General features: G+C 65.4%; 93 protein-coding genes, 2 tRNA genes and 1 pseudogene (1 of these 96 cut by a window edge). 65 read left to right on the top strand and 31 right to left on the bottom strand.

What is annotated here, in order from left to right:
• The 13 genes and pseudogenes from C8J24_RS17290 to C8J24_RS06840 form a co-directional block, all read left to right on the top strand.
• Positions 1–1,351: the 3' portion of a hypothetical protein gene (locus C8J24_RS17290; protein WP_146163644.1), read on the top strand. Its footprint begins 560 nt before the window's first position; 1,351 of the gene's 1,911 nt are visible here — the last part of the coding sequence; its start codon lies beyond the left edge, outside the window; it ends in the stop codon at positions 1,349–1,351.
• A gap of 29 nt (positions 1,352–1,380) precedes the next feature.
• Entirely contained in the window at positions 1,381–2,250 is an 870-nt protein-coding gene (locus C8J24_RS06890) for a glycosyltransferase family 2 protein (RefSeq protein WP_167396713.1), read from the top strand.
• A 46-nt stretch (positions 2,251–2,296) separates the two neighbouring features.
• The gene (locus C8J24_RS17285) at positions 2,297–3,556 is read left to right on the top strand and encodes a hypothetical protein (protein WP_167396712.1); all 1,260 of its coding nucleotides are present in this window, start codon (positions 2,297–2,299) and stop codon (positions 3,554–3,556) included.
• 5 nt (positions 3,557–3,561) lie between these two features.
• Positions 3,562–4,680 carry a glycosyltransferase family 4 protein gene (locus tag C8J24_RS06885; protein ID WP_167396711.1) on the top strand — a complete coding sequence of 373 codons (1,119 nt, stop codon included), beginning with the start codon at positions 3,562–3,564 and terminating at the stop codon, positions 4,678–4,680.
• The gene (locus C8J24_RS06880; protein ID WP_107931182.1) at positions 4,677–5,555 is read left to right on the top strand and encodes a glycosyltransferase; all 879 of its coding nucleotides are present in this window, start codon (positions 4,677–4,679) and stop codon (positions 5,553–5,555) included. Before C8J24_RS06885 ends, C8J24_RS06880 begins: the two co-directional genes overlap by 4 nt.
• 492 nt (positions 5,556–6,047) lie before the next feature.
• Positions 6,048–6,456: pseudogene (locus tag C8J24_RS18055) on the top strand (hypothetical protein).
• A 119-nt stretch (positions 6,457–6,575) separates the two neighbouring features.
• Positions 6,576–7,166, top strand: coding sequence for a dTDP-4-dehydrorhamnose 3,5-epimerase (gene rfbC / locus C8J24_RS06870; RefSeq protein WP_107931180.1), 591 nt, complete (start codon positions 6,576–6,578; stop codon positions 7,164–7,166).
• Positions 7,167–7,180: 14 nt separating this feature from the next.
• Positions 7,181–8,236, top strand: a complete 1,056-nt coding sequence (gene rfbB, locus C8J24_RS06865; protein ID WP_107931178.1) for a dTDP-glucose 4,6-dehydratase — start codon at positions 7,181–7,183, stop codon at positions 8,234–8,236.
• A complete protein-coding gene (rfbD, locus tag C8J24_RS06860) occupies positions 8,233–9,174 on the top strand; it encodes a dTDP-4-dehydrorhamnose reductase (RefSeq protein ID WP_208620917.1) in 942 nt (313 codons plus the stop codon). Before rfbB ends, rfbD begins: the two co-directional genes overlap by 4 nt.
• Positions 9,171–10,040 (top strand): glucose-1-phosphate thymidylyltransferase RfbA, encoded by an 870-nt coding sequence (gene rfbA, locus C8J24_RS06855; protein WP_107931176.1) that lies wholly within the window; start codon positions 9,171–9,173, stop codon positions 10,038–10,040. The genes rfbD and rfbA overlap by 4 nt, the downstream gene beginning before the upstream one ends.
• Before the next feature lie 254 nt (positions 10,041–10,294).
• Positions 10,295–17,329, top strand: coding sequence for an autotransporter outer membrane beta-barrel domain-containing protein (locus tag C8J24_RS06850; protein ID WP_244180473.1), 7,035 nt, complete (start codon positions 10,295–10,297; stop codon positions 17,327–17,329).
• 1,421 nt (positions 17,330–18,750) lie between these two features.
• The gene (locus tag C8J24_RS06845) at positions 18,751–20,883 is read left to right on the top strand and encodes a S8 family peptidase (RefSeq protein WP_244180471.1); all 2,133 of its coding nucleotides are present in this window, start codon (positions 18,751–18,753) and stop codon (positions 20,881–20,883) included.
• Between the two features lie 575 nt (positions 20,884–21,458).
• Positions 21,459–25,820: an autotransporter outer membrane beta-barrel domain-containing protein gene (locus C8J24_RS06840; protein WP_167396710.1), complete on the top strand. Its 4,362-nt coding sequence runs from the start codon at positions 21,459–21,461 to the stop codon at positions 25,818–25,820.
• A 476-nt stretch (positions 25,821–26,296) separates the two neighbouring features.
• Here C8J24_RS06840 and C8J24_RS06835 read toward each other — a convergent pair whose 3' ends face one another.
• The 3 genes from C8J24_RS06835 to C8J24_RS06825 all read right to left on the bottom strand — a co-directional run bounded on the left by C8J24_RS06835 (position 26,297) and on the right by C8J24_RS06825 (position 28,661).
• Entirely contained in the window at positions 26,297–27,334 is a 1,038-nt protein-coding gene (locus tag C8J24_RS06835; protein WP_107931167.1) for a HupA family protein, read from the bottom strand.
• A 404-nt stretch (positions 27,335–27,738) separates the two neighbouring features.
• Positions 27,739–28,149: a hypothetical protein gene (locus C8J24_RS06830; RefSeq protein ID WP_107931165.1), complete on the bottom strand. Its 411-nt coding sequence runs from the start codon at positions 28,147–28,149 to the stop codon at positions 27,739–27,741.
• A gap of 438 nt (positions 28,150–28,587) precedes the next feature.
• Positions 28,588–28,661, bottom strand: a tRNA-Gln gene (locus tag C8J24_RS06825).
• Positions 28,662–28,846: 185 nt separating this feature from the next.
• On the opposite strand from C8J24_RS06825, the gene C8J24_RS06820 reads away from it, so the two are divergent.
• Together C8J24_RS06820 and C8J24_RS06815 are read left to right on the top strand one after the other, a co-directional pair.
• Positions 28,847–29,866 carry a Ppx/GppA phosphatase family protein gene (locus C8J24_RS06820; RefSeq protein ID WP_056673048.1) on the top strand — a complete coding sequence of 340 codons (1,020 nt, stop codon included), beginning with the start codon at positions 28,847–28,849 and terminating at the stop codon, positions 29,864–29,866.
• Complete coding sequence (locus C8J24_RS06815; RefSeq protein WP_107931163.1) at positions 29,863–30,543, top strand: RlmE family RNA methyltransferase; 681 nt, start codon at positions 29,863–29,865, stop codon at positions 30,541–30,543. The genes C8J24_RS06820 and C8J24_RS06815 overlap by 4 nt, the downstream gene beginning before the upstream one ends.
• A gap of 550 nt (positions 30,544–31,093) precedes the next feature.
• Here C8J24_RS06815 and rpoZ read toward each other — a convergent pair.
• Entirely contained in the window at positions 31,094–31,438 is a 345-nt protein-coding gene (rpoZ, locus tag C8J24_RS06810; RefSeq protein WP_031439727.1) for a DNA-directed RNA polymerase subunit omega, read from the bottom strand.
• A 164-nt stretch (positions 31,439–31,602) separates the two neighbouring features.
• Here rpoZ and C8J24_RS06805 point away from each other — a divergent pair, with 164 nt between their 5' ends.
• A complete protein-coding gene (locus C8J24_RS06805; protein WP_107931481.1) occupies positions 31,603–32,805 on the top strand; it encodes a phospholipase D-like domain-containing protein in 1,203 nt (400 codons plus the stop codon).
• Positions 32,806–32,829: 24 nt separating this feature from the next.
• Here C8J24_RS06805 and tldD read toward each other — a convergent pair whose 3' ends face one another.
• Both tldD and C8J24_RS06795 read right to left on the bottom strand, forming a co-directional pair.
• Positions 32,830–34,260 (bottom strand): metalloprotease TldD, encoded by a 1,431-nt coding sequence (gene tldD / locus C8J24_RS06800; protein WP_056673054.1) that lies wholly within the window; start codon positions 34,258–34,260, stop codon positions 32,830–32,832.
• An 18-nt stretch (positions 34,261–34,278) separates the two neighbouring features.
• A complete protein-coding gene (locus tag C8J24_RS06795; RefSeq protein ID WP_031393477.1) occupies positions 34,279–34,512 on the bottom strand; it encodes a zinc-finger domain-containing protein in 234 nt (77 codons plus the stop codon).
• Positions 34,513–34,784: 272 nt separating this feature from the next.
• Between C8J24_RS06795 and C8J24_RS06790 the strand changes: the two genes are divergently transcribed.
• A complete protein-coding gene (locus C8J24_RS06790; RefSeq protein WP_107931161.1) occupies positions 34,785–35,723 on the top strand; it encodes an ABC transporter ATP-binding protein in 939 nt (312 codons plus the stop codon).
• 39 nt (positions 35,724–35,762) lie between these two features.
• Here the strand turns inward: C8J24_RS06790 and C8J24_RS06785 are convergent, their stop codons facing one another.
• Both C8J24_RS06785 and C8J24_RS06780 read right to left on the bottom strand, forming a co-directional pair.
• Entirely contained in the window at positions 35,763–36,458 is a 696-nt protein-coding gene (locus tag C8J24_RS06785; protein WP_107931159.1) for a hypothetical protein, read from the bottom strand.
• A gap of 107 nt (positions 36,459–36,565) precedes the next feature.
• Complete coding sequence (locus C8J24_RS06780; RefSeq protein WP_107931157.1) at positions 36,566–37,573, bottom strand: LacI family DNA-binding transcriptional regulator; 1,008 nt, start codon at positions 37,571–37,573, stop codon at positions 36,566–36,568.
• A gap of 124 nt (positions 37,574–37,697) precedes the next feature.
• Between C8J24_RS06780 and C8J24_RS06775 the strand changes: the two genes are divergently transcribed.
• The 9 genes from C8J24_RS06775 to C8J24_RS06735 are packed head-to-tail and all read left to right on the top strand — an operon-like array spanning position 37,698 to position 46,425.
• A complete protein-coding gene (locus C8J24_RS06775) occupies positions 37,698–38,960 on the top strand; it encodes an MFS transporter (protein WP_107931155.1) in 1,263 nt (420 codons plus the stop codon).
• On the top strand, positions 38,957–40,021 hold the full coding sequence (locus C8J24_RS06770; protein WP_107931153.1) for a sugar phosphate isomerase/epimerase family protein: 1,065 nt from the start codon (positions 38,957–38,959) through the stop codon (positions 40,019–40,021). Before C8J24_RS06775 ends, C8J24_RS06770 begins: the two co-directional genes overlap by 4 nt.
• Positions 40,018–41,160, top strand: a complete 1,143-nt coding sequence (locus C8J24_RS06765; protein WP_107931151.1) for a Gfo/Idh/MocA family protein — start codon at positions 40,018–40,020, stop codon at positions 41,158–41,160. The genes C8J24_RS06770 and C8J24_RS06765 overlap by 4 nt, the downstream gene beginning before the upstream one ends.
• Positions 41,157–41,546 (top strand): c-type cytochrome, encoded by a 390-nt coding sequence (locus C8J24_RS06760; protein WP_107931149.1) that lies wholly within the window; start codon positions 41,157–41,159, stop codon positions 41,544–41,546. Before C8J24_RS06765 ends, C8J24_RS06760 begins: the two co-directional genes overlap by 4 nt.
• A gap of 13 nt (positions 41,547–41,559) precedes the next feature.
• Entirely contained in the window at positions 41,560–42,471 is a 912-nt protein-coding gene (locus tag C8J24_RS06755; protein ID WP_107931147.1) for a hydroxypyruvate isomerase family protein, read from the top strand.
• Between the two features lie 11 nt (positions 42,472–42,482).
• Positions 42,483–43,313 carry a 3-keto-disaccharide hydrolase gene (locus C8J24_RS06750; RefSeq protein ID WP_107931145.1) on the top strand — a complete coding sequence of 277 codons (831 nt, stop codon included), beginning with the start codon at positions 42,483–42,485 and terminating at the stop codon, positions 43,311–43,313.
• On the top strand, positions 43,310–43,885 hold the full coding sequence (locus C8J24_RS06745; protein WP_107931143.1) for a gluconate 2-dehydrogenase subunit 3 family protein: 576 nt from the start codon (positions 43,310–43,312) through the stop codon (positions 43,883–43,885). The genes C8J24_RS06750 and C8J24_RS06745 overlap by 4 nt, the downstream gene beginning before the upstream one ends.
• Positions 43,882–44,727 (top strand): sugar phosphate isomerase/epimerase family protein, encoded by an 846-nt coding sequence (locus C8J24_RS06740; protein WP_107931140.1) that lies wholly within the window; start codon positions 43,882–43,884, stop codon positions 44,725–44,727. The genes C8J24_RS06745 and C8J24_RS06740 overlap by 4 nt, the downstream gene beginning before the upstream one ends.
• Positions 44,728–44,748: 21 nt before the next feature.
• Entirely contained in the window at positions 44,749–46,425 is a 1,677-nt protein-coding gene (locus C8J24_RS06735; RefSeq protein WP_031440861.1) for a GMC family oxidoreductase, read from the top strand.
• A 57-nt stretch (positions 46,426–46,482) separates the two neighbouring features.
• On the opposite strand, the gene C8J24_RS06730 is transcribed toward C8J24_RS06735, so the two are convergent.
• Positions 46,483–47,568, bottom strand: a complete 1,086-nt coding sequence (locus tag C8J24_RS06730) for a LacI family DNA-binding transcriptional regulator (RefSeq protein ID WP_082451164.1) — start codon at positions 47,566–47,568, stop codon at positions 46,483–46,485.
• 278 nt (positions 47,569–47,846) lie between these two features.
• Here C8J24_RS06730 and C8J24_RS06725 point away from each other — a divergent pair, with 278 nt between their 5' ends.
• The 9 genes from C8J24_RS06725 to C8J24_RS06685 all read left to right on the top strand — a co-directional run bounded on the left by C8J24_RS06725 (position 47,847) and on the right by C8J24_RS06685 (position 62,138).
• Positions 47,847–49,001 carry a glycoside hydrolase family 43 protein gene (locus tag C8J24_RS06725; RefSeq protein WP_107931138.1) on the top strand — a complete coding sequence of 385 codons (1,155 nt, stop codon included), beginning with the start codon at positions 47,847–47,849 and terminating at the stop codon, positions 48,999–49,001.
• Positions 49,001–50,446: a xylulokinase gene (gene xylB / locus C8J24_RS06720; protein WP_107931136.1), complete on the top strand. Its 1,446-nt coding sequence runs from the start codon at positions 49,001–49,003 to the stop codon at positions 50,444–50,446. The genes C8J24_RS06725 and xylB overlap by 1 nt, the downstream gene beginning before the upstream one ends.
• 9 nt (positions 50,447–50,455) lie before the next feature.
• Positions 50,456–51,763, top strand: coding sequence for a xylose isomerase (gene xylA, locus C8J24_RS06715; protein WP_056406591.1), 1,308 nt, complete (start codon positions 50,456–50,458; stop codon positions 51,761–51,763).
• Between the two features lie 398 nt (positions 51,764–52,161).
• Positions 52,162–53,412, top strand: coding sequence for an arsenic transporter (locus C8J24_RS06710; RefSeq protein WP_107931134.1), 1,251 nt, complete (start codon positions 52,162–52,164; stop codon positions 53,410–53,412).
• A gap of 52 nt (positions 53,413–53,464) precedes the next feature.
• Entirely contained in the window at positions 53,465–54,745 is a 1,281-nt protein-coding gene (locus C8J24_RS06705) for an MFS transporter (protein ID WP_107931132.1), read from the top strand.
• Between the two features lie 100 nt (positions 54,746–54,845).
• Positions 54,846–56,423, top strand: a complete 1,578-nt coding sequence (gene nadB / locus C8J24_RS06700; protein ID WP_107931130.1) for an L-aspartate oxidase — start codon at positions 54,846–54,848, stop codon at positions 56,421–56,423.
• A gap of 116 nt (positions 56,424–56,539) precedes the next feature.
• Positions 56,540–57,649 carry a serine hydrolase gene (locus tag C8J24_RS06695; protein WP_208620916.1) on the top strand — a complete coding sequence of 370 codons (1,110 nt, stop codon included), beginning with the start codon at positions 56,540–56,542 and terminating at the stop codon, positions 57,647–57,649.
• A gap of 78 nt (positions 57,650–57,727) precedes the next feature.
• The gene (polA, locus tag C8J24_RS06690; protein WP_107931128.1) at positions 57,728–60,502 is read left to right on the top strand and encodes a DNA polymerase I; all 2,775 of its coding nucleotides are present in this window, start codon (positions 57,728–57,730) and stop codon (positions 60,500–60,502) included.
• Positions 60,503–60,620: 118 nt separating this feature from the next.
• On the top strand, positions 60,621–62,138 hold the full coding sequence (locus C8J24_RS06685) for a lipopolysaccharide biosynthesis protein (protein WP_107931126.1): 1,518 nt from the start codon (positions 60,621–60,623) through the stop codon (positions 62,136–62,138).
• Between the two features lie 33 nt (positions 62,139–62,171).
• Here C8J24_RS06685 and purH read toward each other — a convergent pair whose 3' ends face one another.
• The 4 genes from purH to C8J24_RS06665 all read right to left on the bottom strand — a co-directional run bounded on the left by purH (position 62,172) and on the right by C8J24_RS06665 (position 67,768).
• Entirely contained in the window at positions 62,172–63,734 is a 1,563-nt protein-coding gene (gene purH, locus C8J24_RS06680; protein WP_107931124.1) for a bifunctional phosphoribosylaminoimidazolecarboxamide formyltransferase/IMP cyclohydrolase, read from the bottom strand.
• Positions 63,735–64,026: 292 nt separating this feature from the next.
• On the bottom strand, positions 64,027–65,742 hold the full coding sequence (locus C8J24_RS06675) for a heparinase II/III family protein (protein WP_244180464.1): 1,716 nt from the start codon (positions 65,740–65,742) through the stop codon (positions 64,027–64,029).
• 17 nt (positions 65,743–65,759) lie between these two features.
• Positions 65,760–66,419 (bottom strand): ribulose-phosphate 3-epimerase, encoded by a 660-nt coding sequence (gene rpe, locus C8J24_RS06670; protein ID WP_037531494.1) that lies wholly within the window; start codon positions 66,417–66,419, stop codon positions 65,760–65,762.
• A 71-nt stretch (positions 66,420–66,490) separates the two neighbouring features.
• Entirely contained in the window at positions 66,491–67,768 is a 1,278-nt protein-coding gene (locus tag C8J24_RS06665; RefSeq protein WP_031440875.1) for an RsmB/NOP family class I SAM-dependent RNA methyltransferase, read from the bottom strand.
• 102 nt (positions 67,769–67,870) lie between these two features.
• Between C8J24_RS06665 and C8J24_RS06660 the strand changes: the two genes are divergently transcribed.
• Positions 67,871–68,029: a DUF1674 domain-containing protein gene (locus tag C8J24_RS06660; RefSeq protein ID WP_081874308.1), complete on the top strand. Its 159-nt coding sequence runs from the start codon at positions 67,871–67,873 to the stop codon at positions 68,027–68,029.
• A gap of 215 nt (positions 68,030–68,244) precedes the next feature.
• A complete protein-coding gene (locus C8J24_RS06655; protein WP_107931119.1) occupies positions 68,245–70,101 on the top strand; it encodes an AsmA family protein in 1,857 nt (618 codons plus the stop codon).
• Between the two features lie 44 nt (positions 70,102–70,145).
• Here the strand turns inward: C8J24_RS06655 and C8J24_RS06650 are convergent, their stop codons facing one another.
• Together C8J24_RS06650 and tsaD are read right to left on the bottom strand one after the other, a co-directional pair.
• Positions 70,146–71,123 carry an NAD(P)H-dependent glycerol-3-phosphate dehydrogenase gene (locus C8J24_RS06650; RefSeq protein WP_107931117.1) on the bottom strand — a complete coding sequence of 326 codons (978 nt, stop codon included), beginning with the start codon at positions 71,121–71,123 and terminating at the stop codon, positions 70,146–70,148.
• Positions 71,120–72,148, bottom strand: a complete 1,029-nt coding sequence (gene tsaD, locus C8J24_RS06645) for a tRNA (adenosine(37)-N6)-threonylcarbamoyltransferase complex transferase subunit TsaD (RefSeq protein WP_107931115.1) — start codon at positions 72,146–72,148, stop codon at positions 71,120–71,122. Before tsaD ends, C8J24_RS06650 begins: the two co-directional genes overlap by 4 nt.
• Before the next feature lie 75 nt (positions 72,149–72,223).
• On the opposite strand from tsaD, the gene hemC reads away from it, so the two are divergent.
• Both hemC and C8J24_RS06635 read left to right on the top strand, forming a co-directional pair.
• The gene (hemC, locus tag C8J24_RS06640; RefSeq protein WP_056406608.1) at positions 72,224–73,132 is read left to right on the top strand and encodes a hydroxymethylbilane synthase; all 909 of its coding nucleotides are present in this window, start codon (positions 72,224–72,226) and stop codon (positions 73,130–73,132) included.
• On the top strand, positions 73,129–74,775 hold the full coding sequence (locus C8J24_RS06635; protein WP_107931113.1) for a uroporphyrinogen-III synthase: 1,647 nt from the start codon (positions 73,129–73,131) through the stop codon (positions 74,773–74,775). Before hemC ends, C8J24_RS06635 begins: the two co-directional genes overlap by 4 nt.
• 52 nt (positions 74,776–74,827) lie before the next feature.
• On the opposite strand, the gene C8J24_RS06630 is transcribed toward C8J24_RS06635, so the two are convergent.
• The gene (locus tag C8J24_RS06630; protein WP_107931111.1) at positions 74,828–76,339 is read right to left on the bottom strand and encodes a protoglobin domain-containing protein; all 1,512 of its coding nucleotides are present in this window, start codon (positions 76,337–76,339) and stop codon (positions 74,828–74,830) included.
• A gap of 237 nt (positions 76,340–76,576) precedes the next feature.
• Positions 76,577–76,651, bottom strand: a tRNA-Gly gene (locus tag C8J24_RS06625).
• 163 nt (positions 76,652–76,814) lie between these two features.
• Here C8J24_RS06625 and C8J24_RS06620 point away from each other — a divergent pair.
• From C8J24_RS06620 to C8J24_RS06590, 7 genes are all read left to right on the top strand, one after another.
• Positions 76,815–77,612 carry an ImuA family protein gene (locus C8J24_RS06620; RefSeq protein ID WP_107931109.1) on the top strand — a complete coding sequence of 266 codons (798 nt, stop codon included), beginning with the start codon at positions 76,815–76,817 and terminating at the stop codon, positions 77,610–77,612.
• Positions 77,536–79,086, top strand: coding sequence for a Y-family DNA polymerase (locus C8J24_RS06615; RefSeq protein WP_208620915.1), 1,551 nt, complete (start codon positions 77,536–77,538; stop codon positions 79,084–79,086). The genes C8J24_RS06620 and C8J24_RS06615 overlap by 77 nt, the downstream gene beginning before the upstream one ends.
• Positions 79,087–79,093: 7 nt before the next feature.
• The gene (locus tag C8J24_RS06610; protein WP_107931107.1) at positions 79,094–82,477 is read left to right on the top strand and encodes an error-prone DNA polymerase; all 3,384 of its coding nucleotides are present in this window, start codon (positions 79,094–79,096) and stop codon (positions 82,475–82,477) included.
• Positions 82,478–82,565: 88 nt separating this feature from the next.
• Complete coding sequence (locus tag C8J24_RS06605) at positions 82,566–83,462, top strand: tetratricopeptide repeat protein (RefSeq protein ID WP_107931105.1); 897 nt, start codon at positions 82,566–82,568, stop codon at positions 83,460–83,462.
• Positions 83,459–84,061 carry an LON peptidase substrate-binding domain-containing protein gene (locus tag C8J24_RS06600; RefSeq protein ID WP_031395355.1) on the top strand — a complete coding sequence of 201 codons (603 nt, stop codon included), beginning with the start codon at positions 83,459–83,461 and terminating at the stop codon, positions 84,059–84,061. Before C8J24_RS06605 ends, C8J24_RS06600 begins: the two co-directional genes overlap by 4 nt.
• Positions 84,058–84,246, top strand: coding sequence for a Trm112 family protein (locus tag C8J24_RS06595; protein ID WP_107931103.1), 189 nt, complete (start codon positions 84,058–84,060; stop codon positions 84,244–84,246). Before C8J24_RS06600 ends, C8J24_RS06595 begins: the two co-directional genes overlap by 4 nt.
• The gene (locus C8J24_RS06590; RefSeq protein WP_107931101.1) at positions 84,246–84,878 is read left to right on the top strand and encodes a DUF2238 domain-containing protein; all 633 of its coding nucleotides are present in this window, start codon (positions 84,246–84,248) and stop codon (positions 84,876–84,878) included. The genes C8J24_RS06595 and C8J24_RS06590 overlap by 1 nt, the downstream gene beginning before the upstream one ends.
• On the opposite strand, the gene C8J24_RS06585 is transcribed toward C8J24_RS06590, so the two are convergent.
• Positions 84,860–86,074 carry a UbiH/UbiF/VisC/COQ6 family ubiquinone biosynthesis hydroxylase gene (locus C8J24_RS06585; protein ID WP_107931099.1) on the bottom strand — a complete coding sequence of 405 codons (1,215 nt, stop codon included), beginning with the start codon at positions 86,072–86,074 and terminating at the stop codon, positions 84,860–84,862. The genes C8J24_RS06590 and C8J24_RS06585 overlap by 19 nt on opposite strands.
• A 143-nt stretch (positions 86,075–86,217) precedes the next feature.
• Here C8J24_RS06585 and C8J24_RS06580 point away from each other — a divergent pair, with 143 nt between their 5' ends.
• From C8J24_RS06580 to C8J24_RS06560, 5 genes are all read left to right on the top strand, one after another.
• Positions 86,218–88,533 carry a DNA translocase FtsK gene (locus C8J24_RS06580; RefSeq protein ID WP_056406624.1) on the top strand — a complete coding sequence of 772 codons (2,316 nt, stop codon included), beginning with the start codon at positions 86,218–86,220 and terminating at the stop codon, positions 88,531–88,533.
• Positions 88,534–88,744: 211 nt separating this feature from the next.
• A complete protein-coding gene (locus C8J24_RS06575) occupies positions 88,745–89,365 on the top strand; it encodes a LolA family protein (RefSeq protein ID WP_031395416.1) in 621 nt (206 codons plus the stop codon).
• A 261-nt stretch (positions 89,366–89,626) separates the two neighbouring features.
• On the top strand, positions 89,627–90,409 hold the full coding sequence (locus tag C8J24_RS06570) for an exodeoxyribonuclease III (RefSeq protein WP_107931097.1): 783 nt from the start codon (positions 89,627–89,629) through the stop codon (positions 90,407–90,409).
• Complete coding sequence (gene ribA / locus C8J24_RS06565; protein WP_107931094.1) at positions 90,406–91,461, top strand: GTP cyclohydrolase II; 1,056 nt, start codon at positions 90,406–90,408, stop codon at positions 91,459–91,461. Before C8J24_RS06570 ends, ribA begins: the two co-directional genes overlap by 4 nt.
• Positions 91,458–91,970 (top strand): YdcF family protein, encoded by a 513-nt coding sequence (locus C8J24_RS06560; RefSeq protein WP_107931092.1) that lies wholly within the window; start codon positions 91,458–91,460, stop codon positions 91,968–91,970. Before ribA ends, C8J24_RS06560 begins: the two co-directional genes overlap by 4 nt.
• On the opposite strand, the gene C8J24_RS06555 is transcribed toward C8J24_RS06560, so the two are convergent.
• The gene (locus C8J24_RS06555) at positions 91,967–92,650 is read right to left on the bottom strand and encodes an HAD family hydrolase (protein ID WP_107931089.1); all 684 of its coding nucleotides are present in this window, start codon (positions 92,648–92,650) and stop codon (positions 91,967–91,969) included. The two genes, C8J24_RS06560 and C8J24_RS06555, sit on opposite strands and share 4 nt — an antisense overlap.
• On the bottom strand, positions 92,647–93,345 hold the full coding sequence (locus C8J24_RS06550; protein WP_244180462.1) for a YggS family pyridoxal phosphate-dependent enzyme: 699 nt from the start codon (positions 93,343–93,345) through the stop codon (positions 92,647–92,649). Before C8J24_RS06550 ends, C8J24_RS06555 begins: the two co-directional genes overlap by 4 nt.
• Before the next feature lie 22 nt (positions 93,346–93,367).
• On the opposite strand from C8J24_RS06550, the gene C8J24_RS06545 reads away from it, so the two are divergent.
• Positions 93,368–93,880: a thiamine phosphate synthase gene (locus C8J24_RS06545; RefSeq protein ID WP_107045435.1), complete on the top strand. Its 513-nt coding sequence runs from the start codon at positions 93,368–93,370 to the stop codon at positions 93,878–93,880.
• A 43-nt stretch (positions 93,881–93,923) separates the two neighbouring features.
• Here C8J24_RS06545 and C8J24_RS06540 read toward each other — a convergent pair whose 3' ends face one another.
• Positions 93,924–94,634 (bottom strand): hypothetical protein, encoded by a 711-nt coding sequence (locus C8J24_RS06540; protein WP_234387526.1) that lies wholly within the window; start codon positions 94,632–94,634, stop codon positions 93,924–93,926.
• A gap of 247 nt (positions 94,635–94,881) precedes the next feature.
• Between C8J24_RS06540 and C8J24_RS06535 the strand changes: the two genes are divergently transcribed.
• Genes C8J24_RS06535 through holA form a run of 4 tightly spaced genes read left to right on the top strand, consistent with a single transcriptional unit; the run spans position 94,882 to position 99,368 of the window.
• Complete coding sequence (locus C8J24_RS06535; protein WP_031396163.1) at positions 94,882–95,313, top strand: DUF3576 domain-containing protein; 432 nt, start codon at positions 94,882–94,884, stop codon at positions 95,311–95,313.
• Positions 95,314–95,323: 10 nt separating this feature from the next.
• Positions 95,324–97,837 carry a leucine--tRNA ligase gene (gene leuS / locus C8J24_RS06530; RefSeq protein ID WP_107931088.1) on the top strand — a complete coding sequence of 838 codons (2,514 nt, stop codon included), beginning with the start codon at positions 95,324–95,326 and terminating at the stop codon, positions 97,835–97,837.
• Complete coding sequence (gene lptE, locus C8J24_RS06525) at positions 97,834–98,352, top strand: LPS assembly lipoprotein LptE (protein WP_107931085.1); 519 nt, start codon at positions 97,834–97,836, stop codon at positions 98,350–98,352. The genes leuS and lptE overlap by 4 nt, the downstream gene beginning before the upstream one ends.
• On the top strand, positions 98,349–99,368 hold the full coding sequence (gene holA, locus C8J24_RS06520; RefSeq protein WP_107931083.1) for a DNA polymerase III subunit delta: 1,020 nt from the start codon (positions 98,349–98,351) through the stop codon (positions 99,366–99,368). The genes lptE and holA overlap by 4 nt, the downstream gene beginning before the upstream one ends.
• 69 nt (positions 99,369–99,437) lie before the next feature.
• Here holA and C8J24_RS06515 read toward each other — a convergent pair whose 3' ends face one another.
• The 6 genes from C8J24_RS06515 to C8J24_RS06490 are packed head-to-tail and all read right to left on the bottom strand — an operon-like array spanning position 99,438 to position 105,189.
• Positions 99,438–100,349 carry a ParB/RepB/Spo0J family partition protein gene (locus C8J24_RS06515; protein WP_107931081.1) on the bottom strand — a complete coding sequence of 304 codons (912 nt, stop codon included), beginning with the start codon at positions 100,347–100,349 and terminating at the stop codon, positions 99,438–99,440.
• Positions 100,350–100,359: 10 nt separating this feature from the next.
• Positions 100,360–101,142, bottom strand: a complete 783-nt coding sequence (locus C8J24_RS06510; protein ID WP_031396158.1) for a ParA family protein — start codon at positions 101,140–101,142, stop codon at positions 100,360–100,362.
• Entirely contained in the window at positions 101,139–101,759 is a 621-nt protein-coding gene (locus C8J24_RS06505) for a 16S rRNA (guanine(527)-N(7))-methyltransferase RsmG (protein ID WP_107931079.1), read from the bottom strand. The genes C8J24_RS06510 and C8J24_RS06505 overlap by 4 nt, the downstream gene beginning before the upstream one ends.
• Complete coding sequence (gene mnmG, locus C8J24_RS06500; protein WP_107931077.1) at positions 101,756–103,591, bottom strand: tRNA uridine-5-carboxymethylaminomethyl(34) synthesis enzyme MnmG; 1,836 nt, start codon at positions 103,589–103,591, stop codon at positions 101,756–101,758. The genes C8J24_RS06505 and mnmG overlap by 4 nt, the downstream gene beginning before the upstream one ends.
• A gap of 54 nt (positions 103,592–103,645) precedes the next feature.
• Positions 103,646–104,926, bottom strand: coding sequence for a tRNA uridine-5-carboxymethylaminomethyl(34) synthesis GTPase MnmE (gene mnmE / locus C8J24_RS06495; RefSeq protein WP_107931074.1), 1,281 nt, complete (start codon positions 104,924–104,926; stop codon positions 103,646–103,648).
• A gap of 8 nt (positions 104,927–104,934) precedes the next feature.
• On the bottom strand, positions 104,935–105,189 hold the full coding sequence (locus tag C8J24_RS06490) for a DUF6489 family protein (protein ID WP_031440901.1): 255 nt from the start codon (positions 105,187–105,189) through the stop codon (positions 104,935–104,937).
• A 56-nt stretch (positions 105,190–105,245) separates the two neighbouring features.
• On the opposite strand from C8J24_RS06490, the gene C8J24_RS06485 reads away from it, so the two are divergent.
• Genes C8J24_RS06485 through C8J24_RS06475 form a run of 3 tightly spaced genes read left to right on the top strand, consistent with a single transcriptional unit; the run spans position 105,246 to position 106,617 of the window.
• Positions 105,246–105,719, top strand: coding sequence for a methylated-DNA--[protein]-cysteine S-methyltransferase (locus C8J24_RS06485; RefSeq protein WP_107931071.1), 474 nt, complete (start codon positions 105,246–105,248; stop codon positions 105,717–105,719).
• Positions 105,716–106,417, top strand: coding sequence for a dienelactone hydrolase family protein (locus tag C8J24_RS06480; protein WP_107931069.1), 702 nt, complete (start codon positions 105,716–105,718; stop codon positions 106,415–106,417). Before C8J24_RS06485 ends, C8J24_RS06480 begins: the two co-directional genes overlap by 4 nt.
• A 14-nt stretch (positions 106,418–106,431) precedes the next feature.
• Positions 106,432–106,617 (top strand): hypothetical protein, encoded by a 186-nt coding sequence (locus C8J24_RS06475; protein WP_146163642.1) that lies wholly within the window; start codon positions 106,432–106,434, stop codon positions 106,615–106,617.
• An 88-nt stretch (positions 106,618–106,705) separates the two neighbouring features.
• Here the strand turns inward: C8J24_RS06475 and C8J24_RS06470 are convergent, their stop codons facing one another.
• The 4 genes from C8J24_RS06470 to hemE all read right to left on the bottom strand — a co-directional run bounded on the left by C8J24_RS06470 (position 106,706) and on the right by hemE (position 110,679).
• Positions 106,706–107,425, bottom strand: a complete 720-nt coding sequence (locus C8J24_RS06470) for a TerC family protein (protein ID WP_037528574.1) — start codon at positions 107,423–107,425, stop codon at positions 106,706–106,708.
• 237 nt (positions 107,426–107,662) lie between these two features.
• A complete protein-coding gene (gene rho / locus C8J24_RS06465) occupies positions 107,663–108,919 on the bottom strand; it encodes a transcription termination factor Rho (RefSeq protein ID WP_031395107.1) in 1,257 nt (418 codons plus the stop codon).
• A 273-nt stretch (positions 108,920–109,192) separates the two neighbouring features.
• Complete coding sequence (locus C8J24_RS06460) at positions 109,193–109,654, bottom strand: CopD family protein (RefSeq protein ID WP_031440904.1); 462 nt, start codon at positions 109,652–109,654, stop codon at positions 109,193–109,195.
• A complete protein-coding gene (gene hemE, locus C8J24_RS06455; RefSeq protein ID WP_107931064.1) occupies positions 109,651–110,679 on the bottom strand; it encodes a uroporphyrinogen decarboxylase in 1,029 nt (342 codons plus the stop codon). The genes C8J24_RS06460 and hemE overlap by 4 nt, the downstream gene beginning before the upstream one ends.
• A 349-nt stretch (positions 110,680–111,028) precedes the next feature.
• On the opposite strand from hemE, the gene C8J24_RS06450 reads away from it, so the two are divergent.
• The 6 genes from C8J24_RS06450 to hpf all read left to right on the top strand — a co-directional run bounded on the left by C8J24_RS06450 (position 111,029) and on the right by hpf (position 115,305).
• The gene (locus C8J24_RS06450) at positions 111,029–111,844 is read left to right on the top strand and encodes a pyruvate, water dikinase regulatory protein (RefSeq protein WP_031440906.1); all 816 of its coding nucleotides are present in this window, start codon (positions 111,029–111,031) and stop codon (positions 111,842–111,844) included.
• Complete coding sequence (locus C8J24_RS06445; protein ID WP_107931062.1) at positions 111,841–112,434, top strand: Maf family protein; 594 nt, start codon at positions 111,841–111,843, stop codon at positions 112,432–112,434. The genes C8J24_RS06450 and C8J24_RS06445 overlap by 4 nt, the downstream gene beginning before the upstream one ends.
• 125 nt (positions 112,435–112,559) lie before the next feature.
• Positions 112,560–113,375: a shikimate dehydrogenase family protein gene (locus tag C8J24_RS06440; RefSeq protein ID WP_107931060.1), complete on the top strand. Its 816-nt coding sequence runs from the start codon at positions 112,560–112,562 to the stop codon at positions 113,373–113,375.
• On the top strand, positions 113,372–113,959 hold the full coding sequence (gene coaE / locus C8J24_RS06435; RefSeq protein ID WP_107931058.1) for a dephospho-CoA kinase: 588 nt from the start codon (positions 113,372–113,374) through the stop codon (positions 113,957–113,959). The genes C8J24_RS06440 and coaE overlap by 4 nt, the downstream gene beginning before the upstream one ends.
• 7 nt (positions 113,960–113,966) lie before the next feature.
• On the top strand, positions 113,967–114,659 hold the full coding sequence (gene dnaQ / locus C8J24_RS06430; RefSeq protein ID WP_056675084.1) for a DNA polymerase III subunit epsilon: 693 nt from the start codon (positions 113,967–113,969) through the stop codon (positions 114,657–114,659).
• Positions 114,660–114,708: 49 nt separating this feature from the next.
• Positions 114,709–115,305: a ribosome hibernation-promoting factor, HPF/YfiA family gene (gene hpf / locus C8J24_RS06425; RefSeq protein WP_031395099.1), complete on the top strand. Its 597-nt coding sequence runs from the start codon at positions 114,709–114,711 to the stop codon at positions 115,303–115,305.
• The last annotated feature ends 38 nt before the right edge of the window (positions 115,306–115,343 follow it).

Genomic DNA, 115,343 nt, shown 5'->3' with positions numbered 1-115,343 from the left:
GCTGTTTTTCCCCGCGGGGACTTATCGAATTTCGCTGATTCTAACCGACCGTTCGGTGCGCGTGGCTGGAGAAGGAATGGGAGCGACGGTTCTCATGCCGGCCACGCCAGATCGGCCAGTAATCGAAGCGGCATACCGTTCTGGCTCTTGGAGCACAGTCGAGATCGCGGACCTCTCGATTGTTGGCAACGGGCAGGGCGATGGCTTCCGAGCGGGGCACATGCCGCGCCAGCTACATGACGAGTTTAGCGGTCGCACACGCTTTCGTAATGTGCGATTTTCCGGCTTGTATAAGTGTATTAGCCGTCCCTACGGCCAGATAGGCTTGTGGCTTGAAAATTGTATCTTCGAAGGAGCCGAGTATCACCTCCATTCCATAGGTACGCTAGTTCCTGGAGAAGCTATGCACGCTGGCAACGTTCTAGCGCGCGATTGTTACTTTTCTGGTGCTCGTAAAGCCGTCTTCCTAATGAAGAGCGGTGTGACCGGAACCGGACAGATAACTTTTGATCGTTGTATAATGGAGCTGAATGAAGGTTACGTATTTTACGTTGACACAATGAATGGTGTCGATGGCGTACCGGGAATGCTCGTGCGCTCTTGTTGGAATGAGGCCAATGGTACTGGAAAGTCCGTAACGATTGATCGTTCGGAAATCCCCGTTTATGCTTATTTCAAAGACGCAAGCCTCGTCCGCTTCGAAGATACGCCGCTTGGTGATCTAATACTCGTCAACGCCACAGTTGAAACAGAAGATTGCTCCCTAGATCGACTGACTTCTGTCAAGGCCGACAAGTCGTCTACATTAGTTCATCGCGATGCTCGCGGCTTTGGTGGATTTTCACCTAAAGGCGTCGTCGAAAGCGTTAGCGCTTCCTATCAATTCGGGCCAAATCGGGCTTTGTCATTTGCTATGCCAGTGCGGCGTGAACGTAACCATGAAGCTGGAAAAGGTTTCAGTGTACTGACGCAAGAAATTTGGCACCCCGGTGCGATTGTACGCATTGGCATCGCTTCGGGCGAGCGAAAGCGTCTACTTTCTCCGGTAGTTGTTCCCAAAGATTGTTGGATGGCTTGGGCTTGCGAGTGCCGCCACGTGTCGGGCAGCTTTGCTGCCCTCAGCATCCTAGGCACCGGCGGCATTTCTGCACCCTTTATGCTGGATCATGACGTTATGCGTAATGTTGCTGGATTGTCGTGGTGCGCAGCAATGACGGATGTGCACGTCGAGCTGTCATCCTCGGGGAGGAAGCAGTCTGTCGTAGATGTTGGACAAGTCCAAATTGTCAGTTTCGAGCGCCGGCAGGATGCGCTAGCCTATCTCAATTCCCACGCGTTTATATCGGCATGACTTACTCCGATTCTCACGAGCTACCACGTGTGACGCTCGTTACCGTTACATACAATGCCGCTTCTGTGTTTGACGATTTCTGGCAGTCGTTGTCAAAGCAAGTCGACGTGGAGTGGGCGCTGATTGTTGTGGACAACGCCAGCGTCGATAAAACGTCGGCGAAATTGGCTTTGATTGAACGCGACCCGAGGGTTACGGTTGTCCGCTCACCGATCAACACAGGCGCTGCTGAGGGGAACAACATCGGCGTACGGCTGGCAATGGCCCGGGCTGACCCGTATATTATTCTTTGTAATAACGATATAGTTTTCGATTCCAATATTTTGACAGGTCTTATACGCGCCAAACAGCGACTTTCGCCTGGAGCAGTTTCGCCGGTTTTAGTATTTGGTGATAATCGCAGCGCGACTTGGTTCGAGATGGGCAGTTTTTCTACGCTATTTGGCGTCCGCTGCGTTCATCATTCCTCCTTTGATGCCTTACCTAGTCAAAGCTATCTGACTTCCTACGCTCCGACAACGTTTCTGCTTTTTGACCGTGAGGTGATAGAAAGTGTAGGAGAACTGGACGCTGATTATTTCGCCTATTGGGAGGATGCTGACTACGTTTGGCGAGCTCGAAAAAAGGGTTATAAGTTATGGGTGAATCCACACACCGTTGTTGTTCATAAAGTCAGCCAATCATCGGGGGGATTTGGATCCCTATATTCTAACCATCAGTACTACAAAAACCAAATCCGCTTCGCACGTAAGCACTTTGGGCGAGTCGTCTGCGGTTATACCGTGGCAACCTCTCTTCTTAGGATAGGCGCGCGCTGGGCCCTACGACGCGATCCTTTGCCGCTAACGAAAGCCAAGATGCTCGGATTACAGGCTGGCATCTTGGCGCTGCGTGGTTAGTAGACGTGCAGCCAATTAGGCGGGCTTTTGCCCTGAGAGGGATATTGTGACGATAGCAATGCCGGTCGTGCCACACCGGGCAGGTGAGATGCACGGGCTGGCGGTGGCTCGTTGTCTAGTGGTCATCGTATGCATGCTGTTTTTGCCCTCAGCACTGCGATTCCACCTCGGGTTCTCCTCCTATGCTCCAGGCGTTATGGCTGGATGCGTGCTCGTAATCGGGTTAGCCCTGTTTGGGGTACTCGGGCGTATTCCGTCACAAGTGCTTATCAAAGGCTGGCTCATGGGCCTAATGGTGCTTGGCGCGATCGCCATTCATCTCGGCCTTTCGCTATTGCAATGGTCAGCCGATATAGAACGCGCCACAACGTCGCTTGCGGGAATGACGCTCATGGCAGGAGCGGCTCCTATTGTATTCTACGTCATTATGAATGCCGAGGATGGGGTTCTCGCGCGCAGTTTGGCAATCGTTCGGGTGGCCTTATTGGTTATGGTCGCAATGTCGATGCTTAGACTCCAACCCGTCGGACTCTTATCATCAGAACGACCGGTCTGGCCTTTTACTGAACCCTCCCACTTCGCCCTTGCATCGTTACCGTTCTTCATCGACGCAACAGTACGGTCTCCACGGCTCATCAGATGGGTGTGGCTTGGCACTATGGCAGTTATTGTACTCTTGTTACAGAGTCTTTCTTTGGCTGTTGGTTTGGCCATTGCAGCAGTGTGCTCGCTCGGACTCGCAGAGCTGATAGCCTTCCTTATAGCCGCTCTTGTAGCCACTCAGTTTATTGATCTATCCTATTATGTCGAGCGTTTGGATATCGGCTATTCAAGCACTAACCTATCATCTTTGGTTTACCTTCAAGGAATAGAGCTCATCCAGGAGGCCCTTGAGACCACTCGCGGCTGGGGTATTGCAATTCAACAACTTGGATTTGCACCAACAAACGTACTAGCTACGGAGATAATTCGTCGTGTTGGCGGTGGTGAGCAAAACTTGTCCGATGGAAGCTTTCTGGCTGTCAAGTTCGGCGCCGAGTTAGGCATTCTTGGTATTGCGCTTCTTGGGATATATATTTTCAAGCTGTTCTGGGCTATTATTCATCTTCGTCTTATCGCAGGAAATCGAGCACAAAGCCCAGTAGGTGTCACTTTCGGTCTCAGCGTTTTTACGGCGTTTTTTATTGAGTTGTTTGTTCGTGGCATTGGATATTTCAGTGGCACAGTTGTTATGGCATGCGCTTCGATAGGGGTAGTTGCCGTCGTCAAGTTCGTGTCAAAAGATACAGTCGACCTAACGAAATGAGAACAATGACCGTAGTGTTACCACAAACTCAGGGTAAGCGAGTAAAATCGATTGCTTTTAATATGCTGTTCATTGACAAGAGCCCTCTTTCTGGTCCGGGTTATTATGCCGTACAGACTTTTTACGAGATGGCTGCCCTTGTTGCCAAACGTGACGACATATCGCTAACTGCATTTGTACAGCGGTCCGCTGTTTTTCATTTTCCGACCTCGTGCCACCACCTCCTACATGTCGTAGACGATATTCCCGGCGGTAGAATTGCACGAGTCTTTTGGGAGCAGGTTAGACTTCCGTTTATAACTCGAGAAGTGCGGATCGATCTATTATTTAGCCCGGGTTTTGTTTCACCCTTTTGGGGAAGCCGATACTTTGTCGCTTGCATCCACGATATGTATTACGCGGTCATTCCTGGCCTTATAGATACTTGGCAACGCCGCTATTGGAAAACTTTTATTCCATTAACAGTCCGCCGTTGTCAGAGACTGATCGCCGTGTCTACGCAAACTGCGAGTGATCTCGTTCGAGTATTGCCGCCCGCAAAGGGCAAAGTCCGCGTTACCAAACTTGCAAGCCGCCTGTCTCCAAGCTTGGAAATAGCAGATCCAACCGTTGCACAGCCTTATATTCTAATGGTAGCAAATCTGACCGCTAACAAGAATGTCGAGACCATTCTACGAGCACTAAAGATTATCAATCGCCGTGGGCATGAACTGAGAATGGTCCATGTGGGCCGTGATCCAGATAACCGCCTAGCAGAGTCTCCAGTAGTTGCCTTGGGAAAGGTCAGTGATGAGGTGCTGTCAGGGCTGTACTGCAACGCGCTCGCTGTTGTGAATGCTTCTCTGTATGAGGGATTCGGCATGCCTGCGGTCGAGGCGCAAGCGATGGGGGCGCCTTTGATAAGCTCAAATCATCCTGCACTGCTAGAAGCGGCGGGTGCTGATGGAGCACTGTTTTACGACCCCAGAGATTCCGAGCAGTTAGCTGCTCATATTATCTCACTATTAGTCAATCCCAACTTACGCTCGTCGCTACGAGAGCGCGGTATGCAAAATGCCGCGACGATGTCGTGGACTAAGGTTGCTCAACAAACCCTCAGCGTATTTGATGAGGTTTTGACATGAGCAAGGTCGATTTGACGATTAGCTGCGTGCTTTACAATACTAGCACCGAAGAAGTACAGCGTATGCAAGAACAAGTTGCCACGATACCCTTAAAAGTACATCTTTATATCATTGATAATAGTCCAGATCTGAACCCTCAAGATCATACAAATAATAATATAACTCGTATATCTACCGGTAAAAATTTGGGATATGGAAAAGCTCACAACTTAGCTATTCGTCGATCGACTGGGCATAGTGATTATCATCTTATTGCTAATACTGATATATCATTTAACGGAAACGACTTAGTTGTATTATTGAGCCATATTCAGAAATGCCCGGACATTGGCTTAATTGCTCCTCGGGTTGTATATCCAAATGGTTCTTTACAGCATCTTTGCCGACTTTTACCCGCCCCCTTGGATCTTGTAGGACGTCGATTTTTTGGTTGGTCGAAATGGGCAGTAAGGCGCGATGAGATTTATGAACTGAGACATTGGGATTACAAACGACAGGCAGACATTCCGTTCATATCTGGATGCTTCATGCTGGCGCGCCGGTCGATTTTGGAATCCGTCCATGGTTTTGATGAAAGGTTTTTCCTTTATTTTGAAGATTTGGATTTATCGAGAAGAATCAGCGAAATTTCGAGATGCGTGTTCTTTCCCGGTGTCGAAATAACCCATCAGTATCGTTCTAAGACTAGCAACAATAAAATGCTTATCGCTTATCTTATTTGTAGCGGTATTCGTTATTTTAATAAATGGGGATGGTTCTTCGACTCCTATAGAAAATCTGTGAACTTACGCACGCTGAATGTGATAAGTCGATCCCCCCCCCCCCATGATATTGCTACCGAGACTATTGTCTCGCCGATATCCTACGCTAAGTGATCTGCATGACGGCGCCGTGTCATTCTCTCTAGTTTAATGCCACCACTAAATCAGCTTTGGTGTCCATATGCGCTTACGGGGAAATTCTTAAAATTGGCGGATGTTAATCCGTCTAGGCAGCTATGCCAACTCGCGATACTTTAGGCCTGTAGTCTGTCCGCCATGCCTCAATGATACATTTCGCCACATCAGCGTTGGGAGTAACTTTTGTTCAAAATCCTTCGCGCAAGCTTTTTATTAAAGCGTTAAAGCTCTCCACAACGCTTCCCTACGTCAGCTGGCCGGACGCGATGTAGTGCCGCCTTACCGAGTATCTCACCGTCAGACTAAAAGTAGCGCGGCCGGTTAATTGGTACCGTAGGGTTTTAAAAAGCCCCGGTCCCGGAGCCGCGGCGGCTCTGATGAAGACAAGGCCGCTAAGAGGTGCCTAGGGTTCAGGATTCATTGATTTGGGAGACGCCATCTAATCAAGCCTTGGCATGAAACCCTGGGATGAGTGACCTGTACTGGCTGACCGATGAGCAGATGGAGCGCTTGCGGCCGTATTTTCCGAAGAGCCACGGCAGGCCTCGGCAAGTGTCGAGCGCATCGCTTTATCAGTTGCAATAGCCTGCGAGGGCGCGATGCGCCAGTGCTTATGGACGCACACGACGCCGTTCAACTAGCGAAACACGCGATTGGTTCAAGGACGCTCTGCAAGCCAAAGCATCGAACCCTGCATCCAAAACTCACGGCTCGAACCCGCGAGATACGACAAGGATCGCTATTGGAGTCGCAGCCGCATCGAAATCATGTTAAGTCGTCTGAAGGACTGGCGCCGCTTCGCCACCCGCTACGATTGATGCCAAGCTGCTTCTTCTCAGCCGTCACCCCCGCAGCCACCGTCATCTTCTCGCTATGACCAGTCAGGCCTAATCCTAAGCGATCCGCAAGATACTGCCGAATTTTCCCGCCAGGTCGTGCCCGAGGGCGCGAAAAGGTGCCGTTGCCGCGGGGTCAGTCGCACGGTAGACGCGCAGCATGACCAACAACATCCTGAATCCTGTCCAACTGATTGCTTCGAAGCGCTTTGGTGACGCCCGTGGGTGGTTTACCGAGGTCTATAGCGAACCCCGCTTTGCCGAACTCGGCATCGAATGTCGCTTCGTGCAAGACAATCATTCGCTTTCGGTGCCACGTTTCACGCTGCGGGGGCTCCACTTTCAGACCCCGCCGCGTAGCCAGGATAAGTTGGTACGTTGCGTCCGCGGTAGTATCTACGATGTCGCGGTCGACGTTCGCGCAAGCTCGCCCACTTACGGGCAATGGGTAGGCGCCGAATTGTCTGCCGAGAATGGCCGGCAGTTGTTCGTCCCAGTAGGTTTTGCGCACGGCTTCCTAACGCTCGAGGATAATAGCGAGGTCAGTTATAAGGTTTCTGACCTATATGCGCCCGATTGCGATGGCGGCATCCGCTGGGATGATCCAGCGATCGGTATCGACTGGCCGATGCCACCGGGTGTGAGCCCAGAGCTATCTGCCAAGGACGCAATCCTACCGCTGCTTGCTCAGTTCCATTCGACATTCATCTACGACGGGGTGCCACTGGCCCCTCTCTCCACGCTCGACTGATCAAAGGACAAGTCATGCGCATTTTTGTCACCGGCGGCGCCGGCTTCATCGGTTCGGCCCTCGTCCGTCACCTGATCGAAAACACCGATCATGAGGTCCTCAACTTCGACAAGCTGACCTATGCGGGCACGCTGACGACGGTCGAGCGCGTCGCGGATTCGAACCGCTACCGCTTCGTCCAAGGCGACATCTGCGATGCGGACGCGGTCCGCGGGGCGATCGCTGGGTTCAAGCCCGACGTGATCACGCATCTCGCGGCCGAGAGCCATGTCGACCGCTCGATCGACGGCCCCGGCGCGTTCGTCCAGACCAACGTCGTCGGCACCTTCACGATGCTGAGCGAGGCGCGCGCCTATTGGTTGTCGCTTGGCGACGCGGCGAAGGCGGCGTTCCGCTTCCACCATATCTCGACCGACGAGGTGTACGGCTCGCTCGGCGAGACCGGCCTGTTCACCGAAGAAACGCCCTATGATCCGCGTTCGCCCTATTCGGCGTCGAAGGCGGGGTCGGACCATCTCGTCAGCGCCTGGGGCCACACCTTTGGCCTGCCCGTGCTGATCACTAACTGCTCGAACAATTACGGGCCGTATCACTTCCCCGAAAAGCTGATCCCGCTGATGATCGTCAAGGCGCTCGCGGGCGCAGACCTGCCCGTCTACGGCAAGGGCGACCAGGTCCGCGACTGGCTGTATGTCGAGGATCATGTCCGCGCGCTGCACGCGGTGTTCGAAAAGGGCGAGCCCGGCCGGACCTACAATGTCGGCGGAAACAACGAGAAGCAGAATCTCGAGGTCGTGAAGACCGTCTGCACGATCCTCGATCGTCTCCGCCCGCGCGCCGATGGCCAGTCCTATGCGACGCAGATCACCTATGTCGCCGACCGCCCCGGCCACGACAAGCGCTATGCGATCGACGCGACGCGGATCAAGGACGAGCTCGGCTGGGAACCCGCCGAGACGTTCGAGACGGGCATCAAGAAGACCGTCGCCTGGTATCTCGACAACCAGGACTGGTGGCAGGCGATCGTCGCCGAGCACAAGGCCGACCAGCGTCGCGGGCTTTCGGTATGAGCGATGCTTCTGCAGCTGGCGGTCTGAAGCGGATCCTCGTCACCGGCGGGAACGGCCAGCTCGGCACCGAGCTCAAGCGCTATGCCTGGCCCGAAGGCTGGGCCGTTACCGCGATCGACATCGACGAACTCGATCTGCGCGACACCGCGGCGATCGCCGCGATGGTCGCGGGCGACCATGACGGCACGCCCTGGGCCGCGGTGATCTCCGCCGGCGCCTATACCGCGGTCGACAAGGCGGAGAGCGACATCGTCACCGCCTGGGCGGTCAACGCGATGGCGCCCGCGGCGTTTGCCGAGGCGTGCGCGAAGGCGGCGATCCCGATCGTCCAGGTCTCGACCGATTACGTCTTCGACGGCGCGCGCGAGGGCGCGTGGGAGGTCACCGATCCGGTCGCGCCGCTCGGTGTCTATGGCGCATCAAAGCTTGGCGGCGAACTCGCGGTACGGACTTCGGGCGCGCGCCACGCGATCGTCCGGACCGCCTGGGTGGTCAGCGCGCACGGCAACAATTTCGTCAAGACGATGCTGCGCGTCGGCGCGACCAACCCGACCCTGCGCGTGGTCAATGACCAGCATGGCAGCCCGACGTCCGCGGCCGATCTCGCCGCTGCGCTCGCGACGATCGCGATGCGCCTCGTCGAGGATCCCGCTGCCCCCACCGGCGTCTATCATTTCAGCAACGCCGGCGCGGTCACCTGGGCCGGCTTCGCGCGCGAAATCTTCGCGCAGAGCGCCGCGCGGGGTGGGGCGACCGCCGAGGTCGATGGCATTTTGACCAGCGAATACCCGACGCCTGCGACGCGCCCGGCAAACTCGCTGCTCAGCCATGACGCGATCACGCGCGACTATGGCATCCATCCGCCCGCGTGGCAGACCGCGCTCGGCAACATCCTCGACGAACTGCTCGGGGTCCCCAAGAAGGACATCTCTCAATGAAGGGCATCATTCTCGCCGGCGGATCGGGCACGCGGCTCCATCCGGCAACGCTCGCTGTGAACAAGCAGCTGCTGCCGGTCTACGACAAGCCGATGATCTATTATCCGCTGTCGGTGCTGATGCTCGCGGGCATCCGCGACATACTGATCATCTCGAGCCCCGAATATATCGACAATTACCGTCGCCTGTTCGAGGACGGGTCCGCGTTCGGCCTCGCCATCTCCTATGCCGAACAACCCAGGCCCGAGGGCCTCGCCCAGGCGTTCACGATCGGCGCGGACTTCATCGGTGACGACGATGTCGCGCTCGTGCTGGGCGACAACATCTTCTTCGGCGCGCATCTGACTGATCTGCTGGCGAGCGCGGTCGGGCGCAAGGGCGGCGCGACGGTCTTCTCCTACCGCGTCGACGATCCCGAGCGCTACGGCGTCGTCGAGTTCGGCGAGGGCGGCAAGGCCGTCAGCCTCGAGGAAAAGCCGGCAAAGCCCAAGTCGCACCATGCGGTCACGGGCCTGTATTTCTACGACAACCGAGTCGTGCAATTCGCCCGCGACCTGAAACCGTCGCCGCGCGGCGAGCTCGAGATCACCGATCTCAACCGCATCTACATGGAAGCGGGCGACCTGTTCGTTGAACAGATGGGCCGCGGCTATGCCTGGCTCGACACCGGCACGCACGACAGCTTGCTCGAGGCGAGCGAGTTCGTGCGTACTATTCAACATCGCCAAGGCATTCAGGTCGCCTGCCTAGAAGAGATCGCATTTCACCAAGGCTTTATAACCGCTGATAAAGCTCGAGAGGCGGGCGAGCGCTTTAAAAAAACGAGTTATGGTCGTGCTATATTGAATGCAGTGGATATGGCTTAACTCACTGATGCTTGCTGAAATTAAGCCTTGTATTTACATTTTACCATAAGTTCCTATTATTATTTGGTTAACAGCAGTGTTGTATTGTAAATACATTTTATAGTGTATTGTCAAAACACTTCATAGCCCATGGACATATATAGGAGGCCAAGCTAGCGTACCAAAATTAGATGGTGGGGGAATGCATGAAGGTCGGAGAAATGACGTCGCGGAAGCGGCGCGTGCGTATGTGTGCGTTACAGACAAGCGCAATCGTGGCGACGTTTTTTGTGGCAGGCCCAGCATTCGCACAATGCGCGCCGGATCCCACGGTCGCCAATGGTACGACGACCTGCATAGGCACTGATCCCGATGGGCTATCAGTCGCAACCAACAATAGTCGCATCGTCATTGCAAGCGGTGCGACCGTACGCCCCGGCAGTAGCACTGCCGCGATCGTCAGCCGGGCCAGTAATGCGTCCTTCGACATCAATGGTCTGGTCGACGGCGGGGCGGGCAAGGCCGGGCTGTTCGTAACCACCGGCACGCCGTTCACGACGATATGCACGGATCCCTATGCGGGCGCGTCGGTAAATTACTGCGTCATCGGCTCTACCCTGACCAACTATCCGTCGGCCAGTGCGATGGTGACGGTCGCGGCGGGCGGCACGGTGACGGGCGCGCAAGGGATCCTGATCCAGCGCGATGCCAGCAACACCAATGGCTATATCTCGGCCTCGATCGATAATGCCGGGACGATTAGCGGTACCGCAGGCCCCGCGGTGGTTGCGAACCAGACGGGCTTTGGCTCGCTCTCGGTCACCAACCGCGCGACCGGGACGATCGGCGGTATCACCGGCACGGTCTCCTACGTCACGAACGCCGGAACGATCGACGGAGGCGGCAATGCCGCGCTAGCCTCGACGGTGTCCGGGATGAACGTCGTCAACACCGGCCGGATCGTGTCGAGCGGATCGGCCGCGACGCTGAGCGATACCGGCAGCTATCTCTACGTCAGCAACGCGACAGGCGCGGTGATCGGGGGCAGCACGACCGCGATCCGTACCGGCGGTGCGCTGTCGCTGACTAATGCGGGCACGATCAACGGATCGGTGGTTTCGACCGCCGGGTCGGGAACGAGCAGCACGATCGATACGCGCCAGGGCGTGATCAATGGCGATCTGGTGCTGGGCGCTGGCAACGACACGCTCCGCGCGCGCTATGACGCTGCGACCGGTCGGATTGCCTCGATTACCGGAACGGTCGACGGCGGAGCGGGGAGCGATACGCTGGCGTTCGGCGTCGATGCCGATGCGGTGTTCACCCGTGCGGTGCTGCCGACCAATTTCGAGCTGTTCGGCTTCGACCTGAGCAACCATGCGGTCGCGACGCTGGCCGCGGGCTTCACGTCCGGCACCGGTATATCGGTCAGTGGCACGGGCGTGCTCGTCAACCAGGCCGCGCTCGTGACCAACGGGCAGGCCGTGGTCGCGGCATTCTCGTCCTATGGTCTCGACTTCACCAACCAGGGATCAATCACCGCATCGCTCAGCGGCACCGGCCTGTTTGCCGTGGGCGCGCCCGCGACGGTGACCAATTCGGGCATGATCACCGCCAATGGCGGCTCGGGCGTGCAGGCCTATACGACGCTGACCAACAGCGGCGTGATAACGGCAACGGGGACCGGCGCTGCGGTCGTCTATGGCACGCTGGCCAATAGCGGGACGATTCGTTCGACCGCGGGCATTGGCGCGACGATTTCCGGCGGGGGTTTCAGCGGATCGACCAACGACGGGACGATCATCGGCGCGACCACCGGCCTCTCGCTGTCGGGCGGGCGACTGGTCAACACGGGCACGATAACAGGCGGCACCACTGGCGTTTTGCTGGGATACGGCACCGCGCTGATCAACGCCGCGTCGGGCACGATCACGGGCGGGACCGCGGCAGTGAGCGGTACTGGATCGTCCGTCGCAATCGTCAACGCTGGCCAGATCGCCGGTACGGTGAACCTCGTTTCACCCTACAGCTTCGATTCAAGCAACGATGTGTTCGTCGATGCGGGCGGCACGGTGACCGGCGCGATCCGGCTGGGTGGCGGTGACGATATGCTCGTCGTCGACCTGGCGAGCACAGGCACGCGATCGCTGGCAGGGGCGGTCGGCGGGGTCGATGCGGGCGCCGGCTATGATACGCTGCGCTACCGGGTCAATGCCGATGCCAGCGCGGCGCTGGCACTGACCGGCGGGTTCGAGGGGCTCGCCTATGAACTGACCGACGCCGCGGCGCTGACGCTGACCGCCGCGACGCCGTTTGCCACCACGATCGGGCTGACCGGCAACGGATCGGTGACGCTGAACGGGACGATCTCGGCGACGGATCGCACGCTGATCGATACCGGGATCCTGACGGTCGACCAGCTGACCATGGGCACGGCAGGGCCGGCACAGGCGCTGACGATCACCAACGCCGGCACGCTGGCGCTGACCACGACCACGCAGAACAACTTCTATTCGACGCTGGCGGCGATCGCCGCAGGCACCGCCGACGTCACCAACAGCGGCATGATCACCGTCGCCAATGCGGCCGGCCGCTATTATCCGGCAGTCGCGATCAGCGGCGGGAACAGTGTTACCAACAGCGGCACGATTACCCTGAGCGGAGGCGGCACGGCGATCAGCGGTGCGCGCGACATCGTCAATTCGGGCACGATCACGGATATTTCCGGCACCGGTACGGGCGCAGTCGGCGTGACGGCCTTCACCACACTGGCCAACAGCGGCACGATCCGGGTCGACGGTACCGCCGTGCAGGGCAGCAATTATTATTACTATAATCCCATGCAGATCACCAACAGCGGCACGATCGAGAGCCGCAAGGCGACCGCCGTCATGCTGGGCTATGGCAGCGTACTAACCAACGAGACGACCGGGACGATCAGCGGGCTGACCGCGATCGACCTCTCGAGCGGCGGGACGATCGTCAACCGCGGCACGATCATCGGCGATGTCGCGGCGACGTCGCCCTACGCCTATTCGAGCGCCGTCTACGTCGCGGATGGCGGCACGGTCACCGGCAACGTGACCTTCGGGTCGAGCACCGACATGTTTCTTCAGACCGGCGCTGCGACCGGGGTGAGCGGGACGATCGATGGCGGCGCCGGCTTCGACATCTTCGGCTGGTCGCGCAACGCCAGCGACAGCATCGCGCTCGACCAGCGGACGGGGATCAATTTCGAAGCCGATTACGTCGAGGCGCTCGGCGCCGACACCCGCGTGACGTTGACCGCGGCGAACCCTGTCACAAATGACCTGTACCTTCGGGGCGACGGCACGATCGTCAACGAGGCGACGATCGATGGCGCCGCGTGGACCTATCTTCCGATCAGCACAGCCGGGCTGGCCCAGACCAACGGGCTGGCCGCGTTCGTCAACCGGGGCACGATCTCGGGTGGCGTGAGCGGCGCGGTCTACGCCTTCACCAATAGCGGCACGGTCGGCGCAGAATCGCTTCTGTCGAACGCAGTCTACCAGGGCGTTTCGTCGGGAACATTGTCCTTCGACAACAGCGGCGCGATCGCCTCGTCGGGCGACTATTACACCGCAAGCCTGGAAGGCTATGGCCTCGACGGCCTCACCGCAACCAACAGCGGCACAATCACGGGCGGACTCGCGATATCGGCCACCACGGTTCTCGACCAGACCGCCCCCGTCACAATCGCGGTCGCCAATAGCGGCACGATCACGTCCGCCGCTGGCAACGCGCTCGTGATCTCGACCGGCAGCGATTACTATTTCGGCGGCCCGAGCGCGGTCACGCTGACCAATGACGGTACCGTCACCGCCAGCGGAGAAGGCGGCGTTGCCGCGCGGCTGTACATGCAGGGCGGGTTCGGCTCAAAGGTGAGCTCGACCTACGCGATCGCCAATACCGGAACGATCGAGGCGACCGGCAACGGCCTGACCCAGACCTATCAGGATTGGGACGGCACGCGCTACACCTATACCATTCCGGCGGCCGGCCTACTGTTGGATACCGGGACCAATGTGACCGGGACGATCACCAACAGCGGGACGATCCAGGCGACCGGCACGTCCGCAGTCGCGCTGCTGGTATCGGGCACCGCGCTCGACCTGACCAACAGTGGCATGATCCGGGGCGGCACCGGCAGCGTGCTGGCGAACGGCTACCCGCTTGACGGCACCAGCCTGGCCGGTGCGATCCAGAGCTGGGCCGGCGCCGATGACCGGATCGTCAACACCGGTGAGATCTTCGGGTCGGTCGATCTCGGCGACGGCAACGACAGCATCGAGAATCGCGGCCGGATCGAGGGCAACGTCTCGCTCGGCGCGGGCGACGACAGCTTCCTCCAGCGCGCGGATGCGGTGCTGGTCGGCACCGTCGATGCGGGCGAGGGCAATGACGGCCTCATCGTCGATGCGACCGTGGGTGGCGCGGTCAATGGCAACCAGTTCGTCAATTTCGAGCGCTTCACACAGGTTGGCAGCGGCAATGTCGCCTATTCGGGGACTTTCCGCTTCGACACGATCGGCGTGTCGGGCGGCGAAGTGACGGTCGCGGCCGGACAGGTCCTCACCAGCGCAGGCACGGTGACGATCACCGGCGGAGAGGCGGCCGAAAGCGTGACCAATGCCGGAACGATCGCCGGCAACGTCGACCTAGGCGCGGGCGACGACCGCGTCGTCAACACCGACACGATCCAGGGCGCCGTCTTGCTCGGCGCCGGCAACGACCGCTTCGTCGAAGGCACCGGCAGCAGCGTCGCGGGCGGCGTTGATGGCGGCGCGGGCGACGACCTGTATGGTGTCACGCTCGCCGGCAACCGCAGCGGCATCGGCCAACGCAGCAACTTCGAGCGCTTGAGCGTCGAGGGCAATGGCACGTTGGGCCTGACACTCGATCAGGGCTTCCAGTCGATCGCACTCGCCGGCACCAGTCTCAACCTCGCGCTGGATGGCTTCGTCGTCGGCACCGTGACGGGCTCAGACGCGGCCGAGACGCTGGCGGTCGACGGCGATGTCGCCATGGTCTCGCTTGGCGCCGGCAACGACGAACTGGCGCTCGGCGCGACGCGTGCAGGCGGGCTCTACATGGGCGGGGCAGGCTCCGACCTGTTGCGCTTCACCGCGAACGCACCGGTCACCCTGGCGGGCACGGCAACCGGCTTCGAGCGTATCGCGCTTGCAGGTGGTGCGCTGACCGTGACGGGAACGCTCGGGACCGCCGGCACCGCGCTGACGTTCGGCGACGATGCGCAGAGCGTCACCGTCGCACCGGGCGGCACGCTGGCCGGAACGATCGATCTCGGTGCGGGCAATGACGGCTTCCGCCTGACGGCAGGCGGTACGCTACTCGGCACCGTCTCGGGTGGAGCCGGGACCGACACGGCGACGCTCGAACTGGTGGGCGACCGCACGCTCGGCGCCGACATGCTGCGCGACTTCGAGATCCTGAACGGCGAAGGCAGTGGCACGCTGACGCTGACGGGCGCTCAGACCTATGAGCGCGTCAATGCTGTGACCAACCTGACGATCGGCTCGGGGGCGTCGCTCACGGCTCCGGTCGTGTTCGGGGCAGCCGATAAACGCTTCACGGTTGCGGGCAGGTTCGCAGGGTCGGTCGACGGCGGGGCTGGTACGGACGCGATCCTGGTATCGGGCGGCAGCGCCGCGGCACCGGTCGCATTCGGCTCCATCGCGAATGTCGAGGCGTTCGGCATGACCGCAGGCTATGCGACGATCGCCGGCGATGCATCGCTGAATACTGTCGACATGTCGGGTGGTCGACTTGTCGGCCTGGCGGGATCGACGATCCGCGCGGCGCAGATCGTGGTACGCTCGGGCGCGACCTTCGGGTCGGCCGGGTCGGTGATCGGCAATATCGCGGTCGCAGGCACGCTCAGCCCAGGGGCTTCGCCGGGTACGATGACGGTGACGGGCAACGTCTCGCTTGCGAGCGGATCGGTGTCGCTGTTCGAGATCACGCCGACCGTGGCCGACAAGCTCGTGATCAACGGTGGGCTTTCGATCGCGACGGGGTCGACGCTCCGCATCGTCGCGGAAGGTGCGATCCGGCCGGGCACGTCCTACGACCTGATCGTCGCAAGCGGCGGGATCGCCGGTAGCTATACGACGATCGACAAGTCGGCGTCGCTGTTCGGTTTTGTCGTGCAGCGTGCCGACCGGATCCAGCTGCTCGGGCAGTTCCTCGGCGATCCCGCGTTCAACCCACAGGTCGCGCGCAGTATCGATTATGCCAATGCCGCGATCCAGGTGCAGCCGGCGACCAGTATGCTGTTCGCCGCCTTGCCCGCGCTGCTGACCGCGAGCGGCGCATCGAACAGCCAGGCGTTCGCGCAATTGACGCCCGAAGCCTATGCCTCGGCGACACAGATGGGCGTCGACCAGACGCTGAGCCTGACCGATGTCGCACGCGGACCGGGCTTTGCGACCACCGACCGGGAGGACGTCGGCCTCTTCACCTTCGCGCAAGGCATCGCGCAATGGCATACGCTCGGTGCCGATCGCGACGCGGGTACCGCGAAGGCCCGCAGCAGCGGTTACGGCTTCCTCGGCGGGATCGGAATCGGCAACCGTGACTGGTCGGTCGGCGTGTTTGCGGGCTATCTCGACAGCCACCAGCGGATCACTGCCCTTGGCGCCGCGACCAGCACCGATGGTGTCGTCGCAGGGGTTCACGGCCGCTACACGGCAGGCAACGTCCGGATCGGCGCGTCGATCCTGTATGATGGCGGCGATGCCCGCACCACGCGCGCGCTGCCGGGGGCGAGCAGCGCCACCGGGCGCTACGGCCTGCACAGCTGGGCGAGCGACCTGTCGGTCGGCTATGCGCTGGCCATGGCGAATGACTGGACGCTGACCCCCAAGGTCGGCGTGACCTATCTGCGCACCACCCGAGACCGGGTGAGCGAGGCCGGCGGGCCGTTTGCCCTGACCGTGGCGCGCGACCGCCATGTCACGGGCTTTGCCGATGCCGGCGTGACGTTCGCGCGCAGCGAGGCGTCCGACGCCGCATTCCGTCCCTATGTCGGGTTCGGCGCCCGCACCCGGATCGAAGGGAAGCGGGCCGATGCAGTCGCAGGCTATGCCGGTGCACCGCTGACGCTGACCGCGCTGGGCGCCCCGCGCGCACGGGTGACCGGTACGGCAACGGCCGGCGTCGCATACCGCCTGCCTAGCGGCGTCGAGTTGTTCTCGACGGTCGAAGCGCAGACCGGCCAGGACGACCACCGCGAGAACATCGCGACGGGCGTGCGGCTGCGATTCTAAAACAGAGGATGGCTACATGTCGATGTGTCGACATGTAGCCATTTATATGCCGCTGCCTGTCAGAATCCGGCTTCACCTGCATAGCAGGGCCTCGCCACCAGCTTGGGCAGCAAGGAATGCCTATCGGCTTTGTGCAGGAGTTGAGTTGAGCCCGGAAATCCCCTCGATCGGGTTCAGGACCGGCCAGCCCTGACCAGTAAATCTCCCGCCGTTTACCGGCTCAACGAATACACAGAGAGCGACAATGTCTTCGTGCCGCTGACCGCGATGGGGGGTAACGTTAAATTACGTTTACCTGGTTTCAAAGCCGAGGCGACGGCAGCGCTCATGCTTGTGAACATCGCGACCATGCATATCCCGGCACATATTGATCCGGGGCCGTGATGTCGCAGTAGCTTAAATCCCTCACGGCGAAGGGGCTTCTGTTAGGGGACGGTAATGGAAACCTTTACGATGAGCTTGTTCTCTCAGGTAAGATTATAAGATCAATTTATGAAATAATAATATTGACATGCTATCTTAGACTATTACCATATTACTCCACCATTCCTAATAAGTAAGTTATCATACCGATATAGATAAAGGGAAAATATAGGTACAAGCAGTAATAGACGGGGGACCGTTTACCCGCAAGAGCCTATACCATTACCTTTGAGAGACACGCGACTAACACGTTGGCGCGGACCATAGTTCAAGCAGAACCAGTTTGGATTGAATATTTCGATAGAGAGGGTAACAGCTTCATTCCCGGCTGATACGGAGTTTTCGACAGCTCTGACCGCCGAATGGCGATAATGGGAAGAAAGCGGACGGTCCGGTTATGGGAAGGCGGACTGCGACAGCCGACCTTGCGCGGCGCTGCTGCCTTTCCCGATCGGGATGGTTGATTGGGAAAGCGCACCGCGCCGACTCCGAACCGTTCGGCCGCTCGTCGGCGCCATGGCCCCCTTTAACAACAGCAACGACACGGTCTCGCAAATCACGCGATCAAGCTCGGCCTATCGATACGAAACTCCTGCGCCCGCACGGATTGTGAATCAGAAATTGACCGCCGTGTGAAGCCTGATGATCCAGCTCGGCTGCTCTGGTAAAAATTTGCGACAAATTCCTGAGTTTAACCATCGGGCAACCCTTTGCATTCCAGTAAACTGCAAGTGATAAACAGGGCGGATGTCATGCGCGGCACGAAGGCGGGGCTCCTGCGATCCGCAGCATTGAGCTGCGGGTTGTTTCTCAGTGCATGCGGCAGCAGCGGCGGCGGCATCAATTCGATACCGACTCCGCCCAACGCATCCGTCCCGCCAACCACGCCAGCGCCTGTTCCTACACCAACGCCGACACCGGCACCCGCACCCGCACCCGCACCGACAGCGACGAATTACGACACAAGCGAATATCGTGCGACAGTGGGTGCGGTGTCGATGAACGCGCTCACAGCCTATAATCGAGGTGCGACAGGCCTGGGCATCGGCGTCGGCGTCATCGACAGCGGTATCGACCTGCAAAGCGACGAGTTCGGTAGCCGTATCTCCACCGCCTCGACCGGGGTCGCCGGCAACACATCGATCGACGACGAGGGAGGGCACGGCACCGCCGTTGCCTTCACCCTCGCCGGAAGGCGCAACGGCACCGGCACGCACGGCGTCGCGTTCGACTCAACGCTGATCGGGTTGCGCGCGGATCGCCCCGGCACCTGCGTCGGTGGCACCACGGACGACGCCGAATCGGGCTGCAAGTTCTTCACCGATGCGATCACCCGCGGGGTCGATACCGCGCGGACAGCAGGTGCGAAGGTCATCAATATCTCGCTTGGCGGATCGGCGATGCCGCAAAGCCTGAAGGATGCAGTCGGCCGGGCGACGCTGGCCGGGATCATCGTGGTGATCGCGGCAGGCAACGACGGCACCGACAATCCCGACCCCTTCACCGATGTCGCCAATGACAGCATCGCCCGCAACATGGTGATCATCGCGGGTTCGGTCGGTGCAGGCGACACGCTGTCCACGTTCAGTGACAAGGCTGGCACGGGCGCTGCACATTTTCTCACCGCAGTCGGCGAGCGGGTCCCCGCACCGGACAATAACGGGGCTAATTTCCTCTGGTCGGGAACGTCGTTCGCCGCCCCGCAAATCTCCGGCGCCGTCGCTTTGCTCGCACAGGCGTTCCCCAATCTTAGTGGCGCGCAGATCGTCGACATACTGTTCAAGAGTGCGCGCGATGCCGGCCCCGCAGGAGTCGACGCGATCTATGGCAATGGCGTGCTCGACCTGACGCGCGCATTCCAGCCGCTCGGGACGACGTCGGTCGCGGGGTCGAGATCTGCGATCTCGTTCGTCACCAACGGCATGCTGTCGGCACCGATGGGCGATGCCGCGCAGGGGGCGCTGGGTGCGGTCGTCCTCGACGGCTACGCCCGTGCCTTCGCGACCGATCTTGCTTCGACGATCGGCCGCAGTGCACCGTCGCCAACGTTGGGCGGCATGCTTCAATCAAGGACCCGGGCGGTTGCCGTGGCGCGTGGCGGCATGACCGCGTCGATGACGTTGGTGCCGAAGTCACGTGGTTTCGGATCAGGTAGCACAGACAATGATAATAGGCGGTCGATCCTGACCAGGGCCGACGTTTATCCAAACGCTGGTCCGAATAGCGGGTTCGACGCCGGGCAATCGCGCGCGATTGCCGCAACGATGACGCAACGGCTTGGCGAGACGCTGTCGTTCGGGCTCGGCGTTGCGCAGGGATCGAGTGCAATAACTGCGCAGCTGACGGACCAGTATGAACCGGCATTTCTCGTTGCCACCATGTCGGGCCTCGGCTTCGACAGCAGCGCGCGGGCGTCGAGCGCGGTGCGGCAGCGGTTTGGCGGGTTCGGCGTAACTGCGGGGATTGAAACCGGCGATGTGCTGTCGCGCCGCGAGGCAGATGGATTTGCGCGTACCGGCTGGCGGCGGTCGGGCTATGAGCGCGTCGCGATCGGTGTCGATCGGCAATTCGGCGCGGTGTCGACGTATGTCTCGGCTACCCGGATGAGCGAGCAGAATACGTTTCTAGGTGCGAGACTCGATGCCGGGCTAGGTGCTGCGCGTGCAGCGAGCTGGTTTGCCGATGCCAAGGCGCGGTTCGACGGCGGCGATGGCTGGTCGATCGGCGGCTCGTTTCGCCAAGGCTGGTCCAGCACGCATATCCGCGGCGGTCTCAACGGCGGCGGCATGCTCCATTCCCGAGCCTTCGCAGCCGATATCGGCAAGGCGGGCCTATTCGGTGCCGACAGTATCGGCCTGCGCATCGCCCAGCCTCTGCGGGTCACAAGGGGCGGGATCAATATCGCGCTGCCGACCGCCTATGACTATGCGACCAGCCAGGTAACCGGCTGGACCACGCAGCGCCTGAACCTCACGCCAAGTGGCCGCGAGCTTGATATCGAGACCCGGTACGGCCTGCCGGCGTTTGGTGGCGGACTTGAAACCAATCTGTTTCTGCGCCGCGACCCCGGCAATTTTGCGAATATTCCGACCGATTACGGTTTGGCGGTGCGCTTCAACCGCGGATTCTGACACGCGGGGCAGCTGGACTGTCGGCCCTGATCCACGCGGTTGGATTGCCTGTTCTGATCACACAACGGTGGCCAAGCCTTGGACGGGATCTCGGCGATGCAAGGAAGAGAATAGCGGAAGCAACAACGGGCCGGTTCAGTCCGAGAACAAAATGACACTTTAAACGTCGCAGCTGGGATGGAAGGGATATTGGACTGCCTGCCGGTTGGCAGCCGAACGTCATCATTGTAACGTCCGGTCGTTCCGTCAGTCATGCCCCACTCTTATTTAAAAATAGGCCCTGTCAGGTCATTTAAGGGGCCCACCCCAACCTATGATCGAGGGTAAGGCACATTTAGGCTGGATGTCGTCTGCCGATATAAGTGAAGTGGCCGATGAACCAGTTATGGGCTGTTGTGGTATTAACAAGAACTTTACCTGCTGGGAATACGAAGCCCTTGATCCTAGGGGGGACTTCAATGCATTTATTTCACTCAATGGCGAACGGTCAGTTTCAGAGCGCGCGGTCGCGCCTAGCTTCTATAAAAGCGAGCTTGCTGTCTTCCGCACTTGCTGGACGCGTTGCAAGGCTAAACGTGAAAACACCGGCTGCGTTTGTTGCAGCCGGGCTGGCGCTTGCGCCGACCTACGCTCTAGCAGATCCAATTATTCTAGACGGTCTTTTCATCAAGATTGGCTTGAACGATGCAGGAACCTTGGGCGTTGGCGGCAATACGCGTCCAGGGATCTTATACGACGGCACCGGGTCCGGTACATTCAACCCAAACTACGATTACCTTACACCCGGTACCCCGTTCGAGGGGTTTTCTATCACGGGCAACACCACTACCGGCTTTAGCTTCGTAAATAACAATTCTTCCCTTTATTCATCACCTAAGGGATCACTCATCAGTTACAGCGGCGTGGCGTACGATGGCGCCACATACGCAAATCGTGCGGTATGGACAGGCACATACGGCAGCGATTTTAAGGTAATTAATGATTATTTTTTTAATGATAGCGACCAGCAGCTTAGCATTAAAACTACCATCACAGCATTAAATGAAATATCGGATCTCGCATTTTCACGTCAGATCGATCCTGACGCAGTTGCTGCGCCGGGTGATTACTCTTCTACAAATAACTTCCGTGGCGCAGAGGGCATCCCTGCGAGTGATCTGGTCTATGCCGAAGCGCTCGCTTCCAAGTATGTCATCGGACTTTATACAAATTCCCTGATTACCCATAATTCTGCAGTGACATCCTGGACAACGGATACAGCCTCGTATCTGGCGGGCACCAACATAGGAAATGGCGACAATGTCATTGGTTTGGGCTTTAACATCGGTCGCCTAGCCGTAGGCGAAAGCGCGACGCTGAACTACAGCTATATTTTCGGTACAAACATTCGTGCTGCCGTCGATGCGAGCCCACCGCCTGTTCCCGTAGCCACGTCGATCACAACTACTGCGACGACTGATGAACTAAGTGCAGGGCGCGTGCTGCCCGTCTTTGATGGAGGCACACTGCATGCCAGCGGCACAAGCACGCTGGCTACCGATCTGACCCTGAACACAGGGGGAGGGACGATCAGCACAGATGGTTATGCCGTTACTGCGTCGGGCATTATTAGCGGCACCGGTGAACTGACAAAAACAGGCACGGGTACCCTCGCGCTCAGCGGCGGCAACACTTACACCGGTCAGACGGTTATCTCCGAAGGAACGTTGGCCCTTGCCGGCGACGGCAGCCTTGCTGCCTCGAGCGGGGTGACCGCCAACGGCATCTTCGACATTGCCGGTCATACCGGCCCGGCGACCATCCAGACGCTGGATGGCACGGGCACGGTGATGCTGGGCGGCAACGATCTGGTGCTGAGCAATGCAGCGGATCGCTTCGACGGTACGCTGAGCGGCACGGGCGATGTGACCGTCGCAGGTGGCACCCAGGTGTTTACCGGCGCCAACAGCTTTGGCGGGCGTACCGTGGTCACAGATGGCGCCGCACTCGGTCTTGCCGGCGACGGCAGCCTTGCTGCCTCGAGCGGGGTGACCGCCAATGGCATCTTCGACATTGCCGGTCATACCGGCCCGGCGACCATCCAGACGCTGGATGGCACGGGCACGGTGATGCTGGGCGGCAACGATCTGGTGCTGAGCAATGCAGCGGATCGCTTCGACGGCACGCTGAGCGGCACGGGCGGGGTGACCGTCGCAGGTGGCACCCAGGTGTTTACCGGCGCCAACAGCTTTGGCGGGCGTACCGTGGTCGCAGATGGCGCCACGCTGATCGTGAGCGGAGGCGCTGCGTTATCGGATATGTCCGCGATCCGTAACGATGGCACCTTCGAGCTTCTGTCGAACGAACGAGTTGGTACCATTGAGGGGGCGGGCGCAATCCGCCTCACCGGCGGGGCGCTCACGACCCTCAATGACGAGGCGACGGTATATTCTGGCACAATCTCGGGCCAGGGCGGGCTAATTAAAACGGGAACCGGCACACTTACGCTCAGTGGCGCGAACACGATGACGGGCGGCTTGATGATCAATCAGGGCGCGGTCCACGTGACGCAAGCCACTAATCTGGGCAACGGTACCGTCTCGATTGGCGCTGGAATGCTGCAGACAGGCAGCGACTTGATTGCTGGCAATGCCGTGCGCCTGAACGATGCGTCGAGCGTGATCGATACCATGAACCATGACGTGACGTTGAGCGGTATCGTCTCGGGCGATGGTACTCTCAATAAGCTGGGAACGGGCACCCTTACGCTCACCGGTACTAACACGCAGAACGGGATCAACGTGAGAGGCGGTACCTTAGCCTTCACGTCCGACAAGGCGCTCGGCGCGGCAGGCAGTACCGTTACCATACAAGACAATACTACGCTGCGTACGCTAGCCGACATGACCATCGACCACACTCTGCAGGTGAACAACACCAAGTTGGCGGCTTTCGATACCGGTGCGTACAACATCACCATGGCAGGAGACATCCTGGGAGCAGGCATCGTCCAGAAGACCGGCACAGGTATGCTGACTCTCACCGGCTCGAACAGCCAGGTGGTGATCGACGTCCTGGGCGGTAGCGTGTTGGCGACCCAGCAGTCGGCAGTTGGAGCTGCGGGCGGCGACATCTTCCTCCGACAGGACAGCCGATTCTCCGCCGGCTCGACGATGGATCTTACTCAACGCATCCACGTCACTGGGACCAACGCAGTGCTGGACACAGGCAGCAACACCGTAACGTTGCTGGGTGTGGTCGATGGTGATCAATGCCTGATGAAGCAGGGCAGCGGACGCCTTAATATGGTTGCAGATGGATCCAACGCGATTGGCGCCTGCGTTCAGCAGGGTACCCTAAGCTTCAACAACACGTTTGCAGGCAATGTCTGGGTCGACCCTGCGGGAACCGTAGGCGGTTCAGGTACGGTGCTCGGCAACATGGAGGTCCGTGGCACGCTTGCACCAGGCAACTCTCCAGGCAGGCTGGTCATCAACGGCAGCGTCACGCAATTTGCCGGCAGCGCCTTCGCGGTTGACGTCGACGGCGCAACGCCAGGCATTGGCGCGGGCCATTTCGACACGGTGGTGTTAACGGGTGCAGGCAGCATCTACACGGCTGCGGGCACGATCGCTCCAACCCTTCGTGGTATTACCGGCAATGCCAACAACAGCTTTACGCCCACAATTGGTGAAAGCTTTGCTGTGGTCGAAGCGGCAGGCGGAGTTATCGGTTCATATGAGGGGCTGACACAGCCCAGCATCGGGTTGGCGCCGAACAGCCGGTTTGACGTCCTTTATATGCCCAACGCGGTTGTGCTGACGGTGACCGCCGCGAGTTATGCCAAGCTTTTCGACGATAGCTTTATGGGTAATGCGGCAAGTGTTGGTGGGGCGGTGGACAACTTCCGACCCGTAGCAGGCCTGCGCGATACTAGCGGCAGCGCCGCTTTTGCCAATGGCCTGATGACACTTACGCCCGAGCAACTTGGCCGCACACTTGGTCAGGCTTCCGGCGAGGTTTATGCCGACGCAATGGATACAGTTGTCCAGAGCAGCCGACTTGTTCGGACCAGCGTTTCGGATCACCTCCTCGACCGCGCCACCGCATCAACAGTCCGGGCGGAGGAGCGTCAAGCCAACGGCGGGCTCTGGGGCACCGTGTCCGGTATCACCCAGCATGTTGGTCAGGACCGCTTTGGCCAAGGGTATCAGGGCACAAGCACCACGATGACGCTTGGGATGGACAAGAGCATCTCCGATGACGCGGTGATCGGTGGCGGCGTTTCCTACAGCCGGTCGAGCGTTTCCGCCGACTACCTTGGAAGCGCGGTCGCCAACAGCTACCAACTGCTCGGCTACGCTCAGTGGGCGCATGAAGGTATGTATGCCAATGCCGTCGTTGGCAGTGGCCTCGACCGTTACAAGGTAACCCGCAGCGTCCAGTTCGCTGACAACAGCGCCCAACTTACCGCAGTGCCGCGAGGCTTCTCGGCAGGTGCGGATTTGGAAATCGGTGCGCGGCTTGGCCTTGGTGCCACCAGCATCACACCAGCGATCGGTATCGCTTATGATCTGCTGGAACGCCGTTCGCTTAACGAACGCGGGAACGAAGTCGCGCTGCTCACGGCAGGGCAGGACCGGCGCCAGGCATTCCAGCTGCGTGCCGGTGGCCGCCTAGCGACGGCGTTCAACCTCGGAGGCTCTCTGATCCGCCCTTATGCGTCGGCATTTGTACTGAAGGAGCTGGCGGACGCTTCTTCGACGATTACGCCGTCGCTGTATGCCCGTAGCTTTACCGTTCGCGCGGTGAATGCGGGTGACACAGCGTTCCGCGGCGCGGCTGGGTTCGACATCGATATGTCGGCGAACATCAGCCTGCGGGCTAGTTATCGCTATGGCGATGCCGCGAATGCCCACAGCAACGCCTACACAGGCGGGATCAGTATCCGCTGGTGAGGCACAGGACTTGCCCGGCCGCCCTTGTGGGTGTCCGGGCGGCTCCTCTTCGACGCTTGTGTTGGCGATGGTCCCGATCCGTCAACTTTTGCCCGCGTGAGCTGCGAAAGGGTGTCGCGGATCATCTCCGAGGCAACAACCTGCTTTAACGACAGCAAATAATTCTACAGGTTATTAATAACAAAAAAATGCCCGACTTAGAAAGCCGGGCATTTGTCTCACCGGCGAGTTAACGCACCGCGATGAGGAAAAGTACTAGCTTGTATAACACTCCACCGCATAAACAGCCGGGCTAGGAGAGAATGTAGCACTGTTGCAACTAAGCTGAGTTTCGGACGTCGCGTATGTCGCCGGTTTTGCGACAGCGGGATGGCTGAACTGGTGGGAAGGCGAGCGGCAGCTCTTGGGCGGAAGGTACAGTCCGCTACTGTCGTACGTCGTCTTACAGTCCTACACCGCTGAAGCAGGATAGGGTCTTACTCCTGACCCGCCACAACACCGCCGAGCACCGATCCGGACTCCCCTGATGAGATCAGCACTAGGCCGATCTCGTCACCCGTTGGTCCGTAGAGTGCGCCGGTCAGGTACCCTGCTTCGAAAACACCGGTACCGCGGACCGTGACCTTGCCGGTAAGCGTGCCATCCGCCGCGATCTCTCCAACGATCTCGACCGTCAGCGTGGGTCGAACGGGGGTAGAACCAAGATATTGAGCGATCGTGATCTGACCTGTGAGTGTCCGCCCACTGTAATCGACGGTCAGGACGGAGTCGCCGACATAGTCCTGCACGTTAGCATTTGAAAAATACCGCACCCCGAAAGACTCGCCGACAAACGTCCGAGTGCCTGCCGTCGGGACGGTGTTCGACATGGTGCGATCACCGACGAGTTGCAGCGCGCGGCTCTGAGGTGGGTTGCCGCTGGCGGCGACGCGCACGTCCAGAAGTCGGACGCTTTCAGTGACGTTGTCCGTCCTCGCCGCCGTAGCCGCAGTCTTCCGAACCTCCTCAAGCAGCGGCATGATGAGGAAGGCGGACGACGCCTGGCCGATCCGGCTCTGATAGCCTCGTGTGGGCAGGAACCGCTCGGCGCTCGACCCGGTGTAGAAACTATTGCTGCCGGCACCGCGATAGCTGTCGAATGCGAAGGTCTCGTTGTATGGAATTACCGGGCCGGTGTGTCGGACGACGATGGTCTCATCTCCGTCGAAGTTGATGTCGCCGAATGCGTTGGCGCCCGGCGCATCAGGATCGCCAATCGCAACGCTGAACGCCGTCGCGTTCTGCGTATCGAGCGTGTTGCCAGTGCCGCCCGCAGTCAGACCTGCCTGTACGAACGTCTGTACGACGACGGAGGGGGTTGGCGTGGGTGAAGGGGTTGGCGTGGGCGAAGACGTCGGCGTTGGCGATGGGACGCTAACGATCGGCGCTGTGGATGTCCCACCGCCGCCACCGCCACCGCCGCACCCGGCCAACGCGAGCACGCAGACACCGGACAGCAAACGGTTGATAATCATACACTTTCTCTCGAAGTCTGCTTGCCATTGTTACAGGTCTGCCTGACACTATGCGAGTACCTGACCGCCACGTCCATCGATAAGCGGGTACGGCTCGAGCAGCTGAGCTTGATCAGCGGATCGGCATTGACAAGCTTCCAGTTCTGAAAAGCCCCCTCTCGTTTGCCGGCGCCCGGCCCGGCGCCCGGCTTCGGGCGGAGGCAGACATTGCGGTGTCGCGGAAGTGCTAAGTTTCGCAGCAAAGCCCTCAGCGCTCGTGTTCTCTCGCGTCCTGATGTCGCAAAAGTAGGTTGCAAAATACCTTTATTCTGATGCAATTTTGCAACATGCTAATTGGCTATGCTCGAGCGAATCCGTTATGAACGCGTCGGTGGGCATATTCCCGTGGTCGGCTTTCGTCGCCATCAGACTTCTCCCCTCCAGAATCGGAGGGGGCGCCGTCCGCCGGCGCCGGGCCCCTGCTTCTTGACCGCCTGCTCGGTCACGATCATTTCCTTGAGCAGCTTGCGTTCGAGATCGAGTCGGTCGCCGTCCTTCATGTGGTCAGCGAATTCTTGGAAACGCTCGGTCTGCCAGCTGAACCAATCCCAGAAGCGATCGCGTTCCCATGCCTCGTCGAAGGCGATCGACCAAAATCTGCCGTCAGCGGTTCCGTATTCGAGGATTACCGCGAAGCGCTTCTTCCGCATTCGGTAGTGGGCCGCGACCTCGGCCGTGGCGGCTAATTCCTGCTCGGCCAGCAGGCCAGCTTCTTCCGCTTCGCGATCTGCGTTGGCCTGGGCGTGCCCACGTTCGATCGCGTATTCCGAGACCACGGCCGAGACGATCGACGTCAGCCATGCCGTGCCGATTGCGGTTGCCCCGACGCTCCAGTAAGTGAAGCTGTCCTGCTGATGGCTCAGCGCCTCGTATGCATCCCTCGCGGAAGAGGAGTGTGTATAGCTCGCTCCATGCGGACATGCTCAGTACAGGAACGCCGTCGCACCGGAGTTCTCTCACGAGGCGAACCCTAGCACCGTCGAGTTCGAGCGACACTGCCGGTACGATTGCGCCGTCTACTTCGGTCCGCTGAGGCCAGGTCGCCGGGTCATGCGGACGAACGCTTTGAGATACGTTTGATGGAGAAATCTTGGGCATTCCTGTCTCCTGGGTAGAGCGCAGAAATGGGATAAGACCAGCCCTTTAAGCCATGATATTCGCGCCGCATGGTGGTGCGCACGAACCGCAGCTATACTGCTGTTCCACAGAAGCGCTGGATGCCCCGTGAGGATTCGAACCTCAATAGGCGGTATCAGAAACCGCAGTCTTACCATTAGACGACGGGGCATCAGCGAGGGCGCGATCTAAGCGGAGGTTTGCGCCGTGTCAACGCCGAGATTTCGCGGATCCGCCACGTCGCTTGCGTAATCGCCGCGCTGCGCTACATTCGTTGGCAAGCACCGGGCGGGTATTTTCCTGCGGCGGCAGATATAGATAGTGAGTTTTACGGCGATGGGGGATGTTTCCGCCCGAATGCCGTCCCGGCAGGCTGGTCCTGCCCGTCCGGCGGCGACCCGGCCCGGTCGAGGGCGGTGGGCCGATGCGCAAGCGTTTGCCGCGCTGGATCTCGGCACCAACAATTGCAGATTGCTGATCGCGCGACCACAGGCAGGCGGGTTCGCGGTGATCGACGCGTTCTCGCGAATCGTCCGGCTCGGCGAGGGGCTCGCGTCCACCGGGCAGCTGAGCGACGCCGCGATCGAACGCACGATCGCCGCGCTGCGCGTGTGTTCGGACAAGCTGAAACGCCGCAACGTCACGCTCGCGCGGTCGGTCGCGACCGAAGCCTGCCGCCAGGCGCGCAACGGCCCCGCCTTCATCGCCCGCGCGCTTGCCGAGACGGGCATCCATCTCGACATCATCACCGCGGAGGAAGAGGCGCGGCTGGCCGTGCTCGGCTGCCATGCGCTGATCGAACCCGGCAACGACCCCGCGCTGATCTTCGACATCGGCGGCGGTTCGACCGAACTCGTGCTGGTCGATACGTCGACGCCGATCCCGACCGTGCTCGACTGGCATTCCGCGCCCTGGGGTGTCGTGTCGCTGACCGAACATGCGGGCGGCGGCAAGGGCGAGGCGGGCCGACGCGCGGCCTATGCACGAATGCGCCAGGTCGTCGCGGACAGCATCGCCCCGTTCGCCGCGCGGCTGCCGGTCAATGTCGAGCGGCCCCGGCTGCTCGGCACCAGCGGCACCGTGACAACGCTCGGCAGCGTACATCTGGGGCTCAGCCATTACGACCGGTCGGAAGTCGACGGGCTGATCGTGCCCGCCAGCGCGATGCGGCGGATCAGCGCGGACCTGTCGCACATGGCGATCGAGGAGCGGGCGAAGCTCGCCTGCATCGGAAACGAGCGCGCCGACCTGGTGGTCGCGGGCTGCGCGATATTGGAGACGATCATGGACATCTGGCCCGCCGAACGGCTCGGCATCGCCGACCGCGGCATTCGCGAGGGCATATTGCGCCGCCTGATGGGGAGCCCCAGGCCATGAGCCGCGGCGGCTCGGGCGGGCATACCCGCGTCCTCACCGCGCGCAAGCGGACCGCGCAGTCGACGCGCTGGCTCGAGCGCCAGCTGAATGACCCGTACGTCAAGCGCGCCAAGGCGGAGGGCTATCGCAGCCGCGCGGCGTACAAGCTGACCGAGCTCGACGAACGGTTCGAGGTCATCAAGGGGTCGAAGCGCGTCATCGACCTCGGCATCGCGCCGGGTGGCTGGGCACAGGTGATCAAGCGGCGCCTGCCCAAGGCGGCGGTGGTCGGGATCGACCTGTTGCCGGTCGATCCGATCGACGGCGTGACGATCTTCCAGATGGATTTCATGGACGACGCGGCGCCCGCCATGCTGATCGACGCGCTCGGCGGCGCGCCCGACCTGGTGCTGTCGGACATGGCAGCGAACACCGTCGGCCATCCACAGACCGATGCGCTCAGGACGATGGCGCTGGTCGAGGCGGCACTCGATTTCGCCTGTGACGTGTTGGCGAAGGGCGGGACTTTCGTCTCGAAGGTGTTCGCGGGCGGCGCTGATTCCGCGCTGGTCGCCGAGATGAAGCGCAACTTCACCAGCGTGAAGCATGCCAAGCCGCCGGCGAGCCGCAAGGGCTCGGTCGAGTGGTTCGTGGTGGCGCAGGGGTTCAAGGGGCGATCGGTCGATCGGGAGCGCTGATCCACCGATTGATAATGCCGCTGACGCCCCTCGACGGCTGACGACGCGGCTTTGCAGCGGAGGGGTGGTTTTAGGCATGATGGCCGCGGCATGGCCGGACGCGCGCTTGCGTTGAACCCTTCAGACTAAGCCCGGTAGCCCGCCGCCTCCCTCCCCCCGTTCGTGCTGACCGTAGTCGAAGCACCTTGAGTCCCATGCCCTTCGACTACGCTCAGGGCGAACGGTAGGGGGGTGGCGAACGGTGTGCGGGTGTTGAACGGTGTGGGGGTGACGCACGGTGTGGGATGGCGACCGGTGTCGGGGTGGCGACCGGTGTCGGGGTGGCGACCGGTATGAGGGTTGCGACCGGTAGCCACCGGGACGGCGAATGCGAACCGCCCCCGTTACCCCCCCGCCTCACCCCCAACGACACCCGCAGAGAAAAGGCCCGCGGACCTTCAGGTCCACGAGCCTTTCAATCACACCAGCAAAGCGATGCCGTAGCATCGTTAGCCGGAAACCGATCAGGGTCGGATCACAACACGGCTCGCGCCGCACCACGTCCGTGCGATCAACCCTCGTAATCGGCACCCAGATTCTGGTTGCGCGGCGGGGCGGCGGCGGTGAGCCGCAGCGCCTCGGCCGATGCCGCGAGGCTGCCGACGGCATCGACCTCGTCGTCATCGTCGACGCGGACCTTCTGCAGGCCCTGGATGACCGATTCCTTGAGATGCGCCGGCTTGACGTTCTCGTCGGCGATCTCGCGCAGCGCGACCACCGGGTTCTTGTCGCGATCGCGGTCGAGCGTCAGTTCGGCGCCGCCCGAGATCTGCCGCGCACGCTGCGCTGCGAACAGCACCAGGTCGAACCGGTTGGGGATCTTGTCGACACAATCTTCGACGGTAACGCGCGCCATGACGCTTCCTTCGCAACAAACACCGATAGGGAGAACACAGGCGCCTACCCACACCGCGCCACAAAGTCAAGATTTTGCCGGTTGGGTGTCCGGCGCTGCCCCGTGTCGCCCCGCCGCAAGGTTGCATCGGCCCGATGCTATGTCCACTACCCCGGGCCATGACCATGCCCGCCCCCGAGCTCGATCGCATCACGACCCCGCAGGCGGCGGAGTCGGTCTTCACCGTCGATGGCAACCAGCTGACCCTGCTCGAGGCGGGACCCGAACGCCTGACGGCACTGATCGGGCTGATCGACGGCGCGCGGCAGTCGCTCCGGATCCTCTATTATATCTATGCCGACGACGATGCCGGCCAGCGCGTGAACGCGGCGATGATCGCGGCGGCGAAACGCGGCGTGACGGTCGCGCTGATCGTCGACGGCTTTGGCAGCGACGATGCGGCGAGCGCCGATTTCTTCGACCCGCTCGAAGCCGCGGGAATCGCGGTGTGCCGGTTCTCCGCGCGATTCGGCCGGCGATATCTGCTGCGCAATCACCAGAAGCTTGCGCTGGCGGACGGCGAACAGGACGACGCGCGGATCATCGTCGGCGGCTTCAACGTCGAGGATGACTATTTCGGCACGATTGCCGACAATGCCTGGCGCGATCTCGGCCTGCTGATCGAAGGCCCGGCCGCGGGGCGGCTGACGGGCTATTTCGATGCGTTGAGCAGCTGGATCCACCAGCCCAGGGGCAAGCTGCGCAAACTAAACCACGCGCTGCGCCGCTATAGCGAGACGCAGGGGCCGACACGCTGGCTGATCGGCGGACCGACGCGGCGGCTGTCACCCTGGGCGCGGGCGGTCCGCGACGACATGCGCAGGGCGACACGGATCGACATCATCGCCGGCTATTTCACGCCGAGCCCGACGATGTTGCGGAGGCTGGATCGTGCGGGCCGTCGCACCGACCGCGTACGCATCGTCACCGCCGCGAAATCGGACAACAACGCGACGATCGCCGCCGCGCGGTTCACCTATGCCGGACTGTTGCGCAAGGGCGTGCACGTCTTCGAATATCAGCCGACCAAGCTGCACACCAAACTGTATGTCATCGACGACGCGGTCCATATCGGCTCCGCCAATTTCGACATGCGCAGCTTGTTCATCAACATGGAGCTGATGATCCGGATCGAGGATCCCGGTTTCGCCGCGCATGTCCGCCGCTATGTCGACGCCGAAATCGCCGCTTCGACCGAGATCACGCCAGCGCTGTACAAGACAAAGACCGGCTGGCTGCAGCGCGTGAAGCAGTTCGGCGCCTATTTCCTGGTCGCGGTCGTCGACCCCAATGTCTCGCGCGGATTGAACTTCGGGATCGAGGACTAGGACGCCGCTGAACGGCGGCGCCCGTTACTGCGCCGCCGTGCCGCCGACCGTCAGCCCGTCAACCAGCAGCGTCGGCTGGCCGACACCCGCCGGCACCGACTGCCCGCCCTTGCCGCACATGCCGATGCCCTCGTCGAGCGCGAAGTCGTTGCCGATCCCGCGCACCTTGGTCAGCGAGCTGGGGCCGTCGCCGATCAGCGTCGCGCCCTTGATCGGCGCGCCCAGCTTGCCGTCCTCGACCAGATACGCCTCGGTGCAGCTGAACACGAACTTGCCCGACACGATGTCGACCTGCCCGCCGCCGAACGCCTTGGCGAAAATGCCCTTCTTGACGCGGCTCAGCAGCTCGGCGGGATCGTCGTTGCCCGCCTTCATGAAGGTGTTGGTCATCCGCGGCATCGGCGCGTGCGCATAGCTTTCGCGGCGGCCATTGCCGGTCGCCTCGACGCCCATCAGCCGTGCGTTGAGCCGGTCCTGCATATAGCCCTTGAGGATCCCGTCCTCGATCAGCACGGTTTCGCGCGTCGGCGTGCCCTCGTCGTCGATCGTCAGCGAGCCGCGGCGATCCTGGAGCGATCCGTCGTCGACCACAGTCACGCCCTCGGCCGCGACGCGCTCGCCAATCCGCCCCGAAAAGGCCGACGTGCCCTTGCGGTTGAAATCGCCCTCGAGCCCGTGGCCGATCGCTTCGTGCAGCAGGATGCCGGGCCAGCCATTGCCGAGCAGCACGGTCATCTCGCCGGCGGGCGCCGCGATCGACTCGAGATTGACCAGCGCCTGCGACAGCGCCTCGTCGATCGCGCGGTTGTACGTCTCGGGCTGGAAGAGGTCGGTATAGAGATAACGGCCGCCGATACCGTAGCTGCCCGTTTCGCGACGACCATTCTGCTCGGCGACGATCGACACGTTCAGCCGCACCAGCGGCCGCACGTCGGTCGCGATGAAGCCATCAGCGCGGACGATCTCGACGACCGACCATGTCCCCGACAGGCTGACCGACACCTGCGCCACGCGCGGATCGCGTGCTCGCGCGGCGGCGTCGATCGTCTGGCACAGGTTCACCTTGTCCGCGAACGGCACGAGGTCGAGCGGGTCGGCGGCGGTGTAGCGGTGGCGGTTGGTGCCCTGGGGGGGGCCGGCCTTGGCGGCGACGCCCGGCTCGATCAGCGCCATCGTTTCGGCGGCGCGGCGGATCGCGGCGGGGGTCATCTCGTTCGAATGCGCGAACGCGGTCATCTCGCCCGACACCGCGCGCAGGCCGAAGCCCGAGCTGGTGTCATAGGAGGCGGTCTTGAGCCGGCCGTCGTCGAAGCCGAACGCCTCCGCCTTGCGGTACTGGAGATAGAGTTCGCCGTCATCGGCCTTGGCGAGCGCCTTGGCGGTCAGCGCCTGCGCCTGCTCGGGGTCGAGCGTGTCGCGGTAGAGGAACGAGCGGGGGTCTGCAGCTATCGTCATCCGATAGATATAAGCGGCTTAGCGCCCTGCGCCATCCCCATGGTCACGCAATGTCGACTGGTCCGCGCCATCGGCGGCCCCGCCGACCAAGATAAAGCGCCGATCGCAATAGCCGCAATCGACATAGCCGGTCTCGTCGATCTGCAGCCACACGCGCGGATGGCCGAGCGCTGCACCGCCGGGAATGTCGGTGGCGCCGTCGCAGGCGACGCGGGCGTGGGTGACGCGGGTGGTTTCGAGCGGCGGATGCATGCGGGCGCGATAGCAAGCGCGGGCGGGGCGGGCAATTGGTTCTTCGGTGGTGATAGGAAGGAAGGATTTGTTCACGCGGAGGCGCGGAGGCGCGGAGGTGTTGCGCTTGTCGCGAAGCGACCTTCACATCAGGAATGGCGGAACAGGGAGTGGGTCTCCCGACCGACAGGCTGGATACGACATCTTTGCGCCTCCGCGCCTCCGCGCGAACAAATCTTCTTTGCGACCCCCGAGGGGATGACCCGCCCTTCCCGTCCCGCTATGCCGCAGCCATGACCGAAGCCGCGATCGCCATCACCAATCTCTGCAAGACCTACGCCCCCGTGGGCATGGCGGCACCCAAGCGCGCGCTCGACGGGGTGACGTTCGACGTCCCGCGCGGCCAGATCTTCGGGCTGCTCGGCCCCAATGGCGCGGGCAAGTCGACGCTGATCAATATCCTGGCGGGACTTGTCAACAAGACCGATGGCAGCGCCGCGATCTGGGGCTTCGACATTGACGGCCACCCGCGCAACGCCAAGGCGTCGATCGGGATCGTCAACCAGGAGATCCTGTTCGACCCGTTCTTCTCGCCGTTCGAGACGCTCGAGATCCAGGCCGGGCTGTACGGCGTGCCCAAGGCGAAGCGCCGGACGATGGAGCTGCTCCGCGCGGTGCATCTGGAGGACAAGGCGCATGCCTATGCCCGCACGCTGTCGGGCGGCATGAAGCGGCGTCTGATGGTGGCCAAGGCGATGGTCCATTCGCCCCCCGTCCTCGTCCTCGACGAGCCGACCGCGGGCGTCGACATCGAACTGCGCCAGCAGCTCTGGACCTATGTCCGCAGCCTCAATGCCGCCGGCGTCACGGTGATCCTGACGACGCATTATCTCGAGGAAGCCGAAGAGCTCTGCGACCGGATCGCGATCATCAACAACGGCCGCCTGATCGCCAACGAACCGACCCGCGAACTCGTCGGCAAGGCGCAGGAAAAGATCGTCGCCGTCACCGTCGACCGCGATGTCGGCATGGTCCCGGCGAACGCCTGCTTCCAGAAGATCGCGCTCAAGGGCACGCGCACGCTCGAAATCACCTATGCCAAGGACCGCGTGAACGCCGGCGAAGTCCTCGCCGCGGTCCAGTCGGGCGGCTTCGGCATTGTCGACGTCTCGACCAAGGAACCCGATCTCGAGGACGTGTTCCTCAGCCTCACCCGCGCCGCCAACGCCTGAGCGCGCGCGGCTCGGGCGCAGCGCCGGGGCCGGTTCGGCTTACGCCGTGGGGCAGACCACCGTCGTGCCCTGGCCACGGTTGCTCAGCGTGGCGCGGTAGAAGAACGAGTCGCTGCCATAGGTTTGGTTGGGGCCGAATACGAGATCGACCTTGTCGCCGATTTCGAGGCCGAACTTGACCCCGTTGACCGTGGCGGTGTCGACGACGATCCCCGAGGCGACCGTGACGCCATTGCGGGTGATCCGGTAATCGACGCCGTCGCCCGTATTCGCCTTGCTGAAACAGGCGGACAGTTCGACCAGCATCGCGCGCGGCGCGGTATAGCGGATCACCGCGCGGATCGGGTTCGCGCCATCGCCTGCCGGTGCGGCGGTGGTATTATTGATGCGGAGCGGCTTGGACCAGCGATCGCCGAAATGGCTCGCGAAATCGGTGTCAAACACGCCGAGCCGGGTATCGACATTCGCCTTGTCGCGACGCCAGTAGCTCCAGGATCCGCTGCCATATTGCAGCATCGTGTCGGCGACGAGCTGCGACGCGGTGATCGTATAGCCGGTGGCGCCGCTGACGATCAGCGGCTCGGACCCGATCTTGACCGGGCCGGCGGGCAATGCCACCCCGTACATGTCGCGAACGGTGCCGCCGATGAAGCTGATCGTGCCGCGCAGACCCCATACGACCCAGCGATCGGCACCGATCCGGTAGAGGTTGAACGGAGGCGCGGGCGGGCGCAACGGTCCGCCCGCGCCGCGGCCCGGTCGACGATATCAGGCTCGCGCGCGTCGAACCGCGGCGCCCGGGACGATGCGGGCGGCCCGTCGGACGGTGCCGCGTGTCCGCCTTAGCGGTCGGTGCGCGGCCCGGCTGTGCTGCCACGCACCACGAGCGCGTGCGCCAGCGTCATGTGGCGTGTCGGGCATTCGACGCCGCGCAGTATGTCGACGAGCAGTTCGACGGTGCGCCGGCCGATCATCCCCTTGGGTTGCGCGATGGTGGTCAGCGCGGGCTGGAAATAGCGTGCGAGCGGAAGATCGTCGAACCCCATGACCGACACGTCGCCCGGACAGGACAATCCGGCCTCGCCGATCGCACTCAGCGCCCCCAGCGCCATCTCGTCGCTGAAGCAGAAGATCGCCGTCACCCCGGCGGCGAGCAGCGCGCGCGTCGCCACGAAGCCCGAACCCGCGGAATAATCGCCGATCTCGACGTGCAGCGCGTCGCGCAGGCCGTGCCGTTCGGCCGCACGCAGCGCACCCCTCAGACGGTCGCGGCTGATCGGACTGATCTCGGGGCCGGTGACGACGCCGATCGCCCGGTGGCCGAGATCGGCGAGATGCGCGATCGCCTCCGCGCTCGCCGCCGCATTGTCGATATGGACGCTGGGGACGCCGAGATCCGCACTATATTCACAGCCATTGACGATCGGTGCGGCGCCCCCCTCCCGCGCGAGCAGCGACGCCAGGCTGTCGGGCAGGCGGTGGCCGAGGAAGATCAGCCCGTCGACCTCGCGACGCGACAGCATGTCGGCATATTGATCCTCGACCGCGGAATCATGCCGCGTGTCGCCGACAACGACCGAATAGCCCGCGTCGCGCGCGGCCTCCTCCGCGCCGCGGATGACGCTGGCGAAGAACGGGTTCGAGATGTCGGGGACCGTCAGCAGGATCTTGGCGGCGCGCAGCGTGCGCAGGCTGCGCGCAGCGACATTGGGCGCGTAGCCCGACGACCGGACGATCGCGAGCACGCGCAGCCGGGTCTTTTCGGACACTTGGTCCGGTCGGCTGAGCACGCGCGACACCGTTGCGGTAGAGACGCCAGCCATCGCGGCCACTTCGATGATCGTCGGCATCGCCGGGTCATGGATCCGGGCGCTGCCGCTGTCGACCGATAACCGATGTAATCCTTTACATCGATGCTTCGCCGACCTAGCCTTATGTCAGACAAGCAGCAAAACTGCGGTTGAGAGGTGGCGAATGGCGGTAGCGGACGATCTGGGAACGGCCCCCTTGCGCGGTGTCGACACCGCGACGGGCGGCTTGCTCACCGCGCGCCTCAGTGCGCTGATGTTCATGCAGTTTTTCGTCTGGGGCGCGTGGAACGTCACGCTCGGGCTGGCGATGCAGACCGTCGGGATCGGCAACCTGATCGGCAATGCCTTTTCGGTCGGTCCGATCGCCTCGATCGTCGGCTCGTTCCTGCTCGGCATGGCGGCGGCGCGCTATGTCAGTCCGAAGATGCTGATGGTCATCCTCCATCTCGTCGGCGGCGCAATCCTGTTCGTGCTGCCGTCATTCGTGACGCCCGAACGCGGCGCCAGCTTCGTCTGGCTGCTGCTCGGCTACATGATCCTCTACATGCCGACCGTGGGCCTCGCCAACACGATCGCACTCAAGAGCTTTGGCGATCGGACCGACAATTTCCCGTTCGTGCGCGCGTTCGGAACGCTCGGCTGGATCACCGCGGGGCTGATCATCGGCTGGGCGGGCCTGTCCGCGAGCCCGCAGATCTTCCGCGTCGCAGCGGTCGTCTCGATCGCACTCGGGCTCTACAGCTTCACGCTGCCCAATGTCGCCTCCGACGCGCCGCGTGACGAAAGCGTGCTGCGCCAGGTCCTGTGCGTCGAGGCCTTCGGTCTGCTCCGCCAGCGGTCGTTCCTGATCTTCATGACCTGCGCGACGCTGATCTCGATCCCGCTCGCCATGTATTATGCCTATGCCTCGCCCTATGTCGGCGCGACCGGCATCACCAATGTCGGCGGCACGCTCGCGATCGGGCAGATGTCCGAACTAGTCTTCATGTTCTCGATGCCGTGGCTCTACCGCCGGTTCGGCGTGAAGCCGTTGCTACTGGTCGGGATGATCGCCTGGGCGGCGCGCTACGCGCTGTTCGCGATCGGCGACGGCGGATCGAGCCTCTGGGCGGTCTATCTCGGCGTCGCGCTGCACGGCGTCTGCTATGACTTCTTCTTCGTCGCGGGCGCGATCTACACCGGCACGATCGCGACGCCCAAGGGGGTGAACGCACAGGCGCAGGGGATGCTGACGCTGTTCACCTATGGCGTCGGCATGCTGCTCGGGTCGCAGATCGGCGCGATGCTCTATGCGCAGCTGCCCGCCGCGCCGACCATCGCCGACTGGCAGCAAATGTGGTGGTATCCCGCGATTGCCGCCGCCGTGATCGCGCTGCTGTTCCAGATCCTGTTTCGCGACGATACCCGACGGGAGATTGCAGCATGACCGGACTGCGCGGACCAGCCATCTTTCTCGCCCAGTTTCTCGGTTCCGAGCCGCCGTTCGACACGCTCGACGGACTCGCGCAATGGGCTGCCGGACTTGGCTATGTCGGCGTGCAGATCCCCTGCACGTCGCAGCTGATCGACCTGTCGCTGGCTGCCGAGAGCAAGACCTATTGCGAAGATCTTAGCGGCCGGCTCGCCGCGCATGGCATCGCGATCACCGAGCTGTCGACGCATCTCCAGGGCCAGCTCGTCGCGGTCCACCCTGCATATGATGCGCTGTTCGACGGGTTCGCCCCGCCCGAGCTGCACGGCAAGCCCGCCGAGCGCCAGCAATGGGCGGTCGAACAGGTCAAGCTGGCCGCGCGTGCGAGCGCCAATCTCGGCCTGTCCGCGCATGCGACCTTTTCGGGCGCGCTTGCCTGGCCCTATGTCTATCCTTGGCCGCAACGCCCGGCCGGGCTGATCGAGGAGGCGTTCGCCGAGCTCGCGCGCCGCTGGACCCCGATCCTCGACGTGTTCGCGGAGGCCGGCGTCGACTGCGCGTTCGAGGTGCATCCGGGCGAGGACCTCCATGACGGCGCGTCCTGGGAACGCTTCCTTGCCGCGGTCGACAACCATCCGCGCGCGCGCCTCCTGTTCGACCCGTCGCATTTCGTGCTGCAACAGCTCGACTATCTCGACTTCATCGACCGTTATCACGACCGGATATCCTGCTTCCACGTCAAGGACGCCGAGTTCAACCCGACCGGCCGATCGGGTGTCTATGGCGGGTATGAAAGCTGGGTCGACCGCGCCGGGCGGTTCCGTTCGCTCGGCGACGGGCAGGTCGATTTCTCGGCGATCTTCAGCAAGATGGCGCAATATGGCTTTGCCGGCTGGGCGGTGCTTGAATGGGAGTGCGCGCTCAAGCGGGCCGAGGACGGCGCGCGCGAGGGCGCACCGTTCATCCGCGACCACATCATCCGCCTGACCGAGCGCCCGTTCGACGATTTCGCCGCCAGCGGGATCGATCGCGCATCGATCCGCGCGATCCTGGGGCTGGCCGAGGACCGCGCATGACCCGGCTGCGGCTTGCGATGGTCGGCGGCGGCGAGGGCGCGTTCATAGGCGCGGTCCACCGGATGGCCGCCGCGCTCGACGGCGACTGGGACCTCGTCGCAGGCGCGTTCAGCACCGATACCGGCCGCAACACGCGTACCGGCACACAGCTCGGGCTCGCCCCGGCACGCGTCTATGCGTCGTTCGAGGCGATGATCGCCGGCGAACGTGCGCTGCCCGCGGACATCCGCGCGCAGGCGGTCGCGGTCGTCACGCCCAACCATCTCCACGCGCCGATGGCGATCGCCGCGCTCGACGCGGGCTTCGACGTGCTGTGCGAAAAGCCGATGGCGATGAGCGTCGCCGAATCGGAGGCGATCGCCGCCGCCGCCAAGGCAAGCGGCCGGCATTTCGCGCTCGCCTTCACCTATAGCGGCTATCCGATGATCGACGAGGCGCGCGCCCGCGTCGCACGCGGCGATCTCGGCGCGATCCGCCTCGTCCAGGTCGAATATCTGCAGGGCTGGCTCAGCCTGCCGATCGATGGTGACGGCAACCGCCAGGCCGAATGGCGGACCGACCCGGCCCGCGCCGGGCTGGGCGGCTGTCTCGGCGATATCGGCACGCATGCCTTCCACCTCGCCGAACATGTCTGCGCGCTGCGGGTCGAGGCGGTCTCGGCGGATCTGACGACGCATGTGCCGGGCCGCCGGCTCGACGACGATGTCAGCGCGATGCTGCGGTTCGAGGGCGGGGCGCGCGGCATGCTGAAGGCGAGCCAGGTCGCCGCCGGCGAGGAAAATGCGCTCACGCTGCGAATCTATGGCGAGCGTGGCGGGCTCGAATGGGCGCAAATGGAGCCGAACACGCTCGTCATGCGCTGGCTCGACCGCCCCGCCGAGATCGTCCGCACCGGCGGCCCCGCGTTGCAGCCCGGCGTCGCCGCGCTGACGCGGACCCCGTCGGGCCATCCCGAAGGCTATATCGAGGCGTTCGCCAATCTGTACCGCGCCTTTGCGGCAACCGTGCGCGGCGAGGGCGGACGCTGGTTCCCCGGCGTCGTCGACGGGCTTCGGACGATGCGGTTTATCGAGGCGGTGATCGCCAACGCGGCATCGGACCGCAAATGGTCGCCGCTCTATCCTGGAGAGACGGAATGAAATTCTTCATCGGGCTTGGCGCCGCCAGCATCGGCGCGGCGGCCCTCATCGCCGTCTGCGCGCCGACCAGCGCCCAGACGACGCCTGCCGCGGCGCCCCCGGCCTTTGCCGCCTGCCGGGCCTGCCATACGGTCGACAAGGGCGGCCGCAACGGTATTGGCCCCAACCTTCACGGCGTGGTCGGCCGTGCCGCCGCCGCGTCGCCGGGGTTCAATTATTCGCCTGCGCTGAAGGCGTCGAAGCTGCGCTGGGACGACGCGACGCTGAGCGAATATCTCGCCTCGCCGTCGAAGAAGGTCCCAGGGTCGCGCATGCCGATCGCGACCCCGGATCCCGCGAAACGCGCCGCGATCATCGCCTATTTGAAGGCGGCGGGCGCGAAATGAGACGGATCCGGCGATGACGCTCTCCCGCCGCACGCTGATCGCTGCCGGCGCCGCGGCGTCGCTGCTCCCCGCGGGGATCGCCGCGCAGCGCCGCGGCACGACCGCCGCCCGCTTCTCGCTCGGCTATGCGCCGCATGAGGGCAGCTTTGCGAGCCGCGGCGGGTTGATCGAGCAGATCGCCTTCGCCGCCGACCAGGGCTTCACCGCCTGGGAAGACAATGAGGCCGCGGCCCGTCCCGTCGCCGACCAGGAGCGGATGGCAAAGGCGCTGTCGCAGCGTGGCATGACGATGGGCGTCTTCGTCGCGAGCATGCCCAAATGGGCGAAGTCGCGCCCCTTGCTCGGCGCGAATGACGACGCGGATCGCGAAGGGTTCCTGACCGATATCCGCGCGTCGATCGCGGTCGCCAAGCGGCTGAACGCGACCCGGATGACCGTCGTCACCGGCTTCATGGACCCGAAACTGCCCGTCGAGATCCAGACGGCGCGCGTGATCGACGTCATGCGCCGCGCCGGCGATATCGTCGCACCGCACGGCGTCGCGATGGTGATGGAGCCGCTCAACACGCGCACCAACCATCCCGGCGTCTATATGCAGACGATCGCGCAGGGCTATGCGGTCGCCCGCGGCGCGAATAGCCCTGCGGTCAAGATCCTGGCCGACCTCTACCATGAGCAGATCCAGTCGGGGAATCTGATCCCCACGCTCGACGCCTGCTGGAGCGAGATCGGCTATCTCCAGTTCGGCGACAATCCCGGCCGCAACGAGCCGATGACGGGCGAGATCAACTATGCCGCGATCGTCCGCTGGCTGCGCGGCCGGCGCTATGCGGGGGTAATCGGCATGGAACACGGCAATTCGGTGGCGGGACGCGCAGGCGAGGATCGCCTGATCGCCGCCTATCGCGCGATCGACGCGGCATGAGGGGGAAGAGCATGACGAGCTATGTGATAGCGGGGGTCGTCGCGGTGATGGCGCTGGCGACAACGGGGTCCGTTGCCGCGCAGGACAAGCCGGGCTTCACGGACACGCCGATGCTGCCCGGCGGCCAATGGCGTGTCCACGACGCCGACCGCCCTGCGCCCATCGCCGTCGCGCCGGCCGCCGCCCCCGGTGGTCCGCCCGCCGACGCGATCGTGCTGTTCGACGGCCGTTCACTCGACGCGTGGAAGCCCGATCGCATCGCCTGGCCGATCGAGAACGGTGTGCTGATAATCCCGTCGCGCGCAAAAAGCGGCGGCGAGAACAATCTCGTCTCGAAACAGAGCTTCGGCGACGTGCAGATGCATCTCGAATTCCGCTCGCCCAATCCGCCGACCAAGAGCTCGCAGGACCGCGGCAACAGCGGCATCTGGTTCATGCAGCGCTACGAGCTGCAGATCCTCGACGGCTATCGGAACCCGACCTATGCCGATGGCACGGTGGGCGGGGTCTATGGCTGGAAGCCGCCGCTGGTGAACCCGGCGCGCAAACCGGGCGAATGGCAGACCTACGACATCGTGTTCGAGCGGCCGCGCTTTGCCGCCGACGGCAGTCTGGTTCGGCCGGCTTACGTGACCGCTTTGCTCAACGGCGTGCTCGTCCAGAACCACCAGGCGATGCTCGGCACGACCAACTGGCGCCATGTCGCACGCTATACCGCGCATCCCGATGCGGCACCGATCCAGCTGCAGGACCATGATTCCCCCGTGGCGTTCCGCAACATCTGGATCCGCCCGCTGGCCGATGCGGCAATCGCGCAGGACCTTGGAAAGGACGGTAAATGATCGATCGCAGAACCGCGCTGGCCGGTGTCGCCGGCATGTTCGGCGCAGCGCTCTATGCCCCGATCGCGCGCGCGGCCGGGCTCGCACAGCAGCCGGCGGCCGGTATCCCGCCGATCAGCGAAGGGCCACCGAGCGCGCCGGTCTTCACGCCTGCACAACGTGCACTGATGACCGCGCTCAGCGAGCGCGTCCTGCCGACCACCGATACCCCCGGCGCGATCGCGGCGGACGTCCCTGCCTTTATCGAAAAGCTGCTGGCCGACTGGGCCCGGCCCGAGGACCGCGCGCCGATCATCGCCGGGCTCGACGCGATCGAGGCGCGCTGTCTGCAGGATTACAAGGTCGCCGGCGCCCGGGCGACCGCGGCACAACACGACGCGCTGCTCACCCTGGCGATGAACGACGGCCTGCCGTCGGGCGGCGCGTTCTTCACCGCGTTCCGGCAGCTCGTCATTACCGGTTACTACACGTCCGAAATCGGCATCACGCAGGAACGCGAATATCTGCCGGTCCCCGGCGAATATAACGGTGCCTTCCCCTATTCCCAGGTCAACAAGGTGTATTCCTCATGATCCTCAGCCGTAGAACCCTGCTTACGGGCACCGGTGCGGTGGCGGCGCTCGCGCTGGCCGATCGCGCGATCTCGCCCGCCTACGCCGCACAGCTCAAGGCGATCGGCCTGCAGCTCTATACCGTGCGCGAGCTGTTCGCGAAGGACCCCGTCGCCACGCTCGAGGCGGTCGCGCGGATCGGCTACCGCGAGGTCGAATTCGGCGGCGGCGGGTACGAGACGATGGATCACGCGCTGCTGCGCAAGACCATGGACCGGCTCGGCCTGACCGCACCCTCGGTGCATATCGGCTATGACGCGCTGCTTCAGCGGTTCGAACCGTCGGTGGCGATGGCGAGGACGCTCGGCGCGAAGACCGTCGTACTGCCGTACATGACCGACGAGCATCGCAACGAACAGGGCTGGAACGCCGCGCTGCCTAATTTCAACCGCTTCGCGACGCAGCTGAAGTCGGCGGGGTTCGGCTTTGCCTATCACAACCATGATTTCGAATTCACGATCCGGCCGGGCGGGGTCAGCCTGTATGATCGCCTGCTCAAGGAAACCGATCCCGCGCTCGTCAAGCTCGAGCTCGATATCTACTGGGCGGCGCATGCGGGCGAGGATCCCGCGGCGCTGATCGACCGGCTGTCCAACCGCCTCTACGCCTATCACGTCAAGGACATGCGGCCCGATCGCAGCATGACCGCGGTCGGCCAGGGCACGCTCGACTTTGCCGCTTTGTTCAAGCGCAAGTCGAGTGCCGGCGTGCAGCATTTCTACGTCGAGAACGACCAGGCGCCCGCGCCCTATCTGCCCGACATCACCACCAGCTTCCGGACGCTGCGCGCACTGCGCTTCTGATCGAGACAGGAGACCAAGACCATGGCCGCAACCAACAGGTTCGACGCGATCGTCATAGGATCGGGCGTGAGCGGCGGGTTCGCTGCGAAGGAACTCACCGAAAAGGGCCTGCGCGTCCTGATGCTCGACCGCGGCGTGATGGTCGAGCACGGCGAAGGCTATGCCTATGACGGCAAGCCCGCCTACGAGGTGCCCGCGCGCAACATCATGCCCCCGGCGCTCGTCAAAAGCGATTATTTCATCGCCAAGCACGGCTATGTCGCACCCAGCAACCGCGCCTTCTACAATGACGACCGGCTGAACCCCTATGCCTATGACGAGGGCAGCAAATTCTACTGGATCCGGCCCGCGGCGGTCGGCGGCAAGTCGCTGATCTGGGGGCGCTGGTGCTTCCGGTGGAGTGAGGAGGATTTCGAGGCGAACAAGCGCGACGGAATCGATGGCGACTGGCCGATCCGCTATGGCGACGTCGCGCCCTGGTACAGCTATGTCGAGAAATATATCGGCGTGTCCGGCTCGCGCGAGAATCTGCCCTATCTGCCGGATAGCGAATTCCAGCCACCGATACCGATGAACGTCGCGGAAAAGTGGCTGAAGCAGAATCTGGAGAGCCGCTTCCCCGGTCGCAAGCTGATCAACACGCGCCTGTCCAACATGACCGAGGACAAGCCCGAGCAGAACCGGACCAAATGCCAGTTCCGTAACCAGTGCAGCAATGGCTGTTCGTTCGGCGCCTATTTCTCGACCCAGGCGGTGACGCTGCCCGCGGCGCGCGCGACCGGCCGATTGACGCTGCAGTCGGACGCGGTCGTCACCAGCCTTGATTATGATCCCAAGGCCAAGCGCGTGACCGGCGTCCGCTACATCGATACCAAGACCGGCCAGGCACAGTCGGTACAGGCGGACCTCGTCTTCCTCTGCGCCTCGGCAATGGCATCGACGCAGATCCTGCTCAATTCGCGTCCGGCGGGCAGCGATCGCAGCCATTTCGACACGAGCGGCACGCTCGGGCGCTATGTGATGGACCATATCTTCCGCGTCGGGGTCGACGGCGAGATCGGCGGGATGCAGGAGTTCATCGAATATGGCCGCCGCCCGGGGGGCGTCTATATCCCGCGTTTCCGTAACATCGGCGGCGACGACGGCGTCGGCTTCAAACGCGGCTATGGCTATCAGGGCGGCGCCTATCGCACGCCCGCGGCACCCGTCGGGTTCGGCGCGTCGATGAAACACGGGATGCGCAACTATGCGCCGTGGCACTTCAGCATGGGCGCGTTCGGCGAATGCCTGCCTTATGCCGACAACCATGTGTCGCTGCATGCGTCGAAGGTCGACCGGTTCGGCGTGCCGCTGCTCCGGTTCGACGTGCGCTTCCACGACAACGAACTCAAGATGATGGCGGATGCGCGGGCGCAGGGCGAGGCGATGCTTCGCGGTGCCGGGCTGACCAACGTCAAGAGTTCGGAACAGGAGCACGTTCCCGGGGACGCGATCCACGAAATGGGCGGCGCGCGCATGGGGCGCGATCCGCGCACCTCGGTGCTCGACGCATGGAGCCGCGCGCACGAGGCCACCAACCTCTACGTCACCGATGGCGCGCAGATGGCTTCGGCCTCCTGCGTCAATCCGTCGCTCACCTTCATGGCGCTGACCGCGCGCGCCGCCGATCACGCAGTGAAGCAGCGCACCCGCGCCTGATCGACTCCTGCCCCTGATCTATGATATCGCTATCATTGATCAGGGGCAGGCGACGGATCAGTCGACGGAGACCTTGGGCCTGCGCCGCGGTGCCGAGTCGGACTGCCGCCGGATCAGCGTGAAATCGAACGTCTTGTGCCGGTCCTGCGGATCGATCGCCTGCGACCGGCGAATGGTCGAGGCGAGCATTTCGACCGCCGATCGCGCCATGTCCGCGATCGGCTGATGAATCGTCGTCAATTCGGGCCAGATCGCGGTCGACAGCGTCGTGTCGTCGAACCCGCACACCGTCAGGTCGCCCGGCACGTCGAGCCCGCGCCGATGCGCGACCGCGACCGTCGCGGCGGCCATGTCGTCGTTCGACGAGAAGATCGCCGATGGCTGCTCGGCGAGGCCCAGCAGCGTCTCGGCGGCATCGAGCCCTGATCGGTAGGTGAACAGCCCGTGCGCGATCAGCGACTCGTCGCGCGCGATCCCGGCCTCGTCCAGCGCCGCCGCATAGCCTTCGAGCCGACGCGCGCTCGACGACAAATTTGGGTTGCCGGTGATGAAGCCGATCCGGCGATGGCCCAGCGCGATGATGTGCCGAGTCATCGTCAGCGCCGCCTCGCGGTCGTCGATGCGGATCGCGAGCATGTCGGGCACGGGCAGCCCGCTCGCCAGCGACACGGTCGGGACCTGTGCCGCCGCCAGCAGGTCGAGCACCGCATCCGCCTCGCACAACGGCGGCGGCAGGATGATGCCGTCGATTCCGCCCTCGATCAGGTGACGCGTCACCGCGATCTCGTGCTCGCCCAGGTCGCATTTCTCGATGATGATCTGCACGTCGCTGCGCGCCGCCTGGTCGAGGCTGCCGAGCAGGAACTCGCTGAGAAAGCCCGCGCTCGGGTTGCTGTAGAGCAGGCCGATGCGGACCTGCCCCGCCCCGGCCAGGCTGCGCGCGGCCGGGTTGGGCGCATAGTTCAGCGTCGCGATCGCGTGAGTCACCGCATCGCGCGTCGCGGCGCGCACATTGCTCGTGCCGTTGATCACGCGCGATACGGTCATCGGCGAGACCCCGGCGAGTCGCGCGACGTCGCTGATGGTCGGCGCGCCGCCGGTGCGCCGCGACGTCTTGACGCGGCCGATCGAGGAAGTGTTCATGTACCAACCGTTAGCGCACCCCCTTGACGCGGCAAAGCCCCACGCGATCCGATCCCGAGTTGGTCATCGTCGTCGGGTCACGATGGACGACTCGCCCCGTTGCGAGACGCCTGCCGTTCTTTTCATGGGGTATTTTTCGTGCGCGATGATGCGGAACCCTCTTGCTCCGGCGCACGGGAGGGATATGATAGCGCTATCTCCCGCCCCGGCGGAGGACAGGTCTCGTAGAAGACCAGCTCTTAGGAAGGATCATTAAGGTCATGCGCCTCCGTTTCCCCATGCCCGCCCGCCGTGCGCGCGCGGTCCCGTTGCTGGCCGTCTCCGCTCTGGTCATTCCCGTGCTGGCGGGTCTCGCACCCGCGCTCTTCACGGGCGGGACCGCGACGGCGCAGTCCGCCGCCAAGCCGCAGGGCGAACCGCGCAGCCCCGAGGGCAAGCGCTATCTGTCGCAGCCGCTGGTCACCAGCATCTACACCGCCGACCCGTCAGCGCATGTCTTCAACGGCAAGATCTACGTCTATCCGAGCCACGACATCGACGTGACGACTGCCGACGACGATCTGGGCAACCAATATGCGATGCGCGATTACCGCGTGCTGTCGATGGACCGGATCGGCGGGCCGGTGAAGGTGAACCCCGTCGCGCTCGACGTGAAGGACGTGCCCTGGGCGTCGCAGCAGATGTGGGCGCCCGACGCGGCCTATAAGAACGGCACCTATTATCTGTATTTCCCGGTGCGCGACAAACAGCTCGACAAGAACGGGCTCGGCACCTTCCGCATCGGCGTCGCGACGTCGAAGAGCCCGGTCGGCCCGTTCAAGGCGGACCCCAAGCCGATCGCGGGCAGCTTCTCGATGGATCCCGCGGTGTTCACCGACGCGAACGGCGCCAGCTACATGTATTTCGGCGGCATCTGGGGCGGCCAGCTGCAGCGCTGGAAGGACGGCAAGTTCGACCCCAACGGCTCCGACACCGATCTCGGCCAGGACGACCAGCCCGCGCTGTCGGGCAAGATCGCGCGGTTGAACCCCGACATGAAGAGCTTTGCCGAGACGCCGCGCGACGTCCAGATCCTCGACGAGGCCGGCAAGCCCGTGCTCGGCGGCGATCATGAGCGGCGCTTCTTCGAGGCGTCCTGGGTCTTCCAGCGCGGCGGCAAATATTACTACACCTACTCGACCGGCGACACGCACTTCCTGAACTATGCGACCGGCGACAACCCGTACGGGCCGTTCACGTACAAGGGGCATATCCTGAAGCCGGTACAGGGCTGGACGAGCCACCATTCGATCATCGAGTGGAACAAGAAATGGTGGCTGTTCTATGCTGACACGCAGCTGAGCAACAAGAACCACCTGCGCAACGTCAAGGTGACCGAGCTGAAGTTCGCCGCCGACGGCTCGATCCCCACCATCGATCCGTTCGTCAACTGATGTTCCTGGGAATCGACATCGGCACGTCGGGCGTGAAGGCCGTGGTGCTCGACGAGGCCGGCAGCGTGGTCGGCCAGGGCGTCGCCGCGCTGAGCGTCCAGCGGCCGCATCCGCTCTGGTCCGAACAGGATCCCGATGCATGGTGGCACGCGACCACCGCGGCGGTCCAGGCGATCGACCCGGCCGTCCGCCGCTCGGTCCGCGGCGTCGGGCTTGCCGGGCAGATGCACGGCGCGACCCTGCTCGACGCCGACGACCGCCCTTTACGCCCCGCGATCCTGTGGAACGACGGCCGCAGCTTTGCCGAGTGCGAAGCGATGGAGCGTGCGGTGCCCGACCTGCGCGCAATCGCGGGCAACATCGCGATGCCGGGCTTCACCGCGCCCAAGCTGCTCTGGGTGCGCGAGCATGAGCCCGAGATCTTCGCGAAGATCGCGACCGTGCTGCTGCCCAAGGACTATGTCCGCCTGCTGATGACCGGCGACAAGGCATCCGACCTGTCGGACAGCGCAGGGACCCTGTGGCTCGACGTCGCCGCGCGGAGCTGGAGCGACGCGCTGCTGGCCGCGTGCGGACTGACGCAGGCGCAGATGCCACGGCTGTACGAAGGCTCCGAGATCACCGGCACGCTCACCGCCGAGGTCGCCGAACTCTGGGGCATACCGCCGGTCCCCGTCGCGGCGGGGGGCGGCGACAATGCCGCGGGTGCGGTCGGCGTCGGCGTGGTCGCGGACGGCGACGCATTGCTCTCGCTCGGCACCTCGGGCGTGATCTTCGTCGCGACGAAGGAGTTCCGTCCCAACGCCGATAGCGCGGTCCATGCCTTCTGCCATGCGCTGCCGGGCATGTGGCACCAGATGTCGGTCCATCTGTCGGCCGCGTCGTGCATCGACTGGGTCGCGCGGATCACCGGCGCGACCGGCCCGGCCGACCTGTTCGCGCGGGCCGAAGCCGCCGGTCCCGCCAGCGGCCCCGAGATCTTCCTCCCCTATCTGTCGGGCGAGCGCACCCCGCACAATGATGCCGAGGTCCGCGGCGCGTTTCTCCGGCTCGACAATGACACCGATGCCGGCCGGCTGTCGCAGGCGGTGCTCGAGGGCGTCGCCTTCGCACTCGCCGACGGGCTCGACGTGCTGCGCGCGGCGGGGACGACGGTCGAACGCCTCGCGGTCATCGGCGGCGGCGCGCGCTCGCGCTACTGGGGCGCGGTGCTCGCCGCGGCGATGGAGGTCGAACTCGTCTATCTTCAGGGCGGCGAGGTCGGCCCCGCGCTCGGCGCCGCGCGGCTCGCGCAACTCGGTGTCGATGGCGGCGATCCCGCGACCGTCTGCGTCGCACCGCCCGTGTCGCACCGCATCGCCCCCGACCCCGCACTCGTCGCCGCGCTCGCCGAGAAAAAGGCGGCGTTCCGCCAGGCCTATCCCCGTATCACCCCCAAGTCATAGGAACCCCCGATGTCCGACTTCTTCGCCGATATCCCCCAGATCAAATATGAGGGCCCCGACAGCAGCAACGAGCTGGCCTATCGCTATTACGACAAGTCCAAGGTCGTGCTCGGCAAGACGATGGAGGAGCATCTGCGCTTCGCCGCGTGCTTCTGGCACACCTTCTGCTGGCCGGGGTCGGACGTGTTCGGCGGGGGCACGTTCAACCGCCCCTGGCATGCCGGCGCCAACGATTCGGCCGCCGCGGCGCACAAGCGCGAGGTCGCGTTCGATTTCTTCAAGAAGCTCGACGTGCCCTATTACTGCTTCCACGACGTCGACGTCATGGCGGATGCCGCCAACGTGACCGAGCATCGCCGCTTCTTCGCCGAAGCCGTCGACCATCTCGAACAGCTCCAGGCCGCGTCGGGCCGCAAGCTGCTCTGGGGCACCGCCAATGCGTTCAGCCATCCGCGCTATGCCGCGGGCGCGTCGACCAACCCCGATCCCGAAGTCTATGCCTTTGCCGCGCTGCAGGTCCGCGACGCGCTCGAGGCGACGCATCGTCTCGGCGGCCAGAACTACGTGCTGTGGGGCGGTCGCGAAGGCTATGAGACGCTGCTCAACACCGACATGAAGCGCGAACTCGACAATTTCGGCCGCTTCCTGAGCCTCGTCGTCGAGCACAAGCACAAGATCGGCTTCACCGGCACGATCCTGATCGAACCCAAGCCGCACGAGCCGACCAAGCATCAGTACGACTTCGACACCGCGACGGTGTACGGGTTCCTCAAGCGCTACGGGCTCGAGAACGAGGTGCGCGTCAACATCGAGGCGAACCACGCCACGCTGTCGGGGCATACCTTCGAACACGAGATCGCGACCGCCAACGCGCTCGGCATCTTCGGGTCGATCGACGCTAATCGCGGCGATCCTCAGAATGGCTGGGATACCGACCAGTTCCCCAATTCGGTCGAGGAACTGACGCTGGCGATGGTCGAGATCCTGCGCGGCGGCGGCTTCACCACCGGCGGCTTCAACTTCGACGCCAAGGTCCGGCGCCAGAGCATGGACGCGGCCGACCTGTTCTACGGCCATGTCGGCGGCATCGACGTCGTCGCGAAGGGCCTACTCGCCGCTGCCGCGATCATCGAGGATGGTCGGGTCGATGCGATCAAGGCCAAGCGCTATGCCGGCTGGGACGGTGACTTCGGCAGCACGATCGGCGGGCTCGATCTGGCCGGTATCGCCGATCTTGCGGTCGAGCGCGACATTGATCCGAAGCCCGTTTCGGGCCAGCAGGAACGCCTCGAAAACCTGATCAACCGCTTCCTCTGATCGACCCGCGACGCCGGGGCCACGTCCTGACGGACGGGCCCCGGCCTTGCCGCCGCTCGCCGCCCAGCCGCTGCAATCAAGCCGCTGGGAACAGGCAATAAACCCGTCAATCCGGGTCCGATTGCCACATGAACGATTTGTCACGATCGCAGCGGGGCCCTTTGCCCCTGCTGCTGTGTTGTCGCGCCTGACACCAGTTGTCCGCAAGTCATGTCAGGGGCCGGATCGATGCGTAATACAATCATTAGGGCAACAACACTTCCCGATCACACCGCCTAGTCTGAAAAGACCATGACGAGGACCAGGGTGATGGCCGGCTATGCTGGTCGTTATGGCGATTATAGCTGCTGTGTCGCGCCGGATCGGTGCCGCATTGGAAGCAGCGACGGACTCTGCGCGTGACCGCCGGGATTGGTCTGACCTGGGCAATCTGCGGTGCGGCAACGGCCGGGGTGATCGCGCGCCCGTTCCGCCTGCCCGAAGCGGTCTGGGCGGTCGCCGGCGCGGTCGCGCTGCTCGCGCTGGGTCTGTTGCCGATCGCTGCCGGGCTGACCGCGGTCGGCAAGGGCATGGACGTCTATCTCTTCCTGATCGGCATGATGCTGCTCAGCGAGACCGCGCGCCAGCAGGGCCTGTTCGACTGGATCGCCGCGACCGCCGCGCGCGGCGCGCGGGGGTCGCCCGTCCGCCTGTTCGCGCTCGTCTATGTCACCGGGATCGTCACCACGACCTTCCTGTCGAACGACGCCACCGCGGTGGTGCTCACGCCCGCCGTCTATGCCGCTGCGCGCAAGGCGAAGGCGGATCCGCTGCCGCTGCTGTTCGCCTGCGCGCTGATCGCCAACGCGGCAAGCTTCGTGCTGCCCATCTCCAATCCGGCGAACCTCGTGCTCTATGGCGGCACGATGCCCCCGCTCGGCCAGTGGTTCGCGTCGTTCGCGCTGCCATCGGTCGCGGCGATCGTCGTGACCTATGGCGCGCTCCGCTGGACCGAGCGTGCACGACTCGTCGGGCAATGCGAGACGGAGATTGCGCGCACGCCGCTGACCATCGGCGGCAAGGCGGCGCTGGCGGGGATCGTCGTCACCGCGGTCGTGTTGTTGCTGGCCTCGGCGTTCGACGTGCAACTCGGGTTGCCGACCTGCATCGCCGGGGTCGCGACGACGATCGCCATCTGCCTGCTGGTCCGCATGTCACCCCTCATGGTCGTCCGCGACGTGTCGTGGAGCGTGCTGCCGCTCGTCGCCGGGCTGTTCGTGCTGGTCGAGGCGCTCGATCATAGCGGCGTCATCGGCCATGTCGCGGCGTGGTTGCGCGCAGAGGCCGCCGATCCTGCACGCGCGGCGATGACCGCGGGGACGATGCTCGCCTTCGGGTCGAACCTGGTCAACAATCTTCCCGCCGGGCTGATCGCGAGCACCGCGGTCGCGCAGGCGCAGCCGCCGCGCGTCGTCGTCGACGCGTTGCTCATCGGCGTCGATCTCGGTCCCAATCTGTCGATCACCGGGTCGCTCGCGACGATCCTGTGGCTCCAGGCGATCCGCCGCGAAGGCCTCGATGTCGGGTTCCTGCGCTTCCTGAAGGTCGGCGCGGTGACGATGATTCCCGCGCTCGCCGCCGCGCTCGGCACGCGCCTGCTGATCGGCTGACCCTCGAAGTTCCTCTCTGCCGCCCCCTCTTTTCCAGGACCAAGGACCGACCATGGCGACCCTCTCCGCTTCCCTACCCTCCCGCCACCCCCCCGGCGGCAAAGCTCCCCACCGTCATGCGCCGGCGGGACGCACGCTCGACGCGCTCAACTTCTTCCTTGCCGACGTGCGCGACGGGCTCGGGCCCTATCTCGCCATCTATCTGGTCGCGGTCCGCGGCCCCACGCATGGCTGGAACGAGGCGACGGTCGGGCTGGTCCTGACGATCGCCGGGATCGTCGGCCTGATCGCGCAGACGCCCGCCGGCAGCCTGATCGACAAGAGCCGCAACAAGCCGCGGATCGTCATGGTGGCAGCGTTGCTGGTGACGTTGGCCAGCATGTCGCTGCCGTTCGTCACGGGCTTCACCGTGGTGACCATCACCCAGTCGGTCGCCGCCGTCGCCGGCGCGATCTTCGCCCCCGCGATTTCAGCGATCACGCTCGGTCTGGTCGGGCCAAAGATGTTCGCCAAGCGGGTCGGCCGTAACGAGGCGTTCAACCATGCCGGCAATGCGGTGTCCGCCGGGCTCGCGGGCGTGCTCGCCTGGACGTTCGGGCCGGTCGTGGTCTTCTGGCTGATGGGCGCGCTGACCGTCGCCAGCATCGTCACCGCGACGCGGCTCCACAACGACGATATCGACAATGCCGTCGCGCGTGGCCTCGACTGCGAGCCTGATGCGGACTGCGACGAGCCGAGCGGCTGGAAGACGCTGATCGAGAACCGGCCGCTCATGACCTTTGCGGTGATCGCGTTCCTCTTCCATCTGGCGAACGCCGCGATGCTGACCTCGGTCAGCCAGCTGCTCGCGCGCACCGTCGGCAAGGATCAGGCGACGTCGCTGACCGCCGCGTGCATCGTCGCGGCACAGCTCGTGATGGTGCCCGTCGCGATCTTCGTCGGCCGTCATGCCGAACGGCTCGGCACCAAGCCGCTGTTCCTCGTCGCCTTCGGGTTCCTCGCCGCGCGCGGGGCGCTCTACACGCTGTCCGACGACCCCTATTGGCTGGTCGGCGTGCAGGCACTGGACGGCGTCGGCGCGGGTATTTTCGGTGCCCTGTTCCCCGTCGTGATCGCCGACCTGACCGAAGGCAGCGGCCGGTTCAACGTCAGCCAGGGTGCGGTCGCGACGACGCAGGGGCTCGGCGCAGCGCTGTCGGCGACGCTGGCGGGATCGATCATCGTCTGGGCAGGCTACAGCGCGAACTTCCTCACCCTCGCGGCGATCGCGGGGGCCGGGTTCCTGCTCTACATGATCGCGATGCCGGAGACGAAGAAGGGCGGCCAAGTGTAAGTCGGGAAATCGATCCGAACACCCACTGTCCTGTGGTCTCACTTTCGTGCAACAGCAGGACCCCACATCACCCTGTCCCCTGCCCCGGATCCCGAGCCGCATGACCAGCGACATTCTCATCATCGGTTCCGGCGCGGCCGGGCTGACCGCCGCGCTCACCCTCGCCGACCGTTTCACCGTCACCGTGCTCGCCAAGGGGGCGCTCAACGAAGGGTCGACCGCCTGGGCACAGGGCGGGATCGCCGCGGTACTCGAACCCGGCGACACGTTCGAGAATCATGTCGAGGATACGATGGTCGCCGGCGCCGGGCTGAACGATCGCGGGATCGTCGAGATGGTGGTCGAGGGCGCCCCCGCCGCGATCGAACGGCTCACCCATCTCGGCGTGCCGTTCGAGACCGAGGGGAACGCGCTGCACCTGACGCGCGAGGGCGGCCACAGTCATCGCCGGATCGTCCATGTCGCCGACGCGACCGGCTGGGCGGTGCAGGAGGCGCTGCAGAGAGCCGCCGAAGCGCACCCCAACATCACGCTGGTCCCCGATCAGGTCGCGATCGACCTTGCCACCGGGCGGCACGAGATCCGCTATTCGGGCGCGGGCCGGGTCTGGGGCGTCTATGCGGTCGACCGCGGCACCGGACGCGTCGCGCTCTACACGGCGCGCGCGACGATCCTCGCGACCGGGGGCGCGGGCCGCACCTACCTGTTCTCGACCGCGCCACGCGGCGCGACGGGCGACGGCATCGCGATGGCTTGGCGCGCGGGCGCGCGCGTGTCGAACATGGAGATGATGCAGTTCCACCCGACCTGCCTCTACAATCTGGAGGTCAAGAATTTCCTGATCACCGAGGCGGTACGCGGCGAAGGCGGACGGTTGATCAACCCGACCACCGGCAAGCGTTTCATGACCTATTATGATCCCGTCCGGATGGAGCTGGCGCCGCGCGATATCGTCGCGCGCGCGATCGACGCCGAGATCAAGCGCTACGGGCTCGATTACGTTCATCTCGACATCAGCCACATGCCCGCCGACTTCATCCGGCATCATTTTCCGAACATCCACGAAAAGCTGCTGACCGTCGGTATCGACATGACGACGCAGCCGATCCCCGTCGTCCCAGCCCAGCATTACACCTGTGGCGGGATCGTCGTCGACGAGCATGGCAAGACCGACCTTCCCGGGCTCTATGCGGCGGGCGAGTGCACCGAATCGGGGTTGCACGGCGCGAACCGGCTGGCGTCCAACTCGCTGCTCGAATGCTTCGTGTTCGGCGAGGCCGCGGCGGACAGCATCGCCGCCGATTGGGACAGCCTGCCCCCGCCGCCGCCGATCCGTCCCTGGGACGAAAGCCGCGTCACCGATTCGGACGAGGAGGTGGTGATCAAGCAGACCTGGACCGAGATCCGCCGCTTCATGTGGAATTATGTCGGCATCGTCCGCACCACCAAAAGGCTCGAACGCGCACAGCACCGGATCGCGATGCTGAACGAGGAGGTCGCCGAATATTACCAGCATTTCCGCGTCACGCCCGACCTGATCGAACTGCGCAACCTGCTTCAGACCGCCGAACTGATCGTCCGCTCGGCGCTGCACCGTCACGAAAGCCGTGGCCTGCACTACACGCTCGATTATCCGCAGATGCTGCCGGAGGCTGTCGATACGGTCCTGACGCCCTGACGTTCCGCGTCCCGGCGCATCGGACGTGCAGTTCGTCGCAGCCAGTCGCGCGGGGCGTATCGCGGCAGTCCGGACCGTATCAGGATCGTAGCGCTATCGCAGGATATCCGACACCCATGGCAATTGGCAGGTTCGCGCGTCTTTTCGTGACCGGCGGCATCGCGCTCGCGCTGACCGGCTGTGGCTCGACGTCACGCCCCGGTGCGACCGGCGCCGCGCCGCAGGGCGATGGGACCACCAGCGTATCGATCCCGGTCCCATTACCCACCGCACGCGCCACCCGTGCCGCGCCCGCTCCGCTCGTCACCGCGATCGACGCCTTGCACCATGATTTCGCGGGCAAGGCGGGGATCGCGATCCGCGCGGTGGACGAGGGCTGGACGGTCGAGGCCGGCGGACGCCAGCGCCTGCCGCAGCAATCGGTCAGCAAGCTCTGGGTCGCGATCACGCTGCTCGACCTGCGCGACCAGGGCAAGGCGAAGCTCGAGGATCCGGTCGTCGTCCGCGCGGAGGATCTGACGCTGTTCCATCAGCCGATCGCGATGCTCGTGACCGGCGACGGCTATCACACCACCGTCGGGGAATTGCTCAGACGTGCGCTGACGCATAGCGACAATACCGCGAACGACCGGCTGCTGAGCTATGTCGGCGGCCCGCGCGCGGTGCGCGGCATGATCCTGCGCAAACAGCTCGGCGAGATCCGCTTCGGTCCGGGCGAGCGGCTGTTGCAAAGCGGGACGGCGGGGCTCGTCTGGCAACCCGCCTATGCGCTCGGCAACGCGTTTGCGGTCGCCCGCGCACGGCTCGATCCGCAGATCCGCGCCGCCGCACTCGACGCCTATGTCGCCAATCCGCCCGATGGCGCCGCGCCGATCGCGATCGCGGACGCGCTGGCCCGGCTCGCGCGGGGCGAATTGCTCAGCGCCAGCTCGACGCAGGTCCTGCTCGACACGATGGGCGCGTCGGTCACCGGCCGCGCCCGGCTGCGCGCCGCGCTGCCCGCGGGGTGGCGGATCGCGCACAAGACCGGCACCGGCCAGGATCTCGGTCCCCGCAACGCCGGCTTCAACGATGTCGGGCTCCTGACGGCGCCCGACGGCAAGCGCTATGCGATCGCGGTGATGATCGGCGACACGCTGCGGCCGATCCGCGAACGCCAGATGCTGATCCAGGCGGTCGCCGCGGCGGTCGCCGCGCATGCCGGTGGCGCCCGCCCGTCGGTCTGAGATTTTCCTCACACCTGATACCCAACAACCACGCTTCGCCCATTGGTCCGCGCGCGCGCATCCGCTAGACCGCGCGCGATGCCCCATCTCTATCTCGTCGACGGCTCCGGCTATATCTTCCGCGCCTATCACCGGCTGCCGCCGCTTACCAACAAGCATGGCGAGCCGGTCGGCGCGGTGTACGGCTATACCACGATGCTGTGGAAGCTCGCGGACGAGGTCCATGCCGCGGATGGCCCCACCCACATGGCGGTCATCCTCGACAAGTCGTCGAAGACGTTCCGCAACGATCTCTACGACAAGTACAAGGCACAGCGTCCACCCCCGCCCGAGGATCTCGTCCCCCAGTTCCCGATGATCCGCGACGCAACGCGCGCCTTCTCGCTGCCGTGCATCGAGACCGAGGGGCTCGAGGCGGACGACATCATCGCCTGTTATTCGAAGGCTGCGCTGGCGCAGGGCTGGTCGGTCACGATCGTCTCGTCGGACAAGGACCTGATGCAGCTGATCGAGCCCGGGCTCGACATGTACGACACGATGAACAACCGCCGGCTGGGTGCGGAGCATGTCGCGGAGAAATTCCACGGCGTCACGCCATCGCAGCTCGGCGACGTGCTCGCGCTGATGGGCGACAGCGTCGACAATGTGCCGGGCGTTCCCGGCGTCGGCCCGAAGACCGCTGCTAAGCTGATCCTCGAACATGGCGATCTCGAATCGGTGCTCGCCGCCGCCGAGGGCATGAAGAAGGGCAAGCTGCGCGACAATCTGATCGAGCATGCCGAGATGGCGCGGCTGTCGAAGGTGCTGGTCACGCTCCGATGCGACGTCGCGCTGCCCGAGCCGCTCGAGGATCTCGAGCTCAAGGGTATCCCCGACGCCCCCTTGCGCGCGTTCCTTGATCATCACGGCTTCAAGTCGCTGATCGCCAAATTGTCCGCCGTCGCCGAAGCACCGGTCGCCGAGTCGACCGTCGTCGCGGACATGGACGCGGACGAGCCATGCAAGCATGACGATTACGAGACCGTCGTCGACGAGGCGGCGCTCGACCGCTGGATCACGCTGGCCAAGCATCAGGGCTGGATCGCGATCGACACCGAGACGACCGGGATCGACGCGACGCGCGCCGATCTGGTCGGGATCAGCCTCGCGCTGCATCCGAACCTCGCCTGCTACGTGCCCATCGCGCATGGCGGCACCGATCTGCTCGCGGAAAACCCGGTCCAGATCGACCGCGCGATCGTGCTGGCGAAGATGAAGCCGCTGCTGGAGGATCCGAGCATCCTCAAGATCGGCCATAATCTGAAATACGACATGATCGTGCTGGCCCGCGCCTATGCCGCCACCGGGGGCGTGACGATCGCGCCGTTCGACGACACGATCCTGATGAGCTTCGACCTCGACGCCGGGCTTCACGGCCACGGCATGGACGAGCTTGCCGCGACGCACCTTTCGCACACCTGCATCGCGTTCAAGGACGTGGTCGGCACCGGCAAGTCGCAGCGCAGCTTCAACGAAATCGACCTCAAGGCCGCGACCCACTATGCCGCCGAGGACGCCGACGTGACGCTCCGCCTGTGGCGCCGGTTCAAGCGCCGCCTGCCCGCCGAGGGTTCGACGCGCGTCTACGAGATGGTCGACCGCCCGCTCGTCCCCGTCATCGCGCAGATGGAGATGCACGGGATCAAGGTCGACGCGGCGAAACTGTCGAAGCTGTCGACCGAGTTCGCCGCACAGATGGCGAGCCTCGAGACCGAGATTCACACGCTCGCCGGCGCGCCGTTCACGATCGGCAGCCCCAAGCAGCTCGGCGACGTGCTGTTCGAGAAGATGGGCATCAAGGGCGGCCGCAAGGGCAAGTCCGGGGTCTATTCGACCGACGTCACCGAACTCGAGCGGATCGCCGCGGACAAGGATTCACCCGGCGCGGTGATTGCGCGCAAGGTCCTCGACTGGCGCCAGCTCTCGAAGCTTAAATCCACCTATACCGATGCGTTGCAGGCGCAGATCAACCCGGCGACGGGCCGCGTCCACACGTCCTACTCGCTGACCGGCGCGCAGACCGGGCGGCTGTCGTCGACCGATCCCAACCTGCAGAACATCCCGATCCGCACCGAGATCGGCCGCCAGATCCGTGACGCGTTCGTGGCGGAGCCCGGCAACGTGATCCTCGCCGCCGATTACTCGCAGATCGAGCTGCGGCTGGCCGCGCACATGGCCAACGTCCCCGCGCTGAAGCAGGCGTTCGCGAACGGCGACGACATCCACAGCCTGACCGCGCAGGAGCTGTTCGGCGAGGTCAACCGCGACACGCGCGGTCGCGCCAAGACGATCAACTTCGCGATCCTCTACGGCATTTCGCGCTGGGGGCTCGCCGGCCGGCTCGACGTGTCCGCGGACGAGGCGCAGGCGATGATCGACCGCTATTTCGATCGCTTCCCCGGCATCTCGAGCTACATCGTCGACACCACCGAAAGCGTCCGCGCGACCGGGTTCACGACGACGCTGTTCGGCCGCAAGACGCATTTCCCGCGGATCCGCTCGAAGATCCAGCACGAACGCCAGGGCGCCGAGCGCGCAGCGATCAACGCGCCGATTCAGGGGACGAGCGCGGACATCATCAAGCGCGCGATGGTCCGCATGGGCCCGGCACTGCTCGAGGCCGGGTTGCCGAATGTGCGCATGCTGCTTCAGGTCCACGACGAACTCGTGTTCGAACTGCCCGAAGGCGATGTCGAGGCGGCCAAGCCCGTGATCGAACGCGTCATGGCGACCGCGGCCGAGCCGGCGGTGACGCTCGACGTGCCGCTGGGGATCGAGATCGGCACCGGCCTGAGCTGGGGCGCAGCGCATTGATCGCGCAGGGCGGCAGCCGGCCGCGCCCGGCTGACTCGCACAAGCGCGGCCGGCGGAGCGCTTGCTCCGGCCAACGACGCGGCTTTGCCGCGGCGCGGCGCACCAGCGGCGGTCGCCCGTGACCGAATCGACCAAGGATATCGACACGCTCGCCAAGGGCGGTCGGACCAACATTGCGGGCTTCGTCCTGCGCCTCGCCGCGCGCATCCCGTTCCTGTTCATCGCGGGCCGCATCTACGGCCCGGACCTGGTCGGCCGCTTCGCGATCGCGGTCGTGGTGGTCGAACTCGCCGCGCTGCTGGCGACGCTCGGTCTCAAGCGCGGTCTCGCGCAGGCGCTGAGCAGCACCGAGCGGCCGCACGCCTATGTCGTGTGGGATGCGATGGCGGTGGCGTTCGTCGCGTCGCTGATCGCGAGCGCGGTGCTCTTCACCTTCCCCGAGATCATGTATCCCAATACGGCGATCACCGGGCTCGACCGGTTCCTGCCGCTGATCATCGTCGCGGTCGCCTGGTCCGACGTCAGCCTGGCGGCGCTCGCCTATCGGCTGAACGTCAAGGCCGCGGTCACCGCGCGCGCGGTGGTCGAGCCGTGGACGATCTCGATCGCCGCCTGGGCCTTCTCCTATTTCACGATCCGCGACGGGCTCGTGCTGAGCTATGTCGCGTCGATGACCGCGGCGCTGATCGCCAGCCTCGTGCCGTTCGTGCGAAGCTACGGGCTGCCGCGCGGCTGGTCGCCGCATCTGCGCCCGCTCTACGCGCTCGCGCGCGCCAATGTGCCGCTGGCGGGCGCGGACATCCTCGAATGGGGCAGCCGCAACGTCGACCGCTTCATCCTCGGCGTGATGTTCGAGCCCAAGGTCGTCGGCATCTATTATATGGCGCAACAGGTCGCGAGCCTGCCGCAGAAGCTCAAGACGAGCTTCGACCCGATCCTCGGCCCCGTCATCACGCAGAGTCTTGCGATCAACGACCGCGCGGCGATCGCCAACCAGGTCCGCCAGGTCGCGTTCTGGATCATGGCGGCACAGGGCGGGCTCGCGCTGATGGGCTCGATCCCCGGCGAGGCCGTGATGGGCGTGGTCGGGCCGCAATTCGTCGCTGGCACCGCCGCGCTCGCCTTCCTGCTGACCGCCGAATTCCTCGCCTCGAGCGGCGCGGTCAGCGAATCCGCGCTCGTCTATATCGCGCGGCACCGCAATCTGATGATCTCGGCGGTGATGCTCGCCTTCCAGATCGGCCTCAGCTTCACGCTGATCTTCGCGATCCGCCGCCTTGGCTATCCGGTCAATTATCAGGCTGCGGGGCCCGCGATCGCGCTCATGATCTCGGTCGCGCTGACGTCGGTGATCAAATCGCGGCTGCTCGGAAGCCTGCTCGGCGCGAGCGTCTCGCCGTGGCGCTGGCCGCTGGTTTGGGCGGCGCTTGCCGCGATCGTCGTGGGCGCGGGCTTTACCGCGCTGCCCAAGCGGCTCGAATGGGTCGAACTCGCGGTCGGCGAGCCGGCGATCGCCGCGACCTATCTCTTCATCCTGTGGAAATGGGCGTTCGGGCCAGCCGACCGCGCCCTGTTCGCCAAGACCCCCAAGCCCAGCGAAGCGACGCTGCCGCGGAGCGGGTCGCCGGTCCGCTGATCCGGCCCCCCAAAGCCGGGGGGCCGCCAGCGATCAATGCCGGAAGTGGCGCATCCCGGTGAACACCATCGCCAGCCCTGCCTCGTCCGCCGCCGCAATCACGTCGGCGTCGCGGATCGACCCGCCCGGCTGGATCACCGCGGTCGCGCCTGCCTCGACCGCCGCGAGCAGCCCGTCGGCAAACGGGAAGAACGCGTCGGAGGCAACCGCCGAGCCGATCGTCCGCGGCGTCGCCCAGCCCGCCTTGTCCGCCGCATCCTTGGCCTTCCACGCGGCGATGCGCGCGGATTCGAGGCGATTCATCTGCCCCGCACCGATGCCCGCGGTGCTGCCGTCCTTGGCATAGACGATCGCGTTCGACTTGGTGTGCTTGGCGACGGTCCACGCGAAGCGGCAGTCGGCGAGTTCCTGCGGCGTGGGCTGGCGCTTGGTCACGACCTGCAATTCGCCGGGCGTGCCGTTGTCGCGACCCTGGACGAGCCAGCCGCCCGCGATCGACTTGGCGGTGAGCCCCGTGCGGGCCGCATCGGGCAGGTCGCCGGTCAGAAGCAGACGCAGGTTCTTCTTCGCGGCGAACAGCGCGATCGCCTCCTCGTCCGCATCGGGTGCGACGACGACTTCGGTGAAGATGCCGGTGATCGCGCGCGCGGTCTCGACATCGAGGCGGCGGTTGACCGCGATGATCCCGCCGAATGCCGACACCGTGTCGCAGGCGAACGCCGCGGCATAGGCCTCCTCGAGCGTCGCGGCGGTCGCGACGCCGCACGGATTGGCATGCTTGACGATGACGACCGAGGGGGCGGCGTCACGGAACTCGGCGACGAGCTCGAGCGCAGCGTCCGCGTCGTTGAGATTGTTGTAGCTCAGCGCCTTGCCCTGCACCTGACGCGCCTGACCGATGCCGCGGACGCCGTCGGTCGCGGTGTAGAAGGCCGCCGACTGGTGCGGGTTCTCGCCGTAGCGGAGCGCATCGCCGCGCTTGAGCGTGATCGGCAACGTGGCCGGAAACTGCTCGCCCTGATCGACCGTGCCGAACCAGGTCGCGATCGCCGAGTCATAGGCGGCCGTGGTCGCGAACGCCTTGGCGGCGAGGCGCTTGCGGTCATCGAGCGTCGTGCTGCCGCCCGCGACCAGCGCATAGTCCGAGGGATCGGTGACGATCGCGACATAGGCGTGGTTCTTGGCCGCCGAGCGCACCATGCTGGGGCCGCCAATGTCGATATTCTCGATCACGGTGTCGCGGTCCGCGCCCTTCGCGACGGTCGCCTCGAACGGGTAGAGATTGACGATCACGAGGTCGATCGCGCCGATCTGGTGCTCCTCCATCGACGCGGCATGCCCCGCATCGTCACGCACCGCGAGGAGGCCACCGTGCACCATCGGGTGCAGCGTCTTCACGCGGCCATCCATCATCTCGGGAAAGCCGGTCAGCTCCGACACGTCGCGCACCGTGAGGCCTGCCGCCCGCAGCGCGGTGGCGGTACCGCCGGTCGACACCAGTTCCACACCGTGGCTCGCAAGCGCGGTGCCGAGATCGACGATCCCGGTCTTGTCGGAGACGGACAGGAGTGCGCGCTTTATCGGGATGCTGGTCATGACAGGTCTTTCGTGATCCGGGTTTCGCCGTGCGGCGGGCCTTAGCGTCGGTTGACGTTGGGGAACAGGGGGCGTGCGGGAACGCGGCGATCTTCGAAGGTGGCGTCTCGACCAGTCATCGCGAAAGGAAGCACCTCCCCGGCGAAGGCCGGGGTCCAGTTGGAAAGGCCGTCGTAACGACGCGCTGTCCCCTGTCAGCACCGTCTCGCAACTGGACCCCGGCCTTCGCCGGGGAGGTGGCAGTGTCTGGAAATGAAAAGACCATTGGGTCGTGATCTGGCCGGAGAAAGTGTCAGGCCTTTTTCAGTGCCCAGCTAACGCTCGCGCCGCCGGCCGCGGCCTCGCCGGTGATCATCAGTTGCTGCGTCGCGACCGGGCGGCCGTCCGCGTCGATCCAGACGCTGTCCTCGACCACCAGCGCGCCGCCGCGGCAGCGGAACTGCCAGATCGCGCCGCCCGGCAGGCGGAGGATTGCGCCCAGACCGTCCGCGGTCGGCGACACCTGTACCCCCGCGCCCAGATGGAAGCGGATCGCGAACAGCGAAAGGCCCAGGCGCCGCTTGCTGCCCTTGGGCAACAGCGCGTCTTCGCCCCGCAATTCACGGCCGTCGCCGGTCAGCATCAGCTGCCGGCGGTGCACAAAGCCCCAGCGCCGGACATAGCCGTCATGGCTCGCTTCGATCCGGCTCGCTGCCTCCGATTCTTGCCGGCTCAGCTCGACTTCGGCAACGCCGCGGCCGAGCGTTCCGTCGGCGTGGATCGCGGTCGAGTTGCTGTCGGCGATCGTCAGCGTCGAATGCGCGGCGGTCGACCGCAGACCTTCGACCATTGCCGGCGGCAGTTGCGCGATCCCTGCCCGTGCGCCGCCGCAATTGACGACAAGCCGCGCCGGGCCATCGGAGAATTCGAACGCGAGCGTCGAAGCGCACCCGCCTTCGACCAGGCGTGCGACGGGTGGCGGCGCGGCGTCGACGATCAGCACCGAGGAGGCCGCCGCCAGCCGCTGATAGCCCCAGTCGCGCGCCTGTCGGAGCGGCCGGGTCCGGACGCCGCTCGCCTCGATCACCGCGGCGACCTGCGTCTCGCTTGCGGGGCCCCCGCCCTGCCAGCTCGACAGCCCAAGATCGCCATGCGTCACGCCGAGCAGCGCCGCGACCATCCTGGTGAGCGTCGTCGCGACGGGTTCGGGCAAGGCCAGATTGCGCGCCAGGTAACTGTCCTGAAGCAGCGTCAGAAGCTGGATCGAGTCGAGCAGCATCGCCGGGCTGCGCGAGACCGAACCGCCATCGTCGAACAACCCCGTGCCGAGCGCGCGCAGCAGCCCGGCCTCACCGAACGCGCGGCGTGGGTCACCGCCCGGGATCAGCAGCCCGGCGGCGACGACGCCGCACCATGCCGCGATCCGCGGTGCGCCCGCGGGCACCTTGTCCGCGCTTCGATCAAGGTGCAGCGCGCCCCGCGCGAGCGCGTTCAGCACCTTCGAGCGGTAAACGAGGTCAGACGACGACAGGATCAGCGGCGCATGCGCGGTCCAGAATAGGATCCGCCTGCCCCAGAGGTCCGGCCGCCACGCGATCCCGCCCGGCGTGTCGGCATAGGCGGTCAGCCACAGCCCCATCAGATATTCGGCGATCGGTGCCCCGCGCGCGCGGGTTGCGACAGTCGACAGGTCGCGCAGCCAGGCAAAGCTGTGGAAATAGTCGGCAAAGGGACCGGGCAGCGGCTTTGCCAGATCGAGCGTCTCGATATCGCGCGCCTCGCCGCGGAACGACAGCAGGCCCTCGAGCAGCATCGTGCCCCGCGGGATGTCACCGAGCACCGGATCCTCGGGGACTGCGATCAGCTTGAGCGGATAGCGCCCCTTGAGCCGCAAGGCATGGAGCGGCGTACGCCAGGTCAGGCGGTGAAAGCGCTCCGCCAGCCGGTCGGCGAGCGACAGCCCGTTGTCGCCGCCGAGCCGGATCAGGCGACGACCTTCGTCGATTCCGTCGAGTGCGGGATCAGTCACGGAATCGGGCTGGTCGGTCAACCGCCCCTCAATGCCGCGATGTTGGCGGCATACTGTGCCGGCCCCCCGCGAAACACCGACGTCCCCGCGACCAGCGCGTCCGCACCCGCATCGATACAGCGCTTCGCCCATTCGGCGTCGACACCGCCATCGACCTCGAGATCGATCATGCGACCGCTCTTCTCGATCATCGTCCGGATCGCGGTGATCTTCTTGAGCTGGCTGGGGATGAAGCTCTGCCCGCCAAACCCGGGATTGACGCTCATCACGAGCACGAGGTCGACCATGTCGAGCAGGTAATCGAGCATCTTCGCCGGCGTGCCGGGACAGATCACAACGCCCGCGCGCTTGCCGAGCGACTTGATGTGCTGGAGCGAGCGGTGGATGTGCGGGCTGGCCTCGTAATGCACGGTGATGCAGTCCGCGCCGGCCTCCGCGAACGCATCGAGATACGCATCGACGGGGGCGATCATCAGATGGACGTCGAACGGCTTGGCGGTGACGCCGCGCACCGACTTCATGACCGCGGGGCCGAACGAGATGTTGGGCACGAAATGCCCGTCCATGACGTCGATATGGATCCAGTCGGCGCCGGCCGCATCGATGGCGCGGACCTCCTCACCCAGTTTGGCGAAGTCGGCGGACAGGATCGAGGGGGCGATGCGGACGGGTTGCATGCATTTGTCCTAGCGGGGGATTCACGTGGTGCGAAGGCCTTCAATCCTCCCCCAAAGCGGGGGAGGAATGATCAGGCGCGCTTCAGACGGGTGATGAAGAAGCCGTCGCAACCGCCTTGTTCGGCGAGCATGCCCGGCAGCGTGCGGACGGTACCGGTGTCGGTCGGCGTGATTCCGGCGGGGAGCTCGGCCTGGTCGACCGGCACGATCGAATAGTCGCTGCGCGCGGCGAGGAACGCGTCGAGCTGCGCCTCGCCCTCCGACGGTTCGAGCGAGCAGGTCGCGTAGACGAGCGTACCGCCGGGCTTCACCCAGTCGGCCGCGCGCGCGAAGATCCGCGCCTGCAACGCCGCGGTCTCGGCGATGATCGAGGGGCGGACGCGGTGGAGCACGTCGGGGTGGCGACGGAAGATGCCGGTCGCGCTGCACGGCGCGTCGATCAGGATCGCGTCGGCGGGCTCGGCGGGCGCCCATTCGAGAAGGTCGGCGTTCACCACCTCGGCCTTCAGATGCGTGCGATAGAGATTCTCGCGCAGACGTTTGATCCGGCTCTGCGAATTGTCGACCGAGGTGACGGTCCAGCCCGCGGACGCGAGCTGCAGCGTCTTGCCGCCGGGCGCCGCGCACAGATCGAGGACATGGCCCTGCCCCTTGCCCAGCAAGCGCGCGGGAAGCGAGGCGGCGATGTCCTGCACCCACCAGGCGCCGTCGCCAAAGCCCTCCATGTCGGGGACCGAGGCGTGATCGCCGAGCCGCAGATGCCCGGGCATGAAGCTCTCGCCGCCAAGCTTTTCGCGCCAGCCTTCGGTTTCGGCGGGGTCTGCGATCGTCAGGTCGAGCGGCGGCGGCGCCGCGATCGCACGGCCGGCATCGTCGACCATCTCCTCGCCCCATGCGGCTTCCCAGCGCAGCTCGACCGGAGCGGGCAGCGTGGGCACCTCGGGTAGCAGCATGTTGGCGCGGAACAGCGTCCCGAACACGCCGTGGACGAGCTTGCGCGGACCGCCATCGACCAGCGGCAGCACGGTCGAGATCGCGGCGTGCGACGGCGTGCCCAGGATCAGCACCTGGACGAGTGCGATCCGCAGCGCCATCCGCGCCTTCGCATCGTCGGGCAGATTGGTCTTCGTGACCGAATCGATCATCGCGTCGAGATCGGGGAGCCGGCGCAGCGTCTCGGCGGCGATCGCATGCGCAAGCCCGCGATCGGGTCCGTGGATCGCGCGGGTCGCGGCGGGCAGCGCGGATTCGAGCGACTCGCCGCGGCGGAGAACCGCATCGAGCAGGCGCAGCGCGGCGCGGCGGGTGGGGACGCCAAGCGGCTCGGGGGCGTGGGTGTAGTCGGGCATAAGAAGGTCCTTCGCGTTCAGGTGCCGCGCGCTGCATTGGCAAGTCGCACGGCGCGCCCCATGTGGCGGTTACGACGCCAACACGCAATCCGGAGAGCCATGATGGGCCAGCGCCCCGACCATGTGAAGCCACCCGCCTATCTGTCGAAGGATACACCGGTGCCACAGCCCGAGCCGATCGTGCCGGACAAGGACCCCGAACCGCGCGACCCGACGCGCTATGGCGACTGGGAACTGAAGGGCATGGCGATCGACTTCTGATCGCTTCGTCGTTTCGAGGCCTGATCCAGCGCTGCTCCACATCCGTCATCCCCGCGCAGGCGGGGATCCATATTCCCGGTTGTCGGCGGTGAGGCCGCACGCTTCGCCCCTATGGATTCCCGCCTGCGCGGGAATGACAGAGGTTGTGTCGGTAAATCTGCGGCAGCGGTCCTGACGCAGGCGGAACGTATTTCACGGCGGCGCGTCGCGGTAGGATGAGGGGATTCTTCGCAAAACGCTGGGTGAGAATTGCCGGCATCGTCGTCGCTGGCGTGGTGGTGCTGGGGTTGATCGGGCTCGCAGCCTTCCCTTGGGGGTCTCTCAAGGGGGTGATCCAGCGGCAGCTTACCGCGCGGTTCGGCCGGCCGGTGACGATCGGCGGGATCGAGCGCGTCGACACGTTCGGGTTCAGCCCGACAATCCGGATCACCGACGTCCGTATTCCGCAGGCGGAATGGGCGGGAACGGGCGATTTCGTCCGGTTGCGCGAGGCCGAGGCGACGTTTTCCGGGCTCGCGTTGCTGAAAGGTGCGTTCGGGCCGCGCGACGTGAAGGCGCGCGGACTGCAGCTCGTGCTGGTCCGCGACAGGAACGGCCGCACCAACTGGGAACGCCCGGGCAAGCCGAAGGGCGGCGGGAGCTCCACCGACCTTGACGGACTGACGATCAGCGACAGCGTGATCGCCTATCGCGACGACAAGCAGGACCGGTTCGTCACCGCACGCTTCGCCTCCGATCCGGTGCACGGCATCCGCGCGGCCGGCAACGGCACGATCCGCGGTGCGGCGGTGCGGATCGCCGTGGCGGGGCCTTCGGTCGAGCGGTTCCAGGGCAAGCCCTGGCCGTTCACCGCGTCGATCGACGGCGACGCGCTCTCGATCACCGCGAAGGGCCGGATGGACCACCCGCTCGACACCGACGCGATGGAGCTCGACGTCACCGCGCGCGCGACCGACCTCAAGCTGATCGACGCGGTGATCGAGGCGGGGCTGTTCCGCACGCAGCCGGTGTCGTTCTCCGCGCATGTCCGCCACGATCAGCCGAAATGGACCGTCACGCAGCTGAAGGGCGTGGTCGGGCGGTCCGATTTCACCGGGCATGTCAGCGTCGACAAGCAGGATGGCCGGAGCAAGGTCGACGGCGCGATCGTGTCGCGACAGTTTGATTTTGGTGATCTGGCGTCGGACGAGGGGAAGGCGAAGGGGGCCGCGCTCGAACGCGCAATCGGCCCGCGGCTCGTGCCCAACACGCGGATCGATATCGGCAAGATCGACACCACCGATGCGCGCATGGCGTTCCGGATCAAGCGGATCGTGAGCGCCAAGGGCGCGTCGCCGATCCTGTCCGCCAGGGGCGTGCTGGCGATCGACCACCAGCTGCTGACGCTCAGCGACCTCGACGCGCGATTGCCGCATGGTCGGGTCGAGGGGAAGCTGACGGTCGACCAGCGCGGCGACCGCAAGGTGCCGATGGTCGATATCAACCTGCGGCTGCGTGGCAGCAGCGTGCAGGATCTCGCGGGCGGCGGCGGCGAGTTCAGCGGCAATGTCAGCGCGCGCGCACGACTGAGGGGGCCGGGCACGACGATCCGCGCGGCGGTCGGCAATGCGAACGGCACGATCGGGTTCGTCGCGCGTGACGGGCAATTGCCGCAGGGGATCGCGGCGGCTTTGGGATTCGATGCGGCGCGCGCGCTGCTGGCGAAGGATGGCGAGCGCGCGGGGCTGCGCTGCGTCGTGCTGAAACTCGACGTGACGCGCGGCCATGGTCGGATCGATCCGATGATCGTCGACACGACCGCCAGCCTGTTGCGCGGTCAGGGAAGCGTGGTGTTTCCAGGCGAGACGCTGAACATCCGGCTGACGGGCACGCCGAAACAGCATGCGCTGCTGCGCGTGCCGGGCTCGGCCTATATGACCGGCACGATCGAGCGGCCGGCGGTAACGATTCCGCCCGAGGTGAAGTCGGTCGGCAACATCTTCAAGGCGATCGGCCGCGCGATCACGGGAAAACAGGGCCCGACTGCGCGCGATGCGGATTGCTCGGGGCTCGCGGCGCGCGTGCTGCGCTAAACCGATCCTCCCCGCCGGGGGGCGGATGAAGCAATCGCCTCCTGTCAGCCCGCCTCGTCCTTGAGCGGCCGCGCGAGCAGGTCGCCGATCACGTCGCGGACCGGGGCGCCTTCGAGCAGGCGGCACACGGCCTCGGTGATCGGCATGTCGACGCCCGCATCGCGCGCGGCCTCGCGCAGCACGGGGGCGGTGAATGCGCCTTCCGCGACCGTGCGGCGATCAGCCAGCAACGCGGCGGCGGCCTCGCCGCGCCCGAGACCGACGCCAAGCGAGAAATTGCGCGAACTCGTCGAGGAACAGGTAAGCACGAGATCGCCAAGCCCCGACAGCCCGGCGAGCGTCTCCGCACGGGCGCCGCGCGCGAGCCCGAACCGCGTCATCTCGGCAAAACCGCGCGCGATCAGCGCCGCACGCGCATTCTGGCCGAGCCCGGCGCCCTCGACCACGCCGCAGCCGATCGCGAGCACGTTCTTCACCGCCCCGCCAATTTCCGCCCCCGCGACGTCGGTCGACGCATAGGTCCGGAAATGCCGCGCGGCGAGCCGGGTCGCGAGCGCTTCGCCAAGCGCCTCGTCCTCGCAGGCGAGCGTCACCGCGGTGGGCAGCCCCGCCGCCACCTCATGCGCGAAGGTCGGCCCCGACAGCACCGCGATCGGCGCGTCGGGATGCACCGCACGCGCGACCTCGCCGACCAGCCGCTTGCTCCCCGCCTCGATCCCCTTGGCGCATAGCACCAGCGGAATGCCGCCGATCGGCGCGGCGGCGAGCACGCTGCCAACATGCTGCGCCGGCGTGACGACGAGGATCGCGTCCATGTCCGCCAGCGCGCCAAGGTCGCCGGTCGCGCGGATCGTCGGCGACAGCGCGACGCCGGCAAGGAACAGCGCGTTCGCATGGGTCGCGTTGATCGAGTCGACAACGGCCGGCTCGCGCGCCCACAGGATGACGTCGCGACCTTCATGCGCGGCGACCTGTGCCAGCGCGGTGCCCCAGGCGCCGCCACCGATGACGCCGATCCTCATGCCTTCACCCCTGCGCCGCGCACCGCCTCGGCGGCGGGATCGAGCGGCCAGCGCGGGCGGGCCGCGGTATCGAGCGGGTCGGTCAGTCCGGCGGCGAACCGCTCCGCCCCGGCCCAGGCGATCATCGCTGCATTGTCCGTGCACAGCCAGAGCGGCGGCGCGACAAACCGCAGGCCGCGGGTCGCGGCAAGCGTCTGCAGCGCGCCGCGGACCGCGCCGTTCGCGGCGACCCCGCCCGCAACGACGAGCGCGGTGGGTGTGACCGTCAGACCGTTCAGCGCCCTGGTCGTGCGGTCGATCAGGCAATCGACCACCGCGGCCTGGAACGACGCGGCGATATCCTCCGGCGGATAGTCCCCGACGACCCGCGCGACCGCGCTCTTGAGACCGGCAAAGGAGAAATGCGGTTCGGCCGAACCCTTGAGCGGGCGCGGCAGCGGCACGGCCTTTGGATTACCCAGCGCGGCGGCCCGCTCGACCGCGGGGCCTCCCGGGAAGCCGAGGCCGAGGATCTTCGCAGTCTTGTCGAACGCCTCACCGGCCGCATCGTCGATCGTCGTCGCGAGTCGGCGATAGGCGCCGACCCCTTCGACCAGCAACAACTGGCAATGCCCGCCCGACACGAGCAGCAGGAGATAGGGGAAGGCGAGATCGGGATCGGACAGCCGCGGCGACAGCGCATGGCCTTCCAGATGGTTGACCGCGATCAACGGCTTGCCCGCGGCGTGCGCGAGCGCCTTGCCGGTGACGAGCCCGACCATGACCCCGCCGATCAGCCCTGGGCCCGCGGTCGCGGCGATCGCATCGACATCGGCCAGCTTGAGCCCCGCATCGGCCAGCGCCGCGACGATCAGCGGCTCGAGCGCCTCGACATGCGCGCGTGCCGCGATCTCCGGCACGACCCCGCCGAACGGCGCATGCGCCGCCTCCTGCCCGAGCAACCGGTGCGCCAGCACCTGTCGATCGGCGGTGACGAGCGCGGCGGCGGTTTCGTCGCAGGAGGATTCGATACCCAGAATGATCATCCCATATCCCTATCGCGCCGGACAAGGCTTGTCCTCACGCTTGTCGAACGCGCCGCGTTTCTGCATGCAGGCGTCATGACTAGTTTTCGGCTCGGCACACGCGGCTCGCCCCTCGCCCTCGCGCAGGCAGGCATGGTGCGCGACGCCTTGTGCGCCGCGCATGGCTGGTCCCCGGATCGGATCGAGACGGTCGTGATCCGTACCACGGGCGACCGTGTGCAGGATCGCGCGCTCGCCGAGATCGGCGGCAAGGCGCTGTGGACGAAAGAACTCGATCGCGCACTGCACGACGGTGAGATCGATTGCGCCGTGCATTCGATGAAGGATGTCGAGACGATCCGCCCGCAGACCCTGCAGATCGCCGCGATGCTGCCACGCGCGGACGTGCGCGACCGGCTGATCGGCGCGGAAACGCTTGCCGATTTGCGCCAGGGTGCTGTCGTCGGCACCAGCTCGCCGCGGCGACGCGCGCAGATGCTGCGATCGCGCCCCGATCTCGACATCGTCCTAATCCGCGGGAACGTCGATACGCGGCTCGCGCGGGTCGCGGCCGGCGACATGGACGCGACGCTGCTTGCCGCCGCCGGGCTCGATCGTCTCGGGCGGACGGCGATCGGTCATGCCATCCCGACCGACATCATGCTGCCCGCGCCGGCGCAGGGCGCGGTCGGGATCGAGACCTTGGTCGGCAAGCCGGCCCATGCGATCGTCGCGGCGATCGATCACGCCGATACCAGTCTGTGCGTCCGGACCGAACGCGCGCTGCTCGCGCGGTTGGGGGCGGATTGCCATTCGCCGGTCGCGGCGCTCGCCTCGCTCGCCGGCGAGACGCTGACGCTGCGCGGCGAACTGATCGCCGAGGATGGGTCGTGCGACGTCGCCGGCGCGATCGAAGGCGGGATCGACGAAGATCTCGGTACCGCGCTCGCGCTCGATCTGCTGACCCGCGCCCCCGCCAGCGTCCGGCGCCTGTTCGCCGCATGACCCGCATCGTCGTGCTGCGCCCGGAACCGGGCAATGCCGACACATGCGCCAAGCTTCGCGGACTGGGGCTCGAGCCCCTGGCGATGCCGGTGTTCACGGTCGTGCCCGTCGCCTGGACGCCGCCCGACCTCGGCGGGTTCGATGCCGTTCTGCTGACCAGCGCGAACGCGATTCGCCATGGCGCCCTGCCCGACACGCTCAAGACGCTGCCGGTGATTGCGGTCGGCGACGCCACCGCCGCCGCCGCCCGGCGCGCAGGCTTCAGTGTCGCGGTGACCGGCACCAGCAACGTCGATGCCGCGATCGACGCAGCGCGGGCATCCGGGTTCGACCGCCTCTTCCACCCGGCGGGCCGCGACCGCAGGCCGACCGGCCCGGGCGTCGTCGTGTGCACCGTCTATGCGAGTGAGGCGCTGGGGATCGGCGATAGCGTGTTGCCTCGGCACGAAGAGCTGCTCGTGCTGATCCATTCGCCCCGCGCCGCGCGTGCGTTCGGCGAGCATGTCGCACAGGCCGGCGTCGACCGGTCGCGCGTCACGATCGCGGCGATCAGCCGCACCGCGGCCGACGCGGCGGGCAGCGGCTGGGCCGCGGTGGTGGTGGCGGAGACTCCCACCGACGATGCGCTTGTCACGATCGCCGCAAAGCGCGCGATTGACCCTGACGCGCGTCGCGGGGATAAGCGCGTCATGAGCGACCACGTGCCGATCGAGCGTCCCCGGGCACGCGGCCCCCGCCTGGGTGTTATCATCATAGTGATCGGACTGGCTTTTATCGCCGGATCGGTGGCGATGGGCTATGCGCTGAAAACGATGCCATGGTTTGGTCAGCGCACCGGTCTGACGGCCGCTGGATCGACCACGGCCACGGCGGCATCGGGCAATCCCGATTTCACCCCCGCGCAACCGCTCAACGCCAATGGCGAACAGCCGCGGGTCGACACCGCAATGCTGGCGACGCGCGAGGCGACGCTGGCGGGCCAGCTCACCGCGCTCGAGGCCCGGACCGCGGCCGTGTCGAGCGACGCGATGGCAGCCGGGGGTCAGGCGACCCGCGCGGAAGGCCTGATGGTCGCGTTCGCTGCGCGTCGGGCGATCGATCGTGGGGTCGGACTGGGCTATATCGAGGAGCAGCTGCGGCTGCGCTTCGGGCGCGCCCAGCCGCGTGCCACGGCCGCGGTGATCCAGGCCGCCCACCAGCCGGTCACGATCGAGGATCTGCGCCAGGGGCTCGATACGATCGCGCCGCAGATCACCAGCACCAACGGGACCACCAATGACAGCTGGTTGCAGACCGTGCGGCGTGAATTCAGCAACCTGATCGTCCTGCGCGAGGAAAGCATGGCCTCGCCCATGCCAGCAGATCGTCTTGCACGGGCGCGTCGGCTGCTCGAGGCCGGCCAGGTCGAGGCGGCCCGCGCCGAGGTCGAGCGCCTGCCCGGCGCGACGCAGGCGAGCAACTGGATGGACGCCGCCCGCCGCTACATCGTCGCGCGCAAGGCGCTAGATATCCTCGAGAACACGGCGCTGATGGGCCAGGCGGGCCAGCCCCAGCCCAGCCCGATCGTGGTCACCACCCCGGTGCTGCCACCGGTCGCGACATCGACGCAGACCGAGGCGCCGGTCGCCGTACCCGCCCCCTGACACCCCGCCAGGTCGACCGGCCGAGGCCTGTCGCCTAGGACTTGTCAGGGCGTCAGAAGGAGTTCCAGTCGTCCTCGTGGCGAACCATCGCCGTGATTGCGGCTGGCGGCAACGGCTTGACCGGCGACGTATAGCTTTCGGGCTGGCCATAATCCCGTTTCGCAGGTGCGACCGGCGGCTTGGCAGCGCGGGAATCGCTGGTGCGGAACCGTCGGGCCTGATCGGCCAGCGTGCCCACCTCGGCGGCAAGGTTGCGCGCCGCTGCCGACGTTTCCTCCACCATCGCGGCATTTTGCTGCGTCGTCTGGTCCATCGTCCCGATCGTCGCGGAAATCTCGGTGATCGCAACCGACTGTGCCTGATTGTCCCGCGCCATGGTGGCGAGCAGGGCGTGAACCTGCGCCACGTCGTCCGATATCGCCGCGAGCGCGCCATCGACCTTCGTCACCGCATCAACCGCGGTGACGATATCGGTCTGCGTCACCGTCAGCTGGTCGCGCGCGCGCTTGGCCTCTTCCTCCGCACGCATCGCGAGCGCGGATACCAGATCGGCCACGACCGCGAATCCGCGACCCGCATCGCCGGCCCTTCCCGCCTCGACCGCGGCGTTCATCGCCAGGACGCGTGTTTGGAAGGCGATCTTGTCCAGCCCCTCGATCACGCTGTCGATGCCCTTGGCGCTGTCCGATACGCGGCCCATCGCCTGTACCGCCAGATCCGCCACCGTGCGACCGCCCCCGACCGTCGCGATCGCCTGATCGGCGCGTTCGACCGTCTGGCCGGCCGCGGTCACGGAGGCGCGTAGCCGGCCATCCATCTGAGTCACCGACGCGGCGGTCTCCTCGAGCGACGCGGCATTGCTCTCGGTCCGGCGGGCAAGATCCTCCGATGCCTGCGCGATCTCATTGGATCCGGTGCGGATCGCGGTGGCGCTTTCGGACACGGCGCCGATCAGCGTGCGCAACTGGTTGAGCGCGTCGTTATAGCTGTCCTCGAGCGGCGCGAAGCTGGCCGGGAGCCCCGTCAGCGTCGTCGACAGATCCCCGGCGGCAAGCGCGTTCAGCGCCTTGCCCATGGTCGTGATCGCCGCGTTGCGTTCGACCTGGGCTTCCTCGAAATACACCGACAGCGACAATTCCATGTCGAGCAGCGCCGCCTTGACGATCGCGATGCCGGCATCGGTCGCGCTCGGCGTGCGGAGCCCCTTCACCAGCCGCCGCCAAGGGCTGTAGTGGCGGCCGATCCCCGCAAGCAGATTTTCGAGAACGAGCGCATAGGCGCCGACATACCATCGCGGCTCGAGCCCGATCCGCGCGTGAACGGTCCCGATCCGCCGTACGCTGTCATAGAAGCTCGCGTCGAACTGGCCTCGCGCGATGTTCATCCAGTGCTTGGCCTGGGCCGACTTGGCAGAAGTCATGTGGCCGGCATCGCGGAAGAAGGGCGAGGTTTCGGGCTGATTGCGGACCCGGTCGTAGAATTTGTCGAGCGCGCCGCCGATCAGGGATTCGATCAAGGGCCGGACGGCGGCGACGGTTGCCTGTTGATCGGCTCCCATTTCCATGAAGGCGAGACGCGACGAAACTTGGTCAACGGACACGGACGGCTCCGAATATAGCGGTAGATGACCAATTTATAGCAACGCGGCGCCGCTATCGGTCAGGTCCGCCTCAACAAATCGTCGTTGTCGGGCATACATAGATCAAGCATCCCGTACGTATGGCGTGACGCCATCTGGGAGTTTAACGTGTAGGTTTGGAATCACCGATCGGCGAAAGCCGCTGCCGTTCGAGGCAGCGACTGGAGCGGGCGAAGGGATTCGAACCCTCGACCCCAACCTTGGCAAGGTTGTGCTCTACCCCTGAGCTACGCCCGCTCTGGCGCCTGTGCCGCCGGTCAGTAACGACACGGTGGCGGGGTGAGGCGCGCTATTAGCCCGGGGTTTCGGATCCGGCAAGCGCCTTCTTTGCAAAATTTGCAGCGATCATCGCGAAGAATGTCCTTGGCGACTCCCCCAATAGAACATTACAAGAACAATTGTGAACGACTCGACCGCCCTGATCGCCCGCCTCAAGCGGATCGCGACGACCGGCCTGCCATCGCAGCGCGATGGCCGGGCGGTCGAGGCCTGGATGACCGAGGGGATGGCCAAGGCGCAGCTGCACGAGATCTTCGCGTCGGTCGACGATTCGGCAAGCGCCGCGGGTTTCGCGGTCGCCACGACTCTAGCCGCACGAGCGGTGCCGCTATTGTGGCTGCGCACCGAGGCGAGCGAGCGCCAGGGCGGGCGACTCCACGCAAACGGTCTGGTGGAAATGGGGCTCGACGTCTCGTCGCTGGTGCTCGCGCTGGTTGATGACGAGGCCAGCCTGTTGCGCACCGCCGCGGATGCCGCACGATGCCAGGGGCTGGGAACGCTGGTCATCGAATCCTGGGGTCGGGCGGCGAGCATCGACCTGACGGCGACGCGTCGGCTGATGCTGGCCGCCGAAACCTCGGGCGTGACCATCCTCAGTCTCAGGATCGATGCGGCCCCCGTGCCCAGCGCCGCCGCGACGCGCTGGCAGGTGACATCGTGCCGGTCGCAACCGCTGGACGCGGACGCACCGGGCAAGCCGGCCTTCGATATCGAATTGCTGCGTCGACGCGGAGGCCAGGCCGGCCTGCGCTGGCGCGTGGAGTGGAATCGTGACGCGTATGACTTCGAACAAGCCCTCCCCCAACCCGACACCGAAACCGGCATCGATACCGCGCCGCTATATGGCGCTGGTATTCCCATGGTTGCCGATCGAGCGGCTGCGGACGATGCGCCCCCATCTGTTCGTCGGACGGGCTGAGGCACCGATCGCGTTCGTCGAGACGGTTGCGGGCGGGGTACGGCTCAAGTCGCTCGACCGCGAAGCGCTTCGCGCCGGGCTCGAACCAGGGCTGACGCTTGCCGATGCGCGGGCGCGCGTGCCTGGACTGGAAACCTATCAGCATGATCCGCATGCCGATCACGAATGGCTCGAACGGCTGGCGGACGGATGTCAGCGCTATACCCCGTCGGTCGCGCTCGATGCCCCGGACGGGTTGATCCTCGACATCGCGGGCTGCGTCCATGAATTCGAGGGAGAGCGCCGGCTTGCCGCCGATCTCGAGGAACGGCTGGCCCGCCGCGGCCTGCTGGTACGACATGCCTTTGGCGACACGCCGGATACCGCGAGGGCGCTCGCGCGGTTCGCAGGGGCCCCTGCCCCCGACGAACGCCGCGCGGTGAAGCGCCTGCCGGTCGCGGCACTCGGCCTTGACGACGATGCGACGGCCGCCTTGTCGCGCGCCGGGTTGAAGACCGTGGGCGACGTGATGGCACGCCCGCTCAGCGTGATCGCGGCGCGATTCGGCGAAGACGCCGCGATGATGATCCGCAGGCTCGACGGATCGGTGAAAGGGCCGATCGTGCCGCGGCAGACGGTTGCGAGGATCGGCGTCGAACGCCGCTTTGCCGAGCCGATCGCGCGCACCGACTATGCGCTCGAGATCCTGTCCGAGCTTGCGACCGAGGCCGGGATCCAGCTCGCCGAACGCCATGAGGGTGGCAGGCGGTGGGAGGCGAGGCTGTTTCGCGCCGACGGGCTTGTCCAGCGGTTGCGGATCGAGACGGGCCAGCCGACGCGCGACGTCGCCGTGCTGATGCAGCTGTTCCGCGAGCGGATCGACAGTCTCGCCGATCCGCTCGACCCCGGCTTCGGCTATGATCTGATCCGCCTCGATATCGCACTCGCAGAACGGCTGGATGCGACGCAGCTGAAACTGGAGGGCGGGCAGAAGGGAGACGGTCAGGACCGGGACGGCCAGAACCGTAACGTGGCGCAACTCGTCGACCAGCTCGGCACGCGGCTCGGTCGGGCACGGGTAAGGCGGTTCGCGGCGCGTGACAGCCATATTCCCGAACAGGCCGAACTGATGCTGCCGGCGGCGGACGCCGCCGCGGTCAGTGCGCGCCCGGCACCCTGGGCCGCCCCTGAATCGGGCGAACCGCCGCTGCGCCCGATCTATCTGTTCGATCCGCCGCACCCGATCGAATCGATGATGGCCGAGGTCCCGGACGGTCCGCCGCACCGGTTCCGCTGGCGCCGCACCGTCCACGACGTCGCGCACAGCGAAGGCCCCGAACGCATCGCAGGCGAATGGTGGCGGCGTCAGGACATTCCGACGCGCGATTATTACCGGGTCGAGGATCGCCGCGGCCGGCGCTTCTGGATCTTCCGGCACGGCCTGTATTCGGAGGTCGAGACTCCGCGCTGGTATCTCCACGGCGTCTTCGCATGACCGCGCCATGACCGCCTTAGCCGATTCCGCCTTTGCCGAACTCGTCGCGGCGACCAATTTCTCGTTCCTCGACGGCGCGAGCGATGCCGGAACCATGGTCGGTCGCGCGGTCGAGCTGGGCCTTGGCGGCGTCGGCATCGCCGACCGCAACACCGTCGCCGGCGTGGTCCGCGCGCACCAGGCGCTGAAGAAGGCCAAAGACGGACTGCTGGGGATGATGCTGCCGCCGATCGACTTCCGGCTGATCGTCGGGGCGCGGCTGGTGTTCGAGGACGGGACCCCCGACATCGTCGCCTATCCCTCGACCCGGCGTGGCTGGGGGCGACTGACCCGCTTGCTGACGGTCGGCAACCGACGCGCCGAAAAAGGCGGCTGCATCTTAGGGCTCGGCGACCTGATCGCGCATCATGCCGACATGATGCTGGTGGTGATGCCCGAGAGCAGCGCACGAGGCGCAACGGCCGTATCGCCGCTGCCCGACGGTGACATGCTGCCCGAACGCCGCGACCGCGACCTGTCGAGCGTCCTCCACGCGGTGAAGCGGCTGGGGGCGGACTGTGTCTGGCTCGGCGTGACGATGCCGCGCGGCGGACGCGATCGGCGGCGGCTGGCACGGCTGGCGGGGCTCGCCGACGCGGCGGGCATACCGGTGCTCGCAACCACCGATGCGCTCTATGCCTATCCCGACGACCGCGACCTGCACGACATCGTCACCTGCATCCGCGAAGGGACCAGCATCCACAAGGCCGGTCGCCTGCTCGCCGCCAATGGCGAACGCCATCTGAAGGACACAGACGAGATGGCGCGGCTGTTCCGCGATCGTCCCGATGCGGTCGGGCAAAGCGCCCGCCTGATGGCGCGGATCGCGTTCTCGCTCGACGATCTGCGCTACGAATATCCGCATGAGCCTGTCCCGCCGGGATGGGAGGCGCAGGACTGGCTCGAACATCTCGTCTGGCAGACCGCGCTCGAACGCTATGACGACCGCGTACCCGACAGGATGCTGGCGCTGCTCCATGAGGAGTTCACGCTGATCCGCGAGAAGAACTACGCCTATTACTTCCTGACCGTCTCCGACATCGTCCGGTTTGCGCGCAGCTGCGACCCGCCGATCCTGTGTCAGGGCCGCGGCTCGGCGGCCAATTCGGTGGTCTGCTATCTTCTCGGCGTCACCTCGGTCGATCCGATGAAATACGACCTGCTCTTCTCGCGCTTCGTGTCCAGCGAACGCGACGAGCCCCCGGATATCGACGTCGATTTCGAGCATGAACGGCGCGAGGAGGTGATGCAATATATCTATCGCCGCTATGGCCGCGACCGCGCGGCGATCGCCGCGACGGTCATCCATTATCGCCCCAAGAGCACGGTGCGCGAGGTCGGCAAGGCGTTGGGCCTGACCGAAGACGTGACGCAGAAACTGACGAGCACGGTCTGGGGTAGTTTTTCGAGCCGGTTCGACGAACGCCGCTTCACCGAAACCGGGTTCGATCCCGACAATCCGGAGATCGCGCGGCTTCGCGAGATGGTCGACAGGCTGCTCGAATTTCCGCGGCATCTGTCACAGCATGTCGGCGGGTTCGTGCTGACGCAGGGACGGCTCGACGAAATGGTGCCGATCCACAACGGTGCGATGGCGGACCGCACCTTCATCGAATGGGACAAGGACGATATCGACGCGCTGGGGCTGATGAAGGTCGATATCCTTGCGCTCGGCATGCTGACCTGCATCCGCAAGAGCTTCGACCTGATGCGCGAGCATGGCCACGGCGATCACCTGCTCGACACGATCGCCGTCGCCGAGGACGACCGTGTCTATGACATGCTGTGCAGGGGCGACAGCATCGGCGTGTTCCAGGTCGAAAGCCGCGCGCAGATCAACATGTTGCCGCGCCTGCGTCCGCGCAAACTCTATGATCTGGTAGTACAGGTCGCGATCGTCCGCCCCGGACCGATCGAGGGCGACATGGTCCATCCCTATCTCCGCCGCCGCAGCGGCAAGGAGAAGGTCGACTTCCCCTCGCCCCACCCGCGTTTCGGCCCGCCCGACGAACTCCAGCAGCTGCTTCGCTTCACCTATGGCGTGCCGCTGTTCCAGGAACAGGCGATGAAGCTGGCGATCGTCGCGGCGGGGTTCACGCCGGGCGAGGCGAACCAGTTGCGCAAGTCGATGGCAACGTTTCGAAAGGTCGGCGGCATGGATAATTTCCAGGCCAAGCTGATCGGCGGGATGGTCCGCCGTGGCTATGAGGCGGAGTTCGCCGAACGCTGTTTCAAACAGATCGAGGGGTTCGGATCCTACGGCTTTCCCGAAAGCCATGCGCTGTCCTTCGCGCGGCTGGTCTATGTCTCGTCGTGGATCAAATGCTTCCACCCCGCCGTGTTCACCTGCGCGCTGCTCAATTCGCAGCCCATGGGATTCTACGCCCCGGCACAATTGGTGCGCGACGCGGTCGAACACGGGGTGACCGTGCTGCCCGTCGAAGTGAATGCGAGCCTGTGGGACAATGGCCTCGAAGCCGGCACCACGGCCGGGCAGGAATCGTTGCGCCTCGGCTTTCGGCAGGTCGACGGGTTCCGCGCGGAATGGGCGCACAATCTCGTCGCGGCGCGCACGCGCGCGCGCTTCACCGGGATCGAGGACCTTGCCCGCCGCGCCGACCTACCGCAGCGCGCGATGAACCTGCTCGCCGATGCGGATGCGTTCCGCTCGCTCGCCAAGGACCGTCGCGAGGCGCTGTGGGACGTCCGCCGCACCCCGCCCAAACAGCTCGCGCTGTTCGCCGCCGCCGACGTGCCCGAGCTGGGCGTCGAACCCGATGCACAGCTTCCCGCGATGCCCCTGTCCGAACAGGTCGCCGCCGATTACCAGACGACCGGCCTGTCGCTGAAGGCGCATCCGATGGCGTTCCTGCGCGATCGCTTCGCCGCCGAGGGGATCCTGTCGAGCGCCCAGGCCTGTGCCACCAGGGACGGCCGGCGCGCCAGAGTTGCAGGCATCGTCCTCGTCCGCCAGCGCCCGGGCAAGGGCAATGCGATTTTCGTGACGATCGAGGACGAGACCGGCGTCACCAACGGGCTGATCTGGGCGCGCGATTTCGAGGCGAACCGCCGCGCAGTGATGGCCTCGCGGCTGATGGTTCTCGAAGGGGTGATCCAGCGCAGTGAGGAAGGTGTCACGCATCTGATCGCATCGCGCGTCCAGGATCGCAGCGCGATGCTACGGTTCCTGTCCGAGGACCATGCGCTCGACGCGCCATTGTGCCGCGCGGACGAAGTAGTCCGTTCCGTCCCGACGCGCAGTCCGGATTCACGGTCATCTCTGTCGCAACCCTCGCGCGCCCAGCATCCCCGCGACGTGCGTGTCCTGCCCAAGTCACGCGACTTCCATTGAGAGTGTCGGTAAGATGGTGGCAATCACCGCGCCGCCGCCCCAGATAGCGCACAGTTCAATACGGGAGTGTATGTTGGCCACGCTTGGAATGTCGCCTGCCGAGAAGGACGCCGTCGAGGCGTTCCGTCGCGATGTCGTCGAACCGTCGATGACGAAACTCGTGATCATCGACTTCTGGGCGGAATGGTGCGGGCCGTGCAAGGCGCTCGGGCCGACGCTCGAAAAGGTCGCCGCTGATTATGCGGACAAGGGTGTCGTGCTGGCGAAGGTCGATACCGACAAGAACCAGTTCATTGCCGCGCAATTCCAGATCAAGTCGATCCCGACCGTCTATGCGATGTACCAGGGGCAGCTGGTCGCCGACATGACCAGCGCGCGCACCGATTCACAGCTGCGCGTGATCCTCGATCAGTTGCTCAAGCAGCTGCCGATCGAAGCGGAGGCCAATACCGACGCCCCCGACATCGAACCGCTGATCGCGATGGGTGAGGAGGTTCTTGCCGATGGTGATGGGGAGCGTGCGCTGGGGATCTTCCGCCAGATCGCCGACATGGCGCCCGAGCACCCCGCGGTCCATGCCGGCTTCGTCCGCGCGCTCGTCCTGACCGGGCAGCTCGATGAGGCGGCCGACTGGCTTGCGAACCTAGACCCCGCGATCGCCAAGGATCCGGCGATCCACCGCGCGCAGGCCGCGCTGGCGCTGGCCCAGTCCGCACCCCCGGTCGCCGACCTGTCGCCACTGATCGCCGCGGTCGAGGCAGCACCAGACGATTTGGCCGCGCGCTTCGCACTCGCAAACGGCCAGATGGCGGCGAACGACCGCGATGCCGCCGCGGACAGCTTCCTCGCCATCATCGCCGCGGATCGCGACTGGAACGAGAGCGCCGCGCGGACGCAGCTGCTTAAATTGTTCGAGGTGGTGGGCCTCGAGGATCCCTGGGTCTCTGGACAGCGGCGGCGCCTGTCTGCGATCCTGTTCGGATGACGACCCGGCTCTCCATCTTCCCCCTGCCCGGCGCGCTGCTCTTCCCGGGCATGCAGTTGCCGCTGCACCTGTTCGAGCCGCGCTATCGGGCGATGATCAGCGATGCGATGGCGCGCGATCGGCGGATCGGCATGATCCAGCCGCGCGGTGATGATGGAGAGCTCTACGCACTGGGCTGCGTCGGCAAGATCGCCGAAGTCGAGGCGCTGGAGGACGGGCGGTACAATGTCGTGCTGGAGGGCGTCGCAATGTTCCGCATCGTCCGCGAACTCGATGTCACCACGCCCTTCCGCCAAGTCGAGGCCGAATTGCTGCCGGTGATCGAGGACGACACGCTGTCGCTCGGCCGGCGCTCGTCGCTCGAACTCGAATCCCGCCGCTTCGCCGACGTGCAGGGCTATGCGGTCGACTGGGACGCGGTCGCGCGGCTCGACGATGAGAGCCTGGTCAACGGCATCGCGCAGATCGCCCCGTTTGATTCCGCCGCCAAGCAGGCGCTGCTCGAGGCCCCTGATATCGAAACGCGCGCCGAACTGATCATCCAGCTGATGCAGTTCTTCGGGCGACATGACGGCGACGAACAGGTGACGCTGCAATGAGCGGGCTCGATCCCTGGCTCCTCGAACGCCTCGTCTGTCCGGTGTCGCGCACACCCTTGCGCTATGACGAGACCGCGCAGGAGCTGATCTCTGATGCCGCCCGGCTCGCCTATCCGGTGCGCGACGGCGTGCCGGTGATGCTTGTCGAAGAGGCGCGGCCAATCGATGGTGTCGCAACCGCCTGATGTCGAAACTCGACCGCCGCCTCGTCATGCTGGGGGCGGGCTGGAGCATCGGGCTTGCGGCATCGGGATGGTCTCCCTTCGACCGCGCCACCTGGTGGATGGAGGTGGCGCCCGTCCTGATCGCCTTTCCGATCCTCGTGGCGCTGCGCCACCGGTTCGCCTTCACCCCTCTGGCGCTATCCCTGCTCGCGTTTCACGGCTTCGTGCTGATGCTGGGTGGCGCCTATAGCTATGCCCGCGTCCCGGCCGGTTTCATGGTGCAGGACTGGCTGCATCTCGCGCGCAATCCCTATGATCGGTTCGGTCACCTGATCCAGGGGTTCGTCCCCGCGATCGTGCTGCGCGAGCTGTTGATCCGGGGTCGGCATATCGCCTCGCCACGGCTGGTGACCATCACCGTGCTTGCCTATTGCCTCGCCATCAGCGCGCTGTACGAACTGATCGAATTCGGTGCGGCGGTTTCGCTCGGCGAGGGCGCAGACGCGTTTCTCGGGACGCAGGGCGACCCCTGGGATACGCAGTGGGACATGCTCATGTGCCTGGTCGGCGCCGCACTCGCCGTCATGCTGCTGTCCCGCCCGCACGATCGCCAGATCGCGCGGGCGGGTGATGGTCAGATCGTCAGGCCCTGAAGCAGCTTGGGCAGGTCGCCGCTCTCGCCGCGCGCCTCTGCCATGAAGCGATCCTTGAGCGGCGGTAGCGCGTTGACCGCGCTGATGCCGAAGCGGCGCACCGCACTCGCGGTCTTGCCGGGCATGCCGAACAACCGGGTCAGCGTGTCGGTCGCGGCCGCGGTCATGAACGTGTCGAGCCCGCGCCAGCGCTGGTAACGCGCGAGCAGCGCCGCGTCGCCGAGATCGAGGCCGAGGCGCTTGCCCTCGACCAGAACCTCGGCGAGCGTCGCCACGTCGCGAAAGCCGAGATTGAGCCCCTGTCCGGCGATCGGGTGGATGCCGTGCGCCGCATCGCCGACCAGCGCGAGCCGCGTGTCGGTGATCCGGGCGGCGTGCTGAAAGCCGAGCGGATAGGAGGAGCGCGGCGTCAGCGTCGACAGCTCGCCGAGAAATCCGCCCATGCGCTTGCTCGCCTCGGCGAGGAAGGCGCGGTCGCCCATCTTGAGCATCCCCGCGGCGTTCTTCGTGTCGACCGTCCACACGATCGCCGAGCGATGCCCCTCCGCATCGTCGGGCAGCGGCAGCAGCGCGAACGGGCCGCTGGCGTAGAAGATCTCGTAGGCGACATCCTCATGCGAGCGTTCGTGATGAAAGGCGGCGATGATCGCGGTGTGATCATAGGACCAGTGCGCCATCGTGATCCCGGCTGCCTCGCGCGTCGGCGACTTGCGCCCCTCGGCGACGACGACCAGCGGCGCGCGGACCACCGCGCCCGAATCGAGCGTCGCGGTCACCCCCGCAGCGCTGCGGTCGAGATCGGTCGCGCGCGTCATCATCCGCAGGTCGACATGCGCCGCCGCGCTCGCGGCATCGAACAGCGTGTGACGGAGCAGCTTGTTCTCGTACATCGTGCCCAGCGCGCCGTCGTCCGCGGCGGGGACGAAATCGAGCTTGCCCGGTTCCAGCCCGTCGCTGACGCGGATCTGGCGGATCGCGCAGCCCTGCCCCGCCAGCGTCGCGCCGACGCCGATCGCATCGAGCATCCGGTGGCTCGCGCTCGCCACCGCCGAAGCCCGGCCATCGAAGCCCGGCGCCAGCGTGACCGCGGGGTCCGCCGGATCGATCACGATCGTCGAGATGCCGTGCACGTCGAGCGCCACGGCGAGCGTCGCACCGACCAGCCCGCCACCGAGGATGAGTACATCTGTGTCCATGATGCCGCTCTATCCCGCCCGCCCGCCGCTGCCAACGACGATCCGGGGTCGCTTTAACCCGTGTTGTCGCGTGCTCGCCTTGACGTCGGACCCGCCCGGCGCGATGAAAAGTCGGATTTTCGCACATTGAAGGATTTGAGGTCATGGCCAGCCGCGCGCAGCCAGCCTTATGGCGTGAGACGGTAAAGGCGGGGGCGGTGCGCAGCGGCGCGCTGATCGCCGCGATCGCGCTGTTCGTCGCGACGTTGCTGATGGCGCTGGCGTTGGCCAGCTATCATGCCAGCGATCCGGCGCTGAACACCGCGTCGGGCGGCTATCCCGCCAACCTGATCGGGCCGCCGGGCGCGTGGTTCGCCGATATCGCGCTGTCGCTGTTCGGGCCCGCCGTCGCGCTGCTGCTGCCGGTCGGGCCGATCCTTGCGATGCGGCTGTGGCGCGACCTGCCGGTCGGACGCTGGGCACGGATGCTGCGCGGCGCGGCGCTCGGCGTCGCGCTGATGGCCAGCGCGCTCGCCTTCGTATCCGACGCTTCGGTGCTCGCACTTCCTGCAGGCTGGGGTGGCATCATCGGCCTGTCGGTCGCCAATGCGGTGCATTGGGGTCTTGGATTCCTGGGCCAGCCGGTCGCCGAACTCTGGTCGGCGCGCGCCGTCGGACTGGTCGCCGCGATCGCGGGGGCGATCGTCTGGGGCAAGAGCATCGAGATCGATTTGGGCGAGCGCAAGTGGCGCTTCCGGCGCAACCGGATCCCGGCGCTCGGCTATGATGACGGGGCCGACGGCTATGTCGGTGGGCCTGACGACGAGGACGAGCCGCTGACGCTGACGCGCAAGCCCGTCGAGCCGCGCGCGATCGCCGAACCCGATCCACGCCCCGCGCCCGTCATCGCCGACCGCCAGAACGCGCCGTCGCAGGCGAAACCCAAGGAACGCCAGCTCGACCTGCGCGACAACTACACGCTGCCGAGCGTCGACCTGCTGACGCCGTCGCCGCCGAGCCAGGGCAATGTCGTCGACAAGGCCGGGCTCGAACGCAACGCGCGGCTGCTGGAGAACGTGCTCGACGATTTCCACGTCAAGGGATCGATCATCGAGGTGCGGCCGGGCCCGGTCGTGACGATGTACGAGCTCGAGCCCGCGCCCGGCATCAAGGCGAGCCGCGTGATCGCGCTGGCCGACGACATCGCGCGCAACATGTCGGCGATCTCCGCACGCGTCGCAGTGATCCCGGGACGCAATGTGATCGGCATCGAACTGCCCAATGCGCGGCGCGAGGCGGTGTCCCTCCACGAGCTCGTCGGCAGCCAGACGTTCGAGGATCAGGCCGCGCAGCTGCCGATCATTCTGGGCAAGAACATCGCGGGCGATTCGGTGATCGCCGACCTCGCGCCGATGCCGCATCTGCTGGTCGCGGGTACGACGGGGTCGGGCAAGTCGGTCGGGCTCAACAGCATGATCCTGTCGCTGCTGTACAAGCTGACGCCGAACCAGTGCCGGATGATCATGATCGATCCGAAGATGCTCGAACTGAGCATGTATGACGACATCCCGCATCTGCTGTCGCCGGTCGTGACCGATCCCGCCAAGGCGGTGCGCGCGCTGAAATGGGCGGTCGAGACGATGGAGGATCGCTATCGCCAGATGTCCTCCGTCGGCGTGCGCAGCCTCGCCGGCTTCAACGACAAGGTGCGTGGTGCCAAGGCCAAGGGGCAACCGCTGGGTCGGAAGGTGCAGACCGGCTATCATCCCGACACCGGCGCGCCGATGTACGAGGAGGAGAAGCTCGAATATGACGTGCTGCCGCAGATCGTGGTGATCGTCGACGAGCTTGCCGATCTGATGATGACTGCGGGCAAGGAGGTTGAATTCCTCATCCAGCGGCTCGCGCAGAAGGCACGCGCGGCGGGCATCCACCTGATCATGGCGACGCAACGGCCGTCGGTCGACGTCATCACCGGCGTCATCAAGGCGAATTTGCCGACGCGCATCAGCTTCCACGTCACGTCGAAGATCGATTCTCGCACCATCCTCGGCGAACAGGGTGCCGAACAGCTGCTCGGCAAGGGCGACATGCTCTACATGCCCGGCGGCAAGGGCATCGTCCGCGTCCACGGCCCGTTCGTCAGCGATGACGAGGTCCGGCTGGTGGCGGATCACTGGCGGTCGCAGGGCCTGCCCGACTACATCTCGTCGGTCACCGAGGAGCCCGAGGACGGCTTCACGCTCGAAGGCTCGCCGACCGGCGAGGATTCGGCGGAGGACCAGCAATATCGCAACGCCATCCAGCTGGTCTGCGAATCGCAAAAGGCCTCGACCTCGTGGCTGCAGCGGCAGTTGCGGATCGGCTACAACTCGGCCGCACGGTTGATCGAGCGGATGGAAAAGGACGGCATCGTCGGTCGGCCCGATCATGTCGGACGCCGCGAGGTCCTGCGCGATACAGAAGGGCATGCGATCTGAGGGCTTGAGGGGGGGGCGTCCAGCACACCCTGCCCGTCATCCCAGCGAAGGCTGGGATCCAGAGCCACAAGACCCGGCCTATGCGGCTCTGGATCCTGGGTCGAGCCCAGGATGACGCAGGCTCTGGCGGTGATGGCCCAATCCTCACGCATCCCAGTTCACAACCCGTTCAAGCCGGGCCCGGCATTGCCCGGCGTCCAAGGAGATTTCGATGTTCAACACCCGCCCCGCGGTGATCGCGACGATCGCCGCCCTCTCGGTCGCCGCCGTGCCGTCGCCGATCGCCGCACAGGCGACCGGTGATCTCGCTGCCGTCCAGAAGCACCTGCAATCGGTCACGACGATGACCGCGGACTTTTCGCAGGCGGATCGCAACGGCAAGGTGCTGACCGGCGTGCTGACGCTCAAGAAGCCGGGCAAGCTGCGGTTTCAGTATGAGAAGGGCGTGCCGATCCTGATCGTGGCCGAGGGCGGCGCGCTGACCTTCATCGACTATTCGGTAAAGCAGGTGCAGCGCTGGCCGATCAAGAACTCGCCGCTCGGCGTGCTGCTCGACCCGAGCCGCGACATCACGCGCTATGCCAAGCTGGTCCCCGGCTATGACAACCGCGTCGTCTCGGTCGAGGCGAACGACCCCAAGCATCCCGAATATGGCCGCATCACCTTGGTCTTCGCACGCGATGCCGCCGCCCCCGGCGGGCTGATGCTGCAGGGCTGGGTCGCGCTCGACAGCCAGAACAACCGGACCACCATCCGCCTGTCCAAGCAGAAATTCGGCGGACCGGTCAGCGACAACACCTTCCGGTGGAACGACCCGCGCCGGACGCGGTGAGCCTGGCCACCCCCTGAAAATGAACGGCATTGTCGTTTCATTCATCCCGGCGACAGGTTCCTGGCGCTAGGGGCTGAGTCGCGGATGTGGGGCATTCGGGATTTTTCCCCCTGTTGCCCGGATGGTGTCCCCATTGTCTGCCTGCGTGACGAACGCTGAGTCGGCCCTCGCTCCACGCCCCCGGAGCGGGGGTCTTTTCGTTGATCGGAACGCCGCCGCGCGATCCTTGTCGCCACCCCCACGCGGCGCTACATCGCACGCGTGAAAATCGTCTCCTGGAACATCAACTCGGTCCGCTTCCGGATCGCCATCGTCGAGCAGTTTCTGAAGGAAGCCGCGCCCGACATCCTGTGCCTCCAGGAAACCAAGGTCGTCGACGACGACTTCCCCTTCGAAACGTTCCGCGCGCTCGGCTATGAGCATATCGTGCTCCACGGCCAGCGCATGCATCACGGCGTCGCGATCCTGAGCAAGGTGCCGATCGTCGCCGACGACCGGTTCGACTGGCAGGCGAACAGCGAAGCCCGCCACGTCGGCGTGCGCCTGGAAAACGGCGTGCGGCTGGAGAATGTGTACATTCCCGCTGGCGGCGACGTCCCCGACCGCGACGCCAATCCGAAATTCGGCCAGAAGCTCGATTTTCTGGAGCGGATGACGCGCTGGTCGGAAACGCTCAGCGGACCGACGATCCTGGTCGGCGATTTCAACATCGCGCCGCTCGAGGCGGACGTCTGGAGCCACAAGCAGCTGCTCGATGTCGTCAGCCATACGCCCGTCGAGGTCGAGGCGCTCGCCCGGCTCCAGGCGGCGGGAAACTGGGTCGATCTCGGCCGCCGCTTCCATCCCGCCCCTGCGCGGCTGTTCACCTGGTGGAGCTACCGCGCGAAGGACTGGGCGACGTCCGATCGCGGGCGGCGGCTCGATCACATGTGGGCGACGGGCGCGGCCGCGAACGCCGCCATCGCGCATCACGTCTTCGAGCCGTGCCGCAGCTGGCTCAAGCCCTCCGACCATATCCCGATCCTGACCGAGTTCGCCTTTTGAGCGATCGCCCCAATCCGCGCGCCGCGGCCCGCGCGGTCGATGCCCTGCGCCGCGGCTGGCCGATCGCGATCGACGGACTGACGTTGCTCGCGGTCGAGACGGCGGACGCGGACCGGCTCGCGGCATTCGATCCGCCGGCGACCGGCGGGGTGCTGATCTCGTCGGGACGGGCGGTGACGCTGAAGCTCGCCAATCAGCTCGAGGCGGCCGACCCGACTGCCCCCGTCCTGGTCGATCGCGCACCCTGGATCGACTTTCCCGCCGCGACCGCGCTTGCCGATCCGCAGTTCGACCTCGCGACGCCGCTCAAGGGTCCGTTCCGCACCCTGCCCGTCCCGCATCCCGACGCCGCGGCAGCGGCGTTGCGGCTCGCACGGATCGCCGGGCTGTTGCCCGCCTTTTTCCTCGGGAGCGGGGCGCCCGAGGCGACCGCGACCGCCGCCGATATCGACGCGCATGAGGATGCGACCCGGCTGGTCATCGCGACGCGGGCGCGGCTGCCGGTCGAGGGCGCGGAGGATGCCGAGATCGTCGCCTTCCGTTCGCCGGAAAGCGCCGACGAACACATCGCCCTCCTGATCGGGCAGCCGAACGGCGATGCCCCGCTCGTCCGGCTGCACAGTGAATGCCTGACCGGTGACGTGCTCGGCAGCCTCAAATGCGACTGCGGGCCGCAGCTCCATGCCGCGATTCACGCGATCCAGCACAGCGGCTGGGGCATATTGCTCTATCTGCGTCAGGAGGGGCGCGGCATCGGCCTGGTCAACAAGCTGCGCGCCTATGCGCTGCAGGATCAGGGGTTCGACACGGTCGACGCCAATACCCGGCTGGGCTTCGCGATCGATGCACGCGATTTCGGCGTTGCCGCGCGGATGCTGAGCCTGCTCGGCCAGAACCGGGTCCGGTTGCTCACCAACAATCCGGCCAAGGTCGCCGGGCTGGAGGCGACCGGTGTGACGGTCGTGGAGCGCGTCCCCCATGCGCTGCCCGCCAATCCGCACAATGCCCGCTATCTCGCGACCAAGCGCGACCGCACCGGACATCAGCTTTGATCGATATCCCTCCCTCGCGGCGGCTGATCGTCGTGTTCGGCGCCGCGGTGCGTGCGGACGGCAGCCCGAGCCCGACGCTCGAGCGACGGATCGCGTTCGCGGCAGCGGCGGCGGCACGCTATACCGAGGCGGACCTGTTCTGTTCGGGCGCGATCGGCCGTCATGGTCCGTCGGAGGCGTCGGTGATGGCCGACCGGCTGGCGGAAACGGTCGATCGGTCGCGGATCCATCTCGACGAAGCCAGTCTCGATACGCTGCAGAGCGTGATCGCAGCGACCCGGTTCGCCCGCGCGGGGCATTATGCCCAGTGCATGATCTGCACCGACGGCTATCACCAGCCCCGCATCCGCATGTTGTTTGCGATGCTGGGCATGCCCGCCAGCGCGATTCACGTCCCGCATGGCGGCAGCCGCCGCTACCAGATCAAGATGCGCGCACGCGAGGCTGCGGCGATCCCCTATGACCTGGTCGCGGGCGTCGGCGCGATCCTGCGCAGGCGGCGGGCCTAGGCCCCCTCTCGCAGGACGCGTGCCACCGCGTCGAAATCGTCGGCCAGCGCATCGACGCCGATCGCGTTCAGCCGCGCGCCGTGGTCCGGCCCGCAATGCGACCCAGCCGACAGTCCGATGACATAGCCGCCCGAGGCCACCGCGCCGGTCGCGCCGACCGGCGAATCCTCGAGGATCGCGGTCCGGCCGATGTCGACGCCGAGCCGTTCGGCACCGTAGAGATAGAGATCAGGCGCAGGCTTGCCGTTCGTGACATGCTCGCGGCCGCTGTAGAGATGATCGCCGAACGCGTCGCGCAGGCCGATATGGTCGAGGTGCCGCGCGATCCAGCGGGTCGGGCTCGACGAGACGATCGCCTTGGGCAGATCGGCCGGCAAGGCGCGGACGAAGGCGACCGCACCTGCGATCGCTTCGATACCCGCGGCCATCATGCGGTCATCCTCCGCCTTGCGCGCCGCGTAGAACGCCTCGGGCAGCGGCCGATCGATCCAGCGCTCGATCGCGTCGACGAATTGCGGCCCGGCAAGCCCCATGAAGTTCGCCATCGACTCCTCGGCGGTGATCGGATGCCCCGCCGCGGTCAGCCATTCGGCGATATGACGGTTGCCGAGCGCCTCGCTGTCGATCAGCACGCCATCGAAATCGAACAGCAGCGCGTCGAACCGGACGGCGCCGGTCATGCGCGATGCCCCCGCGCGCCGAACAGCGCGCTGCCGATCCGGACATGCGTCGCGCCGATCGTCACCGCGGTCTCGAAATCATCGGACATGCCCATGCTCAGCCCCGACAGCCCGCAATCGCGCGCAAGCTTTGCCATCAGCGCGAAATAGGGCGCAGGCTCGACGTCGGCGGGAGGCAGGCACATCAGCCCCGCAACCGGGAGGTCGGCCGCGCGGGCCGCGTCGAGCAGCGCGGGCAAGTCGGCGATCGCACAGCCGCCCTTTTGCGGCTCATCACCGATATTCACCTGGAGATAGCAGTCGGGGCGCCGCCCGCTCTCGCGCATCGCCTTGCCGAGCGCCGTGACCAGCGACGGACGATCGACGACATGGATGCAGTCGAACAACGCGACGGCATCCGCCGCCTTGTTCGACTGCAACTGCCCGATCAGGTGCAGGACGACGTCGGGGTATCGCGCCTTGAGCGATGGCCATTTGTCCGCCGCTTCTTGGACGCGATTCTCGCCGAATATCCGCTGACCCTGTTCGAGCAGGGGTTCGATCGCCGCCGCCGGATGCGTCTTCGACACCGCGATCAAGGCGATGTCCTCGGGCTTGCGACCGGCGATCTCGGCGGCCTTGGCGATCCGCGCGCGGATCTCGGCCAGGCGCTGCGCGCGGTCGGTTTCGTCGGTCATGCCGTTCGTGTCTGTCATGCGGGGCGCTATAGGCAGCAAGATGCCGCACCGAAACCCCGTCCCGCGCCTCTGGCTGATGACCGACGAGCGGATGGGCGATGCGCTATGGCGTGCGTTGCAGCGTATTCCGCCTGGATCGGGGGTCGTGATCCGCCATTACCAGACGCCCCCGGCGCAGCGTCGGGCGCTGGCGCTGCGCATCCGCCGCATCGCGCAGGCGCGACGGCTGGTGGTGGTCGCGCGACCCGGATTTGCCGGGATCGATGGCGTGCATGGCGCCGGCCGCGGTGGGAGCCTGCGAACTTGGCCCGCGCATGATCGGCGCGAGGCGATGCTCGGCGCGCGAGCCGGTGCCGACGCGCTGTTCGTGTCGCCGATCTATCCGACGCGGTCGCATCCGGGGGCGCCAGCGATCGGTCCCGCGGCTGCTCTGCGGGTTGCACGCGGACTCGGACTGCCGATCATCGCACTAGGCGGCATGACGGCCGCACGGTGGCGGCGACTCAGGATGCTGGGCTTTCACGGCTGGGCCGCGATCGATGCGTGGACGTGATGGGGGCGGTTCACGGCTTATCGCCGGTCAGGCTGCGCCCGGATCAGAAGCGGAAGGCGGTCCCGAGATAGACGGCCTGGCTGTCGCGACGATCGTCCTCGAGCCGAACGAACCGCTCACGATCCGATCGATAGCGGACGCCGGCGGTCACATCGATGTTCCGCGTGAGCGAATAGGATCCGCCGAGATCGACCGAATAGCTCGGCGCATCCTCGACGAGACGCGGCGTATTGGCGAGCGGACGATCCGCCGCAGCCTTGACGCTGCCCGTGAACCGCTTGCCCGCATAGCTGACCGCCACATCGGCGGAGCTCCGGCTGCCCGGCATCCCGGCCAGATCCACGCGTGCCAGATCGCCCGACACCGCAAACCGCTTCCAGCCGACCGACATGCCCAGATTATACGCGATCGGCGCCAATCCGACGGTCGGCGCGGTGCTGGTCGCGAGACGCGTGGTATCGATACCACGGTTGGTCTGCGCGCGGACGGCGACGGTGACGGCACGATTGTCGCGACGCGTTTCGGCCGGGGTGAAGCGGAAGCTGCCGGCATCGAAGCCGCCGCGCGCGAACAGCGCCGCAAGCCGGGGGTCCGCCGCCGATGGGGTGAAGCCGCCCGTGCCGCGCACCGACAGCGCCGGGCGCTTGGCGATGCGGACCTGCTGTTCGGAGGCGCCGAACGCGGGCGCGACGAAGACCGCAGCGGCAGCAGCCACTCCGGCGAACATCCCGACCATCACGCGCTTGGCGACCAAAACAACAACTCCCTGCGAATCTTTTATAGACGAATCTTGTTACGATTCCTTCGCTGAACGGCAGCTAACACAGATCGATCCCCGTCAGCTATCCGCACCTAATGATTATCCAAAGGTGTTGCATCAGACACACAGAACAGGTCGAACGCCGTGGTTGCCGGACGAATTGCAGACGCCCACCCGATCCTTGCGGGTAGCAGGCCCGCCCTGTAGAGGCTGACGACGATCTATTGCCAGGATGATGCCGATGTTCCGCCCGCGTACCGCCCTCGTGGTTCTCGCCGCTCTGCCGCTGGTTGCGTGCGGCGGCGGCAGCGCCCGTCCCAAGGCCGATCTGGCCGCGTCGAAGATCACCACGATCGGCGTCAACAGCTATCTCTGGCGCGCGACGCTCGACACGCTGAGCTTCATGCCGCTGCTCCAGACCGACTCCAATGGCGGCGTCATCGTCACCGACTGGTACGTCAACCCGCAGACCCCGGCCGAGCGGATGAAGGTAACGGTATCGATCCTCGACCAGGACCTGCGTGCCGATGCCGTGCGCGTCGCGGCACTGCGTGAGATCAACCGCAACGGCCAGTGGGTGTCCGCGCCCGTCCAGGCTGCGACCACGCAGAAGCTCGAGGATATCATCCTGACCAAGGCTCGCGACCTGCGTCGCGCCTCGATCGCGGGCTGAGGACGACATCATGGCGTCGCGTTTCAATGCGTTGAAGGCGGACGCGGCGTGGCAGAAGGTCTGGGACGAACGCAACACGTTCGCCGCCGACGATTCTTCGACCAAGCCGCGCTCGTACGTGCTCGAGATGTTTCCCTATCCGTCGGGGCGCATCCACATGGGGCATGTCCGGAACTACACGATGGGGGACGTGCTCGCGCGCTTCCGTCGGATGAAGGGCATGGAAGTGCTCCATCCGATGGGCTGGGACGCGTTCGGCATGCCCGCCGAGAACGCGGCGATGGAAAAGGGCGTGCATCCGGGCAACTGGACGCGCGCCAATATCGCGACGATGAAGGCGCAGCTGAAGCGCCTGGGCTTCGCGCTCGACTGGACGCGCGAACTGGCGACGTGCGAGCCTGACTATTACGGCCATGAGCAGGCGCTGTTCCTCGACCTGTTCGCGGCAGGCTTGGTCTACCGCAAGGAATCGGCGGTCAACTGGGATCCGGTCGACATGACCGTGCTCGCCAACGAGCAGGTGATCGACGGGCGCGGCTGGCGCTCGGGCGCGCTGGTCGAGCGGCGCAAGCTGTCGCAGTGGTTCCTGAAGATTACCGACTTCGCCGACGAGCTGGTCGACGGCCTCGGCGCGCTCGAGCATTGGCCCGACAAGGTCAAGCTTATGCAGGAGAACTGGATCGGCCGCAGCCAGGGCCTGCAGTTCAAGTTCGCGCTGGCGGGCAATGCGACCGGCATCGACTCGGTCGAGGTGTTCACGACTCGTCCCGACACGATGTTCGGGTCGAGCTTCGTCGCAGTCGCCGCGGATCATCCGATCGCGCGCGCGATCGCCGAGACGAACCCCGATGCGGCTGCGTTCATCGAACTGTGCAAGCGTGGCGGCACCACCGCGGCCGAACTCGACACGCAGGAGAAGCTGGGCTTCGACACCGGGATCCGCGCGACGCATCCGCTCGACAAGACGTGGGAACTCCCCGTCTACATCGCGAACTTCGTGCTGATGGAATATGGCACCGGCGCTGTGTTCGGCGTGCCCGCGCACGACCAGCGCGATCTGGATTTCGCGCGCAAATACGATCTGCCCGTCAAGCGCGTCGTCTCCGAAGGCGATGATGAGGCCCCCGTGTTCGTCGGCGACACCGCCTGGACGGGTGCGGGCAATCTCGTGAACTCGCACTTCCTCGACGGGATGGACATCGAGGACGCCAAGCGGACCGTGATCGAGCGCGCCGAGGGCGAAGGCTGGGGCAAGGGCACGACCGTGTTCCGCCTGCGCGACTGGGGCGTCAGCCGCCAGCGTTACTGGGGCACGCCGATCCCGATCATCCACTGCGACGCGTGCGGCGCGGTGCCGGTGCCCAAGGACCAGTTGCCGATCGTGCTGCCCGAGGACGTCAGCTTCGACATCCCCGGCAACCCACTCGATCGCCATCCAACCTGGAAGCATGTCCCCTGCCCTAGCTGTGGCGGGAATGCGCGACGCGAAACCGATACGCTCGACACGTTTGTCGATTCATCGTGGTATTTCATCCGCTTCGCCAGCCAGCCGGACGCCAAGCCGTTCGACCGGACGGGCGCGGAGAAGTGGCTGCCGGTCAACCAGTATATTGGCGGCGTCGAGCATGCGATCCTACATCTGCTCTACGCCCGCTTCTGGACGCGCGCGCTGAAGCATATCGGCATGCTCGACATCGCCGAGCCGTTCGCCGGGCTGTTCACGCAGGGCATGGTTACGCACGAGACGTACAAGTCCGCGGACGGCCGCTGGCTCGGCCCCGACGACGTGCGCGACGGCATCGAGATCGCGACGGGTGACGCGATCACCGTCGGTCGTGTCGAGAAGATGTCGAAGTCGAAGAAGAACACCGTCGATCCCGAGCCGATCGTCGACCAGTATGGCGCCGACGCGGTGCGCTGGTTCGTGCTCTCCGACTCGCCGCCCGAGCGCGACCTTCCCTGGAGTGAATCGGGTATCGAAGGCGCGTGGCGGTTCGTCCAGCGTCTCTGGCGCCTGATCGAAGCCGACGGTGCCGCCAAGGCCGAGGGCGACGACATCGCCCTGCGCAAGCTGTGCCATCGCACCACGGTGGGTATCGAGAGCGATATCAATGGCTTGCAGTTCAACAAGGCGGTCGCGCGGCTCTACAGCCTGTGCAGCGCAATCGAGAAGGCATCGCCGTCCGCCGACCGCGAACAGGCCATCCGCACCTTGCTGCTGCTCGTAAGCCCGATGGTCCCGCACGTCGCCGAGGAAGCCTGGGCGACCGCCGGTAACGACGGCCTGATCGCCGACGCTGTGTGGCCTGCGGTCGATCCGGCGCTGCTGGTCGATGACGAGGTGACCATCGCGGTGCAGGTCAATGGCAAGCTGCGTGATACGCTCGTCTTCCCCAAGGGCGCGCCGAAGGATGAAGTCGAGGCGGCCGCGCTGGCCTCCGACAAGATCGTCCGCCTGCTCGAGGGCAAGCCGCCCCGGAAAGTGATCGTCGTGCCCGACCGCCTCGTGAACATCGTCGCATGACGCGGTACGCGCTTCTTGCCGGAGCCCTGCTGCTCTCGACCAGCCTGGCGGGTTGCGGGCTACATCCTCTCTATTCGGGCGGCAGCAGCGGCGCGGTTGCCGGCACGCTCGGCCAGGTCGAGATCACGCCGATCGAGGGCAAGTCCGGGTGGCTGATGGCGACCGCGCTTCGCGACCGGTTGCCGTCGAACGGCGGGGCGCCGCTGTATCGGATCGACATCCGGCTCGAGGACCAGATCAACGGCCTCGGCGTGCGGCGCGACGACAGCGTGTCGCGCGAACGCCGGATCCTGCGCGCGCGCTATCAGCTCGTCCGGATCGGCGACGGTACCGTCCTGCTCGACGCGACGGCGGGATCGGACGCGGGCATCGATGTCGTCCGGTCCGAATATGCGACGATCGCAGCCGAGAATACCGCGCTCGAACGTCTGTCGGGCATCGTCGCGGATCAGATCGTCGCGCGGATCGCGCTCTATGCGCAGCGGACCCCGCCGGCCCCCACGCCGGCCCCGTGAAGGCCAGCGCCAACCAGATCCGCGCGGCATTGGCCAGGCCCGGCCCCGATATCCGTCTCTATCTTCTCCACGGCCCTGACGAGGCCGGCGCAAGCGACCTCGCCCGCACCCTCGCCAAGGCGATGGGGCCCGATGCGGAGCGCGTCGATCTGGACGGCGCACAGCTCAGATCCGATCCTTCGCGGCTCGCCGACGAGGCGGCCGCCATGTCGCTCTTCGCCACCGCGCGTCACGTCCGCGTCGCGTCGGCGGGCGAGGAGAGCCTCGATGCGTTCGCCACGCTGTTGAACGCCGATCGCGCGGGCAACCCGGTCGTCGCGATCGCGCCCAGCGTCAAGACGAGTGCCAAGATCGTCAAGCTCGCACTCGAATCGCCGCGTGCGATGGCGTTCGCCTGCTACGCGCCGACCGCCGCCGATGCGGAGCGGCTCGCCAGCACGATGGCGGGCGAACAGGGCCTGCGCCCTGCCCCCGGCGTCGCGCGTCGCCTCGTCGAGACCACCGGTGGCGACCGGGCGGTCATCGCGCGCGAGATCGACAAGCTCGCGCTGTATCTCGACGCAAGCGCCGAACGACCGCATGATCTCGACCACGCCGCGCTCGATGCGATCGGCGCGGACCTCGGCGAGGCGGAGATGGGTCAGGCGATCGACGCGGCGATCGAGGGGCGTGTCGCCGATCTCGGGACCGAACTCGCGCGGCTGGAAGAAGCCGGTACCTCGCCGATCCCGTGGCTGCGGCAGCTCGTCCGCAGGCTGATCGCGCTTGCCGAGATGCGCGGCGAGATCGATCGCGGCGAAGCGGTCGATACGGTGATGAAGCGCCACCGCGTCTTCTTCCGCGACGAGGCACAGACCGCCAAGTCGCTCCGCCGCTGGTCGCCAGTGATGCTTGCTACGGCCATCGCCCGAGTCCGCGCCGCCGAACGCGCGATCATGGCCCCGGGCAATCCCGGCGGGGTCGTCGCGGATGCCGCCATCGTCGCCCTTGCCCAGGCAATCGCACGCAGAAACTAAGCCCGCTGAATTCTCCCCGTCAGGCGAACGTACCGGACGGGAGTACGCGCAACGCTTCCCCCCAGACGTTCAGATCGCCCCGCCCGTCAGCCGCTGGCACACCATGTCGAGCTGATCGAGCGTCGAATAACTCAGCGTCAGCGTGCCGCCGGTCTCACTATGCGCAACGCGCACCTGTAGACCCAGCAGATCGGCCAGCTGCCGCTCGAGCGCTGCGATATCCGCATCGGGGATCCGCGCCTCGTTCGCTGCAGTCGCCGCGCCACCGCCCGTCCGTGTCCGGCCCGGCTTGGCATCACGTGCCAGCTTTTCGGTCTCGCGCACCGATAGGCCGCGGGCAATCACCTGGTCGGCGAGTGTCTCGACATCGGGCGAACCGAGCAGCGCGCGCGCATGCCCCATCGACAGCGATCCTTCGACCACCTGCGACTGAACCTGCGCAGGCAGTTCGAGCAGCCGCAACAGGTTGGCGACATGGCTGCGCGACTTATGGACGATCTTGGCCAGCACCTCCTGCGTATGGCCATATTCGCCCGCCAGCCGCTGATAGGCCTGCGCCTCCTCGATCGCGTTGAGATCCTCGCGCTGGATGTTCTCGATCAGCGCAATTTCGAGCGTCTCGGCATCGTCGAAGTCGCGGACGACCACCGGGACCTCGTGGAGTCGCGCCCGTTGCGCCGCGCGCCAACGGCGCTCGCCCGCGACGATCTGATAATCATGGCCGTGCGGCCGAACGATGATCGGCTGGATCAAGCCGCGTGCAGCGATCGAGGCGGCAAGTTCGCTCAGCATCGCTTCGTCGAAATGTCGACGGGGCTGGTCCGGATGCGGCGACAGCGAACTGACCGGCAGCATGCGCACGCCGCTATTGATCGGCGCATCACCGCTCGCGCTGACCGGCGCCTCGCGGGCCATCTCGCCGAGCAGCGCGTTCAGCCCGCGGCCGAGCCCCGGCCGGCCGCGCTTGGTACCTTCACTCATGCCAATACCCTCACGCGGCTGCTCGTGCCGATACCGGAAGCCGGCCGATCATCTCGCGGGCGAGCGCAATATACGCCTGCGATCCGCTGCAGCGATGGTCGTAGATCAGCGCCGGAAGTCCGTGACTGGGCGCTTCCGACAGCCGTACGTTGCGCGGGATGACCGTTTCGAACACGACCTTGCCCAGCACCGCGCGGACATCCGCCGAGACCTGATCGGTCAGCCGGTTGCGGCGATCATACATTGTCAGCGCAACGCCAAGGATCGACAGGCCCGGGTTGAACCGCTGACGGATACGTTCGACCGTGCTGAGCAACTGCGACAGGCCCTCGAGCGCGAAGAATTCGCACTGGAGCGGCACGAGCAGCGCGTCCGCTGCGACCATCGCATTGATCGTCAGCAACCCGAGCGACGGCGGACAATCGATCAGCGCGATATCCCAATGCCCGGTCGAGTCCTGCATCGCACGATCGAGCCGATGCGTCCGAGCATCGAATTCGACGAGCTCGATCTCCGCCCCCGACAGATCGACCGTCGCGGGGATCACGTCGAGCCGGGGCACGCGGCTGTGCACCACGGCCTGGTCGATCGTCGCCTCGCCGATGAGGACGTCATAGCTAGATTTGACGCGTTGCGCATGGCCGATGCCAAGGCCGGTCGAGGCGTTGCCCTGCGGGTCGATATCGACCAGCAGCACCCGCATTCCCGTCGCCGCCAATGCGGTCGCGAGATTGATGGCACTGGTGGTCTTGCCCACCCCACCCTTCTGATTGGCGACCGCGATGGTGATCATCGCGCGCGGACTCGATCCAGAACCACGATAGACGACTCCGGGTTCGTGACGCTTTGTTCCACGTGGAACATAAAGTGCCAAGGCTTCTGAAGCGCGGTGATCTCTGCCTCGTCGAGACGCCCCCGAGGCAACAGCCACCGCGTCTCTGTTGTGGCGCAGTGCGCCGCGCCACGCAAAAGGTTTTCGAGCGAGGCGACGGCGCGTGCCGAAATGATCCGCGCTGCTGCGGTGACGGACTCGACCTTGGTCGGATACACACGGACCTGATCGCCAAGCCCCAGCCTGGCGACGCAGAGCTCGAGAAAGTCCGCGCGACGCCGGCGTGGTTCGACGAGATCGACCGGCCCTTCGCGGACCAGCGCAACGACCATGCCGGGAAATCCGCCACCGGTCCCGATGTCGAGCCAGCGCATCGCATGCATCTCGGGACCTGCGAGCGCGACAAGCTGCAGCGAGTCGACGACATGCCGCTCCCAGATTGTCGGGATCGTCGAAGGTGCGATCAGATTCTGATGCGCGGCTTCCTCCACGACCATCGCGACGAACGCCACAACCCGCTCGGTCGCGACGGGGCCAAACCGCTCGAGGACCCAGGTCCGTGCTTCGTCTTCGGTCATGCCGGCACTCGTTTCGTATGGAGAAGCACCGCAGACAGCGCCGCGGGCGTGATGCCCCGGATGCGTGCCGCAGCGGCCAAGGACAGCGGTCGTGCCGCACTCAATCGGTCGATCATCTCGTTCGACAGACCAGGGACCCGATCATAAGCAAGATCCTGGGGTAACAGGATCGCCTCGTCCGCCCGCAACCGCGCGACCTCCTGGGCCTGTCGTTCGATATAGGGGGCGTAGCGCGCGTCCTCGACGACCTCGTCGACCACTGCCGCCGGGATCCCGGTCGCCGCATCAGGCGCGACATGCGCAAGCTTCACGCCCTCGAAGCGCAACCAGTCGAACGCCGTCCGCCGCGCGCCATCGCGGCCGACCACCACGCCTTGATCCGCGATCTCCGTCGCGGTCCGTTCGCCGTTCAGTGCGGATCGGAACCGGGCCCGGTCTTCGCCCCGCGCGCGCTGATGGGCGAGCCGCGCGGTGCCGAGGCATCCCGCCGCCTCTGCAATCCCGCCAAGCCGTGTCTCGGCATTGTCCGCGCGGAGCGACAGCCGGAATTCGGCCCGCGCGGTCAGCATCCGGTACGGCTCGGTAACGCCCTGCAGGACAAGGTCGTCGATCATCACGCCGAGATAGCTCGACGCGCGGTCGAGGGTCACCGGTGCCAGATCACAGGCATGCGCCGCCGCGTTGAGCCCGGCGACCAGCCCCTGCCCCGCCGCCTCTTCATAGCCCGTGGTCCCATTGAGCTGGCCGGCGCAGAACACGCCGTCGATCGCGGGAAGCGCCAATCGCGTATCGAGCGCGCGCGGATCGATATAATCATATTCGACGGCATAGCCCGGCATCGTCATCACGACACGCTCGAGCCCGGGAATGCTCGCGAGCATCGCTGCCTGGACCTCGACCGGCAAGGACGTCGACAGACCATTGGGATATATCGTCGCGTCGTCGAGCCCCTCGGGTTCGAGGAACAGCTGATGGCCGTCGCGGTCACCGAAGCGGGAAACCTTGTCCTCGATCGATGGACAGTAGCGCGGCCCCGCCGCTTCGATCGCGCCGGTGAACAGCGGCGATCGGTGGAACGCGGCGCGGATGATCGCATGCGTCTCGTCCGTCGTCCGCGTAATCGCACAGGCGACCTGCGGCAGGATACGGCCGGTCGTCATCGGCGACATCGTCCACGGCTCGGGATCGGAGGGCTGCTCGGCAAGCGCCCCCCAATTGATCGTCCGTCCGTCGAGCCGTGGCGGGGTTCCGGTCTTCAGCCGCGCCATGGGCAGCGCGCGCGCGCGGAGCTGGTCCGCCAGTGGCTTCGCCGCACGCTCGCCGATCCGGCCCCCTTCCTCGCGGTCGTCGCCACGGAAGATCCGCCCGCCCAGGAACGTCCCGGTCGCGAGGACCACCGCGCGCGCTGCGATGACGGCGCCGTCGGCGAGCACGACACCCGCGACGCGATCACCCTCCAGATGCAGCGCGCTGACCTCGCCGGCGATGATCGACAAGTTTGGCGTCGCCGCCAGCTGTGCCTGGATCGCCGCCGCATAGAGCCTGCGGTCCGCCTGGATCCTCGGCCCCTGAACCGCGGATCCCTTGCTTCGGTTGAGCATCCTATGATGGATCGCCGCGGCATCGGCAGCGCGTCCGATCAGCCCGTCAAAGGCATCGACCTCGCGGACCATATGGCCCTTGCCCAGCCCGCCTATCGCCGGGTTGCACGACATCGCGCCGATCTGCCGCGCGTCGAACGACACCAGCGCGGTACGCGCGCCCCTCCGCGCTGCCGCGGCTGCGGCCTCGGTCCCGGCATGGCCACCGCCAACCACCACTACATCGAACATGCCATCGCCGTAGAGCGACGCAACGATCGCGTCAAAGTTGTTCCACGTGGAACATCACTTGCCGATGCAGAACCGGCCGAACAGTGCGTCGAGCATCTCTCCGGTCGCGTCTAGACCCAGCACCGCAGCAAGCCCGGTGCGGGCTTCGCGAAGATGCTCCGCAACGATCAAAGGGTCGTTGCCCGCGACGCGAAGCGTCGCCGCAGCCCGCTTGCAGCGAAGGCGCTGATCCGCCTTGAGCGCCAGATCGTCAGTACGCGGTAGCAGAGCGGCCGCGCGATCATGGACGACAGCCCAGAGTCGATCGAGCGAAGCCTGATCGCTTTGCGAGAAGGCGATCACCCGACCGGGCGGGACGCCCCCGTCCCGCCCCGGCAGATCGGCTCGGGCGTGAACCCAGATCGCATCCTCGCGTGGCGGAACGGTGTCGGCAAGCCACAGCAGCAGGTCCGCCGTCGCCATCGCCGTCTCCGCCCGGGCGACGCCGATCGCCTCGATCGGATCAAGCGTATCGATCAGACCCGCGGTATCGGTCAGGACATAGGCGACCCCGTTCCGCAGGACCGGGACATCGATGCGGTCACGCGTCGTCCCCGAGATCGGCGATACGATCGCGGCATCGCGCTCCCCCATCAGATTGAGCAAGGTCGACTTGCCGCTGTTGGGCGGGCCGCCGATCACGACGCGAAGGCCGTCTTTCAGTCGCTCGACCGGGGGGCTCGCCACCACCGTCTCGATCTCAGCCGCCAGCGCTGCGATGTCAGCGCACACCGCGTCGAAGGCCGCCGCATCGCTGGTCACGTCATCCTCGTCGGCAAAGTCGAGCATCGCCTCGATCCGTGCGGACAGCATCGCGACCGCGTCCATCCAGCCGCGCACTGCCTGGCTCACGCGCCCCTCGGTCGCGGTGATCGCGGCAACACGCTGCGCCTCGGTTTCGGCCTCGAGCAGATCCGCAAGCCCTTCGGCCTGGGTCAGGTCGATCCGTCCGTTACCAAGCGCGCGGCGGGTAAATTCGCCCGGTTCGGCTAGTCGTAACCCGGTCATCGCCGCAAGCGTGCGTTCGACCGCAGCGATGACCGCCCGCCCCCCATGACAATGGAGCTCGACCAGATCCTCGCCCGTCGCGGTGGTCGGGCCTGGAAAGACGATCACCAATGCGCGATCGAGCATCGTCCCGCTGGCATCACGCAGAGCACGCAAACTGGCATGCCGCGCGGCGGGAAGCGGCCCGCCGAGCGCGACCGCTGCCGCAAACGCCTCGGGGCCCGATATCCGCACCACCGCGATCGCCGCGGGCGGGCGCCCGCTCGACACCGCAAAGATCGTCGTCATTCTGTTACTCAACCGCCCGTTTTGCCCGTCTGCGTCGCGCCGTCGAACATCCGTTTCCAGAACGCCATTCCCGCCTCGCCCATCGGCTGCCACCCGCGCATCATCGTCTCGATCATCTCGGGCTGCATCGCCCCGTCGCCGAGCCCGGGCATCGCCTCGATCATCATCGCGACATAGCGGTCATGGATCGGCGTCAGGTCGGGCAGCCCGACCGCGCGGCGGGCCTCTTCGGGCGTGCATTCGATTTCGATGTTCATCTTCATGGACGGCCCTTTCGGTGGCGCTTGAGCCGCACGACGGGGCGCGGCATAGCGTGGCAATGTATGCGCGGGATGCCGCCTCGATCGCAACGCCTATCGGGCTGATCCGCGTGACCGGCAGCACCGACCGGATCGATGCGATCGCGATCGACCGGGACGGTATCGTCGAGGCGACCATGAACCCGGCGATCCGCGAAGCGCTCCGCCAGCTGGACGCGTATTTTGCCGGCCGTCTCACCGTCTTCGACCTTCCGCTCGCACCATCGCAGACGCCCCGCGGTGACGCGCTGCGCCAAGCGATCGTTGCGGTCCCGTACGGCCGGACCGCCAGCTATGGCGATCTCGCACAGGCGATCGGGTCGAGCCCGCGTGCGATCGGCCAGGCCTGTGCGCGCAATCCGTTTCCGATCGTCGTCCCCTGCCACCGAATTCTCGGAGCCGGGGGTGGGCTTGGTGCGTATTCCGCAGGCCAAGGCCCGATCACAAAATCCCGGCTGCTCGATCTCGAACGGCCGCAAGGAGGATTGCTATGACGAATACCACCACCATCCCGACGCTCGCGGGCGACGGCAGCTTCACCGCCTATCGCGCGGTCCCCGCCGGCACGCCAAAGGCCGCGATCGTCGTGATCCAGGAAATCTTCGGCGTGAATGCCGGCATCCGCCGCAAGTGCGACACGCTCGCCGAGGCCGGCTATCTCGCGATCGCCCCGGACCTGTTCTGGCGGCTGGAGCCGGGCATCGAGCTCGACCCGGACGTGAAGCCCGAATTCGATCGCGCGCTCGAACTCATGGGCCAGTTCGACCAGGACAAGGGTATCGCCGATATCGAGGCGACGATCCGCGCCGCGCGCAGCGAACTTGGTGACGGCGCCAAGGTAGGCGCGGTCGGCTATTGCCTCGGTGGCCGCCTCGCCTTCATGACAGCGGCGCGCACCGACATCGATGCGAGCGTCGGCTATTACGGCGTCGGGATCGACGGGCTGCTCGGCGAGAAGCACGCGATCGCAAACCCCGTGCTGCTCCACGTCCCCGAGGAGGATCATTTCGTCGACAAGGACGCGCAGGCAGCGATGCACGCCGGGCTCGACGATCATCCCAAGGTCACGATCTACGATTATGCGGGCGAGGATCACGGCTTTGCGACCGAGTTCGGCGAGCGCCGGTCGGATGTGTCGGCCAAGCTGGCAGACGAACGCACCGCGGCATTCTTTGCCGAGCATCTGAGGTGAAGACGATTTCGCGCATGATGACCGGCCCACTCGACATCATCGAGAATACCGACATCAGCGGGATGGTCACTGGAAAGGTCCGCGTGGGATCGAATTGCCAGCTGCGCGTCTCAGGAATGGTGACCGGGAAGATCTACCTTGCCAAGGGTGCCGAGGTCGACATTCCCGGGATGTTCAACGGCAAGATCATCCGCCGCTGATTCCTCCGATCGCGCACACCTCGCCCAAGAAAAAGGCCTCGCCGGACGATCCCGGCGAGGCCTTTTCCTTATCCGGACGCTGCCCCGATCAGCCGAGCAGCGAGACGATCCCGAGCGTTTCGCCGGTACCGGTCCAGCCCTCGTAGATCATCTTCACCGCAACCACGAGGATCACCGCCAGGCCGATATAGGCGATCCAGCGATAGCGGTTGATGATCCGCGCGATGAAGTTCGCTGCCAGGCCCATCATCGCGACCGACAGCAACAGGCCGATCACAAGGATCCCCGGATGCTCGCGCGCTGCGCCCGCGACCGCGAGCACATTGTCGAGGCTCATCGACACGTCGGCGACCGCGACCGCCCAAGCGGCGCTGGCAAAGCCCTTGGACGACTTGATCCCCGAGCGTTCGTCACCCTCGATTTCCTCGGAGCCGGCGTTTTCCGCACCCTCGCGGATTTCACGCCAGAACTTCCAGCTGACCCACAGCAGCAGCAGGCCGCCCGCAAAGATCAGCCCGACGATCCCCATCAGCCACGTCACGATCAGCGCGAAGAAGATGCGCAGAACGAGCGCGGCGCCGATGCCGATCAGGATGACCTTCTTGCGCTGGTCAGCAGGAAGCCCCGCTGCGAGCGCGCCGACGACGATCGCATTGTCGCCGGCAAGGACGAGGTCGATCATCAGGACCGATCCGAACGCGGCCAGCGCCTTCGGGTCGCCGAGATTGGAGAAGTCGGCGACGATGTGCTGCCAGATTTCCAGCGGTGAACCGGGTCCGGTTACTCCCGATGCGGCGGTGGCCAGCATGGCGATGATACTCAAGATGTCAGCTCCCGGTGACGGGCCACCACCGACGTGCGGAGATGGCGGATTTCAATGGGTTTCATAGCAAAGCGGCACACGAAAGCCATTGCTCTCGCGTGCCGCATTTTGGGTCGGTCTTCTTGGCCGGACATGGGCGAAGCCCATGTCGTCGGTCGGGGCGCTGCCCCGCCGGTCGAACCGCTGCGAGTCCTGCGCCAGCGTGGCGCAGGCCGCCCTCGGTTATTGATTCATGCTGTCGAAGAAATTCTCGTTGGTCTTCGAATCCTTCATCTTGTCGAGCAGGAACTCCATCGCGTCGATCGTGCCCATCTGCATGAGGATACGACGCAGCACCCACATCTTGGAGAGCTTGGCCTTGTCGACCAGCAGCTCTTCCTTGCGGGTACCCGACTTGCCGACGTCGAGCGCCGGGAAGATGCGCTTGTCCGCGACCTTGCGATCGAGCACGATTTCCGAGTTGCCGGTGCCCTTGAACTCCTCGAAGATCACCTCGTCCATGCGGCTGCCCGTGTCGATCAGCGCGGTCGCGATGATCGAGAGCGAGCCGCCCTCCTCGATGTTGCGCGCGGCACCGAAGAAGCGCTTCGGACGCTGCAGCGCGTTCGCATCGACACCACCGGTCAGGACCTTGCCCGACGACGGCACGACGGTGTTGTAGGCACGACCCAGACGCGTGATCGAGTCGAGCAGGATCACCACGTCCTTCTTGTGCTCGACCAGGCGCTTGGCCTTTTCGATGACCATCTCCGCGACCTGCACGTGGCGCTGCGCGGGTTCGTCGAACGTCGAGCTGACGACCTCGCCCTTCACGCTGCGCTGCATGTCGGTGACTTCCTCGGGGCGCTCGTCGATCAGCAGGACGATCAGGAACACCTCGGGGTGATTGTCGGTGATCGCCTTGGCCATGTTCTGCAACATGACCGTCTTGCCGACGCGCGGCGGCGCGACGATCAGCGTGCGCTGGCCCTTGCCCTGCGGCGAAACGATGTCGATCACCCGCGCCGACTTGTCCTTGACGGTCGGGTCGGCGGGATCGAGCGTCAGCTTGCTCTCGGGATAGAGAGGCGTGAGATTGTCGAAATTGACGCGGTGGCGCACGACGTCGGGATCGTCGAAATTGACCGCCGTCAGCTTCACCAGCGAGAAATAGCGTTCGCCATCCTTCGGCCCGCGAATCTCGCCCTCTACCGTGTCACCGGTGCGCAGGCCGAACTTCCGCACCTGGTTCGGCGAGATGTAGATGTCGTCGGGCCCTGCGAGATAGTTGGACTCGGGCGAGCGCAGGAAGCCGAAACCATCGGGCAGCACTTCGATCGTGCCGAGCCCCATGATCTGGTCGCCATTGTCCGCCTGCACCTTCAGGATCGCGAACAACAGGTCCTGCTTGCGCAGCGTCGAGGCGCTCTCGACCCCCAGTTCCTCGGCCAGCTGGACCAGCTCGGCGGGTTTCTTCTTCTTCAGGTCTTTGAGATGCATGGGGATTTCCGGATAGCGATCAACGGGAACAGGTTCGGTCTGCGGGTGCGCTGGAAAGCGGAACTGGGCGAGCCGAACAGGCAGGACCACACGACCGGGCAGGACGCCAGGAGGCCGTGCTGGGAATCGAGGTAGAATTGGGGGGACGGTTAGTCAAGCAGAGACGGGGCGACCGCCCTCACCGTCATCCTGGGCTCGACCCAGGATCCAGAGCCACAAACGGTGTCCTCCGCCGCTCTGGATCCTGGATCAAGTCCAGGATGACGTGGGGAGTCAGAACGGCTTGACGATCACCAGCACGACGATGAGCGTCACCGCCAGCGCAGGAATCTCATTGAGCATCCGCAACTGCTTGCCCGTCAGCGTCGGCTTCCCCGCCGCGAGCTTCTTCGCATAGCCGACCGTCCAGCCATGATAGCCCGTCAGCAGGAACACCAGCAGCAGCTTGAGATGCAGCCACCCCAGCCCCGGCGCGCCGTCCGCCAGCCCGAGGTTGAGCGCGAGCGCGAGTCCCAGCACCCAGACGACGATCATCGCCGGCGTCAGGATGATCTTGCGGATCTTGCCCTCGCGCTCGATCCAGCTCGCCGCCTCGGCTGCATTGCCCGCGGCCAGCGCTTCCTGATGATAGACGAGATAGCGCGGCAGCATGAACAGCCCCGCCATCCAGAAGATCACGAAGATCAGGTGCGCGGCCTTCACCCAGTCATAGGCCGCCCCGAGAAAACCGCTCATGTCGTGCTCCTGACGCGGGCGATCAGTTGCTCGACATGCGTGATTGGCGTGTCGGGCAGGATACCATGCCCCAGATTGAAGACGTGCGGACGATCACCGAACGCCCCGAGGATCCGGTCGATCGCGGCATCGAGATCCGCACCGCCCGCGATCAGCGCGAGCGGATCGAGATTGCCCTGCACCGGCAGGTCGGCGGGCAGTGACGCGTGTGCCCAGACCGGATCGACCGTCTCGTCGAGCCCGATTGCATCCGCACCCGTCTCGCGCGCATAGGCGGGGAGCTTGCCCCCTGCCCCCTTCGGAAAGCCGATCACCGGCACGCCGGGGCAGCGCGCATGGAGTTCGTCGATGATCCGCGCGGTCGGCGCGATCACCCAGCGTTCGAACTGCGCGGGCGACAGCGATCCCGACCAGCTGTCGAACAGCTGAACCGCATCGACCCCCGCCTCGATCTGGCGGACGAGATACTCGACGGTGTTGTCCGCGATCGCATCGATGATCGCGCCGAAGGCTGTCGGATCGCGATAGGCGAAACGCCGGGTCTCGCCCTGATCCTTGCTGCCCTTGCCCGCCACCATATAGGTCGCAACCGTCCAGGGAGACCCCGCAAAGCCCAGGAACGTCGTCTCGGGCGGCAAGGCCTCGGCAACCCGCGTGACGGTCTCGTAGACCGGCTCCAGCCGCTCCGGCACCGACTGCAGGCGATCGAGCGCATGATCGACCAGCGCGGGTTCGAGCCGCGGCCCCTCGCCCACCCCGAAGCTCAGATCCTGCCCCAGCGCCCAGGGAATCATCAGGATGTCCGAGAACAGGATCGAGCCGTCGAAGCCGAACCGGCGGATCGGCTGCAGCGTCACCTCCGCCGCGGCTTTGGGATCGGTCGCGAGCGCGAGGAACCCGCCCTTTTCCGCTCTGAGCGCGCGATATTCGGGAAGATAGCGCCCGGCCTGGCGCATCAGCCACAGCGGCGGGGTCGCCTGACGGTCGCCGCGCAACGTCGCCAGAAGCGGCTTGAAGGTCGGCACATTGGGGGTCGGATCGGTCAGCGGAGCACCCTTCTTCTACTATAAGAAGATTCAAGAAAGAGGTTGTTGCAGTGGTTGGGCGGTTGATCACGGGACTTATGCGGTGATCCCGGAAATGCCAACAGCTTGACCTCTGCACACCCGTACAAACGCGCTGATTCGATTCAACCGTTCCCGCAACCCACAGCCTGTGGATAACTTTTCGGGCTGTGCGCGGCCCTGTGGATAAAGGGTGACTTATCCACAGCGACCGGCCCGCTTGGCGGGAGGCGTGAGTTACGCTAGCCCTTATCCGCATGTTATCCACAGATTCATTCCGATGGCCCCTCGCGGCAGGGCTATGCGACCTATGATACGGCTCCATCTTCACCTGCTGTCGGACTCGACGGGCGAGACGCTGGAGAACATCGCCAAGGCCGCGCTCGCGCAATATGACGATGTCGAGACCGTCCGCCATTTCTGGCCGATGGTCCGCACCGAGGCACATCTCGAGCGCATCCTTCAGGAGGTCGCGCAGAATCCCGGGCTCGTGATCTTCACCCTGGTGAACCCCGCGACGCGGCGGATCCTCGAACAACGCTGCCTTGCGCTTGGTCTCCCCGCGGTCGCGCCGCTCGATCCGGTCAACGATGCGCTGTCGGGACTGCTGGGTCAGCAGGCCAAGGCGCGGCCGGGTCGCCAGCACGTCCTCGACGCCGCCTATTTCGCGCGCGTCGACGCGATCCAGTGGACGATCGCGCATGACGACGGGATCGCGTGGGAAGAATGGGAGGAGGCTGACATCGTCCTCGCCGGCGTCTCGCGCTCGTCGAAGACGCCGACCTCGATCTACCTCGCCAATCGCGGCTACAAGACTGCCAATATCCCGATCGTCGTCGAAAGCCCGCCGCCGAAGATCCTCTACGCCTTGCGAAAGCCGCTGATCGTGGGGCTGACGACCAGCGCCGACCGGCTGATTCAGGTGCGACGCAACCGTCTGCTGTCGCTGCATCAGGCACCGGACACCTCCTATGTCGAGGAAGAGGCCGTGATGCGCGAACTCGCCTTTGCGCGGCGGATGTTCGCGGACAATGGCTGGCCGGTGATCGACGTGACACGGCGGTCGATCGAGGAAACCGCGGCGGCGATCATCGCGCTGTGCAACCAGCGCCGACCCGAGGCATGAGCCTGCTGATTCTCGCGTCGCAGAGTGCGTCGCGTCGCGCGATGCTCACCGCGGCGGGCGTCGCGTTCGATGCGACCTTTGCAGGTGTCGATGAGGATGCAGCCAAGGCAGCCCTGGTCGCGCTGTCACCCCGAGATCTTGCCGACGCGCTTGCCGAGCTCAAGGCGACGAAGGTCTCGGCGCGGATGCCGGGGCATCTCGTCCTTGGCAGCGACTCGCTCGTCGCGCTGGAGGACGGCACGATCCTCGACAAACCGGTCGATCGCGATGACGCGGCCGCGCATCTGCGACGGATGTCGGGCACGCATCATGACCTGTGGAGCGCGGCGGTCATCGCGGAGAATGGCCGACCGGTGTGGCGCCATGTCGAGCGTGCGCGGATGCATGTCCGGCCGCTGTCCGACGCCTTCATCGAAACCTATCTCGAAGCCGAGTGGCCGGCGATCGCGGGGTGCGTCGGCTGTTACCGGATCGAGGGTCCGGGCGCGCAGCTCTTCACGAAGATCGACGGCAGCCAGTTCACCGTTCTCGGCATGCCGCTGCTGAACGTGCTCGATTTTCTCCGCACACGCGGTGCACTCCCCGCCTAGCACGTGGGCCGCTGACGGGCATCGGCGTTCGTCTGGCAATCCCGGCGGTATCGATTACACGCGATCGATGCGCGGTGGCGGCGTCGAACGCCGGCCAGCCAGCCCGGGATCTTATGGAGCTCTGAATGACCCCTCGCCCCTATGCTGAAGTGATCGGCGATCCGATCGCCCAATCGAAATCGCCGCTGATCCACGGCTTCTGGCTCGACGCGCTCGGGATCGACGCCGAGTACCGGCACAAGCACGTCACCGCGGAAGAGCTTCCCGCCTATTTCGCCGAGCGGAAGAGCGATCCCGCCTGGCGGGGGTGCAATATCACCATGCCGCACAAGCTGGCGGCGCTCGACCACGTGTCCGACCCCGGCGACGTCCGGGGTTCGATCGGCGCGATCAATACCGTCTTCCGCAACTCCACCGGCGACTGCATCGGTACGAATACCGATGCTGCGGGGTTCTGGGCGCCGATCGATGATCTCGATATCGCCGGCCAGCCCGTCACCGTGATCGGTGCAGGCGGCGCGGCGCGCGCGATCCTGTTCGCGCTGTCGCGCATGGGCGTCGGCCCGGTAACGATCCTCAACCGCAATCCTCTGAAGGCGGCGGCGTTGCTGTCGACATTCAAGCTCAAGGGACAGGCGCTGCCGATCGGCCCGGCGGTCCCGCCTTCGCGGCTGCTGGTCAATGCGAGCATCCTCGGCATGGCCGGTCAGCCGCCCCTCGACCTCGATCTCGGCGCGCTCGATCCCGACTCGCTCGTCTATGACATCGTCTATTCGCCGCTCGAGACCGGACTGCTCAAGGCCGCCCGCGCGCGCGATCTCGAAACCGTCGACGGGCTCGAAATGCTCATCGGCCAGGCGGCGGTCGCGTTCGAGATTTTGTTCCACGTGGAACCTCCGCGGGACCGCGACGAGGCCTTGCGCGCGCTGCTCACCGCATGATCGTCGGGCTTACCGGATCGATCGGCATGGGCAAATCCGCGGTCGCCGCGATGTTCGCGGAGGAAGGCGTCCCCGTCTTCGACGCCGATGCGACGGTCCACAAGCTGCAGAGTATCGGCGGCCGACTCGTCGACCCGATCGGCGCCGCGTTTCCCGGCACTGTCCATGACGGTGCCGTCGACCGCGCAAGATTGGGCGCGGCGGTGTTCGGCGACGACGCCGCGATCCGCCGTCTCGAGGCGATCGTGCATCCCGCGGTCGGTGAGGAGCGTCAGGCGTTTCTCGATTCTCATGCCGGCGCACTGGTCGTGTTCGACGTGCCGCTGTTGTTCGAAACCGGCGGTGACGCGCGCGTCGACTGCATCGTCGTCGTGACCGCCGCCGCCGATGTCCAGCGTGCCCGCGTGCTCGCCCGCCCCGGCATGACCGCCGAGCGTTTCGCCGCGATCCTCGCCCGCCAGACACCCGATTCCGAGAAACGCGCGCGTGCCGATCATGTCATTCGCACCGACACGAGTTTCGACAAAACCCGCGCGCAGGTTCGTGCGGTGATCGCTTGCGTGACGGGACGTGAGCGCCGATAACAGCCGGATGCGTGAGATCGTCTTCGATACCGAAACCACCGGCCTCAGCTTTTCCGGTGGCGATCGCATGGTCGAGATCGGCTGTGTCGAGATGGTCAACCGGGTCGAGACCGGGCGTACCTTCCACGCCTATTACCATCCCGAACGCGACATGCCGGTCGAGGCGTTCAACGTCCACGGGCTGAGCCAGGCGTTTCTCGCCGACAAGCCGCGGTTCGGCGAGGGCGTGGCGGACCTGCTCGATTTCGTCGGCGATGCGCCGATGATCGCACATAATGCGAGCTTCGATTTCTCGTTTCTCAACGGCGAACTCGTCAAATGCGGACGGCCGATCATTCACCTGAACCGGATGATCGATACGCTGCAGATCGCCCGCAGCCGTCATCCGGGCGCGAAGCATTCGCTTGATGCGCTGTGTTCGCGGTTCGGGATCGATCGGAGTCACCGCGTTCTCCACGGCGCGCTGCTCGACGCGCAGCTTCTGGCGCAGGTCTATGTCGAGCTGTTGGGTGGTCGCCAGATCGGTCTTGGCCTGCTCAGCGAGCGGACCGTCACCGCTGCGACTCCGGTCGTCGCACCGGCGCCTCGTGTCGTTCGGCAACCACGTGTTTTCACGGTCAGCGAGGGAGACCTTGCGGCCCATGCCGCGTTTATGAAGGGGATCAAGGATCCGATTTGGGGGGCCGTGGCGTCCGGATGACGCCGGGCGGACGGAGCCAATAGGACCGTCCGATGAGAAGGAGACGATAATGGATATCCGGATTTCTGGTCATCAGGTCGCCACTGGCGATGCGCTCAACAGCCATGTGGAAGACCGACTCCAGGGTATCGCCGACAAGTATTTCTCGCGCGCCATTTCCGCCGAGGTCACGTTCGGCAAGGGGCCGCATGATGCCGGCTTCAAATGCGATATCGTCGCGCATGTCATGAAGGGGCTGGTGCTCAAGGGCCACGCCGATGCCTATGACGCCCGTGCCGCGTTCGACAGCGCCGCGGCCAAGATCGAAACCCAGCTTCGCCGCTATATGCGTCGCCTGAAGGATCGTCATGCCGGTGAAGCCGTGGCGATCGCGGAGAGCAACGGCTATGACAATGCAAGCTATACGCTGTTTCAGGAGCAGGTCACCGAGGACGATGCCCCCGATGCGCCCCTGATCATTGCCGAGACGCGCGTCGACATCCCCGAGGCCAGCGTATCCGACGCGGTGATGATGCTGGATCTTCGCAATACAGCCGCACTATTGTTCATGAATGCGGGTACTGGCGCGCATAACATGGTCTATCGCCGCGGTGACGGCACGATCGGCTGGGTCGAACCGCAACGCTCCGCATCCGCCGCACCATAATAGAGCGCGCGAGCCGCAACAGCTGTTGTGACGCTGCG

Source organism: Sphingomonas aerolata, assembly GCF_003046295.1.
In the GTDB taxonomy this organism is placed as follows: domain Bacteria; phylum Pseudomonadota; class Alphaproteobacteria; order Sphingomonadales; family Sphingomonadaceae; genus Sphingomonas; species Sphingomonas aerolata.
Note: the sequence above shows the minus strand (reverse complement) of the source record. Positions and strands in the feature narration are given on the sequence as shown.

Excerpts from the sequence above, each read along its gene's own strand:
- C8J24_RS06805 (WP_107931481.1), top strand. The coding sequence starts at position 31,603 with ATGCCCGCCCCCGAGCTCGATCGCATCACGACCCCGCAGGCGGCGGAG.
- C8J24_RS06545 (WP_107045435.1), top strand. The coding sequence starts at position 93,368 with ATGCCGCACCGAAACCCCGTCCCGCGCCTCTGGCTGATGACCGACGAG.
- C8J24_RS06725 (WP_107931138.1), top strand. The coding sequence starts at position 47,847 with ATGCCCGCCCGCCGTGCGCGCGCGGTCCCGTTGCTGGCCGTCTCCGCT.
- xylB (WP_107931136.1), top strand. The coding sequence starts at position 49,001 with ATGTTCCTGGGAATCGACATCGGCACGTCGGGCGTGAAGGCCGTGGTG.
- rfbA (WP_107931176.1), top strand. The coding sequence starts at position 9,171 with ATGAAGGGCATCATTCTCGCCGGCGGATCGGGCACGCGGCTCCATCCG.
- C8J24_RS06740 (WP_107931140.1), top strand. The coding sequence starts at position 43,882 with ATGATCCTCAGCCGTAGAACCCTGCTTACGGGCACCGGTGCGGTGGCG.
- C8J24_RS06770 (WP_107931153.1), top strand. The coding sequence starts at position 38,957 with ATGACCGGACTGCGCGGACCAGCCATCTTTCTCGCCCAGTTTCTCGGT.
- lptE (WP_107931085.1), top strand. The coding sequence starts at position 97,834 with ATGACGCGGTACGCGCTTCTTGCCGGAGCCCTGCTGCTCTCGACCAGC.
- C8J24_RS06615 (WP_208620915.1), top strand. The coding sequence starts at position 77,536 with ATGGCGCTGGTATTCCCATGGTTGCCGATCGAGCGGCTGCGGACGATG.
- C8J24_RS06735 (WP_031440861.1), top strand. The coding sequence starts at position 44,749 with ATGGCCGCAACCAACAGGTTCGACGCGATCGTCATAGGATCGGGCGTG.
- C8J24_RS06450 (WP_031440906.1), top strand. The coding sequence starts at position 111,029 with ATGATACGGCTCCATCTTCACCTGCTGTCGGACTCGACGGGCGAGACG.
- rpoZ (WP_031439727.1), bottom strand. The coding sequence starts at position 31,438 with ATGGCGCGCGTTACCGTCGAAGATTGTGTCGACAAGATCCCCAACCGG.
- C8J24_RS06575 (WP_031395416.1), top strand. The coding sequence starts at position 88,745 with ATGTTCAACACCCGCCCCGCGGTGATCGCGACGATCGCCGCCCTCTCG.
- polA (WP_107931128.1), top strand. The coding sequence starts at position 57,728 with ATGCCCCATCTCTATCTCGTCGACGGCTCCGGCTATATCTTCCGCGCC.
- C8J24_RS06730 (WP_082451164.1), bottom strand. The coding sequence starts at position 47,568 with ATGAACACTTCCTCGATCGGCCGCGTCAAGACGTCGCGGCGCACCGGC.
- C8J24_RS06585 (WP_107931099.1), bottom strand. The coding sequence starts at position 86,074 with ATGGACACAGATGTACTCATCCTCGGTGGCGGGCTGGTCGGTGCGACG.
- C8J24_RS06765 (WP_107931151.1), top strand. The coding sequence starts at position 40,018 with ATGACCCGGCTGCGGCTTGCGATGGTCGGCGGCGGCGAGGGCGCGTTC.
- C8J24_RS06580 (WP_056406624.1), top strand. The coding sequence starts at position 86,218 with ATGGCCAGCCGCGCGCAGCCAGCCTTATGGCGTGAGACGGTAAAGGCG.
- hpf (WP_031395099.1), top strand. The coding sequence starts at position 114,709 with ATGGATATCCGGATTTCTGGTCATCAGGTCGCCACTGGCGATGCGCTC.
- C8J24_RS06610 (WP_107931107.1), top strand. The coding sequence starts at position 79,094 with ATGACCGCCTTAGCCGATTCCGCCTTTGCCGAACTCGTCGCGGCGACC.
- C8J24_RS06650 (WP_107931117.1), bottom strand. The coding sequence starts at position 71,123 with ATGAGGATCGGCGTCATCGGTGGCGGCGCCTGGGGCACCGCGCTGGCA.
- C8J24_RS06695 (WP_208620916.1), top strand. The coding sequence starts at position 56,540 with ATGGCAATTGGCAGGTTCGCGCGTCTTTTCGTGACCGGCGGCATCGCG.
- C8J24_RS06795 (WP_031393477.1), bottom strand. The coding sequence starts at position 34,512 with ATGCATCCGCCGCTCGAAACCACCCGCGTCACCCACGCCCGCGTCGCC.
- C8J24_RS06480 (WP_107931069.1), top strand. The coding sequence starts at position 105,716 with ATGACGAATACCACCACCATCCCGACGCTCGCGGGCGACGGCAGCTTC.
- rfbC (WP_107931180.1), top strand. The coding sequence starts at position 6,576 with ATGACCAACAACATCCTGAATCCTGTCCAACTGATTGCTTCGAAGCGC.
- leuS (WP_107931088.1), top strand. The coding sequence starts at position 95,324 with ATGGCGTCGCGTTTCAATGCGTTGAAGGCGGACGCGGCGTGGCAGAAG.
- C8J24_RS06750 (WP_107931145.1), top strand. The coding sequence starts at position 42,483 with ATGACGAGCTATGTGATAGCGGGGGTCGTCGCGGTGATGGCGCTGGCG.
- C8J24_RS06590 (WP_107931101.1), top strand. The coding sequence starts at position 84,246 with ATGTCGAAACTCGACCGCCGCCTCGTCATGCTGGGGGCGGGCTGGAGC.
- C8J24_RS06550 (WP_244180462.1), bottom strand. The coding sequence starts at position 93,345 with ATGACAGACACGAACGGCATGACCGACGAAACCGACCGCGCGCAGCGC.
- C8J24_RS06705 (WP_107931132.1), top strand. The coding sequence starts at position 53,465 with ATGGCGACCCTCTCCGCTTCCCTACCCTCCCGCCACCCCCCCGGCGGC.
- C8J24_RS06755 (WP_107931147.1), top strand. The coding sequence starts at position 41,560 with ATGACGCTCTCCCGCCGCACGCTGATCGCTGCCGGCGCCGCGGCGTCG.
- purH (WP_107931124.1), bottom strand. The coding sequence starts at position 63,734 with ATGACCAGCATCCCGATAAAGCGCGCACTCCTGTCCGTCTCCGACAAG.
- C8J24_RS06470 (WP_037528574.1), bottom strand. The coding sequence starts at position 107,425 with ATGCTGGCCACCGCCGCATCGGGAGTAACCGGACCCGGTTCACCGCTG.
- C8J24_RS06595 (WP_107931103.1), top strand. The coding sequence starts at position 84,058 with ATGAGCGGGCTCGATCCCTGGCTCCTCGAACGCCTCGTCTGTCCGGTG.
- C8J24_RS06745 (WP_107931143.1), top strand. The coding sequence starts at position 43,310 with ATGATCGATCGCAGAACCGCGCTGGCCGGTGTCGCCGGCATGTTCGGC.
- C8J24_RS06555 (WP_107931089.1), bottom strand. The coding sequence starts at position 92,650 with ATGACCGGCGCCGTCCGGTTCGACGCGCTGCTGTTCGATTTCGATGGC.
- C8J24_RS06635 (WP_107931113.1), top strand. The coding sequence starts at position 73,129 with ATGACCCGCATCGTCGTGCTGCGCCCGGAACCGGGCAATGCCGACACA.
- mnmE (WP_107931074.1), bottom strand. The coding sequence starts at position 104,926 with ATGACGACGATCTTTGCGGTGTCGAGCGGGCGCCCGCCCGCGGCGATC.
- rpe (WP_037531494.1), bottom strand. The coding sequence starts at position 66,419 with ATGCAACCCGTCCGCATCGCCCCCTCGATCCTGTCCGCCGACTTCGCC.
- C8J24_RS06475 (WP_146163642.1), top strand. The coding sequence starts at position 106,432 with ATGATGACCGGCCCACTCGACATCATCGAGAATACCGACATCAGCGGG.
- hemC (WP_056406608.1), top strand. The coding sequence starts at position 72,224 with ATGACTAGTTTTCGGCTCGGCACACGCGGCTCGCCCCTCGCCCTCGCG.
- C8J24_RS06775 (WP_107931155.1), top strand. The coding sequence starts at position 37,698 with ATGGCGGTAGCGGACGATCTGGGAACGGCCCCCTTGCGCGGTGTCGAC.
- C8J24_RS06880 (WP_107931182.1), top strand. The coding sequence starts at position 4,677 with ATGAGCAAGGTCGATTTGACGATTAGCTGCGTGCTTTACAATACTAGC.
- C8J24_RS06780 (WP_107931157.1), bottom strand. The coding sequence starts at position 37,573 with ATGCCGACGATCATCGAAGTGGCCGCGATGGCTGGCGTCTCTACCGCA.
- C8J24_RS06535 (WP_031396163.1), top strand. The coding sequence starts at position 94,882 with ATGTTCCGCCCGCGTACCGCCCTCGTGGTTCTCGCCGCTCTGCCGCTG.
- C8J24_RS06515 (WP_107931081.1), bottom strand. The coding sequence starts at position 100,349 with ATGAGTGAAGGTACCAAGCGCGGCCGGCCGGGGCTCGGCCGCGGGCTG.
- C8J24_RS06815 (WP_107931163.1), top strand. The coding sequence starts at position 29,863 with ATGAGCCGCGGCGGCTCGGGCGGGCATACCCGCGTCCTCACCGCGCGC.
- tldD (WP_056673054.1), bottom strand. The coding sequence starts at position 34,260 with ATGACGATAGCTGCAGACCCCCGCTCGTTCCTCTACCGCGACACGCTC.
- C8J24_RS06665 (WP_031440875.1), bottom strand. The coding sequence starts at position 67,768 with ATGCCCGACTACACCCACGCCCCCGAGCCGCTTGGCGTCCCCACCCGC.
- C8J24_RS06885 (WP_167396711.1), top strand. The coding sequence starts at position 3,562 with ATGACCGTAGTGTTACCACAAACTCAGGGTAAGCGAGTAAAATCGATT.
- dnaQ (WP_056675084.1), top strand. The coding sequence starts at position 113,967 with ATGCGTGAGATCGTCTTCGATACCGAAACCACCGGCCTCAGCTTTTCC.
- C8J24_RS06660 (WP_081874308.1), top strand. The coding sequence starts at position 67,871 with ATGGGCCAGCGCCCCGACCATGTGAAGCCACCCGCCTATCTGTCGAAG.
- C8J24_RS06505 (WP_107931079.1), bottom strand. The coding sequence starts at position 101,759 with ATGACCGAAGACGAAGCACGGACCTGGGTCCTCGAGCGGTTTGGCCCC.
- rfbB (WP_107931178.1), top strand. The coding sequence starts at position 7,181 with ATGCGCATTTTTGTCACCGGCGGCGCCGGCTTCATCGGTTCGGCCCTC.
- C8J24_RS06760 (WP_107931149.1), top strand. The coding sequence starts at position 41,157 with ATGAAATTCTTCATCGGGCTTGGCGCCGCCAGCATCGGCGCGGCGGCC.
- C8J24_RS06510 (WP_031396158.1), bottom strand. The coding sequence starts at position 101,142 with ATGATCACCATCGCGGTCGCCAATCAGAAGGGTGGGGTGGGCAAGACC.
- rfbD (WP_208620917.1), top strand. The coding sequence starts at position 8,233 with ATGAGCGATGCTTCTGCAGCTGGCGGTCTGAAGCGGATCCTCGTCACC.
- C8J24_RS06790 (WP_107931161.1), top strand. The coding sequence starts at position 34,785 with ATGACCGAAGCCGCGATCGCCATCACCAATCTCTGCAAGACCTACGCC.
- C8J24_RS06440 (WP_107931060.1), top strand. The coding sequence starts at position 112,560 with ATGACCCCTCGCCCCTATGCTGAAGTGATCGGCGATCCGATCGCCCAA.
- tsaD (WP_107931115.1), bottom strand. The coding sequence starts at position 72,148 with ATGATCATTCTGGGTATCGAATCCTCCTGCGACGAAACCGCCGCCGCG.
- C8J24_RS06605 (WP_107931105.1), top strand. The coding sequence starts at position 82,566 with ATGTCGCCTGCCGAGAAGGACGCCGTCGAGGCGTTCCGTCGCGATGTC.
- C8J24_RS06845 (WP_244180471.1), top strand. The coding sequence starts at position 18,751 with ATGAACGCGCTCACAGCCTATAATCGAGGTGCGACAGGCCTGGGCATC.
- C8J24_RS06820 (WP_056673048.1), top strand. The coding sequence starts at position 28,847 with ATGCCGTCCCGGCAGGCTGGTCCTGCCCGTCCGGCGGCGACCCGGCCC.
- C8J24_RS06485 (WP_107931071.1), top strand. The coding sequence starts at position 105,246 with ATGTATGCGCGGGATGCCGCCTCGATCGCAACGCCTATCGGGCTGATC.
- C8J24_RS06445 (WP_107931062.1), top strand. The coding sequence starts at position 111,841 with ATGAGCCTGCTGATTCTCGCGTCGCAGAGTGCGTCGCGTCGCGCGATG.
- C8J24_RS06490 (WP_031440901.1), bottom strand. The coding sequence starts at position 105,189 with ATGAAGATGAACATCGAAATCGAATGCACGCCCGAAGAGGCCCGCCGC.
- C8J24_RS06835 (WP_107931167.1), bottom strand. The coding sequence starts at position 27,334 with ATGATTATCAACCGTTTGCTGTCCGGTGTCTGCGTGCTCGCGTTGGCC.
- rho (WP_031395107.1), bottom strand. The coding sequence starts at position 108,919 with ATGCATCTCAAAGACCTGAAGAAGAAGAAACCCGCCGAGCTGGTCCAG.
- C8J24_RS06600 (WP_031395355.1), top strand. The coding sequence starts at position 83,459 with ATGACGACCCGGCTCTCCATCTTCCCCCTGCCCGGCGCGCTGCTCTTC.
- mnmG (WP_107931077.1), bottom strand. The coding sequence starts at position 103,591 with ATGTTCGATGTAGTGGTGGTTGGCGGTGGCCATGCCGGGACCGAGGCC.
- nadB (WP_107931130.1), top strand. The coding sequence starts at position 54,846 with ATGACCAGCGACATTCTCATCATCGGTTCCGGCGCGGCCGGGCTGACC.
- xylA (WP_056406591.1), top strand. The coding sequence starts at position 50,456 with ATGTCCGACTTCTTCGCCGATATCCCCCAGATCAAATATGAGGGCCCC.
- C8J24_RS06460 (WP_031440904.1), bottom strand. The coding sequence starts at position 109,654 with ATGAGCGGTTTTCTCGGGGCGGCCTATGACTGGGTGAAGGCCGCGCAC.
- C8J24_RS06655 (WP_107931119.1), top strand. The coding sequence starts at position 68,245 with ATGAGGGGATTCTTCGCAAAACGCTGGGTGAGAATTGCCGGCATCGTC.
- C8J24_RS06630 (WP_107931111.1), bottom strand. The coding sequence starts at position 76,339 with ATGGAAATGGGAGCCGATCAACAGGCAACCGTCGCCGCCGTCCGGCCC.
- coaE (WP_107931058.1), top strand. The coding sequence starts at position 113,372 with ATGATCGTCGGGCTTACCGGATCGATCGGCATGGGCAAATCCGCGGTC.